The 114,043-nt window shown below is 67.8% G+C and carries 100 protein-coding genes, 4 tRNA genes and 1 pseudogene (2 of these 105 only partly in view); 64 read left to right on the plus strand and 41 right to left on the minus strand.

Annotation, left to right across the window (positions count from 1 at the left end; all coding sequences use genetic code 11):
- Positions 1-62, minus strand: the beginning of a protein-coding gene (locus EJO66_RS03355; RefSeq protein ID WP_124956032.1) for a sigma-70 family RNA polymerase sigma factor. Its footprint begins 484 nt before the window's first position; only the first 62 of its 546 coding nucleotides appear in the window; it begins with the start codon at positions 60-62; the stop codon falls past the left edge of the window.
- A 305-nt stretch (positions 63-367) separates the two neighbouring features.
- On the opposite strand from EJO66_RS03355, the gene EJO66_RS03360 reads away from it, so the two are divergent.
- Complete coding sequence (locus tag EJO66_RS03360) at positions 368-1,216, plus strand: plasmid replication/partition related protein (RefSeq protein ID WP_125964625.1); 849 nt, start codon at positions 368-370, stop codon at positions 1,214-1,216.
- Here EJO66_RS03360 and EJO66_RS03365 read toward each other — a convergent pair.
- Entirely contained in the window at positions 1,206-1,790 is a 585-nt protein-coding gene (locus tag EJO66_RS03365) for a BPSL1445 family SYLF domain-containing lipoprotein (RefSeq protein ID WP_124956036.1), read from the minus strand. The two genes, EJO66_RS03360 and EJO66_RS03365, sit on opposite strands and share 11 nt — an antisense overlap.
- 324 nt (positions 1,791-2,114) lie before the next feature.
- On the opposite strand from EJO66_RS03365, the gene EJO66_RS03370 reads away from it, so the two are divergent.
- The 3 genes from EJO66_RS03370 (at position 2,115) to EJO66_RS03380 (ending at position 6,592) form a co-directional block, all read left to right on the plus strand.
- Positions 2,115-3,863 (plus strand): hypothetical protein, encoded by a 1,749-nt coding sequence (locus tag EJO66_RS03370; protein ID WP_125964626.1) that lies wholly within the window; start codon positions 2,115-2,117, stop codon positions 3,861-3,863.
- 100 nt (positions 3,864-3,963) lie between these two features.
- On the plus strand, positions 3,964-5,259 hold the full coding sequence (locus EJO66_RS03375) for an ArgE/DapE family deacylase (RefSeq protein WP_125964627.1): 1,296 nt from the start codon (positions 3,964-3,966) through the stop codon (positions 5,257-5,259).
- 52 nt (positions 5,260-5,311) lie between these two features.
- Positions 5,312-6,592 (plus strand): phosphatase PAP2 family protein, encoded by a 1,281-nt coding sequence (locus EJO66_RS03380; RefSeq protein ID WP_240648506.1) that lies wholly within the window; start codon positions 5,312-5,314, stop codon positions 6,590-6,592.
- Positions 6,593-6,646: 54 nt separating this feature from the next.
- Here the strand turns inward: EJO66_RS03380 and EJO66_RS03385 are convergent.
- The 9 genes from EJO66_RS03385 to folC all read right to left on the minus strand — a co-directional run bounded on the left by EJO66_RS03385 (position 6,647) and on the right by folC (position 13,930).
- Positions 6,647-6,723: transfer RNA gene (locus tag EJO66_RS03385), tRNA-Asp, on the minus strand.
- A gap of 69 nt (positions 6,724-6,792) precedes the next feature.
- Positions 6,793-6,868, minus strand: a tRNA-Glu gene (locus EJO66_RS03390).
- A gap of 51 nt (positions 6,869-6,919) precedes the next feature.
- Positions 6,920-6,995: transfer RNA gene (locus tag EJO66_RS03395), tRNA-Ala, on the minus strand.
- Between the two features lie 72 nt (positions 6,996-7,067).
- A complete protein-coding gene (gltX, locus tag EJO66_RS03400) occupies positions 7,068-8,456 on the minus strand; it encodes a glutamate--tRNA ligase (protein WP_125964628.1) in 1,389 nt (462 codons plus the stop codon).
- A 7-nt stretch (positions 8,457-8,463) separates the two neighbouring features.
- Positions 8,464-9,684: an O-succinylhomoserine sulfhydrylase gene (locus EJO66_RS03405; protein WP_124956045.1), complete on the minus strand. Its 1,221-nt coding sequence runs from the start codon at positions 9,682-9,684 to the stop codon at positions 8,464-8,466.
- Positions 9,685-9,695: 11 nt separating this feature from the next.
- Positions 9,696-11,198, minus strand: coding sequence for an amidophosphoribosyltransferase (gene purF / locus EJO66_RS03410; RefSeq protein ID WP_124956047.1), 1,503 nt, complete (start codon positions 11,196-11,198; stop codon positions 9,696-9,698).
- 12 nt (positions 11,199-11,210) lie between these two features.
- On the minus strand, positions 11,211-11,696 hold the full coding sequence (locus EJO66_RS03415) for a CvpA family protein (protein ID WP_124956049.1): 486 nt from the start codon (positions 11,694-11,696) through the stop codon (positions 11,211-11,213).
- An 18-nt stretch (positions 11,697-11,714) separates the two neighbouring features.
- Positions 11,715-12,560 carry an SPOR domain-containing protein gene (locus tag EJO66_RS03420; RefSeq protein ID WP_125964629.1) on the minus strand — a complete coding sequence of 282 codons (846 nt, stop codon included), beginning with the start codon at positions 12,558-12,560 and terminating at the stop codon, positions 11,715-11,717.
- Between the two features lie 62 nt (positions 12,561-12,622).
- Positions 12,623-13,930 carry a bifunctional tetrahydrofolate synthase/dihydrofolate synthase gene (folC, locus tag EJO66_RS03425; protein WP_125964630.1) on the minus strand — a complete coding sequence of 436 codons (1,308 nt, stop codon included), beginning with the start codon at positions 13,928-13,930 and terminating at the stop codon, positions 12,623-12,625.
- 57 nt (positions 13,931-13,987) lie between these two features.
- Between folC and EJO66_RS03430 the strand changes: the two genes are divergently transcribed.
- The 4 genes from EJO66_RS03430 to argG all read left to right on the plus strand — a co-directional run bounded on the left by EJO66_RS03430 (position 13,988) and on the right by argG (position 16,846).
- Positions 13,988-14,344 (plus strand): ArsC family reductase, encoded by a 357-nt coding sequence (locus EJO66_RS03430; RefSeq protein WP_124956055.1) that lies wholly within the window; start codon positions 13,988-13,990, stop codon positions 14,342-14,344.
- Positions 14,345-14,402: 58 nt separating this feature from the next.
- Entirely contained in the window at positions 14,403-15,020 is a 618-nt protein-coding gene (locus EJO66_RS03435; protein ID WP_125964631.1) for a glycine zipper 2TM domain-containing protein, read from the plus strand.
- A gap of 138 nt (positions 15,021-15,158) precedes the next feature.
- On the plus strand, positions 15,159-15,485 hold the full coding sequence (gene ppnP / locus EJO66_RS03440) for a pyrimidine/purine nucleoside phosphorylase (RefSeq protein WP_015866543.1): 327 nt from the start codon (positions 15,159-15,161) through the stop codon (positions 15,483-15,485).
- Positions 15,486-15,505: 20 nt separating this feature from the next.
- Positions 15,506-16,846, plus strand: a complete 1,341-nt coding sequence (gene argG, locus EJO66_RS03445) for an argininosuccinate synthase (RefSeq protein WP_124956059.1) — start codon at positions 15,506-15,508, stop codon at positions 16,844-16,846.
- A gap of 81 nt (positions 16,847-16,927) precedes the next feature.
- Here the strand turns inward: argG and EJO66_RS03450 are convergent.
- A pseudogene (locus EJO66_RS03450) lies at positions 16,928-17,754 on the minus strand (glycine-rich domain-containing protein).
- A gap of 4 nt (positions 17,755-17,758) precedes the next feature.
- Positions 17,759-18,811 carry a UDP-N-acetylmuramate dehydrogenase gene (gene murB / locus EJO66_RS03455; RefSeq protein ID WP_124956063.1) on the minus strand — a complete coding sequence of 351 codons (1,053 nt, stop codon included), beginning with the start codon at positions 18,809-18,811 and terminating at the stop codon, positions 17,759-17,761.
- 44 nt (positions 18,812-18,855) lie between these two features.
- Between murB and EJO66_RS03460 the strand changes: the two genes are divergently transcribed.
- Together EJO66_RS03460 and EJO66_RS03465 are read left to right on the plus strand one after the other, a co-directional pair.
- Entirely contained in the window at positions 18,856-19,341 is a 486-nt protein-coding gene (locus EJO66_RS03460) for a YajQ family cyclic di-GMP-binding protein (protein WP_015866547.1), read from the plus strand.
- Between the two features lie 7 nt (positions 19,342-19,348).
- Entirely contained in the window at positions 19,349-19,990 is a 642-nt protein-coding gene (locus EJO66_RS03465) for a retropepsin-like aspartic protease family protein (RefSeq protein WP_124956065.1), read from the plus strand.
- A gap of 9 nt (positions 19,991-19,999) precedes the next feature.
- On the opposite strand, the gene EJO66_RS03470 is transcribed toward EJO66_RS03465, so the two are convergent.
- From EJO66_RS03470 to EJO66_RS03485, 4 genes are all read right to left on the minus strand, one after another.
- Positions 20,000-20,353: a RidA family protein gene (locus EJO66_RS03470; protein WP_124956067.1), complete on the minus strand. Its 354-nt coding sequence runs from the start codon at positions 20,351-20,353 to the stop codon at positions 20,000-20,002.
- Positions 20,354-20,361: 8 nt separating this feature from the next.
- On the minus strand, positions 20,362-20,997 hold the full coding sequence (gene plsY, locus EJO66_RS03475; RefSeq protein ID WP_124956069.1) for a glycerol-3-phosphate 1-O-acyltransferase PlsY: 636 nt from the start codon (positions 20,995-20,997) through the stop codon (positions 20,362-20,364).
- Between the two features lie 70 nt (positions 20,998-21,067).
- Positions 21,068-21,559, minus strand: a complete 492-nt coding sequence (locus EJO66_RS03480; RefSeq protein ID WP_125964632.1) for an aminoacyl-tRNA deacylase — start codon at positions 21,557-21,559, stop codon at positions 21,068-21,070.
- Positions 21,560-21,632: 73 nt separating this feature from the next.
- Complete coding sequence (locus EJO66_RS03485; protein ID WP_124956073.1) at positions 21,633-22,694, minus strand: aldo/keto reductase; 1,062 nt, start codon at positions 22,692-22,694, stop codon at positions 21,633-21,635.
- Positions 22,695-22,809: 115 nt separating this feature from the next.
- On the opposite strand from EJO66_RS03485, the gene EJO66_RS03490 reads away from it, so the two are divergent.
- On the plus strand, positions 22,810-23,739 hold the full coding sequence (locus tag EJO66_RS03490; RefSeq protein WP_124956075.1) for an alpha/beta fold hydrolase: 930 nt from the start codon (positions 22,810-22,812) through the stop codon (positions 23,737-23,739).
- Positions 23,740-23,752: 13 nt separating this feature from the next.
- On the opposite strand, the gene EJO66_RS03495 is transcribed toward EJO66_RS03490, so the two are convergent.
- From EJO66_RS03495 to EJO66_RS03515, 5 genes are read right to left on the minus strand one after another with little or no spacing between them, the layout of a single operon-like run.
- Positions 23,753-24,445: an aspartate/glutamate racemase family protein gene (locus tag EJO66_RS03495; RefSeq protein ID WP_124956077.1), complete on the minus strand. Its 693-nt coding sequence runs from the start codon at positions 24,443-24,445 to the stop codon at positions 23,753-23,755.
- Between the two features lie 53 nt (positions 24,446-24,498).
- Complete coding sequence (locus EJO66_RS03500) at positions 24,499-24,825, minus strand: hypothetical protein (RefSeq protein ID WP_125964633.1); 327 nt, start codon at positions 24,823-24,825, stop codon at positions 24,499-24,501.
- A 26-nt stretch (positions 24,826-24,851) separates the two neighbouring features.
- Complete coding sequence (locus EJO66_RS03505; protein WP_125964634.1) at positions 24,852-25,673, minus strand: MetQ/NlpA family ABC transporter substrate-binding protein; 822 nt, start codon at positions 25,671-25,673, stop codon at positions 24,852-24,854.
- Positions 25,674-25,709: 36 nt separating this feature from the next.
- Entirely contained in the window at positions 25,710-26,372 is a 663-nt protein-coding gene (locus EJO66_RS03510; protein ID WP_047783086.1) for a methionine ABC transporter permease, read from the minus strand.
- Positions 26,365-27,237: a methionine ABC transporter ATP-binding protein gene (locus EJO66_RS03515; RefSeq protein ID WP_124956083.1), complete on the minus strand. Its 873-nt coding sequence runs from the start codon at positions 27,235-27,237 to the stop codon at positions 26,365-26,367. The genes EJO66_RS03510 and EJO66_RS03515 overlap by 8 nt, the downstream gene beginning before the upstream one ends.
- A 238-nt stretch (positions 27,238-27,475) precedes the next feature.
- On the opposite strand from EJO66_RS03515, the gene EJO66_RS03520 reads away from it, so the two are divergent.
- The 7 genes from EJO66_RS03520 (at position 27,476) to EJO66_RS03550 (ending at position 34,719) form a co-directional block, all read left to right on the plus strand.
- Entirely contained in the window at positions 27,476-28,297 is an 822-nt protein-coding gene (locus tag EJO66_RS03520) for a MetQ/NlpA family ABC transporter substrate-binding protein (RefSeq protein ID WP_124956085.1), read from the plus strand.
- 190 nt (positions 28,298-28,487) lie between these two features.
- Positions 28,488-29,592, plus strand: a protein-coding gene (gene prfB / locus EJO66_RS03525) for a peptide chain release factor 2 (protein ID WP_125964635.1) whose coding sequence is annotated in 2 segments (ribosomal slippage) — positions 28,488-28,568 and positions 28,570-29,592 — 1,104 coding nt in all. Because the reading frame shifts where the segments join, the coding sequence is not laid out codon by codon here.
- A gap of 3 nt (positions 29,593-29,595) precedes the next feature.
- On the plus strand, positions 29,596-30,294 hold the full coding sequence (locus tag EJO66_RS03530) for an HAD family hydrolase (RefSeq protein ID WP_124956089.1): 699 nt from the start codon (positions 29,596-29,598) through the stop codon (positions 30,292-30,294).
- The gene (gene pepN, locus EJO66_RS03535; protein WP_125964636.1) at positions 30,278-32,992 is read left to right on the plus strand and encodes an aminopeptidase N; all 2,715 of its coding nucleotides are present in this window, start codon (positions 30,278-30,280) and stop codon (positions 32,990-32,992) included. The genes EJO66_RS03530 and pepN overlap by 17 nt, the downstream gene beginning before the upstream one ends.
- A gap of 23 nt (positions 32,993-33,015) precedes the next feature.
- Positions 33,016-34,032 carry a class 1 fructose-bisphosphatase gene (locus EJO66_RS03540; protein WP_124956093.1) on the plus strand — a complete coding sequence of 339 codons (1,017 nt, stop codon included), beginning with the start codon at positions 33,016-33,018 and terminating at the stop codon, positions 34,030-34,032.
- Between the two features lie 25 nt (positions 34,033-34,057).
- Positions 34,058-34,133 (plus strand) — tRNA-Thr (locus EJO66_RS03545).
- Between the two features lie 85 nt (positions 34,134-34,218).
- Entirely contained in the window at positions 34,219-34,719 is a 501-nt protein-coding gene (locus tag EJO66_RS03550) for a DUF4124 domain-containing protein (protein ID WP_125964637.1), read from the plus strand.
- Between the two features lie 27 nt (positions 34,720-34,746).
- Here EJO66_RS03550 and EJO66_RS32895 read toward each other — a convergent pair whose 3' ends face one another.
- Together EJO66_RS32895 and EJO66_RS03560 are read right to left on the minus strand one after the other, a co-directional pair.
- Positions 34,747-35,436: an HNH endonuclease gene (locus EJO66_RS32895; protein ID WP_124956097.1), complete on the minus strand. Its 690-nt coding sequence runs from the start codon at positions 35,434-35,436 to the stop codon at positions 34,747-34,749.
- 27 nt (positions 35,437-35,463) lie between these two features.
- Positions 35,464-35,805, minus strand: coding sequence for a hypothetical protein (locus tag EJO66_RS03560; protein WP_124956099.1), 342 nt, complete (start codon positions 35,803-35,805; stop codon positions 35,464-35,466).
- A gap of 125 nt (positions 35,806-35,930) precedes the next feature.
- Between EJO66_RS03560 and EJO66_RS03565 the strand changes: the two genes are divergently transcribed.
- Positions 35,931-36,884: a phosphate acetyltransferase gene (locus EJO66_RS03565; RefSeq protein WP_124956101.1), complete on the plus strand. Its 954-nt coding sequence runs from the start codon at positions 35,931-35,933 to the stop codon at positions 36,882-36,884.
- Positions 36,885-37,062: 178 nt separating this feature from the next.
- Positions 37,063-40,071, plus strand: a complete 3,009-nt coding sequence (locus tag EJO66_RS03570; protein WP_125964638.1) for a transglycosylase domain-containing protein — start codon at positions 37,063-37,065, stop codon at positions 40,069-40,071.
- A gap of 6 nt (positions 40,072-40,077) precedes the next feature.
- Here EJO66_RS03570 and EJO66_RS03575 read toward each other — a convergent pair whose 3' ends face one another.
- Positions 40,078-40,383 (minus strand): hypothetical protein, encoded by a 306-nt coding sequence (locus tag EJO66_RS03575; RefSeq protein WP_124956105.1) that lies wholly within the window; start codon positions 40,381-40,383, stop codon positions 40,078-40,080.
- A gap of 278 nt (positions 40,384-40,661) precedes the next feature.
- Between EJO66_RS03575 and EJO66_RS03580 the strand changes: the two genes are divergently transcribed.
- Genes EJO66_RS03580 through EJO66_RS03595 form a run of 4 tightly spaced genes read left to right on the plus strand, consistent with a single transcriptional unit; the run spans position 40,662 to position 45,583 of the window.
- Positions 40,662-41,432: a 2Fe-2S iron-sulfur cluster-binding protein gene (locus tag EJO66_RS03580; protein ID WP_125964639.1), complete on the plus strand. Its 771-nt coding sequence runs from the start codon at positions 40,662-40,664 to the stop codon at positions 41,430-41,432.
- Positions 41,429-42,421 carry an FAD binding domain-containing protein gene (locus tag EJO66_RS03585; protein WP_125964640.1) on the plus strand — a complete coding sequence of 331 codons (993 nt, stop codon included), beginning with the start codon at positions 41,429-41,431 and terminating at the stop codon, positions 42,419-42,421. The genes EJO66_RS03580 and EJO66_RS03585 overlap by 4 nt, the downstream gene beginning before the upstream one ends.
- Entirely contained in the window at positions 42,418-44,595 is a 2,178-nt protein-coding gene (locus EJO66_RS03590; RefSeq protein WP_125964641.1) for a xanthine dehydrogenase family protein molybdopterin-binding subunit, read from the plus strand. The genes EJO66_RS03585 and EJO66_RS03590 overlap by 4 nt, the downstream gene beginning before the upstream one ends.
- A gap of 58 nt (positions 44,596-44,653) precedes the next feature.
- Positions 44,654-45,583, plus strand: a complete 930-nt coding sequence (locus EJO66_RS03595; RefSeq protein ID WP_124956113.1) for an SMP-30/gluconolactonase/LRE family protein — start codon at positions 44,654-44,656, stop codon at positions 45,581-45,583.
- Between the two features lie 21 nt (positions 45,584-45,604).
- Here the strand turns inward: EJO66_RS03595 and EJO66_RS03600 are convergent, their stop codons facing one another.
- The 3 genes from EJO66_RS03600 to EJO66_RS03615 all read right to left on the minus strand — a co-directional run bounded on the left by EJO66_RS03600 (position 45,605) and on the right by EJO66_RS03615 (position 50,326).
- Positions 45,605-46,537 carry a dimethyl sulfoxide reductase anchor subunit family protein gene (locus EJO66_RS03600; RefSeq protein ID WP_125964642.1) on the minus strand — a complete coding sequence of 311 codons (933 nt, stop codon included), beginning with the start codon at positions 46,535-46,537 and terminating at the stop codon, positions 45,605-45,607.
- 4 nt (positions 46,538-46,541) lie between these two features.
- Positions 46,542-47,279: a 4Fe-4S dicluster domain-containing protein gene (locus tag EJO66_RS03605; RefSeq protein ID WP_240648507.1), complete on the minus strand. Its 738-nt coding sequence runs from the start codon at positions 47,277-47,279 to the stop codon at positions 46,542-46,544.
- Positions 47,280-47,380: 101 nt separating this feature from the next.
- Positions 47,381-50,326 carry a molybdopterin oxidoreductase family protein gene (locus tag EJO66_RS03615; RefSeq protein ID WP_125964644.1) on the minus strand — a complete coding sequence of 982 codons (2,946 nt, stop codon included), beginning with the start codon at positions 50,324-50,326 and terminating at the stop codon, positions 47,381-47,383.
- Positions 50,327-50,408: 82 nt separating this feature from the next.
- Between EJO66_RS03615 and EJO66_RS03620 the strand changes: the two genes are divergently transcribed.
- Positions 50,409-51,350 (plus strand): LysR family transcriptional regulator, encoded by a 942-nt coding sequence (locus EJO66_RS03620; RefSeq protein ID WP_124956121.1) that lies wholly within the window; start codon positions 50,409-50,411, stop codon positions 51,348-51,350.
- A gap of 143 nt (positions 51,351-51,493) precedes the next feature.
- A complete protein-coding gene (locus EJO66_RS03625) occupies positions 51,494-54,298 on the plus strand; it encodes an ExeM/NucH family extracellular endonuclease (RefSeq protein WP_125964645.1) in 2,805 nt (934 codons plus the stop codon).
- 9 nt (positions 54,299-54,307) lie between these two features.
- Here the strand turns inward: EJO66_RS03625 and EJO66_RS03630 are convergent, their stop codons facing one another.
- Entirely contained in the window at positions 54,308-55,078 is a 771-nt protein-coding gene (locus tag EJO66_RS03630) for a GntR family transcriptional regulator (protein WP_124956125.1), read from the minus strand.
- 126 nt (positions 55,079-55,204) lie between these two features.
- Between EJO66_RS03630 and EJO66_RS03635 the strand changes: the two genes are divergently transcribed.
- From EJO66_RS03635 to EJO66_RS03655, 5 genes are read left to right on the plus strand one after another with little or no spacing between them, the layout of a single operon-like run.
- Entirely contained in the window at positions 55,205-55,486 is a 282-nt protein-coding gene (locus tag EJO66_RS03635; RefSeq protein ID WP_015866594.1) for a UxaA family hydrolase, read from the plus strand.
- 53 nt (positions 55,487-55,539) lie between these two features.
- Positions 55,540-56,715, plus strand: a complete 1,176-nt coding sequence (locus EJO66_RS03640) for a UxaA family hydrolase (protein ID WP_124956127.1) — start codon at positions 55,540-55,542, stop codon at positions 56,713-56,715.
- A 25-nt stretch (positions 56,716-56,740) separates the two neighbouring features.
- The gene (locus tag EJO66_RS03645) at positions 56,741-57,670 is read left to right on the plus strand and encodes a hydroxyacid dehydrogenase (protein ID WP_125964646.1); all 930 of its coding nucleotides are present in this window, start codon (positions 56,741-56,743) and stop codon (positions 57,668-57,670) included.
- Positions 57,667-58,668 (plus strand): Ldh family oxidoreductase, encoded by a 1,002-nt coding sequence (locus tag EJO66_RS03650; RefSeq protein WP_124956131.1) that lies wholly within the window; start codon positions 57,667-57,669, stop codon positions 58,666-58,668. Before EJO66_RS03645 ends, EJO66_RS03650 begins: the two co-directional genes overlap by 4 nt.
- 46 nt (positions 58,669-58,714) lie before the next feature.
- Entirely contained in the window at positions 58,715-59,707 is a 993-nt protein-coding gene (locus tag EJO66_RS03655; RefSeq protein ID WP_124956133.1) for a Bug family tripartite tricarboxylate transporter substrate binding protein, read from the plus strand.
- Here the strand turns inward: EJO66_RS03655 and EJO66_RS03660 are convergent.
- A complete protein-coding gene (locus EJO66_RS03660; protein WP_125964728.1) occupies positions 59,691-60,896 on the minus strand; it encodes an acetate/propionate family kinase in 1,206 nt (401 codons plus the stop codon). The two genes, EJO66_RS03655 and EJO66_RS03660, sit on opposite strands and share 17 nt — an antisense overlap.
- Positions 60,893-62,716 carry a sulfoacetaldehyde acetyltransferase gene (gene xsc, locus EJO66_RS03665; protein WP_125964647.1) on the minus strand — a complete coding sequence of 608 codons (1,824 nt, stop codon included), beginning with the start codon at positions 62,714-62,716 and terminating at the stop codon, positions 60,893-60,895. Before xsc ends, EJO66_RS03660 begins: the two co-directional genes overlap by 4 nt.
- Positions 62,717-62,874: 158 nt before the next feature.
- Here xsc and EJO66_RS03670 point away from each other — a divergent pair, with 158 nt between their 5' ends.
- The 9 genes from EJO66_RS03670 (at position 62,875) to EJO66_RS03710 (ending at position 73,448) form a co-directional block, all read left to right on the plus strand.
- Complete coding sequence (locus EJO66_RS03670) at positions 62,875-63,711, plus strand: IclR family transcriptional regulator (RefSeq protein ID WP_124956137.1); 837 nt, start codon at positions 62,875-62,877, stop codon at positions 63,709-63,711.
- A gap of 25 nt (positions 63,712-63,736) precedes the next feature.
- Positions 63,737-64,720 (plus strand): AAA family ATPase, encoded by a 984-nt coding sequence (locus EJO66_RS03675; RefSeq protein ID WP_125964648.1) that lies wholly within the window; start codon positions 63,737-63,739, stop codon positions 64,718-64,720.
- Positions 64,717-66,468 (plus strand): cobaltochelatase CobT-related protein, encoded by a 1,752-nt coding sequence (locus EJO66_RS03680; protein ID WP_125964649.1) that lies wholly within the window; start codon positions 64,717-64,719, stop codon positions 66,466-66,468. The genes EJO66_RS03675 and EJO66_RS03680 overlap by 4 nt, the downstream gene beginning before the upstream one ends.
- Before the next feature lie 261 nt (positions 66,469-66,729).
- On the plus strand, positions 66,730-67,542 hold the full coding sequence (locus EJO66_RS03685) for an IclR family transcriptional regulator (protein WP_124956143.1): 813 nt from the start codon (positions 66,730-66,732) through the stop codon (positions 67,540-67,542).
- Positions 67,539-68,531, plus strand: coding sequence for a tripartite tricarboxylate transporter substrate binding protein (locus tag EJO66_RS03690; RefSeq protein WP_125964650.1), 993 nt, complete (start codon positions 67,539-67,541; stop codon positions 68,529-68,531). Before EJO66_RS03685 ends, EJO66_RS03690 begins: the two co-directional genes overlap by 4 nt.
- Positions 68,532-68,549: 18 nt before the next feature.
- Positions 68,550-69,989: an acylating sulfoacetaldehyde dehydrogenase gene (gene sauS / locus EJO66_RS03695; RefSeq protein WP_125964651.1), complete on the plus strand. Its 1,440-nt coding sequence runs from the start codon at positions 68,550-68,552 to the stop codon at positions 69,987-69,989.
- The gene (locus EJO66_RS03700; protein WP_125964652.1) at positions 69,986-71,509 is read left to right on the plus strand and encodes an AMP-binding protein; all 1,524 of its coding nucleotides are present in this window, start codon (positions 69,986-69,988) and stop codon (positions 71,507-71,509) included. The genes sauS and EJO66_RS03700 overlap by 4 nt, the downstream gene beginning before the upstream one ends.
- Before the next feature lie 61 nt (positions 71,510-71,570).
- Complete coding sequence (locus EJO66_RS03705) at positions 71,571-72,374, plus strand: sulfite exporter TauE/SafE family protein (protein WP_124956151.1); 804 nt, start codon at positions 71,571-71,573, stop codon at positions 72,372-72,374.
- Between the two features lie 51 nt (positions 72,375-72,425).
- A complete protein-coding gene (locus EJO66_RS03710) occupies positions 72,426-73,448 on the plus strand; it encodes a DUF2272 domain-containing protein (protein WP_125964653.1) in 1,023 nt (340 codons plus the stop codon).
- Positions 73,449-73,478: 30 nt separating this feature from the next.
- On the opposite strand, the gene EJO66_RS03715 is transcribed toward EJO66_RS03710, so the two are convergent.
- Entirely contained in the window at positions 73,479-74,294 is an 816-nt protein-coding gene (locus EJO66_RS03715; protein WP_124956155.1) for an IclR family transcriptional regulator, read from the minus strand.
- Between the two features lie 96 nt (positions 74,295-74,390).
- On the opposite strand from EJO66_RS03715, the gene EJO66_RS03720 reads away from it, so the two are divergent.
- Both EJO66_RS03720 and EJO66_RS03725 read left to right on the plus strand, forming a co-directional pair.
- Positions 74,391-76,049, plus strand: coding sequence for a GMC family oxidoreductase (locus EJO66_RS03720; protein WP_125964654.1), 1,659 nt, complete (start codon positions 74,391-74,393; stop codon positions 76,047-76,049).
- Complete coding sequence (locus EJO66_RS03725; RefSeq protein WP_124956159.1) at positions 76,046-77,359, plus strand: MFS transporter; 1,314 nt, start codon at positions 76,046-76,048, stop codon at positions 77,357-77,359. The genes EJO66_RS03720 and EJO66_RS03725 overlap by 4 nt, the downstream gene beginning before the upstream one ends.
- A gap of 15 nt (positions 77,360-77,374) precedes the next feature.
- Here the strand turns inward: EJO66_RS03725 and EJO66_RS33280 are convergent, their stop codons facing one another.
- Positions 77,375-77,845, minus strand: a complete 471-nt coding sequence (locus tag EJO66_RS33280) for a helix-turn-helix transcriptional regulator (protein ID WP_125964655.1) — start codon at positions 77,843-77,845, stop codon at positions 77,375-77,377.
- 256 nt (positions 77,846-78,101) lie between these two features.
- Here EJO66_RS33280 and EJO66_RS03735 point away from each other — a divergent pair, with 256 nt between their 5' ends.
- The gene (locus tag EJO66_RS03735) at positions 78,102-78,323 is read left to right on the plus strand and encodes a DUF1059 domain-containing protein (protein ID WP_124956164.1); all 222 of its coding nucleotides are present in this window, start codon (positions 78,102-78,104) and stop codon (positions 78,321-78,323) included.
- A gap of 157 nt (positions 78,324-78,480) precedes the next feature.
- Entirely contained in the window at positions 78,481-79,539 is a 1,059-nt protein-coding gene (locus EJO66_RS03740; protein WP_125964656.1) for a LysR family transcriptional regulator, read from the plus strand.
- On the opposite strand, the gene EJO66_RS03745 is transcribed toward EJO66_RS03740, so the two are convergent.
- The 4 genes from EJO66_RS03745 to pdxR (EJO66_RS03760) all read right to left on the minus strand — a co-directional run bounded on the left by EJO66_RS03745 (position 79,457) and on the right by pdxR (EJO66_RS03760) (position 83,910).
- Positions 79,457-80,305, minus strand: a complete 849-nt coding sequence (locus EJO66_RS03745; protein ID WP_223262165.1) for an ABC transporter permease subunit — start codon at positions 80,303-80,305, stop codon at positions 79,457-79,459. The genes EJO66_RS03740 and EJO66_RS03745 overlap by 83 nt on opposite strands.
- Before the next feature lie 25 nt (positions 80,306-80,330).
- Positions 80,331-81,119 carry a taurine ABC transporter ATP-binding protein gene (locus EJO66_RS03750; RefSeq protein ID WP_124956170.1) on the minus strand — a complete coding sequence of 263 codons (789 nt, stop codon included), beginning with the start codon at positions 81,117-81,119 and terminating at the stop codon, positions 80,331-80,333.
- 5 nt (positions 81,120-81,124) lie between these two features.
- The gene (gene tauA / locus EJO66_RS03755; RefSeq protein WP_125964657.1) at positions 81,125-82,147 is read right to left on the minus strand and encodes a taurine ABC transporter substrate-binding protein; all 1,023 of its coding nucleotides are present in this window, start codon (positions 82,145-82,147) and stop codon (positions 81,125-81,127) included.
- 242 nt (positions 82,148-82,389) lie between these two features.
- Positions 82,390-83,910 carry a MocR-like pyridoxine biosynthesis transcription factor PdxR gene (gene pdxR, locus EJO66_RS03760; protein ID WP_125964658.1) on the minus strand — a complete coding sequence of 507 codons (1,521 nt, stop codon included), beginning with the start codon at positions 83,908-83,910 and terminating at the stop codon, positions 82,390-82,392.
- A 118-nt stretch (positions 83,911-84,028) separates the two neighbouring features.
- Here pdxR (EJO66_RS03760) and EJO66_RS03765 point away from each other — a divergent pair, with 118 nt between their 5' ends.
- The 10 genes from EJO66_RS03765 (at position 84,029) to EJO66_RS03810 (ending at position 94,896) form a co-directional block, all read left to right on the plus strand.
- Positions 84,029-84,442, plus strand: coding sequence for a nuclear transport factor 2 family protein (locus EJO66_RS03765; protein WP_125964659.1), 414 nt, complete (start codon positions 84,029-84,031; stop codon positions 84,440-84,442).
- A 27-nt stretch (positions 84,443-84,469) separates the two neighbouring features.
- Positions 84,470-85,921: an NAD(P)/FAD-dependent oxidoreductase gene (locus EJO66_RS03770; RefSeq protein WP_125964660.1), complete on the plus strand. Its 1,452-nt coding sequence runs from the start codon at positions 84,470-84,472 to the stop codon at positions 85,919-85,921.
- 227 nt (positions 85,922-86,148) lie between these two features.
- On the plus strand, positions 86,149-87,747 hold the full coding sequence (locus EJO66_RS03775; RefSeq protein ID WP_124956182.1) for an ABC transporter substrate-binding protein: 1,599 nt from the start codon (positions 86,149-86,151) through the stop codon (positions 87,745-87,747).
- Between the two features lie 11 nt (positions 87,748-87,758).
- Positions 87,759-88,733, plus strand: coding sequence for an ABC transporter permease (locus tag EJO66_RS03780; protein WP_124956184.1), 975 nt, complete (start codon positions 87,759-87,761; stop codon positions 88,731-88,733).
- Positions 88,730-89,650: an ABC transporter permease gene (locus EJO66_RS03785; protein WP_124956186.1), complete on the plus strand. Its 921-nt coding sequence runs from the start codon at positions 88,730-88,732 to the stop codon at positions 89,648-89,650. The genes EJO66_RS03780 and EJO66_RS03785 overlap by 4 nt, the downstream gene beginning before the upstream one ends.
- Complete coding sequence (locus EJO66_RS03790) at positions 89,650-90,702, plus strand: ABC transporter ATP-binding protein (RefSeq protein WP_124956188.1); 1,053 nt, start codon at positions 89,650-89,652, stop codon at positions 90,700-90,702. The genes EJO66_RS03785 and EJO66_RS03790 overlap by 1 nt, the downstream gene beginning before the upstream one ends.
- Positions 90,699-91,736, plus strand: coding sequence for an ABC transporter ATP-binding protein (locus tag EJO66_RS03795; RefSeq protein WP_124956190.1), 1,038 nt, complete (start codon positions 90,699-90,701; stop codon positions 91,734-91,736). The genes EJO66_RS03790 and EJO66_RS03795 overlap by 4 nt, the downstream gene beginning before the upstream one ends.
- The gene (locus EJO66_RS03800; RefSeq protein ID WP_124956192.1) at positions 91,733-93,409 is read left to right on the plus strand and encodes an amidohydrolase; all 1,677 of its coding nucleotides are present in this window, start codon (positions 91,733-91,735) and stop codon (positions 93,407-93,409) included. Before EJO66_RS03795 ends, EJO66_RS03800 begins: the two co-directional genes overlap by 4 nt.
- A 7-nt stretch (positions 93,410-93,416) precedes the next feature.
- On the plus strand, positions 93,417-94,382 hold the full coding sequence (locus EJO66_RS03805) for a CobW family GTP-binding protein (protein WP_124956194.1): 966 nt from the start codon (positions 93,417-93,419) through the stop codon (positions 94,380-94,382).
- Positions 94,383-94,431: 49 nt separating this feature from the next.
- Entirely contained in the window at positions 94,432-94,896 is a 465-nt protein-coding gene (locus EJO66_RS03810) for a GNAT family N-acetyltransferase (protein ID WP_124956196.1), read from the plus strand.
- Positions 94,897-94,924: 28 nt separating this feature from the next.
- Here EJO66_RS03810 and EJO66_RS03815 read toward each other — a convergent pair whose 3' ends face one another.
- Positions 94,925-95,272 (minus strand): hypothetical protein, encoded by a 348-nt coding sequence (locus EJO66_RS03815; RefSeq protein ID WP_124956198.1) that lies wholly within the window; start codon positions 95,270-95,272, stop codon positions 94,925-94,927.
- Between the two features lie 260 nt (positions 95,273-95,532).
- Here EJO66_RS03815 and EJO66_RS03820 point away from each other — a divergent pair, with 260 nt between their 5' ends.
- A complete protein-coding gene (locus EJO66_RS03820; protein WP_125964661.1) occupies positions 95,533-98,718 on the plus strand; it encodes an autotransporter outer membrane beta-barrel domain-containing protein in 3,186 nt (1,061 codons plus the stop codon).
- 18 nt (positions 98,719-98,736) lie between these two features.
- Here EJO66_RS03820 and EJO66_RS03825 read toward each other — a convergent pair whose 3' ends face one another.
- Together EJO66_RS03825 and EJO66_RS03830 are read right to left on the minus strand one after the other, a co-directional pair.
- On the minus strand, positions 98,737-99,396 hold the full coding sequence (locus EJO66_RS03825) for an FABP family protein (RefSeq protein WP_124956202.1): 660 nt from the start codon (positions 99,394-99,396) through the stop codon (positions 98,737-98,739).
- A gap of 47 nt (positions 99,397-99,443) precedes the next feature.
- Positions 99,444-100,754 (minus strand): hemolysin family protein, encoded by a 1,311-nt coding sequence (locus EJO66_RS03830; RefSeq protein ID WP_124956204.1) that lies wholly within the window; start codon positions 100,752-100,754, stop codon positions 99,444-99,446.
- A gap of 23 nt (positions 100,755-100,777) precedes the next feature.
- Between EJO66_RS03830 and EJO66_RS03835 the strand changes: the two genes are divergently transcribed.
- Positions 100,778-101,629, plus strand: a complete 852-nt coding sequence (locus EJO66_RS03835; protein WP_125964662.1) for a symmetrical bis(5'-nucleosyl)-tetraphosphatase — start codon at positions 100,778-100,780, stop codon at positions 101,627-101,629.
- Between the two features lie 6 nt (positions 101,630-101,635).
- Here EJO66_RS03835 and EJO66_RS03840 read toward each other — a convergent pair whose 3' ends face one another.
- Complete coding sequence (locus EJO66_RS03840; protein ID WP_125964663.1) at positions 101,636-102,352, minus strand: GNAT family N-acetyltransferase; 717 nt, start codon at positions 102,350-102,352, stop codon at positions 101,636-101,638.
- A gap of 134 nt (positions 102,353-102,486) precedes the next feature.
- On the opposite strand from EJO66_RS03840, the gene pdxR (EJO66_RS03845) reads away from it, so the two are divergent.
- The 8 genes from pdxR (EJO66_RS03845) to EJO66_RS03880 form a co-directional block, all read left to right on the plus strand.
- On the plus strand, positions 102,487-103,962 hold the full coding sequence (gene pdxR, locus EJO66_RS03845; protein ID WP_124956210.1) for a MocR-like pyridoxine biosynthesis transcription factor PdxR: 1,476 nt from the start codon (positions 102,487-102,489) through the stop codon (positions 103,960-103,962).
- A gap of 338 nt (positions 103,963-104,300) precedes the next feature.
- Entirely contained in the window at positions 104,301-106,676 is a 2,376-nt protein-coding gene (locus EJO66_RS03850; protein WP_124956212.1) for a type VI secretion system Vgr family protein, read from the plus strand.
- Positions 106,676-107,842: a DUF4123 domain-containing protein gene (locus tag EJO66_RS03855; protein ID WP_124956213.1), complete on the plus strand. Its 1,167-nt coding sequence runs from the start codon at positions 106,676-106,678 to the stop codon at positions 107,840-107,842. Before EJO66_RS03850 ends, EJO66_RS03855 begins: the two co-directional genes overlap by 1 nt.
- A 5-nt stretch (positions 107,843-107,847) precedes the next feature.
- On the plus strand, positions 107,848-110,730 hold the full coding sequence (locus EJO66_RS03860) for a T6SS effector BTH_I2691 family protein (RefSeq protein ID WP_125964664.1): 2,883 nt from the start codon (positions 107,848-107,850) through the stop codon (positions 110,728-110,730).
- Positions 110,731-110,744: 14 nt separating this feature from the next.
- A complete protein-coding gene (locus EJO66_RS03865) occupies positions 110,745-111,866 on the plus strand; it encodes an MFS transporter (protein ID WP_124956217.1) in 1,122 nt (373 codons plus the stop codon).
- A gap of 46 nt (positions 111,867-111,912) precedes the next feature.
- Positions 111,913-112,794: a hypothetical protein gene (locus EJO66_RS03870; protein WP_185738246.1), complete on the plus strand. Its 882-nt coding sequence runs from the start codon at positions 111,913-111,915 to the stop codon at positions 112,792-112,794.
- A gap of 14 nt (positions 112,795-112,808) precedes the next feature.
- A complete protein-coding gene (locus EJO66_RS03875; protein ID WP_125964665.1) occupies positions 112,809-113,909 on the plus strand; it encodes an MFS transporter in 1,101 nt (366 codons plus the stop codon).
- A gap of 69 nt (positions 113,910-113,978) precedes the next feature.
- Positions 113,979-114,043, plus strand: the 5' portion of a protein-coding gene (locus EJO66_RS03880; protein WP_124956221.1) for an MFS transporter. 1,042 nt of this gene lie beyond the right edge of the window; only the first 65 of its 1,107 coding nucleotides appear in the window; its start codon is at positions 113,979-113,981; its stop codon lies beyond the right edge, outside the window.

A 114,043-nucleotide genomic window follows, 5' to 3' on the forward strand; every position in this document is an offset into this window, starting at 1 on the left:
AAGACCTCCGCGAGCGTGGGCTCCGAAAGGTGCAGCGCGCTGTCGACCGGCTCTCGCATCATGCGAGGGGGGGCGCGGACCGCCCAGGAGAAGGTCGGGGAGGATGCAGACACATCAGCATGAAGGCGGTGCTCCTGAAGTTTTCAATACAAATGAGAATTATTACTACTTGTGGGTACAAAAAAACCCGATATCCCGCCCTCTTCGTGTCCCATATCCATTAGACGTTTGAGCACGCAAAAGCGAGACAGGCGGGCGCCGGAAATCGATCGGCCACTCCATTCGATGGTGGAGCGCTTGCATGACGGCAGGATGATCGCGTCCAACCCGCATCTAGAATTCCGCCCCTCTCTCCGATCCCTGCCCCATGAACATCGTCGTCAACGAAGAACTCAAAGCCTATATCGATCCATTGACTCCGGAGGAGCACGAAGCGCTGGAACGCAGCATCCTCACCGAGGGTTGCCGCGACGCGCTGGTGCTGTGGGGCGACGTGCTGGTGGACGGCCACAACCGCTACGGCATCTGCCAGAAGCACGGGCTGCCGTTCCAGACGGTGCAGAACACGCGCTTCAAGACCATCGAGGACGTGCACCTCTGGATGATCGACCAGCACCTCGGCCGGCGCAGCATCTCGGACTTCCTGCGCGGCGTGCTGGCGCTCAGAAAGAAGGACATCGTCGACGAGCGGCGTGCGCGTGCGCTGGCCGAGACGGCTCGGCCGGACGACGACGCGCCCTTCGACGCCGACACGCCCACTGCCGAGCCGTCCACCGACAACGGCGCCGCGGCCCTGCCGCCGCCCGCGCCCTTGAGCAGCCGCGAAGCCATTGCAAGGGCCGCGCGCCTGAGCAGCAACCAGGTCGTGATGATCGAGAAGATCCAGAAGCAGGCAGCCCCCGAACTGGTGGCGGCCGTGAAGTCGGGCGTGATCTCCATCAACACGGCGGCGGCCGTGGCCAGCCTGCCTGCCGAAGAGCAGGTGTCGGCGGCGAACGCGGGCAAGGACGAACTCAAGCAGGCCGCCAAGCGGGTTCGCGAGGCCAGGCGCAGGCCGCGCGAGGAGTCGGCCGAATCGGATGCGGCCGATCAGCCTGCAGGGCAGCAGCCCGACGCCGTTCAAATGCTGGAACGGCGCGTGGCCGAACTGACGGCCGAGAACGAGAGCCTGCGCAGGCAGGTCGCCGAACTGCAGGCGCAGTTGGCTACAGCCTGATCTCTGTAATCTTCGCGCCCGACAACGAAACGCCCGCCTCGAGCCCCACGTTGGTCAACACGAAGCCGATCACCGGCTGGCGCAGCGTGTTGGTGTCGATGCTGCCGTTGGCGCCGATGGTTGCGGCAGCCACGGTGGCATCGGCGCCCGCCGTCCATCCCTTGCTGTTGCGGAACTTGTCGAGCGCGGCTCGCGTGGTGAACACATAGATCACGGCCTTCGACTGCGCGCCGGCCTGGAAGCCGATCGAGCCCGCGGTGGTGCTGTAGTAGGCCTGCGTGCGGCCGTTCACCCGCAGCGCGCCCCGGCCGTATTCGGCACCGATGCCCATGCTGGCGCCGACCACGGCGGGAAACACCAGCACGCCGCTGGACGAGGAAACAACCTCGCGCGAGCCCTTGACCGTGTCGTACAACTTGGACAATGCGGCATCGACCTGGGCATCGATCGATGCACGCGTTGAAGCGGGGCTGGCCTGGTCCTGGGGCCGCGTGGTGGTGCAGCCCACCATTGCGGCGCCGCCCACTGCAACGGCACACGCGAGCGCAAGGCTTCGGAATTGATTGGATCGCATGACGCTCTCCTTTGCGAGCTGGAACGATGGAAAGGCCGAGGCGCTTTCTTTCGCGGCCCTCGGCAGCCTGTTCGAACGCCCATGCTAAGACCGCAAAATACCGCTGAAGCCAATTTGGGAAAACGGCCTACGCGAAGTCGAGGCATCCAGGAACGATGGCCCGATCGGCCGTCCGGCATGGCCGATGGCATACTGGCGCGCCGCCGCGCCACCCCCTGCAACGGATGAGTCCCGGCCGGCCGGAACCACCTCCAGCGAAGCCGCCATGAACCACTCGCGAAACGCCTTGTCTGCACCCTCCAAGCCGCGCCAGGCCCTGCACTGATGGGCGTCGCGATCGAGGCACCTGAGCGGCCTGCCGGGGTGTACCCCGCCATGCTGCGCGCCGTGCGCTCATGCCTGCCGGTCTACCGCATCCTGCTGGCACACACGCCGGGCCATGTGGTCCTGGTCGTGGGAACGGTCCTCGCATCGCAGCTGAGCCTGCTGATGGCGCTCTGGCTGCCATGGAAACTCGTCGTCATGCTGACCGGGTCCCAGGGGCCCACGCTGCTGCCGCGAGTCCTTTCCGACATGCCGCAGAAGACCCAGGTGCTGGTCGTCGGCGGCGCCATCGTCGCGGCCTATGTGCTGCATCTGGCGGCCGAAAAGCTCATCGACTGGCTGTGCGAGCGCGGCGCGCAAAAGCAATGGCAGGCCAGCGAGAAAACGGGCCTGTTCAACAACCAGTCGAAGACCGCGCGGCAGGCCTATCAACGCCTGCTGCGCAGCGCTGCCGCCCTGGTGTTCGCCGGCCTGGCCATGGTGGCATTGGCCGCCCTGTATCCCCCCATGCTGCTGGCTGCGCTGCTGTGGTGCGGCCTCGTGCCATCGGCCTTGCACGGCGCCATCGCGTGGCGGCCGAGCCTCGCGCATGGCATGCGCGATTCGCTCAACCGCCTGATGAGCGGGTTCGTGCAGGGCGGGTTCTTCTGCGCGCTGGCCATCGTGGTGTGGCAATACTGGCGCGATGCGCTGCCGCCGCTCCTGGTGGTGCTGGTGGCGCTGATTCTTCTGCGCCAGGCGCTGCAGCAGATCGCCTTCGTGGCGCTTCACTTCGCCGCGCTGGACAGGCAGCGCAGCCAGGTTCGCGCGCTCTTCCTGCCCGATGTGCAATGGCAGGCACCCGCGGCGGTTCGCAGCCCATTCGACGAACTGCTGGAGCCGGCCCGGCGCGAGCAATGGATGCGCGAGGTCCTCCACTCGCAGCTCGGCCTGCCGCTCGAAGGCATGCGGCTGGAGGTGCAGACCCGGACCCTGGGCGCCGGCAACATCAAGGCACTGTTCGTGAGGCGGCTCGACGGCGGGGCCGCCTCGAACCATGGCTTTCTCTTCAAGCTCTTCGATCACGCGCGCGACGCGGCGGCTCAACAGGAAGCCGACCTGCTGGACCTTGGCGCGGCCGGACTGCCTGCCTTCGAATGGCTCGGCAAGACGCGCGTGAGCGGCTTTGCCTGCCACCTGATGCGCTGGAACACGCAATCCCGGCGCACGAACGCAGCGGAATATGCGCAGGGCGTCTCGGCATTGCGCACCCGCCTGATGGCGTACGAGCCGCCGCCCGTCCTTGTCGAGCGCTATCGCCGCTCGCGTACCCTTCTGCCGGAGCGGCTCCCGCACATCCGCTTCGACGCACTGCGGGAAGCCGCCGCCCACAAGGTGCAGGCGGACGCCATCGAGTCACTGCGGCTCGCCTGGCCCTCCTTCGTGCAGGCGATGCAGGCCATGCCGCTGCAGCTGATACAGCCCCATCTCTCCAGCAACGCAATCTTCAGGGAAGAGGATGGCAGCTTCCGCATCCATGACTGGGCCGATTGGCGGCTGGAGCCGTTGGGCGCAGGCTGGCCGCTTTCGCAGCACATGGCCAGGGATCTGGAGCATGCGCTGGCGCAGGCGTCGGCCGTGCGTGCACTGCCGGCGGGCGTGACGGCGCGGCAAGCCGGGCTCGCTGCGCGGCTGCATGAATTCGAACGCCGCCATGCGCGCGAGAACTACCAGGGCGCAGCCAACATGGTGGCCGGCCTGCTGCGTTGACGCGCCGGAAACCGCGCGTAATTGCCGGGGCGGCGCCTGCGCGGCGTGGAAGAATGAGCCTCCTTCTTCCCGCATCGCCGAAGCAGGCGGCCCCGACTCCATGCCCAACGCCACCGATAACCAGATCAGCGAAGCCGCCATCGTGGAGGCCGCCCACGCGCTGCGCGCGCCGGCCGTTCGAATGCTCGAGCAGCTCGTTGCGCATCCTTCGCTGCTGGGACACGAGCAAGGCGCGCAAGCTTTCATGGCCGAGTCCTTCGCGAAGCTGGGCCTGCGCGTGCACCAGTTCGAGATCGACGAGCAGAAGATCCGCCAGCATCCGGGCTACTCGCCCTCCATCGTCCCGTACGACGGGCGCACCAACGTCGTGGGCATTCACCAGCCCCGCGGGCCGCAGAAGGGCCGATCGCTGATCTTCAACGGCCACATCGACGTGGTGCCGACCGGCGCCGAGGTGCTCTGGAAGCACCCGCCTTTCCAACCCGTGATCGAGGGAGACCGGCTCTACGGCCGCGGCGCGGCCGACATGAAGGCCGGCATTGCGGCCTACACGATGGCGTATGCAGCGCTGCAGTCGCTCGGGCTCGAACCGGCATCGCCGGTGTACTTTCAATCGGTGGTGGAAGAGGAGTGCACGGGCAACGGCGCGCTGGCCTGCCTGGTCGAGGGCTATCGCGCCGACGCGGCCATCATCCCGGAACCGCTCGGCGGCGTGATGACCTGCCAGATGGGCGTGCTGTGGTTCGCGCTCGAGGTGCTGGGCAAGCCGGTGCATGCCTCGGTGGCCCAGACCGGAGTCGGCGCCATCGACTTCTCGCTGTACCTTTTCTCGGAACTCAAGAAGCTCGAGCAGCGCTGGAACGAGCCCGCCAACCGCTATCGCAGCTACGCGCACCATGCGCATCCCATCAACTTCAACCTCGGAAAGATCCAGGGTGGCGAATGGGCCTCGTCGGTGCCCTCGGCCTGCCGCAGCGACATTCGCATCGGCTTCTATCCCGACATGAACGTGGCCCGCGCCAAGGCCGAAGTCGAGGCCGTGCTGGCTGCCGCCTATGCCGCGCATCCGGCCCGCGAGAGCCTGCGCTACCGGCTGATCTACGAAGGCTTCCAGGCCGACGGCTTCGACCTCGACCTGGATTCGCCGATCGTCACGGAACTCTCGAAGTGCCATCAGGACATCGTCGGGCAGGCGCTCGAACCCGGGGCCTTCACGGGCACGACGGACGCGAAGTTCTTCAACATCTATGGGCAGACGCCGGCGGTCTGCTACGGCCCCACGGGCTCCAGCATCCACGGCATCGACGAGTGGGTTTCCATCGACAGCCTGGTGCAGGTGACCGCCGTGCTGGCGGTGTTCATGGCGCGCTGGTGCGGCGTCGACCGCATCGATTGACCGAGACCGAAGAAGCGCCGTGTCACACCCGCGTGGCGAAGCTCGTTTTACGATGCACGCCACGTCGTTCGCGTGGACGACCCGAGCCCGCAAGGAAAGTGAATCAAAAAGGATGCATCCGCTGAATCTCGCCCTCTTCGATGCACTTGCAGCGGGCTTTTCTCCCTCGCCCGCGATGCTTCAGCTGGCGTCGGCCATCGCGCTGGGTTCGTCATGGGCATGTGCGGCGGTTCTTGCCTGGGCCGCGTGGCGGCGTGTTGCGCAGCGGCCTTGTGTGCTGGCGGTGCTGGCCGCCGGAGGAGCGGCTTCCCTGATCTCGCAGGAGATCGCTGCCTCCATGGGCGTGCCGCGTCCCTTCATGATGGGGCTGAGCCCCGCGCACGTTCCCCACGGCCTGCGCGCGGGACTGCCCAGCACGCATGCCTCGGTGATGTTCACCATGGCCTTCATGCTGCTGCTGCGGCGCTCGATGCGCGACGTCGGGCTGGTCATTCTTGCAGCTGCCGTAGCCACGGGCTGGGCTCGCATCCATGTCGGCATTCATTTTCCGTTCGATGTCGCGGCAGGTGCGCTGCTGGGTGCGGCCATTGCCGCGGCGCTGTTTGCGATGCAGGCGATTGCGCCTCAGGCTGCAGCAACCCTGGCGCGGCCGTTGCGCGCCTTGGCCGACCGCAGAGCCGGGCCATGCCTGGTGCTGGTGTTCGTCTTCGCCGCTGCCTGGGTCGGCTTGAACACGCCGCAGGCGATCGGGCCGGCGGTGCTGGAGGAAAACGGGCCCGTCGAGAAAAGCACGGTTCTCTTGTACCTGGCCGCGGTGTTCTGCGTCTTGATGGTTCGCGTGGCGTTTCTCTCGCGACCGGACCGGGTGGCCATCTGCGTCCTGCTTCTTGCGTTCGCAGCCCGGGAGGCGGATTGGCATCAGGCGCATTGGGACACCAGCTTGCTGGAAGCGCCGCTCTCGCGCATTCTTGCTGCGATGGCCGCCCTCGCGCCCGTCGCCATCGCAGCCGGGTGGCTGGCCAGACGCACCTGGTGTGCAAGCCGCGCGATCCGCGCCTGGCGGCAATGGCGGCCCGAAGCCATGACCCTGCTGACCTTTGCCGCGGTCATCGGGGCCGCGATCATTCTCGACCAGCTGCCCGCTTCCCTTGTGGGGCAGCCAGACCTGTTCACCGCCGGTTCTTCCGCGGCCTTTCGCGGCTACCTGATGCTCAGCTTCGAGGAAATCCTGGAACTGGCCCTGCCGGTCCTGGCGCTTCTGGCCATCCTGCAGGCGAGGCTGGGTGGGAGCCGGGATTCGGCCACCAGCGGCATCGAGCGCTCGTACGCATAGCGCGAAGCAAAGAAAAACGGGTTGCACCATTTCTGATGCAACCCGTTCTTTGACTGGCGGAGTGGACGGGACTCGAACCCGCGACCCCCGGCGTGACAGGCCGGTATTCTAACCAACTGAACTACCACTCCTGGTAGACAACGTTCACTCCTTGCGGAGCCAAGTGCTGACGACTTGTGCCTGCTTCACTTGCGCGAAACTGGCGACCCTACGGGGATTCGAACCCCGGTAGCCACCGTGAAAGGGTGGTGTCCTAGGCCTCTAGACGATAGGGTCAAAACCTTAGGAACCGTGCTGCGATCAGCACTTATCTTCTCGACACTTTGATGGTGGAGGTAAACGGGATCGAACCGATGACCTCTTGCATGCCATGCAAGCGCTCTCCCAGCTGAGCTATACCCCCATTTGACTTTCAGGCTTTTCTTTTCAGAATCACCCTGTGTCGCTGTCGAGCCTCAAATTATAGACCGAAAAATCAGGCCCTTTTCAAACGCTCGATAACTTTTTCACGAGAAAAGATGGCGAGCACCGAATCGAGGGATGGCGTCTGCGGTGTTCCCATCAGGAGGACGCGAACCGGCATGGCCAACACGGGCATTTTCACCGAATGTGCGGCCAGGACTTCCTTGATGGCCGCGGCGATCGAAACTTTTTCCCACGTCACGCTCGCGAGCTTTTCGGCGAGCGTTGCGATGACGGGCTTCACTGCATCGGTGACGTGCTGCGCGAGGTCGGCTTCGCTCGGCGCCACGTCCGCGTAGAACGCGGCGGCCCAGTCGGCCAGCGCGACCGTGGTTTCGCAGCGGTCCTTGAATAGCGCGCAGATGGCGGGCAGGCGCTCGTCGGCCTCGATGCCGCGCTTTTTCAGCTGCGCGGCCACGAGCGGCGCGAGCTCCGCGTCGGCCTTGGCCTTGATGTACTGCGCGTTGACCCATGCGAGCTTCGCCGCATCCCATTGCGCGGGGCTCTTCGAAAGGTGCGAGCCGTCGAACCAGCTCACCATCTGCTCGCGCGTGAAGAGCTCGTCGTCGCCATGGCTCCAGCCCAGGCGCGCAAGGTAGTTGAGCATGGCTTCGGGCAGGTAGCCGTTCTCTTCATAGGCGGTGACGCTCACCGCGCCGCGGCGCTTGGAGAGCTTCTGCCCGTCGTCGCCCAGGATCACCGGCACGTGGCCGAACGCAGGCAGCGGTGCACCGAGCGCGCGGAAGATGTTGATCTGCCACGGCGTGTTGTTGATGTGCTCGTCGCCGCGGAACACGTGCGTGATGGCCATGTCCCAGTCGTCGACCACCACCGCGAAGTTGTAGGTGGGCACACCGTCGGGCCGCAGGATGATGAGGTCGTCGATCTCGCGGTTGTTGATGGTGATCTCGCCCTTGACCAGGTCGTTCCAGGTCACGTCGCCTTCGGGCGGGTTGCAAAAGCGCACCACGGGCGGCACGCCTTCGGGCACGGGCGGCAGCACCTTGCCGGGCTCGGGGCGCCAGCGGCGGTCGTACAGCGTCTTCTCGCCGCGCGCGCGCTGCGCCTCGCGCATTTCGTCGAGCTCGGCCGGCGTGCAGTAGCAGTGGTAGGCCGTGCCGGCCTCAAGCATCTGCGCGATGACTTCGCGGTAGCGCGCGAGGCGCTGCATCTGGTAGATCGGGCCTTCGTCGTAGTCGAGGCCGAGCCAGTGCATCGAGGCGAGGATCTGGTCGGTCGAGTCCTGCGTGGAGCGGGCCACGTCGGTGTCCTCGATGCGCAGCACGAACTCGCCGCCGTGATGGCGCGCGTAGGCCCACGAGTAGAGCGCGGTGCGGGCCGTGCCCAGGTGAAGGAAGCCGGTGGGAGACGGAGCGATGCGGGTGCGAACTTTGCCGGTCATGGATCAATCAGGATTTCAGGGTGCCCAGGCCACGCAGCAGGTCGGCCTTGATGTCGTCGATGTGCTCCAGGCCGACCGCGAGGCGGATGAGCCCCTGGCTGATGCCGGCGGCCTGGCGCTGTGCTTCGGTCAGGCGGCCATGCGAGGTGGTGCCGGGGTGCGTGATGATGGTCTTGGTGTCGCCCAGGTTGGTGGCGATGCTCACCACGCGCGTGCTGTTGATCACGTGGAAGGCATTGGCGCGCGCCGCGTCCGGCGTGTCGCCAACCACGTCGAAGGACAGCACCGCGCCGCCCTGCCCCGACTGCTGGCGCATGGCCAGTTCGTGCTGGGCGTGAGAGGCCAGGCCGGGGTAGTAGACGCGCGCAATGCCGGGCTGCGTTTCGAGCCACTGCGCGACAGCCAGCGCATTGGCGCACTGCGCCTGCATGCGGATGCTCAGTGTCTCCAGGCCCTTGAGCACCACCCACGCATTGAACGGCGAGAGCGCCATGCCGGCGGTGCGCACCACCGGGCCGAACACATCGACGATGAGCTTCGAGGGGCCGCAGATCGCACCGGCCATCACGCGGCCCTGGCCGTCGAGGTACTTGGTGCCCGAATGAATGACGAGATCGGCGCCGAGTTCTGTCGGGCGCTGCAGCGCGGGCGTGCAGAAGCAGTTGTCGACCGCGAGCAACGCGCCGGCGCCGTGCGCCAGGTCGGCCAGCGCCCGGATGTCGCAGACCTCGGTCAGCGGATTGGTCGGCGTTTCGGCGAACAGCAGCCTGGTGTTGGGCTTCATGGCCGCGCGCCATTCGGCCACGTCGGTCTGCGAGACGAAGGTGGTCTCGACACCGAACTTGGCGAACTCCTTGCCGAACAGGTTGAGCGTGGAGCCGAACACCGAGCGCGAGCACACGACGTGGTCGCCGGCCTTGAGCAGCCCCATGCACATCATGAGGATCGCGCCCATGCCGGTGGAGGCGCCGATGGCGGCCTCCGTGCCTTCGAGCGCGGCCAGGCGCTGCTCGAAGCTGGTGACCGTGGGATTGGACGTGCGCGAGTAGGTAAAACCCGCTTCGGTACCGGCAAAGCGGCGCGCCGAGGTCTCGGCATCGGGCTGCACGAAGCCGCTGGTCAGGAACAGCGCTTCGGAGTGCTCACCGTGCTGGCTCGGCGCCAGGCCGGTGCGCAGCGCGAGCGTGTCGCGGTGCAGCCCGGGCGGCAGGGTTCGTTCATCGGTCACGTCTTCGGCTCTCACTCGCTGTGGTTGGGAAGCGCCAGGCGCGAAGAATCTTCTTCGGTTTCCTCGATGCGCGGACGGTTGCCGTTCATGCGCGAGATGGCTTCGGTGTCGATGTCGCCGGTCACGTACACGCCGTCGAAGCAGGACGCATCGAAGCCGTCGAGCTTGGGGTTGAGCGAGCCGATGGCACGCTTCATGGCGTCGACGTCCTGGTAGATCAGCGCGTCGCAGCCGATCAGCTCGCGGATCTGCTCGACGGTGCGGTCGTGAGCGACCAGCTCGTCCTTGGTGGGCATGTCGATGCCGTAGACGTTGGGGTAGCGCACGGGCGGCGCCGCGCTGGCCAGGTAGACCTTGCGCGCACCGGCGTCGCGCGCCATCTGAACGATCTCGCGGCTGGTGGTGCCGCGCACGATGGAGTCGTCGACCAAGAGTACGTTGCGGCCCTTGAACTCGCTGGCAATCACGTTGAGCTTCTGGCGCACCGACTTCTTGCGCACGCCCTGCCCCGGCATGATGAAGGTGCGGCCCACGTAGCGGTTCTTCACGAAGCCTTCGCGGTACGGCACGCCGAGCAGGTGCGCGAGCTGCGTGGCGCTCGGCCGGCTCGATTCGGGGATGGGGATGATGACGTCGATCTGGTTCGGCGGCACGGTGGACACCACGCGCTTGGCCAGCGTTTCGCCCAGGTTGAGCCGCGCCTGGTAGACCGAGATGCCGTCGAGCACCGAGTCGGGCCGCGCGAGGTAGACGAATTCGAAGATGCAGGGGTTGAGCGTGGGCGCCTCGGCGCACTGCATCGAATGCACGTTGCCCTGCAGGTCGATGAACACCGCTTCGCCCGGCGCGATGTTGCGCTCGAACACATGGCCCGAGCCCTCGAGCGCCACCGACTCGCTGGCCACCATCACGGTGCCGTCCGCGCTGCGGCCCATGCACAGCGGCCGGATGCCGTACGGGTCGCGGAAGGCCAGCAGCCCGTGGCCGGCAATCAGCGACACCACGGCATAGGAGCCGCGCAGGCGCTTGTGCATGTTCTTGACCGCGGCAAACACCTCGGCCGGATTCAGCGGCACGCCGCGCGAGGCGCGCTCGAGCTCGTGCGCGAGCACGTTGAGCAGCACTTCCGAATCACTCTCGGTGTTGGTGTGGCGGTGGTCGGTGGAGAACAGCTCCGAACGCAGCGCGTGCGCGTTGGTCAGGTTGCCGTTGTGCACCAGCACGATGCCGAAGGGTGCGTTCACGTAGAAGGGCTGCGCCTCTTCCTCGCTGTAGGCATTGCCCGCCGTCGGGTAGCGCACCTGGCCCAGGCCCACGCTGCCCGGCAATGCGCGCATGTTGCGCGTGCGGAACACGTCGCGCACCATGCCCTTGGCCTTGTGCATGAAGAACTTGCGTTCCAGCAGGGTGACGATGCCGGCCGCATCCTGGCCGCGGTGCTGCAGCAGCAGCAAGGCGTCATAGAGCAGCTGATTGACGGGTGCGTTGCTGACAACGCCGACGATTCCACACATGAACGATTCCTCTCAGGGCAGGTAGCTTGCCAACTTTTCAGGCAGCGCGGGTTTCAGGCCCTGCAATGCCGCATCAAGAACATTGGCGCTGTGCGATTCGTGCCACCAGGCACTGTCGCTCAACGCCAGCAAATGAACAACGACCGCCAGCACGAGCAGGGCAACCGCACCCCGCGCCGCTCCGAAGGCCCCACCCAATATCCGGTCCACCGGCCTGAGGCCGACAGCCGCAATCAGCTTTCGCGTCAGCGCCGCCACCAGCCCCACGCCGAACGCCACCCCGACGAACACCAGCACGAAGGCCAGCGGATAGCGCCAGGTGGCCTGCGGATCGCCGAAGGGCAGCCAGGCCGCCACATCCGACGCCAGCCACTGGGCGGCAATGAATGCGGCCACCCAGCCCGCCAGCGAGATCACCTCGAACACCAGGCCCCGCACCAGGCCGAACAGCATCGACACGACGACGAGCGTGACGGCGATCCAGTCGAGCAGGGCCACGGCGGCGGGCGATGGCTACTACAACGTGAGGATGGCGGCCGGCAAAGACAAGCCCTTGACCTTCTCGGCGGCCTTGTCCGCCTCGGCACGCGAGCCGAACGGGCCGACACGCACACGCGTGCGCTCGCCATCGGCCGTCTTGGCCACGTGCACATAGGTCTTGAGGCCGGCCTTCTCGAGTTTCAGCCGCACTTCGCGAGCCTTGTCGGCATCGGCAAAGGCGCCAACCTGCACCACGAAGCGGCCGCCGTCTTCGGCTGCGGCGGGCTTGGTGCTGGTATTGGTCGGCTTGCCTTCGAGCAAGGCGCGCGCGCGGTTGCCGTCGTCGGCCGAGGCCGGCTTGGGTTCGGGCTTGGGTTCGGGCTTGGGCTTCGGCTCGGGTTTGGGCTCGGGCTTCGGTTCCGGCTTGGGCTCTGGCTTGCGCTCCGGCTTGGCTTCGGCCGTGGGCCGAGTCTCGGCCGCAGGCGTGCTGGCCGCCGGCTTGCCGGGATCGGTTATTTCGGTGCCGTCGGCGCTCTCGGTGATCATGCCGCCGCTGCCGGACGGCGCCGCCGCCACGCGGGCACCGGGGTCGGCAGCGCCGGTCGCCGGTGCGGCGGGTGCCGGCGTCGCGGGCACGGGCAATGGCTTGACCTTGTTGCGGTCGGGAATCTCGATCGGGATGTCGACCGCGACCGGGCGCGGCTGGGTGTCGAACAGCAGCGGAAATCCGATCACGCCAAGCAGCACCAGGACCGCCGCGCCCACCAGCCGGTGGCGCGCACGGCGACGCATGGTTTCGACACTTTCCGCGGGGACGGCTGCCGGTGCGCTGCGTCCTTCGTTGCCTTGTGGGCCGCGCGTGCGGAACTTGAAAAACGCCATGAAGTTCGATCCCTGAAGGAGTGCAGCGAGGTGTGTGCCAGATGGTGCGGACGGGCCGGCGATCAGCCGCCGGGCAGCAGGTGTTTGGCTTGCAGCCGCGGAGTGCCATGCTCCAGCACGCCACCCACGGTGAAGAACGATCCGAAGACCACGATTCTATCAGCGGGGTCCGCGTGCTCGATGGCTGCGCGCAGCGCCTCCATCGGGTTCGCATGCACGCTGCCGGAGACGTCGGTGCGCGTGTTCTGCGCCTGCCAGCTCGCGAGCAGATCGCCGGCCTTGGCGGCGCGATGGGTCGGCAGGTCGGTGAAGTACCAGCGGTCGATCATCGGGCCGATGCGCGCGAGGATCGGGGCCAGGTCCTTGTCGGCCATGACACCGAACACGCCGTGCGTGGTGGGATAGAAACCCATCGCGTCGAGGTTCTCGGCCAGCGCCGCGACCGCGTGGGCGTTGTGCGCCACGTCGAGCACCAGCGTGGGCTCGCCCGGAACGATCTGGAAGCGGCCGGGCAGCTCGACCATCGCGAGCCCCGTGCGCACCGCCTGCGCGGTGATCGGCAACCGGGGCCGCAGCGCCTCGAGTGCCGCAAGCACGCCCGCGGCATTGAGCAACTGGTTGGCACCGCGCAGCGCGGGATAGGCCAGCCCGCTGTAGCGCCGGCCGCGGCCCGACCAGCCCCACTGCTGCTTGTCGCCCGACACGTTGAAGTCGTGCCCGAAGCGCCAGAGGTCGGCGCCGATGGCTGCCGCATGGTCGATCACGCTTTGCGGCGGCATCGGGTCGCTCACGATGGCAGGCTTGCCCGCGCGCATGACGCCGGCCTTCTCGAAGCCGATGCTTTCGCGGTCGGGTCCGAGGTAGTCCATGTGGTCGAGGTCGATGCTGGTGATGACCGCGCAATCGGTGTCGATGATGTTGACCGCATCGAGCCGGCCGCCGAGCCCGACTTCGAGAATCGCCACGTCCGGCTTCTCCTCGATCATGCAGCGCAGGATGCCCAGCGTGGTGAACTCGAAGTACGTCAGGGGCATGTCGCCCCGGGCCGTTTCCACCGCCTCGAAGTTTGCTATCAGTTTGGAAGCATCGACCGCTTCGCCCGCCAGCCGCAGCCGCTCCTCGAAGCGCACCAGGTGCGGCGACGTGAACACCGCCGTGCGGTAGCCGGCGTGCGTGAGGATCGATTCGAGGATGGCGCAGGTCGAACCCTTGCCGTTGGTGCCGGCCACGGTGATCACCGGGCAGTCGAAGCGCAGGCCCATGCGGGCGGCCATTTCCTTGGCGCGGTCGAGGCCGAGCTCGATGTTCTTCGGATGGAGTTGCTCGGCGCGCGCGAGCCAGTCGTTAAGGGTTTCCATGGAGCCCGGCATTGTCGCCGACCCGCAAAGCGCCCGCCGCCCCGCGTTTTATCGGCATCATTGGCGTCCATGACAACCCTCTACGGCATCCCGAACTGCGACACCGTCAAGCGCGCCCGCAGCTGGCTCGACGACCACGGCGTCGCCTACACCTTCCATGACTTCAAGAAACAGGGCGTGCCCGAGGCCGAGCTCGACCAGTGGCTCAAGAAGCCCGGCTGGGAGGCGCTGGTCAACCGCCGCGGCACCACCTGGCGCAAGCTCGACGAAGCCACCCGCAACGCAGTGGTCGATGCCGCTTCGGCGCGGGCCGTGCTGCTGGCCAACCCCAGCCTGATCAAGCGGCCGGTGGTCAACTGGGGGCCGAAAACCGGCGTTACGGCAGGGTTCGACGCCGACGCCTGGGCCACCGTGAACGCCGTGTAAACGCCGGAACCCCGCCTCGCCGGCCGGCCTCCAACCTCGATCTGCAGGAGAGAACACCATGAACAGACACGTTTTTCGCACCCTTGCGGGTCTTTCCGTGGCCGGCCTGCTGGCGACGGGCGCCGGCTTGGCACAGGCCCAGCAAGTGGTCCAGGCCCGGGTGATTTCCGCGACCCCGATCCGCGAAACGACCGGCAGCGACGTGAGCTACAACGTCACCTACGAATACAACGGCCGCCAATACACGACCCGCACCGACAGCCGGCCGGGCGCCACCATCCCGGTCGAGGTCAACGCCTATGGCGTGACAACCTCGCCGGTCGCGCCGCAGCCGAAGTTGCAGCCCTACCCGGTCGAGGCCAACAACAGCGGCCAGCAGCAGTACCAGCAACAGCAGCAATACGCGCAGCCAGGCGGCTCGGCCTGGGACAACGTCGTGCCCGAACCTGGCGTGGTGGTCTCCAATGCGCCGGCCGCACCGGTGTACGTGCGGCCCGCACCCGTCTATGTGCAACCGGCGCCCGTCTATGCGCCGCCGGTGTATGTGCAGCCGGGGTACGCCTACCCCTATGCGCAGCCCTATGTCTACCCGCCGGTCGGCATCTCGCTGAACCTTGGCTATTCCAGGGGCTGGGGCGGCTATCGCGGCGGATGGGGCCATCGCCACTGGCGCTGAAGCGCGCGCAAGCGAGGGGCGGGAGACGGCCGGTGCCGCCCAAGCCCTAAAATCGAGGACTTTTCCAACCCCCAAGGGGTGCGCCGCCGCGGTGGCGCGTCCTCGACAAGCCGACCGCGCATGCGCCGGCGCCATCCAATGACGACGACTACCGACACTCTCAACAGCGCCGCAGTGGCGACCAAGGCCAATGTGTATTTCGACGGCAAGTGCGTGAGCCACAGCCTCACGCTGGCCGACGGCACCAGGAAATCGGTCGGCGTGATCCTGCCGTCCACCCTGACCTTCAACACCGGCGCGCCCGAGATCATGGAAGGCACTGCCGGCAGCTGCGAATACCAGCTGGCGGGAACCACCGAATGGATCGCCTCGGGCGCCGGGCAGAAGTTCAGCGTGCCGGGCAATTCGAGCTTCCAGATCCGGGTCACTGGCGAGCCCTACAGCTACATCTGCCATTTCGGCTGAACCGCGAACCGGACACCCACATGTCGACCATTCTCCAAAACGTTCCCGCCGGCCAGAAGGTCGGCATTGCCTTTTCGGGCGGCCTGGACACCAGCGCGGCACTGCACTGGATGAAGCTGAAGGGCGCGATTCCCTACGCCTACACTGCCAACCTCGGCCAGCCCGACGAGCCCGACTACGACGAGATCCCGCGCAAGGCGATGCTTTACGGCGCCGAGAACGCGCGCCTGATCGACTGCCGCGCGCAGCTCGCCAACGAAGGCATCGCCGCGCTGCAGGCCGGCGCCTTCCACGTCACCACCGCCGGCGTCACCTACTTCAACACCACGCCGCTCGGCCGCGCGGTGACCGGCACCATGCTGGTGTCGGCCATGAAGGAAGACGACGTCCACATCTGGGGCGACGGCAGCACCTACAAGGGCAACGACATCGAGCGCTTCTACCGCTACGGCCTGCTCACCAACCCGAACCTCAAGATCTACAAGCCCTGGCTCGACCAGCTGTTCATCGACGAGCTCGGCGGCCGGGCCGAGATGTCGGCGTTCATGACCAAGGCCGGCTTCGGCTACAAGATGTCGGCCGAGAAGGCCTACAGCACCGACTCCAACATGCTCGGCGCCACGCACGAGGCCAAGGACCTGGAGAACCTCGACAGCGGCATGCAGATCGTGCAGCCGATCATGGGCGTGGCGTTCTGGAAGGACGAAGTCGAGGTCAAGCGCGAGACCGTCAGCGTGCGCTTCGAGGAAGGCCGCCCGGTCGCCCTGAACGGCGTCGAGCATGCGAACCTCGTCGAGCTGATCCTGGAAGCCAACCGCATCGGCGGCCGCCACGGCCTGGGCATGAGCGACCAGATCGAGAACCGCATCATCGAGGCCAAGAGCCGCGGCATCTACGAGGCGCCCGGCCTCGCGCTGCTGTTCATCGCCTACGAGCGCCTGGTCACCGGCATCCACAACGAAGACACGATCGAGCAGTACCGCGACCACGGCCGCAAGCTTGGCCGCCTGCTCTACCAGGGCCGCTGGTTCGACCCGCAGGCCATCATGCTGCGCGAGACCGCACAGCGCTGGGTGGCGCGTGCCATCACCGGCGAAGTGACGATCGAGCTGCGCCGCGGCAACGACTACTCGATCCTCAACACCGTCTCGCCCAACCTGACGTACCAGCCCGAGCGGCTGAGCATGGAGAAGGTCGCCGGTGCGTTCACGCCGCTGGACCGCATCGGCCAGCTCACGATGCGCAACCTCGACATCGTCGACACGCGCGAGAAGCTTGCGATCTACACCCGCACCGGGCTGCTGTCGCCGGGCCAGGGCACCTCGGTGCCGCGGCTCTCGAACGACGACGAGAGCAAGTAAGCCAACGCGCTTCCTCCAATGACGAACGGGCCCTCGCGGGCCCGTTTTCATTGGCGCGTCATGCGCGGAGTCGCCGGTCGATCAATCGCCGCCGCCGCCTCCGCCGCACCCACCTCCGCAGCCGCCGGAGGAATCCCCTCCCCCGCTGCCGCCATCGCCGCTGCCGCTCGATTCGCTGCCGCCGAAACCGCCGGCATCGCCCGCGCCGCCGCCATCCGACGACGACTCGCCGAAGCTGGTGCCGCAATGGGCGCCGGAGCCGGCGTGCCGGTCGATCGCCTTGCAGTCGGGCACGTAGTCGAAGCCGCCTGGAATGCCGAACTTCACGTCGAGCGCGAACAGGAGCGGCAGGCGCGCCGGCGTGCGCGGATCGATGCTTTCTTCCTTGCAGGCCCAGTACCAGCTGCGGCGCAGGCCGTCGTTGCGCTTCGGATCCTTGCCCAGCACCTCGGCCGGGCTGTGGTGCAGCATGCCGCCGAAGGCCGCCTTGCACCAGTTCTGGTAGCCCTGCGTGTGCAGGATGAACTCGTGCCAGGCCTGTCGACCACCTTGGACGGCATGGCCACGAACTTGCGGCCGCTGCGCAGGTACGCCATGAAGAACTGGCGCAGCCCGCGCAGCACCAGTTCGGCGTCGCGCTGGGTGAGCCCGGGATGGGCCGCGCGCAGCTTGCCGGCCAGGAAGGGCGGCAGCCGGGCCTCGCGGATGAACTGGCGGCGCAGGCTGATTTCGATCCGGCCCAGCAGCGCCGCAAAGCAGAAGGCCGCGACGAACAGCAGCCCCGACGCCCACCAGCGCGCGGGAACCAGGAACACCGCGGCGATGCCCGCCACGATGACGAGCCGCTGCGCCCACACCAGCGCCGCGATGCGCCGCCGGTAGTTCAGGTGGAGAAAATCGAGATCCACCGCGTCAGACGACCACCGGCTCCGGCTCCAGCCGGATGCCGAAGCGCTCGTACACGCTGGTCTGGATGGCCTTGGCCAGGGTCATGACCTCGCCGCCCGTGACCGGATTCTCGAGGCCGCCGCGGTTCACCAGCACCAGCGCCTGCCTTTCGTAGACGCCGGCATTGCCGACCGACTTGCCCTTCCAGCCGCAGGCGTCGATGAGCCAGCCGGCCGCGAGCTTGATGCTGCCGTCGTCCATCGGGTAGTGCACGATCTTGGGGTCGCGCGCAATGATGTCGGCGCACTGCTCGGGCGTGACCGTGGGGTTCTTGAAGAAGCTGCCGGCATTGCCGAGCACGCGCCAGTCGGGCAGCTTGGCGCGGCGGATGGCGCAGACCCAGTCGAACACGTCGGTGGCGCTGGGCGTGAAGTTGCCGGTTTCCTCCATCTTGCGCGCGAGGTCGAGGTAGCCCACCACGGCTTTCCAGGGCTTGGGCAGGCGAAAACGCACACGGGTGATCAGCGCCCGGCCCGACAGGCCGAAATCGTTCGGCCCGCTTCGCACATGCTTGAACACCGAGTCGCGGTAGCCGAAGGCGCACTGCGCGGCATCGAGCGTGAAACTGCGTCCGGTGTCCAGGTCGATGGCATCGAGCGAATCGAAGCGGTCCTGCAGCTCGACGCCGTAGGCACCGATGTTCTGCACCGGCGCACCGCCCACCGTGCCCGGAATGAGCGCCAGGTTCTCGAGGCCCGGATAGCCGTGCTCGAGCATCCATTGCACCGCGTCGTGCCAGATTTCGCCCGCGCCGGCCTCCACGATCCAGGCGCGCGGGGTCTCCTCGACCAGCCGCAGCCCCTTGATCTCGACCTTCAGCACCAGCGGCTTGACGTCGCCGGTGAGCACGATGTTGCTACCGCCGCCCAGCACGAAGCGGGGCGCGCCCTGCCACCGGGGGTCGGCCCGCAGCTCGGCCACGTCCGCCTCGCTGGCGATGCGCACCAGGTTCTGCGCGCGCGCGACGATGCCGAAGCTGTTGTACGGCTGCAGCGGGACGTTGTTCTCCACGATCATGGGAGAATTGTCGCATCCAGCACCCCGTGAATTCAGGAGAGCCCATGCCGTCTTTCGATACCGTCTGCGAGCCGAATCTGCCCGAAGTGAAGAATGCGGTCGAAAACACCGCCAAGGAAATCGCAACGCGCTTCGATTTCAAGGGCACGGCCGCCGCCGTCGAGCTCAAGGACAAGGAAATCACCATGATCGGCGACGCCGAGTTCCAGCTCGTGCAGGTCGAAGACATCCTGCGCGCCAAGCTCACCAAGCGCAGCGTCGACGTGCGCTTCCTCGACAAGGGCGACGTTCAGAAGATCGGCGGCGACAAGGTCAAGCAGGTCATCAAGGTGAAGAGCGGCATCGAATCCGAGCAGGCCAAGAAGATCACCCGCATCATCAAGGACAGCAAGCTCAAGGTGCAGGCGGCCATCCAGGGCGACGCGGTACGCATCACCGGCGCCAAGCGCGACGACCTGCAGGCCGCCATGGCGCTCATCAAGAAGGACGTGCCCGACATGCCGCTGTCCTTCAACAACTTCCGCGACTGAGCCGCAAATGAAAGCCCTCGTCGTCGCAGCGCAGCTCCTGGCTGCCGCTGTCGGGGCGCATGCGGCCGGCTCCGTGATGCTGACCGGCACCATCGGCAGCCGCGCGATCCTGATCGTGAACGGCGCGCCGCCCAAGACGGTGGCGGTCGGCGAGACGTTCCAGGGCGTGAAGCTGGTGTCGCTGCAGGCCGAGCAGGCGGTGGTCGAACTCGAGGGCAAGCGCGTCAACCTGCGCATGGACACGCCGGTCAGCATTGGCGGCGGGGGAGGCACCGGTGGCGGCAGCCGCATCGTGCTGCCGGCCGACAGCCGCGGCCATTTCATGACGCAGGGCGCCATCAACGGCCGCCCCGTCACCTTCATGCTCGACACGGGCGCCACGTCCATCGCCTTGTCGGCCGACGACGCCCAGCGCATCGGCCTGGACTACAGCAAGGGGCAGCGCATCCAGATCAGCACCGCCAACGGCATGTCCAGCGGCTACAGGCTGCGGCTGCGGTCGGTGCGCGTGGGCGATGTCGAGGTGTACGACATCGACGCCATCGTCTCGCCGCAGCCCATGCCCTTCGTGCTGCTGGGCAACAGCTTCATCAACCGCTTTTCGATGCGCCGCGACGCGGACCAGATGGTCCTGGAGAAACGCTACTGACCTTTCGCATCAGGCTTGCGCGGCCGTGACGACGATCTCGATCTTGTAGGCCGCATTGGCCATCTTGGCCTGCACCGTTGCGCGCGGTGGGGTGTTGCCGGCGGGAATCCACGCATCCCACACCTCGTTCATGGCCGTGATGTCGGTGATGTCGGCCAGGAAGATCTGCGTCATGAGAATGCGCGACTTGTCGCTGCCGGCCTCGGCCAGCAGCCGGTCGACCATCGCCAGCACCTGGGAGGTCTGGCCGCGGATGTCCTGCGTGGTGTCGTCGGGCACCTGGCCCGCAAGGTAGATGGTGCCGTTGTGCACGGCCGTCTCGGACAGGCGCGGACCGACGTGGAAGCGGGTGATGGATGCCATGGTGTTTATCAAGCCTTTTTCTTCGAGCCGAGTTTCGACTCCGTGCCGGCCGCGAGCCGGCGGATGTTTTCGCGGTGCCGCCAGACCAGCAGCAGACTCATGATGATGACCGCAATCAGCACCGTGCGGTCGAGCGGCCACGCAATGTTGCCACCCAGCAGGTAATACGCCGGCGCAAAGAAGGCCGCCACCAGCGAGGACAGCGACGAATAACGGAAAAACACCGCGATGATCAGCCAGGTGGCGCCTGTGGCCAGCCCCAGCCAGGGCGCGATGCCCACCAGCACGCCGGCCGCCGTGGCCACGCCCTTGCCGCCCTGGAAGCCGAAGAACACGGGGTAGAGATGGCCCAGGAAGGCCGCCAGGCCCGCCAGCGCGGCCACGCCTTCGCCCAGGCCCCACTGCGCGCCGAAATGTCGGATCAGGAACACCGGCAGCCAGCCCTTGAGCGCATCGAGCAGCAGCGTGGCCAGCGCCGCGCCCTTGTTGCCCGAGCGCAGCACGTTGGTGGCACCGGGATTGCCGCTGCCGTAGCTGCGAGGGTCGGCCATGCCGAGCGCCTTGCTCACGATGACCGCAAAGGACAGCGAGCCGATCAGGTACGAAGCCAGAATGGCGATGAAAGACGGCAGATGAAAGCTCAAGGCGGCGCTCCGCGGGGGATGGTTGTTCTTGTTCGGCGACGCCGGCCGGGACCGGAATGCGTCGCGCCGGCTATTCTGCCAGTGCGCACTGCACCGGCTGGGCACCGAGCAAGGCGACGCACGCCTGCGGGTCGATGCCCACCAGGTACCCGCGCCGCCCGCCGTTGATCGCGATCTTCGGCAGTTCGAGGATGGTCGACTCGATGTAGACCGGCATCCGGCGCCGCGTACCGAACGGCGAGGTGCCGCCCACCATGTAGCCGCTGTGGCGCTGCGCGACCTCGGGCTTGCAGGGCTCGACCGACTTGGCGCCGATCTGCCGCGCGAGGTTCTTGGTCGACACCGTGCGGTTGCCGTGCATCAGCACGATCAGCGGCCTGGCGTCCTGGTCCTGCATCACCAGCGTCTTCACCACCGTGAAGGGATCGAGGCCCAGCACGGCGGCGCTGTGCTGGGCGCCGCCGTGCTCCAGGTACTCGTAGGGATGCTCGGTGAAGGCGACCTTGTTCGCGCGCAGCAGCTGGGTGGCGGGCGTCTCGGAAACGTGGGCCTTCCTGCTCACTGGTGCACCCTTGGCGCTGCGCGCCTTCCCGCCAGGCGGGAGCGAGCATGCTTGGGGCGGCCCGGCGCGGCGCTCACGCCGCCGGGTCCCGGATCTCCCACCGGATCCTGTCGATCTCGGCCAGCACCTCGGGCGAGAGCGTGGTGCCGTAGGCATCGATGTCTTCGTCCAGCTGCGCCACCGTCGTCACGCCGATGATGGTGCTTGCCACCTGCCACTTGGTGTAGCAGAAGGCCAGCGCAAGCTGCGTGGGCGAGAGGCCGTTGTCGCGCGCGAGCTGGTTGTAGAGGCGCGCAGCCTTCAGTGCATCGGGGCGGCCCCAGCGCAGCTTGCGCACCGACTCGTAGCGCGTGATGCGCGCTTCCTGCGGCGCGTCCGGGCCGGTGATGCCGCTCTTGTCGTACTTGCCGGTGAGCAGGCCGTAGGCCAGCGGCGAATAGGCCAGCAGCGACACGCCCAGCCGGTGCATCGTCTCATCCAGGCCGTTCTCGACGCCGCGGCTCGCCAGGTTGTAGACGTTCTGCACCGTGGCCACGCGCGGCAGCCCGTGCTGCTCGGCCAGCCGCACGAACTCGTGCACGCCGTAGGGCGTTTCATTCGACAGGCCGATGGCGCGCACCTTGCCGGCCTTCACCAGGCCGCCGAGGGCTTCGAGCTGCTCCAGGATCGGCGTCTGCGAGACCTCCTTGGCCGGGTCGTAGTAGATGTTGCCGAAGGCCGGCACATGGCGCTCGGGCCAGTGGATCTGGTAGAGGTCGATGACGTCGGTCTTCAGACGCTTCAGGCTCGCGTTGCACGAGGCCACGATGTCGGCCGCCGTCATGCCCACGCCCTCGCGCACCCACGGGGTGTTGCGCAGCGGGCCGGCCACCTTGGTGGCGAGCACGAGCTTCTGCCGCGCACCGGGGTTGGCCGCAAACCAGTTGCCGATGATGGTTTCGGTGACGCTATAGGTTTCCTGGCGCGTGGGCACCGAGTACATCTCGGCCGTGTCGATGAAGTCGACGCCGCGCTCGAGCGAGCGGCTCAGGATGGCGTGGGACGTGGGCTCGTCCACCTGTTCGCCGAAGGTCATGGTGCCCAGGCAGATGGGGGTGACGTGCAGGTCGCTCTGGCCGAGTTGGATTTTTTTCATGCGCGGGATGCTACCGCCCTCCTCTGCGGCGCGCTGGCAGTGCAGCCAAAACCCGGGCGGGCGCTGTCCTGTGCCGGACTGCGCCCCATCACAGGGCTCCTTATCATCGACGCCCATGTACCAAGCCCTCCGTCCCTCGCGCAGCGAATTCGTGCCCGTGCGCAACCTCCGCTACCACGTGCGCCTCTGGGGCGAGCCCTCGCCCCACAAGCCGCCATTGGTGCTGCTGCACGGCTGGATGGACGTGGCCGCCTCCTGGCAATTCGTGGTCGACGCACTGGCCGAGGAGCGCTTCATCGTCGCACCCGACTGGCGCGGCTTCGGCCTCACCGACGGCGGCGGCGTCGACAACTACTGGCTGCCCGACTACCTGGCCGATCTCGAATGGCTGCTCGACCACTACGCGGGCGAAGGCGATGCCGCGCGGCCGGTCGACCTGGTCGGCCACAGCATGGGCGGCAATGTCGCCATGCACTACGCGGGTGCGAGGCCCGAGCGCATCCGCCGCCTCGTCAACCTCGAAGGATTCGGCATGCCGGCGCGCAAGCCCGAGGAAGCGCCCGCGCGCTACGGCCAATGGATCGACGAGCTCAAGCGCCTGCACCGCGGCGAGATGGCGCTGGCGGGCTACTCGGCCGTCGACGGCGTGGCGCGGCGGCTCATGAAGACCAATCCGCGCCTCACGCCCGACAAGGCCGGCTGGCTCGCCAGCCATTGGTCGGCGCTCCAGTTGCAGGCCGACGGCAGCGAACGCTGGCAGATCCTCGGCGACGCCGCGCACAAGATCATCAACGCGAACATCTTCCGGGTCGACGAAACGCTTGCGCTCTATGCGCGGATCTCGGCGCCCACGCTGATGGTCGAGGCCGCCGACGACAGCCTGCACGGCTGGTGGAAGAACCGCTACACGCTCGCCGAATTCCACGAGCGGCTGGAGTCCGTGCCTTCGGTGCGCATCGAGCAGGTGGCCGACGCGGGCCACATGCTGCACCACGACCAGCCGCAGCGCGTGGCCGGATTGATCGAGCAGTTCCTGGCCGCCTGAACCGGCCGGCGCTTCAGGCCACCGCGCGCCGCAGCGCCGCGCGCGCCAGAAGCCGCGTGGAGTCGAGCGTGGGCAGCGGCGAATTCACGTCGTTCATGATGAGCGGAATCTCGGTGCAGCCGAGCACCACCGCATCGCAGCCCTCTTCGTCCTTCATGCGCTGGATCACGCGCCGGAACGCCAGGACCGCGTCGGGCGTGAACACACCGCGGACCAGCTCGTCCATGATGATGCGGTTGATCTCTTCGCGCTCCTCGACGGTAGGGCGGACGTATTCGAGCCCCCTGGCCGACAGCTTCTCGGGATAGACCTCGCTGTCGACCAGCCAGCGCGTGCCGGTGATGGCCAGGCGCCGGAAGCCGCGCTGCGCGGCCTCGTCGGCCACGCACTCGGCAATATGCAGCCACGGCAGCGGCGAGCGCGCCTCGATGAACGGCAGCGCCTGGTGGATCGTGTTGTCGGGGCAGACCAGGAAGTCGGCGCCGATCTTCGCGAGCTTGCTCGCCGAGGCAAGCATCACTTCGCCAACGCCATGCCAGTCGCCGCGGTAGATGTGCGCCATGTAGTCCGAAAGCGATGGCGTGTGCATGGCCACTTCGGGATGCGCATGCGGGCCGAGCAATTCGGCCCCCTCCACGCAGATGGTCTGGTAGCAGAGCGCCGCGCCTTCGGCGGAACATCCGACGATTCCGATGTGCTGGGTCATCCGCACATGCTACAAGCCCGACGCCCGGAGCGCGCCGGGCCGGCCCGGAAAACTCAGTTCTCCTCGGCGGCGTCGTTGCCCGTGAGCATCAGCACCTCCTCGACGAAGGCGTCGAAATTCGGCAGTGCGGCCGGCAGCGGCCGCAGGGGCGCGGCCGGCAGGCTCACCCATTCGCCCGCCTCGAACAGCAGGCCCAGGTAGCCGTCCTCCGCGGGCACATAGAACAGCGTCGCGCGGTCGAGCAACGACTGGCCTTCCGGCGCGTCGTCTTCGCGGCCCCATGCAACGCCCTGCCGCGCAAGGCGCTCGGTGATCCGCCCGTCGCACACGTGCGTTTCGCGCCAGCTTCCTTCGGTATCGAAAACAGCGAGCACGGGCATGGGCGTCCTTGGCTTGAGAAGAAGAATTACTGCAGGAAGCCGGGCTTGGCGTAGCCCTGGAACTTGCTGTCGACCACGGCCTTGAACTCCTTGGAGCGGTAGGCCTCGGCAATGTCCCTGGCCCAGGGCGCGCTCCTGTCCGCGCTCTTCACGGCCACCACGTTCAGGTAGTAGTCGGGGGTCTTCTCGAGCACCACGGCTTCGCTCAGCTTCAGGCCCGACGAGATCGCGAAGTTGCCGTTGACGATGGCGTACTCGGTGTCGCCCAGCGAGCGCGGCAGCTGCGCGGCCTCGAGCGGAATGAACTTGAGCTTCTTCGGGTTCTCGGCCACGTCCTTTTCGGACGCGCGCAGCGCATCGACACCGGGCTTGATCGTGATGAGCTTGTTCTGCTCCAGCAGCACCAATGCACGGGCCAGATTGCTCGGGTCGTTGGGCAGCGTGAAGCGGTCGCCCTCCTTCACTTCGGCCAGGGTCTTGCGCTTGGTGGAGTACACCCCCAGCGGCGCAATGGGGCCCTGCACCAGTTCGGCGAGGTCGAGCTTCTGGTCGGCCGAGAACTTCTTCAGGTAGACCTGGTGCTGGAAGAAGTTGGCATCGAGCGAGCCCTGCGCGAGCGCGAGGTTGGGCTGCACGTAGTCGTTGAACTCGACCAGCTTCACCTTGTAGCCCTTCTTTTCGAGGATGGGCACGATGCCGGCCTTGAGCTGGTCGATGTTGGAGCCGGCTGTACCGCCGATCACGAGGTTCTTCTTGGCTTCCTGGGCCTGTGCCAGCGAAAGGCCGCCGAACGACAGGGCAACCAGGGACAGGGCAAGGACGGAGCGGCGCAGCAGAGCGGTTTTCATGAAATCAAAAAAGGAAGGAACGAGAGAAAAAAAGATTCAACGCTTGTCCAGCCTGCGCGCCGTGGTGTTGCCCACGAACTGCAGGATCTGTACCAGCACCACGAGCAGCGCCACGGTGAGCACCATCACGTCGGTCTGGAAGCGGTAGTAGCCATAGCGGATGGCCAGGTCGCCGATGCCGCCGCCGCCCACCACGCCGGCAATTGCCGAGTAGGAGAGAAAGCTCACCGCCAGCACCGTGAGCGCGAGCACCAATCCGGAGCGCGCCTCGACCACCAGCACGCGCCAGACGATCTGCAGCTCCGAGGCGCCCATGGCATGCGCCGCCTCGATCACGCCGCGCGGCACTTCGCGCAGGCACTGGTCGACCAGCCGCGCAAAGTACGGAATGGCCGCGAACGACAGCGGCACCGCGGCCGCCAGCGGCCCGATGGAAGTGCCCGCGATCACCCGCGTGAACGGCACCAGCGCCACCAGCAAAATGATGAAAGGAAACGAGCGCACGGTGTTCACGATCCAGTTGAGCACCAGGAACGCCGGCTTGTTCTCGAGCGACTGGCCCGGTCCCAGCAGGAACAGCAGGATGCCCAGCGGCCCGCCGATCAGCACCGCGGCCGAGAGGCCGATGGCCAGCATCAGGAAGGTCTGGCCGGTGGCCACCCACAGCTCGGGGAGGATGGGGGCGATGTTCTCAAACATAGGCCACCTCCTGCGCGCTGCGCTGCGTTGGCACGGAGCGCGGCTCGATCGGTTCGCGCGCCTCGCGTTCGCGGCGGCGCACCAGCGCGTCGATCTCGCGGCCCAGCGCCGTTTTTCGCTCTTCGCCCGGCGCATCGACCACCGCGAACTGCTCCACCAGCCGGCCCTTCTCCAGGATGGCCACGTTGCGGCACAGCACCTCGACCACCGAGAGTTCGTGCGTGACGATCACGATGGTCACGCCGATCTTCTGGTTGATGTCGCGCAGCGTCTCGAGCAGCGCGCGCGTGGTTTCGGTGTCGAGCGCCGAGGTGGGCTCGTCGCACAGCAGCACCTGCGGCCGCGGCGCCAGCGCGCGCGCAATGGCCACGCGCTGCTTCTGCCCGCCCGAGAGCTGCGCCGGATAGGTGTCGATCTTCTCGGCCAGGCCCACCAGGGCCAGGCATTCGCGCACCCGGGCGTCGATCTCGGCGCGCGAATGCCGGCCGTGGATCTTCAGCGGGAAGGCCACGTTGTCGAAAACCGTGGCGTTCTGAAGCAGGTTGAACTGCTGGAAGATCATGCCGATGTTCTGGCGGGTGCCCCGCAGCTCGCGGCGCGAGAGCGTGGTGAGGTCGCGCCCGCCCACGAAGACCTGGCCCACATCGGGCCGCTCCAGCAGGTTGATGAGGCGCAGCAGGGTCGACTTGCCTGCGCCGCTCTTGCCGATCAGGCCGAACACGTCGCCCTGGTGGATGTCGAGCGAGAGCGACTGCACGGCGTCGAACACCTCGCCGCTGGGCAGTGCGAATGACTTCTGCACGGATTGAAGACGGATCACGGGCTGCGCGTTGCCGCGGCCCGCGTCGGACGGAGGGTTGCTCATAGAAAAGGCAGCAGCGGGCGCGGAGCCGGCTGCAAAGGTTCGCAAAAAAGGGGCCGAGTATGAAAACAAAGGCGTCAAAAGGGAACGAACAAATTGGCTCGTGCTTATGCATAAAAACACATAAGCCATCGAATGCATGGTCAAGCATCGCCATATCGATATGCATATTCGTTCGTTCCCAAATGCACCGGGCGATGCCACATTCGCGCCTTCTTTTTTGTGATCGCACGACCCATTTATGCAGAACTCCCTTCGCCGCCGCAGCCTCTTCCTTGCCACGCTGGCCGCCGCCCTCTTCTGCGGCAGCACCGCCTTCGCGCAGGACAGCAACAACAAGAACACTGTCAAGGTCGGCATCTCGGTCGGCAGCGCCGAGCAGGTGTTCGAGGTGGTGAAGAAGGTGGCCGCCAAGGACGGCCTGAACATCCAGCTCGTGGTGTTCAACGACTACCAGTTGCCCAACGCCGCGCTGGCCTCGGGCGACCTGGACGCCAACGCCTTCCAGCACCAGCCCTTCCTGGACAACCAGAACAGGGCGCGCGGCTTCGACATCGTGCCCGTGGGCCTCACCATTACCGCGCCGCTGGGCTTCTACTCGCGCAAGATCAAGACGATCGACCAGCTGCCCGACGGCGCGGCGGTCGGCATCCAGAACGACCCGTCGAACGGCAACCGCGCGCTGCTGCTGCTGCAGTCGGCCGGGCTCGTCACGCTGAAGCCCGAGGCGGTGAAGAACAACACGGCCACGCCGCTGGACGTGGTGAGCAACCCGAAGAAGCTCAAGCTCGTGCCGCTCGATGCCGCGCAGCTGCCGCGCTCGCTCGACGACCTGGCGATTGCCGCCATCAACAACGACTACGCCGAGAAGGCCGGGCTGTCGCTGAACAAGGACGCCGTGATCAAGGAGGCCGCGAAGAGCCCGTATGCCAACCTGATCGCCGTGCGCCGCGCCGACAAGGACAAGCCCTGGGCCAGGCGGCTGGTGGCGGCTTACCAGTCGCCGGAGGTGAGGAGCTTCATCGAAGCCCAGTTCAAGGGGTCGCTGGTGCCGGCGTTCTGAGTTCTTCTTTCTCCCTCCCCTCCCGGGGGAGGGTTGAGGTGGGGGCAAGCGGCGCTCGCAATAGACGCCCTGCCCGCCCCCATCCCAGCCTTCCCCCGGAGGGGGAAGGAGCAATACGGGGCATCTGCGGGGCGGGTTATTGGTCCGTGAGAAAATGCCGGGTTTCCCCCGAACACAGTCAGGACACCCCATGGACGCAGAACAAATCAACCAGATCGGCGCAACGCTTGCAGACCTGAGCGCCCGGACTGCGGATTTACGGAGGTATCTTTGACTACGATGCCAAAGCCGAACGCCTGAGGACGGTCAACGCGTCGCTCGAAGATCCCAACGTCTGGAACGACCCCAAGAAGGCCCAGGAACTGGGCCGCGAGAAAAAGTCGCTCGACGACGTGGTCGTCACGCTCGACCGCCTCACCAGCGGCCTGTCGGACAACACCGAGCTCTACGAGATGTCGAAGGAAGACGGCGACATGGACGGCTTGCAGTCCATTGCCGATGACGCCGCTGCGCTCGAAGCCGACATCAAGCAGCTCGAATTCCGCCGGATGTTCAACAACCCGGCCGACCCGCTCAACGCCTTCGTCGACATCCAGGCCGGCGCGGGCGGAACCGAGGCCTGCGACTGGGCCAGCATGCTGCTGCGCCAGTACCTGAAGTACGCCGAGCGCAAGGGCTTCAAGACGCAGATCGAGGACGAAACCCCGGGCGACACCGCCGGCATCAAGGGCGCGACCATCAAGGTCGAGGGCGACTACGCCTTCGGCCTCTTGCGCACCGAGACCGGCGTGCACCGCCTGGTGCGCAAGTCGCCGTTCGACTCGTCGGGCGGGCGCCACACCAGTTTTGCTTCGATCTTCGTGTACCCGGAAATCGACGACTCGATCGAGATCGAGATCAACCCGGCCGACGTGCGCACCGACACCTTCCGCGCCAGCGGCGCCGGCGGCCAGCACATCAACAAGACCGACTCGGCCGTGCGCCTGACGCACATCCCGACCGGCATCGTGGTGCAGTGCCAGGACGGCCGCAGCCAGCACAGCAACCGCGACGTGGCGTGGAAGCGCCTGCGCTCGCGCCTGTACGACCACGAGATGCGCAAGCGCCAGGAAGAGCAGCAGAAGCTCGAGGACAGCAAGACCGACGTGGGCTGGGGCCACCAGATCCGCAGCTACGTGCTGGACAACAGCCGCATCAAGGACCTGCGCACCAACGTCGAAGTCTCGGCCACGCAGAAGGTGCTGGACGGCGACCTCGACGTGTTCATCGAAGCCTCTCTCAAGCAGGGCGTGTAGCCGATGAGCCTGAAAAGCCTGAAGGATGGGAAGGTCGAAGCCTTCATCTTCGACATGGACGGCACCATGATCGACTCCATGCCGTGGCATGCGCGCTCGTGGGTGGAGTTTGTCGAACGCCACGGGCTGAAGCTCGATGTGACCGACATTCTTGCGCGCACCACGGGCCGCACCGGCGCCGAGTGCATGCGCGAGCTGTTCGAGCGCGAGCTTTCCGACGACGAGTGCCTGGGCCTGGTGCACGAGAAGGAAGAGATCTACCGCGCCCTCTTCCACGACAACTTCGCCGAAGTGGCCGGATTCACCGCCTTTGCCAAGGCCGCCGTGGCACGCGGCCTGAAGGTGGCCGTGGGCACGGCCGGCGACCGGCACAACATCGCGTTTGCGATGTCGCGCCTGAAGATGGACCCGCTGCCGCTGGCCATCGTCGGCGGCGACGAAGGCTTTGCCGGCAAGCCCACGCCCGAGATCTTTCTGGAAGCCGCGCGCCGCATCGGCGTGGCGCCCGAACGCTGCATCGTCTTTGAAGATGCCCCCTTCGGCATCGAGGCCGCGCGCCGCGGCGGCATGCGTGCCGTGGCCGTGTGCAGCACCCATTCCGCCGCCGAGCTTGCCGGCCCCCATGTGATTGCCGCGGTTCGCGACTACGACGAACTCGCCCATTCGAACTTTCTGGAGACACTCGATGCTGCTGCAGCGTGACGCCCAAGGGCAACCGATTGCCATTCGCCGCGAAGACTATGCCGCTCCGGCATTCTGGATCGACACCGTCGACCTCACCTTCGACCTCGACCCCGCCAAGACCCGCGTGCTCAACCGCATGCAGCTGCGCCGCAACCCCGACGCGCCGGCCCAGCCGCTGCGCCTGGACGGCGACGAGCTGAACCTGGCGCGCGTGCTGGTCAACGGCCAGGGCGCATCGTTCCGCATGGAAGGCGACCAGCTTGTCATCGACGGCTTGCCCGACGCCTTCGAACTCGAGATCTTCACCACCTGCTGCCCCATCAAGAACACCAAGCTGATGGGCCTGTTCGTGAGCGAAGACACCTTCTTCACGCAGTGCGAGGCCGAGGGCTTTCGCCGCATCACCTACTTCCTCGACCGTCCGGACGTGATGGCGATGTACACCGTGACGCTGCGCGCCGCCAAGGCCGCCTACCCGGTGCTGCTGTCGAACGGCAACCTCGTCGAGCAGGGCGAACTGCCCGAAGGCCGCCACTTTGCCAAGTGGGTCGACCCCTTCAAGAAGCCCTGCTACCTGTTCGCGCTGGTGGCCGGCAAGCTGGTGGCGCGCGAGCAGCGCATCACCGCGCGCAACGGCAAGGAACACCTGCTGCAGGTGTACGTGCGCGCCGGCGACCTCGACAAGACCGAGCACGCGATGAACTCGCTGGTCAACTCCGTGCTCTGGGACGAAGCCCGCTTCGGCCTGCCGCTGGACCTGGACCGCTTCATGATCGTGGCCACCAGCGACTTCAACATGGGCGCCATGGAGAACAAGGGCCTGAATATCTTCAACACGAAGTACGTTCTGGCCAACCAGGCCACCGCCACCGACGCCGACTACAGCAACATCGAAAGCGTGGTCGGCCACGAGTACTTCCACAACTGGAGCGGAGACCGCGTGACCTGCCGCGACTGGTTCCAGCTCTCGCTGAAGGAAGGCCTCACCGTCTTCCGCGACCAGGAGTTCAGCCAGGACCTGTGCGCCGATGCCTCGGCCCGCGCCGTCAAGCGCATCGAGGACGTTCGCGTTTTGCGCACCGCCCAGTTCCCCGAAGACGCCGGCCCCATGGCCCACCCGGTGCGGCCCGACAGCTACATCGAGATCAGCAACTTCTACACCGTCACCATCTACGAAAAGGGTGCCGAGGTGGTGCGCATGATGCAGACGCTGGTCGGCCGCAAGGGCTTCGAGAAGGGCATCACGCTCTACTTCGAGCGCCATGACGGCCAGGCCGTGACCTGCGACGATTTCGCCCAGGCCATTGCCGACGCCAACCCCGATTCGGAACTCGCCCGCCTGCTGCCGCAGTTCAAGCGCTGGTACAGCCAGGCCGGCACGCCGCGCCTGGCCGCCCACGGCGTGTACGACGCGCAGAACCGCAGCTACACCCTGAGCATCGTCCAGAGCTGCCCGCCCACGCCGGGCCAGCCGGCCAAGGAACCCTTCGTCATTCCGGTGAACATCGGCCTGCTCGACGCCACCGGGCGCGAACTGCCGCTGCAGCTCGAAGGCGAAAGCGAAGTGACCCGAGGCGCGCCGGGCACGCCCTGCACGCGCACCGTGGTGCTCTCGCGCGCCGGCGAGCAGATCACCTTCGTCGGCCTCGACGCCGAGCCCGTGCCTTCCATCCTGCGCGGCTTCAGCGCGCCAGTGATCCTCGACTTCGAATACACCGACGCCCAGCTGCTCACCCTGCTGGCCAACGACCCCGACCCCTTCAACCGCTGGGAAGCCGGCCAGCGCCTGGGCCTGCGCGCCGCGCTGCAGGGCATTGCGGCGCTGGCCACCGACACCACCCCGGTGCTGAACGACGCCTACCTCGACGCCATGCGCAGCGTGCTGCGCAACCCCAAGCTCGACGCCGCCTTCAAGGAACTGGTGCTCACGCTGCCGTCGGAAACCTACATTGCCGAACAGCTCGACGTGGTCGATCCGCAGCGCGTGCACCTGGTGCGCGAAGCCATGCGCGCGCAGCTGGCCACCGCCCTCTTTTCCGACTGGCAACAGGTCTACGAAGAAAACCACGACACCGGCGCCTACACGCCCGACCCGACCTCGTCGGGCCGCCGCGCGCTGGCCGGCATGGCGCTCAACTTCTTGTGCCTGGCGGCGCGCTCTTCGGGCGACACCGTGTGGCCCGGCAAGACGCTGCAGCGCTTCAAGGACGCCGGCAACATGACCGACCGCTTCAACGCGCTCAACGCGCTGGTGTCGTCGGGCCACACCCTGGCCGCGCAGGCGCTCGCGCGCTTCCATGCCATCTTCAAGGACGAGGCGCTGGTCATCGACAAGTGGTTCTCGCTGCAGGCCGGCGCGCCCGACCGCGGCGGCGACATCCTGCCGCTGGTCAGGCAGCTGATGAAGCACCCGGACTTCTCCATCAAGAACCCCAACCGCGCCCGCAGCGTGATCTTCAGCTACTGCAGCGCCAACCCCGGTGCGTTCCACCGCCCCGACGCGGCCGGCTACGTGTACTGGAGCGAGCGCGTCATCGAGCTGGACGCCATCAACCCCCAGGTGGCCGCCCGCCTCGCCCGCGCGCTCGACCGCTGGAGCAAGCTGGCCGAACCGTACCGCAGCGCCGCGCGCGAAGCGATTGCCCGCGTGGCCGCCAAGCCCGACCTGAGCAAGGACACGCATGAGGTGGTGACCCGCGCCCTGGCCGGTAACTGACAGACAAGGAACACAGGAAGCACATGGCTCAACAACAGAAGATTTCCCTCACCCGCTACCTCGTCGAAAAGCAGCGCGCCGACGGCCTCATTCCCGGCCAGCTGCGCCTCTTGCTCGAAGTGGTGGCCCGCGCCTGCAAGAGCATCAGCCAGGCCGTCAACAAGGGCGCGCTGGGCGGCGTGCTCGGCACCGCCGAGAGCGAGAACGTGCAGGGCGAGATCCAGAAGAAGCTGGACATCATCGCCAATGAAGTGCTCATCGAGGCCAACGAATGGGGCGGCCACCTTGCGGCCATGGCCAGCGAGGAAATGGACAGCATCTACGTGGTGCCCAACCGCTACCCGCAGGGCGAATACCTGCTCATGTTCGACCCGCTCGACGGCAGCAGCAACATCGACGTGAACGTGAGCATCGGCACCATCTTCAGCGTGCTGAAGAAGCCCGACGACACCCCCGGCGTGCAGGAAGCCGACTTCCTGCAGCCCGGCACCCAGCAGGTGGCCGCCGGCTACTGCATCTACGGCCCGCAGACCACCCTGGTGCTCACCGTGGGCAACGGCGTGGCCATGTTCACGCTCGACCGCGAGCAAGGCAGCTTCGTGCTCACGCAGGAAGACATCCAGATTCCGGCCGATACCAAGGAATTTGCCATCAACATGAGCAACATGCGCCACTGGGACGAGCCCATGAAGCGCTACATCGACGAATGCCTGGCCGGCAAGGAAGGCCCGCGCGGCAAGGACTTCAACATGCGCTGGATCGCCAGCATGGTGGCCGACGTGCACCGCATCCTGATGCGCGGCGGCGTGTTCATGTACCCGTGGGACAAGCGCGAGCCCGAAAAGGCCGGCAAGCTGCGCCTGATGTACGAGGCCAACCCGATGAGCTGGCTGGTCGAGCAGGCCGGCGGCGCCGCCACCAACGGCAAGCAGCGCATCCTGGAGCTGCAGCCCACCAAACTGCACGAGCGCGTGAGCGTGATGTTGGGTTCGCGTAACGAAGTCGAGCGTTTGACCAAGTACCACGCCGAAAAGGCCTGACGGTGTTGCTATAATCCGAGGCTTCGCCGGTGTAGCTCAGTCGGTAGAGCAGCTCATTCGTAATGAGAAGGTCGGGTGTTCGATTCATCTCTCCGGCACCAATTAAAAGCCCCGTTGCTATCAACACGATAGCAACGGGGCTTTTTTCTTAGGCGATGTAATCGCCGTGTAAGAGGATTTTGAGGCATGACTCTGATGCTGTCGCATTCCACGCCAATTCCTACCCGCCATGTGCTTTGGCGCCCTCTGTGCTTGGCCCCCGCCCTGATGGCCATCGCGATCCTCCCGGCCGCGGCGCAACATCCGGTCTATCGCTGCGAGACGAACGGCAAGGTCAGCTACTCGGACGCCCCATGCGTCGGAGCCAAGGTGATCGACGCGACGCCCACGCAAGGCATGGACAAGATGACCGGGCAGTCCCGCAAAGGCCGCGAGGTGCAGCGCGAAGAGTTCAATGCGGCCTTCGACAACGCATTCTGTCCTCTCCATGGCCGCTCGCATGCCGACATGGACGTGATGCGTCGCCGCGTCAAACTGCCCAGGGGCGATCAAGCTCAGTGCGCCAATCTCGACAACCGTCTACCCCAATTGGAATCGAACGCGGCGGGAACGTCGGGCGATGCGAAGGCTCGTGCCGATGTCGACCTCTACAAGGCCCGCAAGCAGTTCTTCGACCTGAAGTGCTGAACTGCGATGATTGGTAGGCAGCAGCGCTTAGCCGAAGTGCTTTTCGCGGTGGCAGTTTGGGCAGAGGGCCCAAGCGTTGGCGACGGTGTCGTCCCCACCTTGCGCCAACGGTGTGATGTGATGAACTTCTAGGTACGGATCGCCGGTGGCCTTGCTGACAAACGGCGCTGGTCGCTTGCACTCTTCACAGTGCCCCTCTGCTCGAAAGAGAACTTCGGCAACCACATCGGGGTTGCGCACGAACGCGGTTGAGACAGTCCGAATGGTTTTGGGATTCTTTGGTGCTTTGGCCAAGCGTGCAAGGCGCTGTTGCTGTGACTGGCTCGATGCCAGTGCGACTCTGTCTTGTAGCTGTTGCTGGACATACCCCGCATCGGCGATCACTTCTTCGGACGTTGTGAACACCAGCTCAAACCACTTCGCACCATCCGCCTCTTCGTGCATCTTCTGATTCGCGAAAGCCCCTGCGTACACAAACCTATCGTTGGATGTCTGCCTGACGAAAGCAAGTACCGGCAGGTTGGGCACATTCAAGATCGCAGCGTTGGGCTTGAAGTGCTCGCCAAATTGAACACTTCCATCCTTCAGTGTTTTGCTCTTCAGGAAGTACTTCAGCCTGCGGCCTTGCTCCAACCACTCGTTCGCATACCTGCCTCCGCTCAGCGTTGCCTTGATGACAACTGCAGTCGGCTTGCTCTCTGATTCGATGACGAACATGCCTCCCGCGCGGGTGTCGTAATTCCCCTAGAAGATCAAGATGTCATACGCGCTGTATGTCTCTCCGATGACGAAGTCCGAGGCTCGCGTCCGATCACCGATCCAAGCCGCGAATCGCCTCTCAAAGGAGTCGGCGATGTCTTCGAATGTTTGTAGCCCGAGTGCACGCATCTCGAGGTAGATCGCGTCCTGCTTGTCTACGCTGAAACGCTTCAGATACACGAACAGGTCCCCTACGCGTTTGAATTGATTCAGCCATACGTCTGAGTGCCGTATCTTGGCTTTGGTGGTCTCGGGCAACGAGCTGGCAAGTGCGGGTCGTTGGGCGACCTCTAGGACGTATTCGCGCGCCGCGTGGATGGGGCTCATTGTGTTCATTGCTTGGAATGGACACATTGTGGTGTAACTTGTTAACAATTTGCTTCGGGGAAACATTCGTTGTCGCCTCGACGCACCTTCCGCTAGGCACTGAACACCCACCCTCCGGACCCCGCATGGCCCCCTCCTCCTCCGCGCCCCACCCCCACTACGACCGCCTGATCGCCGCAGCCCGCGCCCTCCCACCCCTGCGCGTCGCAGTCGTCCACCCAGCCAACGCCGTCTCCCTCGAAGCAGCCCTCGCTTCAGCCGCACTCGGCCTCATCGCCCCCACGCTCATCGGCCCCCGCGCAAAGATCGAAGCCGCAGCACGCGAGGCCAACGCAGACCTCTCGAACATCCCCATCGTCGACGCCCCTCACAGCCACGCCGCGGCCGACGCCGCCGTCGCCATGGCCTTGCGCGGCGAGGTCGATGCGTTGATGAAGGGCAGCCTGCACACCGACGAGCTGATGGGCGCGGTGGTGCGGCGCGAAGGCGGGCTGCGCACGTCGCGGCGCATCAGTCACTGCTTCGTGATGGACATTCCGGGCCATGCGCAGCCGCTGATCATTTCGGACGCCGCGATCAACATCGCGCCCACGCTCGAAGAGAAGGTCGACATCGTGCAGAACGCGATCGACCTTGCGCATGCGCTGCTGATGCCGGCGGTGCGCGTGGCGATTCTCTCTGCCACGGAAACGGTCAACACCAAGGTGCCCTCCACGCTGGACGCCGCCGCGCTGTGCAAGATGGCCGACCGCGGCCAGATCACCGGGGCGCAGCTCGACGGGCCGCTGGCCATGGACAACGCCATCGACGCCGAGGCGGCGCGCATCAAGGGCATCGTCTCGCCGGTGGCGGGCCGCGCCAACGTGCTGATCGTGCCCAGCCTGGACGCGGGCAACATGCTGGCCAAGAGCCTCACCTTTCTGGGCGGGGCCTATGCGGCGGGCATCGTGCTGGGCACCCGGGTGCCGGTGATCCTGACGAGCCGGGCCGACTCGGAGCCGGCTCGCCTGGCCTCGTGCGCGGTGGCTTCGATGCTGGCCAAGGCGGGGCGCGAACGGCTCATCAAGGCGGTGGGCTGAGGACGACCGGCCTCGTAGCCATTGGAAACAAAAGAACTACGCTTTGTATGCCAATGCAACCGTGATCCGCCATAGGTAGTTGTCCCGCACCAAAGACCCTCGGGCGCACGCGCCAACCGGCCGCGGAAAGCGCATCATCGCCATGGATGGACCCCCGGTTCAGACTGTGCGAGGCAGCATGACAAGGTTCAAGAAGGTCTTCTGGATCAGCGGCGGGCTCGCCGTGCTGGGTGCGCTTGCCGCATTCGCAGTTGTCAACGAGCTGAAGACCTCCCGATGGCAATCGGCCCTGTGGCGCGACTTTTCCCGCGGCGCGGGCTTCAGCGTCGAGGCCGGTGCCAGCGATGCCATCCGCTTTCCCCAGACCGGGCCCTACGACGAGCGGCTGGGCTACCACGATCTTCCCCACTTCATCGAGCGCCTGGAGCCCCAGGGCTTTGTCATCACGCGCCAGGCGCGCATGTCGCCGCGGCTGGTCGAACTGCAGGAGCACGGGCTTTTCACGCCCTACCGCGAGAAGAACCAGGCCGGGCTGACCATGCGCGACTGCCGCAATGCGGCGCTGCTGCACACGCGCGTGCCCCAGCGCGCCTACGAGCGCTTCGAAGAGGTGCCGCCCCTGCTGGTGAGCGCCCTGCTGTTCGTCGAGGACCGCCACCTGCTCGACGCGGAGCCGGCGCAGCGCAACCCCGCGCTCGACCCGGAACGCTTTGCCAAGGCCGCGGTCGAGCAGGGGCTGCGGGTGTTCAACCCGCGGGGGTCGGCAACGGGCGGCAGCACGCTGGCCACCCAGATCGAAAAGTACCGCCATTCGCCGCACGGCCGCACAGGGTCGGTGCGCGAGAAGCTGCGCCAGATGGTCTCGGCCTCGGTGCGCGCCTACCAGGACGGCGACGACACGCTGGCGCGGCGCCGCCAGATCGTCGTCGACTACCTCGACACGGTGCCGCTGGCCGCACGCCCGGGCATCGGCGAGGTGCACGGCCTGGGCGACGGCCTGTGGGCCTGGTACGGGCGCGACTTCCGCGAGGTGAACCGCCTGCTCGCCGACAACGCGGAAGGGGCGGCGGCGCCCACGCCCGAGGCGCTCCAGCGCCAGGCCGAGGCTTTCAAGCAGGTGCTGTCGCTGATGATCGCGCAGCGCCGCCCGTCGCAGCACCTGCTCGGCGACGGCACGGGCCTGGCCCGGCTGACCGACAGCTACCTGCGGCTGATGGCCGAGGCGGGCCTGATCGCGCCCTCGCTGCGCGATGCGGCACTGCCGCTGTCCCTGCACCTGAGGCCCGAACTGCCGTCGACACCGCGCCCGGACTTCGTGCAGCGCAAGGCCACCGTCGCGCTGCGCACCCACATCTCCACGCTGCTCGACGTGCCGCGCGCCTACGACCTGGAGCGGCTCGACCTGGAGGCTGAAACCAGCCTGGACGGCGAAGCGCAAGCACTGGCTGCGCGGGTGCTGGCCGGCCTGCGGACGCCCGCCGCGGCCAAGGCTGCGGGACTGTTCGGCCCGCACATGCTCGACCCGGGCGCAGACCCGGCGCCGCTGATCTACAGCTTCACGCTGTTCGAGCGCGGCCCCCAGGCCAACCTGCTGCGCGTGCAGGCCGACAACATCAATCAGCCTTTCGACGTGAACCAGGGCGCGCGGCTGGACCTGGGCTCGACCGCCAAGCTGCGCACGCTGGTGAGCTACCTCGAACTGGTGGCAGAGTTGCACGCGAGCTGGGCCAGCCTGAGCCCAGCCCAGCTCTCGGCGCTGCCGAACAACCCACGCGATCCGCTCGGTGCGTGGGCGCGGCAGTACCTGTTGCGCGCCAAGGATCGCCGTCTTGCGCCGATGCTCGAGGCGGCCATGGAGCGGAAGTACTCGGCGAATCCGGGCGAGTCCTTCTTCACCGGCGGCGGCCTGCACCAGTTCGAGAACTTCGAGCGCTCGCGCAACAGCGAATCGATGACGGTGCGCGAGGGCTTCAAGCATTCGATCAACCTGGTGTTCATCCGCCTGATGCGCGACGTGGTGCGCCACCGCATGTTCGGCGGCGCGTCGGACGCCGAGCGCCTGCTGAAGGACCCGGCCGACCCGCGCCGGCGCGAGATGCTCGCACGCTTTGCCGATCGCGAAGGCTCGGCCTTCCTGATCCGCTTCTATCGCAAGTACCAGCGCCAGTCGGCCGCGGACGCCGAAGCGCTGCTGCTGCGGGGCCTGAAGCCGTCGGCGCCGCGCCTGGCGAGCGTACTGTTCACGATCGAGCCCGAGGCCAGCGAAGAGCGGCTCGGCGAGCTGCTCACGCAGCGGCTGGGCAAGGGCTTCGCCGGCTCGCCGCGCGCACTGCGGGCGCTGCGCACCACCTACGCGGGCCTCTCGCTCGCCGACCGCGGCTACGTGGCGCGCGTGCATCCGCTGGAGCTCTGGCTTGTGGGATACCTGCGGCGCCATCCCGGCGCAACACTGAGCGAGGTGCTGGACGCGAGCGCGAGCGAACGCCAGGAGGTCTACGCCTGGCTCTTCAAGACACGCCACAAGAGCGCGCAGGACAAGCGCCTGCGCGAGCTGGTCGAGCTCGATGCCTTCGCAGAGGTTCACCGCTCATGGCAGCGCCTGGGCTACCCGTTCGAATCGCTGACGCCGTCCTATGCGAGCGCCATCGGCGCATCGGGCGACCGGCCGGCCGCCCTGGCGGAACTGATGGGCATCATCGCCAGCGACGGCGTGCGGCGGCCGGTGCAACGGGTCGGCGCATTGCACTTTGCGCGCGACACGCCCTACGAGACACGGCTCGAACCGCGCGACGCGGGCGCCGAACAGGTGCTGCCTGCCGAAGTGGCCGCGACGGTGCGCCGCGCGCTGATCCAGGTGGTGCAGGACGGCACGGCGCGGCGCGTGAAGGGCGCACTGGTGGACGCGAATGGCCGCGCGATCGAGATCGGCGGCAAGACCGGCACCGGCGACCATCGCTACGGGCACACCGGCCGCGGCGGACGAGCGGGCACCGAACGCAAGATCAGCCGCTCGGCCACCTTCGTCTTCACGATCGGCGACCGCTACTTCGGCACCATCATGGCCTACGTGAACGAACCATACGCCGCCCGCTACCGGTTCACGAGCGCGCTGCCGACGCAGCTGCTGAAGTCGCTGGGGCCGCAGCTGCTGCCGGTGCTGGAGCGCGGGGGGTGCGGAGGGGATTGACGGCTGCTACGCGCCGTAGATTGCCAGCATGACGACGAAGGTCGCCCACATCGCGGCCCACCCCAGCAGGAACATGGCAGCCAGGAAGGCAGCAAGGTAGCCGGCCCGGCGCCATCCGCTTGGCGTGCTCGGCACGCAGCGCCAGTAGATCACGCCGGCCCACAGTGAAAGCACGACTGCGGTAACTGGAGCAATGTGATCGGAGATAGAGAGAACTTTGTGACTCTCGAGTGGTGCCGCTAAAACGAAAAGTACAGGCATGGCCAGGAACCATGCGAGCACGTTCAGCAGAAGGCGCAATGCGGTCTTCATCGAATCGCCTCGCATACGGGAGCCTTGCTTGGCTCCGAATGCTGGGCTTGCGCCACGGCATTTGAGTTTGTCGGCATATCTCTCCCCTGCCGAATCATATCGACCGACACGCAGCGCAGGATGGCTTGAGCAGACCGCGCAGGTATTAAAAAAACCGATGCCTGCAACAAGTTATCGATAGCTAAGCTGGGGAATCGACGCCCCTCGACAGCGCATGGGCCACGCCCCGCGCGACGAGGTCCCTTCATCGATCGATCCACCCCCAGTTGCCACACACGATGACATCCCTCCTTTCCGATGAACGGCAGGCCGATGATCTGCCTGACGACGACAACAACAGCAACCCTCTTCTCCCCTCACCCGCCGGCCAGCTGACCCGCCGCGCCTTCCTCGCGGAAAGCGGGACGACCGGCATCGCCGGCATCCTGGCGTCCGCGCCCATGGCGGCGTCGGTGGCAACGGCCGCGCAGGCGGATGCCAATGCAGCGCCGCCCTCTTCTTCTTCCATGGCCCTGGCCCTGCGCGTCAACGGCAAGCCGCATGCGCTGCAGGTCGATCCGCGCACGACCCTGCTCGACCTGCTGCGCGAGCAGATGGCGCTGGCGGGTACGAAGAAAGGCTGCGACCACGGCCAGTGCGGCGCGTGCACGGTGCTCGTCAATAACCGCCGCATCAATTCCTGCCTGGCGCTCGCGCTCTCGCACGACGGGGCGGACGTCACCACCATCGAGGGGCTCGCGCGCGGCAACGAGCTGCATCCGATGCAGGCCGCCTTCATCAAGCACGACGGGTTCCAGTGCGGCTATTGCACCTCGGGCCAGATCTGCTCGGCCGTGGGCATGCTGCGCGAAGCCGAGCAAGGCGCGCCGAGCCACGTCACGGCGGATGTGCGGCGCACCGGGCCGGTGGCGCAGCTGAGCGACGCCGAAATCCGCGAGCGCATGTCGGGCAACATCTGCCGCTGCGGCGCCTACCCCGGCATCGTGGCCGCGGTGCGCGAAGTGAGCCTGATGCCGCGCGCGGGCAACACCCGGAGGAGCCGCGCATGAAGCCCTTCGCATTCACCCGCGCCACCGACGTGGACACGGCCGTCCGGGCGGCCACGCAGCCCGGCGCCCGGTTCCTGGCCGGCGGCACCAACATCGTCGACCTGATGAAGGAAGGCGTGGAAGCGCCCGACCAGCTGGTGGACATCAACCGCCTGCCGCTCGCGGCCATCGAGGCGCAGCCCTCGGGCGGCCTTCGGCTGGGCGCGCTGGCGCGCAACAGCGACACGGCCAACCATCCCGTGCTGCGCACGCGCTACCCACTGGTGGCGCAGGCCATTCTTGCGGGCGCCTCGGGCCAGTTGCGCAACGCCGCCACCAACGGCGGCAACCTGCGCCAGCGCACGCGCTGCCCCTACTTCTACGACGTGACCCAGCCCTGCAACAAGCGCGAGCCGGGCACGGGCTGCAGCGCGCTGCAGGGCTTCAACCGCAACCACGCGGTGCTGGGCACCAGCGCGAAGTGCATCGCAAGCTACCCGGGCGACATGGCGCAGGCGCTGCACGCGCTCGATGCGGTGGTGCAACTGCAGGGGCCGTCAGGCCGCAGGACCATTCCGATCGCGCAGTTCCATCGCCTGCCGGGCGACACGCCCGAGCTCGATGCCAACCTTGCGCCGGGCGAGCTGATCACCGCCATCGACCTGCCGGCCGAGAGCGCCCGCTTCGCGCAGCGCTCGCATTACCTGAAGGTGCGCGACCGGGCCAGCTATGCCTTTGCGTTGGTGTCGGTGGCGGCTGTGCTCGACATGGAGGGCGGCCGCATCCGGCAGGCGCGCATCTGTCTGGGCGGCGTGGCGCACATGCCCTGGCGCGCACGCGAGGCCGAGGCGCTGCTGCAAGGCGCCGAACCCGGCATGCCGCTGTTCCGGCAGGCGGCGGAGGCCGCGCTGGCCGGCGCCACGGGCTTCGAGCACAACCGCTTCAAGATCGAACTGGCCAGGCGGAGCATCGTGCGCGCACTGGAAACCACGAGCAGGAGCACGGCATGAACAGGCAAGCGACTCCCCTCATCGGCCAGCCCGTCGACCGCGTGGACGGCCGCCTCAAGGTGACCGGCCAGGCGCGCTATGCGGCCGAATTTTCCTACCCGGGTCTGGTGTACGGCGTTGCGCTGGGCAGCACCGTGGCGGCCGGGCGCGTGCGCGACATCGACACCGCGGCGGCCGAGCAATCGCCCGGCGTGCTGCTGGTGCTCACGCACAAGAACGTGCCCAGGATGGCGCCGCCCGCGCCCGAGACGCCGCAGAACCGCTTCACGCGCGCCACGCCGCTGCTGCAGGACACGGCCATTCACCACCACGGCCAGCTCATCGGCTTCGTGGTGGCCGAGACGCTGGAGCAGGCGCGCCATGCGGCCACGCTGGTGAAGGTGAGCTACGAAGCGGCACAGCCCCGCATCGGCTTCGATGCCAACGTCAAGAACGCCTATGCGCCGGCGGCCATCAACGCCGGCTACAAGACCGACACGCGGCGCGGCGACCTCGACCAGGGCCTGCGCGCCGCGGCGGGCACCGTCGATGCGGTCTACAACACGCCCATCGAGCACCACCACCCGATGGAGATGCACGCCACCGTGGCTGCATGGGAGGGCGACAACAAGGTCACGGTGCACCATTCGCTGCAGATGGTGAGCGATGCCGCACCCGCGATTGCCGCCACCTTCGACATTCCGCGCGAGAACGTGCGCGTGGTGTGCCCGTTCGTGGGAGGTGGCTTCGGCAGCAAGATCCTCACGCGCGACAACGCGATGCTGGCGGTGCTGGCCGCGCGCCTCGTGAAGCGGCCGGTCAAACACGTGCTCACGCGGCAGCAGATGTTCATGGTGGTCGGCCTGCGCCAGCACAACCGCCAGCACATGCGGCTGGGTGCGGATGCGAGCGGCCGGCTTACGGGGCTGGGCCACGACACCGTCACCCACACCTCGGTGCACGAGGAGTTCGTCGAGCAGACCGGCGTCATCTCGCGAATGATGTACGAGGTGCCGAACTCGCAGGTCACCCACCGCGCCTTTCGCCTCAACGTGCAAACGCCGAAGTGGACCCGCGCGCCGGGCGAGGCGCCCGGCAGCTTTGCGCTCGAATCGGCGATGGACGAGCTCGCCGAGCAGCTGAAGATCGACCCGGTGGAGCTGCGCGCGAGGAACGATGCCAGGACCGACCTGGACACGGGCAAGCCCTTCGGCAGCCGCTCGCTCGTCGAATGCATGCGCATCGGCGCCGAGGAATTCGGCTGGAGCAATCGCAGCGCCACGCCGCGCAGCCGCAGGCAGGGCCACTGGCTCGTGGGCTACGGCATGAGCGCGGCATCGCGCGGCGCACCGCATCGCGGCGCCTCGGCCAATCTCTTGCTCACGCGCAACGGCCGCGACGTGCGCGCGGTGGTGGAGATGTGCGCGACCGACCTCGGCACCGGCAGCTACACCGTCATTGCGCAGACCGCCGCCGAGGCGCTGGGCCTGCCGCTCGACAAGGTGCAGGTGCGGCTCGGCGATTCGGCCCTTCCGCCCACGCCGGGCTCGGGCGGCTCCTGGGGCGCCAACACCTTCTGCACCGCGGCGCTCGCGGTCTGCGAAGCGGCCAAGCAGCAGTTGCGCGAGAAGGTCAACCTGCGCTTCGTGCGCGAACCCAGCGTGGCGGAGCTGCTGCAGGCGGCCCGGCTGAACGAATGGCGCGCCAGCAACACGGCCACGCCGGGCGCGGACATCGCCGCCTGGTCGCACTACGCCTTCGGTGCCAACTTTGCCGAAGTGTGGGTCGACGAAGACCTGGGGCTGGTGCGCGTGCCGCGCTACATGGCGGTGATTGCGGCCGGGCGCATTCTCAACCCCAAGACCGCGGCGTCGCAGATCGTCGGCGGCATCGTCTGGGGCATTGGCAACGCGCTGATGGAAGAGTCGGTGCTCGACGAACGCAGCGGCCACTTCGTCACGCGCACGCTGGCCGACTACCACGTGCCCGTGAACGCGGACATCGGCGACGTGCAGGTGCTCTTTGCGCCCGAAACCGACACCCGGGTCAACCGCATGGGCGTGAAGGGCGTGGGCGAGATCGGCATCACCAGCGTCGCCGCCGCCATTGCCAACGCGGTCTACAACGCCACCGGACGGCGCGTGCGCGACCTGCCCATCACGCCCGACAAATTGCTGACGCCGATCCAGGCATGACGAAACAGGCAAGAAGAAGCAAACTCGGAGCCCCTGCAAAGAAGAAAAGGGGCTTCCGATGCACATCCGCGAACTCGCCACCGGCCTGCAGTTTCCCGAAGGGCCCGTTGCCATGGACGATGGCTCCGTGCTGCTGGTCGAGATTGCGCGCGGCACGCTCACCCGCGTGCGGCACGACGGGCTGGTCCAGGTGGTGGCCGACCTGGGCGGCGGGCCGAACGGCGCTGCCATGGGGCCGGACGGCGCGGTGTACGTGTGCAACAACGGCGGCTTTCGCTGGCACACCGAGGCCGATGGCTGCCACCGCCCGGTGGGCCAGGCCGACGACTATTCGGGCGGACGCATCGAGCGCGTGAACCTGGCCACGGGCCGGGCCGAGCGGCTCTACGACACGGCCGACGGGGCTGCGCTGTGCGGGCCGAACGACATCGTGTTCGATGCAGAGGGCGGCTTCTACTTCACCGACCTGGGCAAGACGCGCGAGCGCGACATGGACCGCGGCGGCGTGTTCTACGGGCATGCCGACGGCCGCGGCGCGCATGCGGTGGCGCGGCCGGTGATGACGCCCAACGGCATCGCGCTGTCGCCCGACGGCCGCACGCTCTACTACGCCGAAACCGAAGGCGCACGGCTCTGGGCCTTCGACATCACGGCGCCGGGGCGCGTGCGCAAGGACGGCTGGCCTTCGCCGCACGGTGGCCGCATGCTGTGCGCATCGCCGGGCGGGCACTATCAGCGCTTCGACTCGATGGCCACCGATGCGCTCGGCAACCTGTGCGTGGCCACGCTGCTGCACGGCGGCATCACCATCGTCGCGCCCGACGGCAGCAGCTGCGAGCACGTGCCGCTGCCCGACCGCTACACCACCAACATCTGCTTCGGCGGACGCGACATGCGCACGGCCTACGTCACACTGTCGGGCAGCGGGCGGCTGATTGCCATCGACGACTGGCCGACGCCGGGGCTCGCGCTGAACTTCCAGGCCTGACCGAAGCCCTTGGTCCGGTCCTCAGGACACCACCTGGTAGTACAGGTTCTGCGGGTGCTTCGCCTGCGCAAAGAAGAACCAGCGCTCCGCGAGCAGGCCCGGCGCCTGCACCAGCACCGCCAGCAGCCAAGGCCACACGGCCCCGCTTGCAACGCCCCACAGCAGCAGCAGCGAAGGCAGCACGAAGGCCAGCAGCAGGAAACCGAGCTTCATGTTCCTGAGCGCGGCCAGCGTGGCGCCATGGAAGAACTCGCGCGTGTTGAACGAGCCGGCCGACATGCCCATCGACTTTTGCACGAGCTTCTCGGCGCGGATGCCGGTGGCCGATTGCAGCGTCGACCTGTGGCGGATCGCCGCGTTGCGCCTGAGCGCCCCGCCGCGTGCGGCCCATGCCGCGAGCGTGGCGGCGAGCGCCCAGGGCCCGGACAACTGCACGAAGCGTGTTTCGCCCGCCAATACGGCCATCGCACAGGCCAGCACGAGCCCCGACGACAGGCCGATGAGCGTGAAGTTGACGATGGTGAGCGGGTGCGCCCATTCCTCGATGAAGCGCAGGCAGGCATAGATCATGGCGGTGCAATACCAGAGTGCAACCGCACCGCACAGCACCAGCAGCGGCAGCAGCCACGACCACGGCGCACCGGCGCCGAAGCGCAGCGACAGCCACCACAGCGCCACCAGCGCGATGAAGGCCGGCAGCACGATGACTTCGCGCGACATCCACGAGGTGCGCCACATCAGCACGGCGCGCCATGCGCGGCTCTTTCGGCCCAGGTGCATGAACGAGGCCGCGAGCCCGGCCACGAGCAGCACTTCGGCCACGCCCAGCGCCAATGTGAGAAAATCGGGTGCGAGCGCGAGGCCCAGCAGCACCGCGAGCGCGAGCGCGACGACCAGCCCCTGCGCGGCGCCGGCCAGCGTGGTGAAGAAAAGAATGGAGAACGCGGGATGCATGCGGCTACTCCCGCGCTTCGATCGAGGGGGTGGTCTGCTGCGTGACGTGGCGCGGCAGGTACTGGTTGGCCGGGCTGGTTTCCCACTCGGGCATCAGCTGGTAGCCGCCGCGTTCGCGAATGGCCCTCGATACTTCGGAGTCCGGGTCCTTCACGTCGCCGAACAGGCGCGCGCCGGTGGGGCAAGCCTTCACGCAGGCGGGCTTGCGGTCTTCCTTGGGCAGGTGCTCGTCGTAGATGCGGTCCACGCACAGCGTGCACTTGGTCATGACCTGGCGCTCTTCGTCGAGCTCGCGTGCGCCGTAAGGGCAGGCCCATGCGCAGTACTTGCAGCCGATGCACTTGTCGTAGTCGACCAGCACGATGCCGTCTTCCTTGCGCTTGTAGCTGGCACCCGTGGGGCACACGGGCACGCAGGGCGGGTCTTCGCAGTGCAGGCAGCTCTTGGGGAAGTGAACCGTCTGCGTGGCCGGGAAGGTGCCGGCCTCGTAGGTCTGCACGCGGTTGAAGAAAGTGCCGGTGGGGTTGGCGCCATAGGGCTGCGCGTCCGCGAGCGGGCCGGCGCTGCCGGAGGTGTTCCATTGCTTGCACGACGTGACGCAGGCATGGCAGCCGACGCAGACATTGAGGTCGATGACGAGGGCGAGCTGTTTGGCGAGGGTTTCGCCCGGCTCGGCGCGCACGCTGGCATTTCTCCCTCCCCTTTCGGGGGAGGGTTGGGGTGGGGGCACGGCGGCTTTCATCGAAGCATGGCTGCCGGTTCCAATACCGCTGCCCCCACCCCTGCCCTCCCCCGGAAGGGGAGGGAGCAGATCCGGGGACATCAGGTCCTTGAGCCACTGCATCATTTCTTCCCCCTCCCCGCAAAGTACGTCAGCACGCTCGCCGCCTTCCCCAGCACCCCCGGTGCGCTCGGCATGCTCGCCATCTGCGGAAAGCTCTCTTCCGGCTCGCCCGGTTCCGCGGGCCGTATGCGCACGCGCACGTCGTACCAGCCCGCCTGCCCCGTGACCGGATCCGAATTGCTGATGCGGCCGCTCGCGGTGCCCGCGCAAGGCAGCTCCTCGCTGATCAGGTGGTTGAGCAGGAAGCCCTTGCGCGCCTCGTCCGCGCCGGGCGCCAGCTGCCATGCGCCATCGGCCTTGCCGATCGCGTTCCAGGTCCACACGGTGCCGGGCTCCACCGCCTCGCTGTAGCGCAGCATGCAGCGCACCTGGCCCCACTGGCTCTCCACCCAGCACCAGCCGCCGTCGGCAATGCCCGCGGCCTGCGCGGTGAGCGGGTTCACGTGAAGATAGTTGTGGCTGTGGATCTGCCGCAGCCACGCGTTCTGCGAATCCCATGAGTGGTACATCGCCATTGGCCGCTGGGTGATGGCGTTGAGCGGATACGCATCGAGATCGGTCGAGGCCTCCTCGAGCGGCGGGTACCAGAAAGGCAGCGGATCAAAGTACGTGTCGATGCGCTTACGCAGCGCATCGGGCGGCTGCCGGCCCGGGCTCTTGCCCTGCGCGGCCAGGCGAAAGCTCTGCAGCGTGTCGGAGTACAGCGCCAGCTGCACCGGGTCGTTGCGCTGGCGCCAGCCCTTGTCCTTTGCGAAGTCGAGGTACTCGCGGTTCCAGTTGCGCATGTAGTGCATGGTCTCGGGCATGTGGTACTGGAACACGCAGTTGTTCTCTGCGTACGCCTCCCACTGCTTGGGGTTGGGCTCGCCGCGCAGGTGCTCGGTGCCGTCCTTGCCGCGCCAGCCCATCAGAAAGCCGATGCCCGGCTGCGGCTGGAAGTTGACGACAAAGTCCGGATAGCCTGAAAACTTGCGCCCCCCCTCGGGCGTGGTGAAGGCCGGAAACTTCAGGCGCGAGGCCAGCTCGATCAGCACTTCCTGGAAAGGCTTGCACTGGCCGGTGGGCGGCACCACCGGAATGCGCACCGAATCGACCGGCCCGTCGAACTCCGAGATCGGCCGGTCGAGCATGCTCATCACGTCGTGGCGCTCGAGGTAGGTGGTGTCGGGCAGCACCAGGTCGGCAAAGGCCACGGTCTCGCTCTGGAAGGCGTCGCACACCACCAGGAAGGGGATCATGTGCTCGCCCTTCTCGTCCTTGCGGTTGAGCATCTCGCGCACGGCCATGGTGTTCATGCTGGAGTTCCAGGCCATGTTGGCCATGAAGATCAGCAGCGTGTCGATGCGGTAGGGGTCGCCCTTCACCGCATTGGTGATCACGTTGTGCATGAGCCCGTGCGCCGACAGCGGGTGCTCCCACGAGAACGCATGGTCGATGCGGATCGGCGAGCCGTCGGGGTTGATGGCCAGCTCTTCCGGGTTGGCCGGAAAGCCCAGCGGCGCGGCATTGAGCGGCGTGTTGGGCTGGATCATGCCGGGGTCGTTGAAGGCGCGGTAGTTGGGCACGATGTGGCGCGGGTACGGCGCCTTGTGCCTGAAGCCGCCGGGCGCGTCGATGGTGCCGAGCACGCTCATCAGCACCGCCAGCGCGCGCACCGTCTGGAAGCCGTTCGAGTGCGCCGCGAGCCCGCGCATGGCGTGGAAGGCCACGGGCCGCGCCTGCGTGGTCGGGTGCTTCCTCCCCCAGGCATCGGTCCACGCAATGGGCAGCTCGAAGACCTGCCTGAGCGCAGTCTCGCCCATCTCGCGCGCGAGCTTGCGGATGCGCTGCGCATCGATGCCGGTGATGGCCTCCGCCCACTCGGGCGTGCAGCTGGCCACGCGCTCGCGCAGCAGTTGGAACGACGGCGCCACCCGCGTGCCGTCGGCCAGCGTGTAGTGGCCTTCGAGCGCGGGATCGCAGCCGTCGGCAATGCCTTCGGGGTAGGCGTTCTTCACGCTGCCGCTGGCCTTATCCCACACCAGCTTGTTGTGCGGATTGCGGCCGTCGCCGGGCGGCCCGCGCGTGGGGTCCGGGTCGAAGGCAAACAGGCCCTGGCGCTCGCAGTCGTCCAGCACCACGAGCTGCGGCGCATTGGTGAAGCGCTTCAAGAAAGCGTGGTCGATCAGGTCGCTCGCGATCAGCTCATGCAGCAGCGCCATGAACAGTGCGCCATCGGTGCCGGGCTTGATGGGAATCCATTCGTCCGCAATGGCCGAGTAGCCCGTGCGCACCGGATTGATCGAAATGAAGCGCCCGCCCGCGCGCTTGAACTTGCTGATGGCGATCTTCATCGGGTTGCTGTGATGGTCCTCGGCCGTGCCGATCATCACGAACAGCCTGGCGCGGTCGAGGTCGGGCCCGCCGAATTCCCAGAAGCTGCCGCCGATGGTGTAGATCATTCCCGCGGCCATGTTCACGGAGCAGAAGCCGCCGTGCGCCGCATAGTTGGGCGTGCCGAACTGGCGCGCGAACAGGCCCGTGAGCGCCTGCATCTGGTCGCGGCCCGTGAAGAGCGCGAACTTCTTCGGATCGGTCGCGCGGATCTTGCCGAGCCGCTCGGCCAGCATGTCGAAGGCGCGCTCCCAGCTGATGGGCTCGAACTCCCCGGCCCCGCGCTCGCTGCCGGCCTTGCGCAGCAGCGGCTGCGTCAGGCGTGCGGGCGACACCTGCTTCATGATGCCCGACGAGCCCTTGGCGCAGATCACGCCCTTGTTCAACGGATGCTCGGGGTTGCCGTCGATGTAGCGCACCTCCGGGCCGTGCTCGCCTTCGCGCAGGTGCACGCGGATGCCGCAGCGGCAGGCGCACATGTAGCAGGTGGTGGTCTTGACCTGGGTGTCCGCCGTGGGCGTGGGGGCGTCGAGCGGATCGTGGACGGGCTCTCGGGACAGGAAACTGAACACTGGCGGTCCTTTGTCTTCATGCGGGGCTGCGCCGATGTTAGAGAGCCTCGATCAAACGAAAAAGCGGAGAATATCGCTCACGATGACCGGAAAAACAGATCAGCAGCAACCGCACACCGCGCAGCGGCTTCGGCTCAACCTGCGCCAACTCGAGGTGTTCGTGGCCACGGCCCGGGGCGGCAGCACGCGCGCCGCGGCCGACCGCGTTGCGCGCTCGCAGTCGGCCGCGAGCAGCGCGCTGGCCGACCTGGAGTCTTCCGTGGGCGCCCTGCTGTTCGACCGGCTCGGCCGCCGCCTGGTGCTCAACGAGAACGGCCGCGCGCTGCTGCCCAAGGCCCAGGCACTGCTCGACCAGGCCGGCGAGGTGGAAGCGCTCTTCAGCGGCGAGCATGCGGCGCCGCTGCGCGTGGCGGCCAGCTTCACCATCGGCGAATACCTGCTGCCCGAGCGCGTGTCGCAATGGACGGCGCTCCATCCGCAGAGCCAGGTTCACCTGCACATTGCCAACACGCGCGACGTGATCGAGGCGGTGGCGGGCTTCGACGTCGACGTCGGCTTCATCGAGGGGCCGCAAACCCACCCCGACCTCGTGGTGCGGGCATGGCGCGAGGACGAGCTGGTGATCGTCGCCGCGCCGGGGCATCCGCTCGCCAGGCGCATTGCCACGCACCACCAGCTCTCGCAGGCCACCTGGGTGCTGCGCGAACACGGCTCGGGCACGCGGCAGGTCACCGATGCGTGGCTGATCCAGAACCTGGAGCAGGTGCGCGTGGGCTTCGAGCTCGGCAGCACGGAAGCCATCAAGCGCGTGGTGGCCTCGGGCACCGGGCTCGCCTGCCTCTCGCGCTACACGGTGGCGCAGGCGCTGGAAGACGGCCACCTGATCGAGCTGCGCACGCGGCTGCCTGCGGGCATGCGGCGGCTGGCCACGGTGATGCACCGCGACAAGCTGCTCGGCCGCGCCACGGCGGACTTCCTGCGGCATTGCGGGGCGACCGTGCCGCGCGCTCCGTCCGCGCGCTAGGCCGGGCGGCAGCAGCAAGGGCGCGTGTTGCGGCAACCCGGCAAATTGCCCGGGTTGAGCAGGGGTGTCTCGGGGGCTACACACAAGAACCGTAAAACGCCGGCTACCGCGCGCTGTTCCCCTCTTTCACCCAGAAATTTCCCATGACATATCCGGCACCGAGGTCGTTCCGCCAGCTCAAAGCCCTGGCGCTGGCATTGGCCGTCGCACTGACTGCCTGCGGCGGCGGAGGCAACGGAGGGGCCTCCTTTCCGTTGATCCCCCCGCCGCCGGCAGGCAGCGCGCCGCCAGACACGCCGCCATCGCCAGACACGCCGCCGCCGGTTGCGGAGCCGCCACCTCCGCCCACCTGCTCCGCTGCCGTCCCGGCCAATGCGCCCCTCGCGCCCATTTCATCCATCCAGGGCACGGGCGACACCAGCCCCTTGGCGACGCAAGCAGTGACCGTGCGTGGCGTGGTCGTGGGTGACTTCCAGAACACCGGCTCGACGAGCGTGAAGCTGAACGGCTTTTTCGTGCAGCAGCTCGTGCCCGATACCGACCCGCTGACCTCCGAAGGCATCTTCGTCTACGCACCGGGCAACGCCACCCGTGTGGCGGCGGGCGACTTTGTCCAGGTCTCCGGCGTGGTGACCGAGTTCGGCCAGACCGCGGGTGCCGGGGCCAAGCCCGACAGCATCACGCAGATTGCCGGCACGGCCCAGGACCCGGTGGCCATCAGCGTCTGCGGCAGCGGCGTTGCCATCACCCCGACACAGGTCGCGCTGCCGGTGGCGGACGAGGCCGCGCTGGAGCGCTATGAAGGCATGCTGGTCGAGATTTCGCAGCCCCTGGCCGTGACGGAAATGTTCGAGCTGGGCCGCTATGGGCAGATGGTGCTGGCCTTGAACGGGCGGCAGTTCAATGCCACCAACGGCAACTCGGCGGCCACGCATGCGCAGAACCTGCTCTCGCGCATCGTGCTCGACGACGGCTCCTCGCGCCAGAACCCGAACCCCATTCCCTACCTGAGCGCGGCCGGCACCGACGGCACACGGCGCATGGGCGACACGACGCAGAAGCTGACCGGCATCCTGAGCCACAACTTCGGCGCCTACCGCGTCCAGCCCACGGTGGCGCCCGTGTTCGCGCAGGCCAATGCGCGCCCGGCGACCGCGCCGGTGGTCGGCGGCTCGCTCAAGGTGGCCAGCTTCAACGTGCTCAACTACTTCACCACGTTCCAGAATGGGGAAACCGCCTCGGGCCTGACGGGCCAGGGCTGTTCGTTCGGCACCGGTCCCGCGTCCGCGGCCAACTGCCGCGGCGCCAACAACCGCAGCGAGTTCGATCGGCAGCAGGCCAAGATCGTGGCCGCCATCGCGGGCCTGGACGCCGACGTGGTGGGACTGATGGAGATCCAGAACACCGACGTGGCAACGAGCGATCTGCTGGCAGCCCTCAACGCCAAGGTGGGCGCGGGCACCTATGCCGCGGTCAACAGCGGCGTGTTCGGCACGGATGCGATCAAGGTCGACATCCTGTACAAGCCCGCCAAGGTCCAGCGCGTCGGCAACGCCGTTCTCCCGACCGGCGCGGACCTCACCGACTACACCGCCGCCAGCGGGCGGTCGCCATTGGCCCAGCGCTTCAGCGCAGTGGGCAACAACGGCGGCTTCTGGTTCGTGGTCAACCACTTCAAGAGCAAGGGCAGCTGCCCCGCCACGGGCGACATCGACCTGGGCCAGGGCTGCTTCAACCTGGCGCGCATCCAGCAGGCGAAGGCGCTGAACAGCTTTGTCGGCAAGCTCAAGCTCATGGGCGAATCCGACGTGCTGATGATGGGCGACTTCAACAGCTACCTGCTGGAAGACCCGACCAAGGAGCTGGAAGCCGCCGGCAACGAGAGCCTGCTCAAGCGCATGGCCGCCAATGACCGCTACACCTACGTCTTCGGCGGCGAGACCGGCGCGCTGGACCACGCCTATGCCTCGGCGTCGCTGGGCGCGCAGGTCAGCGGCGTGAGCGTGTGGCACATCAACGCCGATGAGCCGACCGCGCTCGACTACAACACCGACTTCACCACCGACGACCGCTATGCGCCCACGCCCTTCCGGGCATCGGACCATGACCCCGTGCTCGTCGGCCTGACCCTGGCTGCCGATGCGGCAGTGACGCAGCCCATCGTCACCGCGTCGATACCGGCGGCCGTCAAGGTCGGCGAAACCTACAGCGTGAACATTTCGGAAGCGCTGCCCGGCGGCTCGACCACACTGGCTTCGCTTGCAGTCGACTGGGGAGACGGCACCGCCGCCACCACGGCGCCCGGCACGGGCACCGTCACCCACACCTATGCGGCTGCCGGCACCTTCAACGTCGTGGTCACGCTGACCAACTCCGCCGGCCAGACCGCCACCCAATCAGGCAGCGTGAACGTCAGCACCGTGGTGGTGGTGACGCCGCCGGCGGACCACGAGCTGTTCTTCAGCGAATATGTGGAAGGCACGTCGAACAACAAGGCGATCGAGATCTACAACCCGACCGCGGCGGCCGTGGACCTGAGCCTGTACACCGTCAAGCTGTATGCGAACGGCGCGACCGCGCCGACCAACTCCCTCCCGCTGACCGGCTCGCTGCCGGCCGGCGGTGTGCTGGTGCTGGCCAACGCCAGTGCCGCGGCGGCCTTCAAGCCGACCGGCACGATCACCAGCGGCGTCGCCAACTTCAACGGCGACGATGCGCTGACGCTCGAAAAATCGGGCGTGGTCGTCGACCGGTTCGGCCAGCTCGGCGTGGACCCCGGAACGGCCTGGACCGGCGGCGGCGTCGGCACGCAGGACCAGACCCTGCGCCGCAAGCCCGGCATCACCGCGGGCGATGCAGACGCAGGCGCCGCGTTCGATCCGTCGTTGCAATGGGACAGTTTTCCGGTGGACACCTCCTCCGGTCTGGGCGCGCACTCGGTGAATTGAGCGCGGCCCTCAGGCCGGCCGCGACAGCAGGTGCACGTACTCGTACTGCGCCGTGTTGATGGTCGAGACACGGTACTCCACCGGCTTGTCGCCGAAGGTGAGCGCGGTGCGCCGCACCTCCATCACCGGCGCGCCTGGCGCCACGCCCAGGATGCGCACCACGCTGCGGTCGGCCGCCATGGCGCGTGCGCGCTCGCGCGCCAGCGTCACCGTGATGCCGAACTCGGTCTGGTAGAGGTGGTAGATGGTGCTCGGCCGCTCGCGAAAGCGCTTCTCGGTCAGGCCCTTGAAGAGCAGCGCCGGCAGCGTGAGCCGGTCGTGGATCACCGCCCGGCCCTGCAGCAGCAGCCGGTTGTCGATCTGGATGGCGGGCTCGCCCGTCCGCAGGCCCAGCGCCTGCGCGGGCTCCTCGTCCATGCGCACGCGCTCGAAGGCGACGAACTCCACCTGCGGCGCCTGCCGTAGGCCGTCGCTGCGCTCCACGTGGAAGAACTGGAACATGAAACGGTCGTCGTTGTGCACCGCAACGAAGGTGCCGCGCCCCTGCCGCCGCACGAGGATGTGCTCGGCCACCAGATCGTCTGTCGCGTGGCGCAGCGTGCCGATCGACACGCCCAGCGCCGCCGCCAGCTCGCTCTCGCTCGGCAGCACGCTGCCGGCCGCGCAGCGCCCCGACTCGATGGCGCGCAGCAGCGAGCGCTTGACGAGCCGGTAGAGCGGCGCGCCCGCCGACTCGGCGGAGATCGGTTCGAACGCGGAGATGTCTGTCGAGCGGGGCATGGCGCATTGTGGCGGCCGCATCGCGATTCATCCAAGTCATCCATATGACCTGTTTGACACGCGGAGACGCGCACTCGGACACTGGCCCGGCTGCAAATTCTCAGCGAGTCACAACAGGAGACAACGATGATTCATTTCGTTCTGCACGACGCGAAGGACACGGTCGCGGTCGTGGTGGTGGAAGGCGTCAAGGCCGGCATGTCGCTCAGCGGCTGGATCATGGACGAGGACCGGATGACCAGCGTCGATGCGCGCCAGGACATCCCGATCGGCCACAAGGTCGCGCTCAAGGACATGGCGCCCGGCGACACGGTGTGGAAGTACGGCATCGACATGGGCAAGGTGGTGGCGCCGATCAAGGCCGGCGAGCACGCGCACGTGCAGAACATCAAGACCAAGCGCTGGTAGGACGCCGCCCCCGCTTCGCCCACTTCCATTTCCCACGAATCAGAAAGAACCGCATGTCCATCATTTCCAAAGACACCACCTTCCTCGGCTTTCGCCGCGAAAACGGCCGCGTCGGCGTGCGCAACCACGTCATCATCCTGCCGCTGGACGATCTCTCCAACGCGGCCGCCGAGGCGGTGGCCCACAACATCAAGGGCGCGCTCGCCATTCCGCATCCCTACGGCCGCCTGCAGTTCGGCGCCGACCTGGAGCTGCACTTCCGCACGCTGATCGGCGCGGGCTGCAACCCGAACGTGGCGGCGGTCGTCGTCATCGGCATCGAGGACAGCTGGACGCAGAAGGTGGTCGACGGCATCGCCGCCACGGGCAAGCCGGTGGCCGGTTTCGGCATCGAGGGCCACGGCGACCACGACACCATCCTGCGCGCGAGCAAGGTGGCGCGCGAGTTCGTGCAGAACGCGAGCGAGAAGCGGCGCGAGCCCTGCGGCATCCACGAGCTGTGGGTGTCCACCAAGTGCGGCGAGAGCGACACCACCTCGGGATGCGGCTCCAACCCGACTGTGGGCAACGCCTTCGACAAGCTCTACGAGACCGGCAACACGCTGGTGTTCGGCGAGACCTCCGAGATCACCGGCGGCGAGCGCATCGTGGCCGACCGCTGCCGCACGCCCGACGTGAAGGAGCGCTTCATGTTCATGTTCAACCGCTACCAGGACATGATCAACCGCCACAAGACCAGCGACCTGTCGGACTCGCAGCCGACCAAGGGCAACATCGCGGGCGGCCTGACGACCATCGAGGAGAAGGCGCTGGGCAACATCCAGAAGATCGGCAAGAAGTGCATGGTGGACGGCGTGCTCGACAAGGCCGAGGTGCCCAACGGCCCGGGCCTGTGGTTCATGGATTCGTCCAGCGCGGCGGCCGAGATGGTGACGCTGTGCGCCGCATCGGGCTACGCGGTGCACTTCTTCCCCACGGGCCAGGGCAACGTGATCGGCAACCCGATCCTGCCGGTCATCAAGATCTGCGCCAACCCGCGCACCGTACGGCTGATGAGCGAGCACGTCGACGTCGACACCTCGGGCCTGCTGCAGCGCGAGATGACGCTCGACCAGGCCGGCGACCAGCTGCTCGAATGCATGCTGCGCACCGCCAACGGCCGGCTCACCGCGGCCGAAGCGCTGGGCCACCGCGAGTTCGTGCTGACGCGCCTGTACGAGTCGGCCTGACGGCACCCGCGCAACGGAAAGCATCATGAAGCGGATAGTGATTGCGGAGTTCATGGACGACGCCGCGGTTGCGCAATTGCGCGAGCGGCACGACGTTCTCCACGACGTGGCGCTGGTGGACGACGGCGCCCGGCTCTACCAGGAAGCGAAATGGGCCCACGCGCTCATCGTGCGCAACCGCACGCAGGTGCGCGGCGAGCTGCTGGATGCGCTCACGCAGTGCACGGTGGTGGGCCGCCTGGGCGTGGGCCTGGACAACATCGACGTGGCAGGCTGCGAAGCACGCGGCATCCGGGTGATTCCGGCCACGGGCGCCAATGCACTGAGCGTGGCCGAGTACGTGATTGCGAGCGCCATGATGCTGCTGCGCGGCGCCTACGGCTCCACCGCCGCGGTGGCCGCGGGGCGCTGGCCGCGCAACGCGCTGTCGAACGGGCGCGAGCTGGCGGGCAAGACGCTCGGGCTGGTCGGCTTCGGCGCCATCGGGCAGCTGACGGCGCGGCTCGCGCAGGCGCTCGGCATGCGCACGGTGGCCTTCGACGCCATGATGGACGGCAGCCACCCGGCCTTCGGCGCAACGGGCACGCAGCCGCTGGGCCTCGACGCGCTGGTGGCGAAGGCGGACGTGGTGAGCCTGCACCTGCCGCTGGTGGACAGCACGCGCAACCTCTTCCATGCGGCGCGCATCGCGGCCATGAGGGGCGGCGCGGTGCTCGTCAACACCTCGCGCGGCGGCATCGTCGACGAAGCCGCCGTGGCGCTTGCGTTGCGCGAAGGCCGGCTCGGCGGCGCGGCGCTCGATGTGTTCGAGGCCGAGCCGCTCGCGGCCAGCCCGCATTTCGAGGACTGCCCCAACCTGCTGCTGACACCGCACATCGCAGGCGTGACGGCCGAGTCGAACGAGCGCGTGAGCAGCCTCATTGCACAGAAGGTGCTGGAGGCGCTGGAGCCATGACGACGATGAGGCTTGAACAAGCCCGGGACGCCGTGGCCGCGGCCTTGCGCGCGGCCGGCGCGAACGAGGCGATGGCGGCCGCCGCCGCACGCGCACTGGTGCTGGCCGAGGCGCAGGGCCTGGGCTCGCACGGCCTCTCCCGCGTGGCCCAGTACGCCACGCACCTGCGCAACGGCCGGGTCAATGGCAATGCGGTGCCGACGCTGCGTCGCCAGAAGGGCGCGGCGGCGCTGATCGATGCGCACGAAGGCCTGGCTTTCGCCGCTTGCGAGATGGCCATTGCCGAGGCCATCGGCCGCGCGCGCGACTTCGGCATTGCCATTGCGGGCGTCACGAACAGCCATCACTGCGGCGTCGTGGTCGACCATTTGCGGCCGGTGGCCGAGGCCGGCATGGCCGGGCTCGGCTTTGCCAACTCGCCGGCCGCGATGCCGGCGGCCGGCGGGCGCCATCCCATCTTCGGGACCAACCCGGTGGCGGCGATTTTTCCTCGCCGCGATGCGCTGCCGCTTGCCATCGACCTGAGCCTTTCGGAAGTGGCGCGCGGCAAGGTCATGGTGGCCGCGAAGCAAGGCAAGGCCATACCGATCGGCTGGGCCGTCGACCGCCACGGCCAGCCGACCACCGACGCGCAGGCTGCGCTCGAAGGCTCGATGCTGCCCATCGGCGCGGCCACCAGCCCCAAGGGCGCGATGCTGGCGCTGGTGGTCGAGTTGCTGGTCACGGCGCTGATCGGTGCGCAGTTCGGCTTCGAGGCGTCGAGCTTCTTCGAGGATGCCGGCAACCGGCCGCGCATCGGCCAGGCCTTCATCGTCATCGACCCCGGCGCGCTCGCGGGCTCTGCGGGCTACCTCGACCGCGTCGAGGTGCTGGTGGGCGAGATGTTGCGCGACGACGGCGTGCGCCTGCCCGGCGCGCGGCGCGAGGAACTGCGGCTGCGCGCCGAGGCACAGGGCATCGAGGTGCCCGAGGCGCTGCTCGCGCAGTGGCGAAGCTAGGCGCCGCCAGGCGCCACGACCCCACACAACAACAGGAGACAACACGATGAAACGACGCGAATGGATGCAGGGGACCACCGCCTTGGCTGCGGCGGGATCGCTGGGCGCGCTCATGCCGATGCTTGCAAGGGCGCAAGGCGGCGACTACCCCAAGCCGGACGCCACGCTGCGCTACGTGGTGCCCTTTCCGCCAGGCGGCCTGACGGACGTGATGGCGCGGCAGATCGGCCAGCAGCTGGGCGAGCGCTGGAAGGTCAACGTGCTGGTGGACAACCGGCCCGGCGGCAACGGGCAGATCGGCGCCGACCTGGTGGCCAAGGCGCCGCCCGACGGCAACACGCTGCTCGCGGTCACGCTGACGCACGCGGCCAACGTCACGCTGTTTCCGAAGTCGCCGTTCAGCTTCCAGAAGGACCTGCGCCCGGTGGCGCTGCTGGCCGGCAGCCCGATGCTGATCGTGGTGCCCGTGGCCAGCCCCATCCAGGACATGAAGGGCCTGGTCGAGGCGGCGAAGGAGCGCAAGCTCAACGCGGGCTCCAGCGGCAACGGCACGCCGCCCCACCTGACGCTCGCGCTCTTCAACGACCTCAACAAGTCGGCCATCCAGCATGTGCCCTACAAGGGCGGCGCGCCGTGCATCACCGATCTCATCGGCGGCCAACTCGACGTGGTGTTCTCGAACATCCCGGAGTCGATTGCGCATGTGAAGGGCGGCAAGCTGCGCGCGCTCGCCATCGCAAGCAAGACCCGCTACCCCCTGCTGCCCGATGTGCCGACCACCGCCGAAGCCGGCATGCCCGCGCTGCAGGTCGAGAACTGGACCGGCATGATGGCGCCGGCCGGCGTGCCCGACGCGGCGGTGCAGAAGCTGGGCGCAGAAGTGGTGAAGATCCTTGCGCAGCCCGGCCTCGACGAGCGCATGCGCCAGCAGGGCTTCGTGATCGATGCGCGCGGGCCGGACCGCTTTGCGGCGTTCCTGGCCGACGAGATTGCGCGCTGGGCGCACGTCATCAAGGCGGCGTCTATCCAGCCTGGCTGAGCCGCAGCAGCCGCGCGGTGTGGCGCGCGATCACGGCCTCTTCGTCGGTGCGCAGCACCCAGGCGCTGACGGGGCTTTCAGGCGTGGTGAGTTGCGCCTTGCCCGCGCGGTTCGCCTGCGCGTCGACGTGAAGGCCTAGCCAGCCGCACTGCAGAAGGATGCGCTCGCGCAGCGCGGCGGCGTTCTCGCCGATGCCGCCGGTGAACACGATGGCATCGACACCACGCAGCGCCGCGGCCAGGCTGCCCATATGCTGCACCACCTGCTCGATGAAATGCGTGATGGCTTCGGCGGCAGCGGGTACGGCAGAAGCCTCGAGCTCGCGCATGTCGCTGGAAATTCCCGACAACCCGAGCAGGCCCGACTCGCGGAACAGCAGCTTCTCGACATCGTCCGCCGACATGCCGTGCGAGCGCATCAGGTACAGCACCACGGCCGCATCGAGGTGCCCGCAGCGCGTACCCATGGTGAGGCCGTCGAGCGGCGAGAAGCTCATCGTCGTTGCGACCGACCGGCCCTCGGCCATGCCGCACATCGATGCGCCGTTGCCCAGGTGCGCGACGATCACGCGTTGCCGTGCGAGCTGCGGCGCCAGCTGCGCGAACTGCGTCACGATCGATTCGTAGGAGAGACCGTGGAAGCCGTAGCGCCGCACGCCCGCGTCGTGCAGCGCACGCGGCAGCGCGAAGCGGCGGTTCACATCGGGCTGTGTGGAATGAAAGGCGGTGTCGAAGCATGCCACCTGCAGCACGCCATCGAAAGCCTTCATGGCGGCACGCACGCCCGCGAGGTTGTGCGGCTGGTGCAGCGGCGCTAGCGGCTCGAGCGCGGCCAGTTCGGCAAGCACCGCATCGTCGATGCGCACCGGCGCCACGAAGTTCGCGCCGCCATGCACGATGCGATGGCCGACCGCTGCGATGCGGCCGCCGCCGCCCTGCCGGGCATGCCATTCGAGCAGCGCGGCCAGCGCGCCCTGGTGCGAGCGGCTGTCGCCTTCCAGCCCCGTGTCGTGCAGCGTGCGGCCCTCGGCATCGCGCACGCGCAGCCGCGCCTTCAGCCCCACGCCCAGGCCGTCGGCCTGGCCCGACCAGCGGGCGGCAGGCAGCGCGCCGCCCTCGCCGGCCGCCTCGAACAGCGCAGCCTTGATCGAGGACGACCCGGCGTTGAGGGTGAACAGCGAATCGGTCAGACGTAGTCCTTGTACTTGTCGAGGAAGCGCACCGGCTTGGCCAGCGCATCGCGGCGGAACGGATCGCCGAGCTCGCGGGTGCACATGATCTCGATCACGCAGGTCTTGCCTTCGTTCATCTGCATGTCGATCGCCTTCTTCAGTGCCGGGCCCACGTCTTCGAGCCTGTCGACCACGATGCCTTCGGCGCCCATGGCCTTGGCAATGCCCGCGAAGCTCTCGCTCTCGAGCTCGCCCGCGACGAAGCGGCGGTTGTAGAAGTCGACCTGGTTCTTCTTCTCGGCGCCCCACTGGCGGTTGTGGAAGACCACGGCCGTGACCGGAATGTCGTGCCGCACGGCGGTCATGATCTCGACCATGCTCATGCCCCAGGCGCCGTCGCCGGCATAGGCCACGGCCGGGCGGTCGGGCGCCGCGCACTTGGCGCCGATCATGGTCGGCAGCGAGTAGCCGCAGTTGCCGAAGCTCATCGGCGCGAAGAAGCTCCTCGGCTCCTCGAAGCGCAGGTAGCTGTTGGCAATGGCGTTGATGTTGCCGATGTCGGTGGAGACCATCACGCGCGGCGGCATGGCCTTCTCGAGCTCGCGCAGCACCTGGCGCGGGTGCAGGTAGGTGCCGCCGGTGGGCGTCTTCTCGCCCTTGGCTTCCTCGATGGCGTCGAGGCTGAATGGGTCGCGCTCGTGGGTCCACTCGTCGAGCTCCTTTTCCCACGCGGCCTTCTCGGCCTTGATCTTGTCGGCGCGCTGGGCCTTGGTGGCGTCGCAGGCGAGCGCCTTGCCGGCCAGCCGCTTGAGCAGTTCATTGGCCGTGGCCTTGGCGTCGCCGTGGATGCCGACGGTGATCTTCTTCACGAGCCCGAGGTTGGTGTGGTCGGCTTCCACCTGGATGATCTTCGCGTCCTTCGGCCAGTAGTCCATGCCGTGCTGCGGCAAGGTGCCGAAGGGGCCCATGCGCGAGCCGAGCGCCAGCACCACGTCGGCCTGCGCGATCAGCTTCATCGCGGCCTTGGAACCCTGGTAGCCCAGCGGGCCGGCCCACAGCGGATGGCTCGCTGGGAACGAGTCGTTGCGCAGGTAGCCGTTGGCCACGGGGGCGCCCAGGCGCTCGGCCAGGGCCTTGCATTCTTCGACCGCATCGCCCATCACCACGCCGCCGCCCGAGAGGATGACCGGAAACTTCGCCGAGGCCAGCAGCTCGACGGCCGCGTTCAGGCTCATCTCGCCGCCCGCGCCGCGCTCCACGCGCATGGGCTTCGGGATCTCGGTGGTGATTTCGCCGTAGAAATAGTCGCGCGGAATGTTGAGCTGCGTCGGGCCCATCTCGGAAATGGCGCGGTCGAAGCAGCGCGCCGTGTACTCGGCCATGCGCTTGGGGTTGTTGACGTGGCCCTGGTACTTCGTGAACTCCTGGAACATCGGCAGCTGGTTGGCTTCCTGGAAGCCGCCCAGGCCCATGCCCATGGTGCCGGTCTCGGGCGTGATCATCACGACCGGGCTGTGCGCCCAGTAGGCGGCCGCGATGGCCGTCACGCAGTTGCTGATGCCGGGGCCGTTCTGGCCGATCACCACGCCGTGGCGGCCCGACACGCGCGCATAGCCGTCGGCCATGTGGGCGCCGCCCTGCTCGTGCACCACCGGGATCAGGCGGATGCCGGCGGGCGCGAAGATGTCCATCGCATCCATGAAGGCCGAGCCCATGATGCCGAACATGTCGGTCACGCCGTTGGCGACCATGGTTTCGACGAAGGCCTCGGAGGGCGTCATCTTCTGCACGCCGGCGACGGCTTCGCGGGTGGGTGCGGCGGGTTGCTTCTGGCTCATGGAAGGCGTCTCCTGAAGGGGATGGGGCGGTCGGCGGGTTTCAAAAGACGGAACGGCTTGTTCCGATTTTTCTTCGGCGGAATATAGGGCGGCCAAGCCTTGGTGTCAAACAATTTACAAAAATCGGTACATCTTGTCTTGTTTTTTGTAAAAAGACTATGATCCGGCCCATGAAGATCGTCAAGGGGCCCACGCCCGAAACTTTGGAGCCGGCGCCGGGCGACACGCCCACCATGCGCCTTTTCGGGCTGCTCGAAGTCATGGCCGCCAAGGACCAGCGCTACTCGCTGCAGGGCCTGGTGGAAGAGACCGGCATGCCCAAGCCCACCCTGCACCGCATGCTCCAGCAGCTCGAAGGCGCGGGTCTCCTGCAGCGCGAGGGCGACGGCCGCCACTACGGCATCGGCACGCGGCTGCGGCGGCTGGCCGAGAACCTGCTGCTCAACGACAGCCTCCACGGTGCACGCCATACGGTGCTGCGTCAACTGGTGGAAGAAATCGGCGAGAGCTGCAATCTCACCGCGCTCTCGGGCAGCGAGGTGGTGTATCTCGACCGCGTGGAAACCGCTGCGCCGCTGCGCTTCTACCTGCACTCCGGCTCGCGCGTGCCGGTGCACTGCTCCGCCAGCGGCAAGATCTTTCTCGCGCAGATGAGCGCGGCGCAGCGCCGCCGCCTGCTCTCCAACGCGCCACTGGAGCCCTACACCCCCCGCACGCTCACCGACCCCGACGCGCTCGAGAAGGAAGTGCAGCGCGTGCGCAAGGACGGCTACGCCATCGACAACGAGGAGTTTCTGCCCGGCCTGCTGTGCATTGCCGCGCTGGTGCCTTCGGGCGACGACGGCCCCTCGAACCTGTGCATCGCGGTGCAGGCGCCGGTCATGCGGCTCGATGCCGCGAAGGCGAAGGCGCTGCTGCCCGCCCTGCAGCGCGCCGCACAGGTGTTGAGCCGCATCGATGCCGACGCGGGCACCACCAGCCGCGCACAGGCCTGACCCACTCCATTCTGGAAAGCCCATCGTGACCGACATCGCAGACCTTCGGCCCGACCGCATGCTGAGCGTGCGCGAGGTGTTCGGCATCGACACCGACCTTCAGGTGCCCGCCTTCAGCGAACGCGACGACCACGTGCCCGAAGTGGATGCGGTCTACCGCTTCAACCCCGACGTGACGCTCGCCATCCTCGCGGGCTTCATGCGCGACCGGCGCGTGATGGTGCAGGGGCTGCACGGCACCGGCAAGTCGACCCACATCGAGCAGGTGGCGGCGCGGCTGAACTGGCCTTGCGTGCGCCTGAACCTCGATGGCCACATCAGCCGCCTCGACCTCGTGGGCAAGGACGCGGTCGTGCTGCGCGAAGGCAAACAGGTCACCGAGTTCCAGGAAGGCATCGTGCCGTGGTCGCTGCAGCGGCCGGTGGCGCTGGTGTTCGACGAGTACGACGCGGGCCGGCCCGACGTGATGTTCGTGATCCAGCGCATCCTGGAACAGGGCGGCAAGTTCACGCTGATGGACCAGAACAGGGTGCTGCGCCCGCACCCCTTCTTTCGCCTGTTCGCCACCGCCAATACGGTGGGCCTGGGCAACCTCAACGGCCTGTACCACGGCGCGCAGCGGCTCAACCATGCGCAGATCGACCGCTGGAACATCGTCGCCTCGCTCAACTACCTGCCGGCCGATGAAGAAATCGCGATCGTGCAGGCGCGCGTGCCTTCGCTCGCGGGCGATGCGGGGCGCCGGCTGGTCGCATCGATGGTGGCCGTGGCCGATCTCACGCGCAAGGGCTTCGCGGCGGGCGACCTCTCCACGCTGATGTCGCCGCGCACCGTGATCACCTGGGCCGAGAACGTCGAGATCTTCAAGGACCCGGCGCTCGCGTTTCGCCTGTCCTTCGTCAACAAGTGCGACGACGCGGAGCGGCCGCTCGTGGCCGAGTATTTCCAGCGCTGCTTCGACCAGGAACTGAAGGAGTCGCACCAGCTGTCGCCGGGTTCACAAGAATGACCGGCGCGCCTGCCCCCGCCACTGCATCGGCCAGCGCGATGCAGCGCCGCGTGCGGCAGGAGGAACAGGTCGCCGAACTCTGCGCGGGCGTGGTGCGCGCCTTCAGCGGCGAACGCGACCTGCACTTTCGCGGGCAGCGTTTGCACCGCGGCCGCGTGGCGCTGCCGTGGTTCGCGCCGCACCTGCATCCCTCGCCCGAGACCGACGACTTCGCCTCCTTCCGCGGCGTGGCCGACGGGTTGGCGCTGCGGCTCACGGTGTCCGACGCCGCGCTGCACGAAAGCCTGCGGCCCGAAGAGCCGGTCGAGCGCATGCTGTTCGAGATGCTCGAGCAGTTCCGCGCCGAAGCCATGGCGCCCGAGGTCATGGCCGGCATGCGCCGCAACCTGCGGCACCGCCACGAGCAGTGGTCGCTGGCCTTCCACCACTCGGGCCTGACGGACACCGCGCGCGGCCTGCTGCTCTACGCCGTGGTGCAGATCTGCCGCGCCCGCGTGAGCGGCCAGCAGGTGGTGGAAGAAACCGAGGACATGCTCGAAGCGACGCGATTTCACCTTGCGCCGCTGATCGGCCACGCACTCGCAGGCCTGCGCCGCGACCGCGCCGACCAGGCCGCCTATGCCGTGCATGCGCTCGCCATCGCGCGCACCGTCGCCGCCATGCTGCACGAGGCCGGCGAAGACAGCAGCGACGCGCGCGACCCGCATGTGGACGACAAGCGCAGCGTGTTCATGCTCGTCGCCGACATGGACCGCGAGATCGTCGAACGCTTCACCACCGCCGAGTCGGGCCGCAGCGCGGTGCTCGACGGCGCGGGCGGTGCCTACCGCGTCTTCACCGCCGCCTACGACCGCGAACACGACGCCGCCACCCTCGCGCGCAAGGAAGTGCTGGCCGGCCACCGCGAAAAGCTCGACCGCCGCATCGCCGCGCAGGGCGTGAACATTGCGCGCCTGGCACGCGAGCTGCGGGCGCTGCTCGCCGACCCCACGCGCGACGGCTGGGACGGCGGCCAGGAGGAAGGCCTGGTCGACGGCCGCCGGCTCGCGCAGCTGGTGGCCTCGCCGACCGAGCACCGCCTGTTCCGCACCGAGCGCATCGAACCGGTGGCCGACTGCATGGTGACGCTCCTGATCGACTGCTCGGGTTCGATGAAGGAGCATGCCGAATCGGTCGCGATGATGGCCGACGTGTTCGCGCGCGCACTCGAGCAGGCCGGCGCGGCCAGCGAGGTGCTGGGCTTCACCACCGGCGCCTGGAACGGCGGCCACGCGCAGCGCGAGTGGGTGCGCGCCGGCAGGCCCCCTCACCCGGGCCGCCTCAACGAGCGCTGCCACATCGTCTTCAAGGCCGCCGCCACGCCCTGGCGCCGCGCGCGGCCCGCGATGGCGGCGCTGCTGAAGGCCGACCTGTTCCGCGAAGGCATCGACGGCGAGGCGGTCGACTGGGCCTGCGCGCGCCTGCGCGAGCGGCCGGAGGCACGCAAGCTGCTGCTGGTGATTTCAGACGGCTCGCCGATGGACAGCGCGACACACCTGGCCAACGACGCGCACTATCTCGACCACCACCTGCGCGACGTGGTGGCGCGGCAGGAGCAGCGGCGCGACGTCGAGATTGCCGGTATTGGTGTCGGTCTCGATCTGAGTCCGTACTACAGCCGCAGCCATGTGCTGGACCTTGCTGCCTCTGCCGGCAACACCATCTTTCGCGAGGTGATCGACTTGATGGCGGGGCGGCATCGGCGCTGAGGCTGCCTGAGCGCTGCTGTGCAGGGCGGCATGCCCCAGTGCACAGGGCATCGGGTGCTCCCCGCAGCGAAATCAAGGAGGAGGCCGCAGGCCGGGGGACATTCGCGGAGGGGAGTACCCGGTGGCCTGGGCACGCACCCTGAAAAATCGAAACGTTTAGACCTACATCCAAGTCCCCGATTGACAAAGCGGACGATCAGCCCAAACATTGCGTCCCATATCCAGGAACAACGTTCCAATATTTGGAACATCCAGAGCCTCATGGATTCCACCCTCGCCAAAGGCCTTGCCGCCATCGAATGGATGACGCGGCAACAGCGCGACTGCCGCGTCACCGACCTGGCCCAGGCCTTCGGCATGGCGCGCAGCAACGCGCACCGCACGCTGCAGACCCTGGTCGACTGCGGCTGGGCCGTGCAGGACCCGGACACCAGCGCCTACCGCCCGAGCCTGCGCCTGTTCGAGCTCGGCGCGCTGGTTTCCGAGGCCACCGACATGGGGTCGCTGCTGCGGCCGCACCTTGCGGCGCTGGCGCAGCAGACCGGCGAAACCATCCACCTTGCCGTGCTCGACGGCGCCGAGATCGTCTACCTCGACAAGTTCGACAGCCCCCTGCCCGTGGCCGCCTATTCGCGCATCGGCGGCCGGGCGGCGGCGTATTGCGTGGCCTCGGGCAAGGCCCTGCTGGCCGCGGCCGCGCCGGACCTTCCCGCGCTGCACGAGCGCCTGGGCACGCTCGCGGCGCACACGAAGAACAGCATCACCAGCTTCGATGCCCTTCTCTCGGAACTCGAACGCACGCGCGTTCGCGGCTATGCGGAAAACCGCGAGGAATGGCGCCTGGGCGTCTGCGGTCTCGGCGTGCCGGTGTTCAACGCGCGCGGCGAGGCGGTCGCGGCCGTCGGCATGAGCGTGCCCTCGATCCGCTTCGCGCGGACGCAGGCGCGCGGACTGGCCGACCGCCTCATGGCCTGCGCGCGCGATGCGAGCGTCACGCTGGGCTACCGGGCAAGCCCGGTGCCGGCATCGGCGCCGCTGCCGGCATCCACCACAAGGAGAAGGAGACTCGAATGAAGCTGTTGTTCCCCGCCCCCTGGCTGCGCGCCGCGCTGCTGGCCGCCGCCACCCTGGCCGCACCTCTTGCCGCACAGGCGCAAAACAGCACCGACTATCCCAACAAGCCGATCCGGCTCATCGTTCCGTACCCGCCCGGCGGCGGCACCGACGTGATCGCGCGCATCGTGCAGGAGCGTTTTTCGACGCTGCTCGGCCAGCAGGTGCTCATCGACAACCGTGGCGGCGCGGCCGGCTCCATCGGCACCGAGATCGTGGCCAAGGCCGCACCCGACGGCTACACGGTGCTGTTCACGCTGTCTTCGCACACCATCAACCCGGCGATCTACACCAAGCTCTCGTTCGACACCGCGAAAGACTTCGCGCCCGTGGGCCTGGTCGCCTCGCTGCCGCAGATCCTGGTGGCCAACACGCAGTTCGCGCCCAATACGGTGGCCGAACTGGTGGCGCTCGCCAAGGCCAAGCCAGGCTCGCTTTCCTTCGCCTCGGTGGGCAACGGCTCGCCCGGGCACCTGGCAGGCGAGCTGCTGAAGCTGCGCACCGGCACCCACATGACGCACATCCCCTACCGCGGCGGCGGCCCGGCCGTGACCGACGTGATGGGCGGGCAGGTGCCGCTGCTGTGGGTATCGATCCCCGCGGCCGCGCAGTTCGTGAAGGCCGGCAAGCTCAAGGCGCTGGCGGTGTCGACCACCAGGCGCAGCGCCGCCTTCCCCGACGTGCCCACGATGCAGGAAGCGGGCATTGCCGATTTCGACGTCGACTCCTGGTACGCGGTGTTCGTGCCCGCGAAAACGCCGCAGCCCACCGTCGACAAGCTCAACCGCGTCATCAACACGGTGGTCAAGGAACCGGAGATCCGCGACAAGCTGCTGGCGCAGGGCAGCGAAGGCGTCGGCGGCACGCCGGAGCAATTGGGCAAGGTGGTGGCCACGGAACTCGTGCGCTGGCAGAAGCTCGCAAAAGAAGCCAGCATCAAGGTGGATTGACCCGCAACAGGCAGACCCATGGAAAACTCATCCGCACCCTCTTCCCCCATCGCCGAGCTCGTCGCGCGCGCCCGCGCCGCGCAGCGCATCTACGAAACCTGGTCGCAGGCGCAGGTCGACACCGCCGTGGTGGCCGCGGGCTGGGCCATCATCGAGCCGGCGCGCAACCGCGAGCTGGCCGAGCTGGCGGTGGCCGACACCGGCGTGGGCAATGTCGAAGACAAGGTACGGAAGAACCACCGCAAGACCTTCGGCCTGCTGCGCGACCTGCGCGGCGCGCGCTCGGTGGGCGTCATTTCGGAAGACCCGGCGCGCGGCATCGTCGAGATCGCGCGGCCCGTGGGCGTGGTGTGCGCGGTCACGCCGTCCACCAACCCGGGCGCCACGCCGGCCAACAAGATCATCAATGCGCTCAAGGGGCGCAACGCGGTCATCGTGGCGCCGTCGCCCAAGGGCTGGTCGACGGCGGCGCGGCTGATCGAATTCATCCATGCGCAGTTCGACCGCATCGGCGCGCCGCGCGACCTGGTGCAGCTGCTGCCATCGCCGGTCAACAAGCAGTCGACGGCCGAGCTGATGCGCCTGTGCGACCTGGTGGTGGCCACCGGTTCGCAGGCCAACGTGCGCGCGGCCTACGCCAGCGGCACGCCGGCCTTCGGCGTGGGCGCCGGCAACGTGGCGGGCATCGTCGACGAAACGGCCGACGTGGATGCGGCGGCCGACCGCATCCTGCTTTCGAAGACCTTCGACAACGCGACCAGCTGCTCGTCGGAGAACAGCCTGGTGATCGTGGACGCGGTGCGCGCGCAGATGCTGTCGGCGCTCAAGGACCGCGGCGCACTCATGCTCGCGGCCGCACAGAAGGCCACGCTGCAGTCGCTGATGTGGCCGGGCGGCAAGCTCTCTGCTGCCGTCATCGGCCAGTCGGCGCGCGTGATTGCCGAGCGCGCGGCGGCCCTCGATGGCGCCAACCGCGAGGGCTGGCTGGCCATTGCGGCAAGAAATCCGCGCATCCTCATGGTGGCCGAGGACGGCGTGGGCCACGAGCATCCGTTCTCGGGCGAGAAGCTGAGCCCGGTGCTGGCGATCTATTCGGCGCGCGATTTCGATGAGGCCGCCGCCACGGTCGCACGCATCTACGCCTACGAAGGCGCGGGCCATTCGGTCGGCCTGCACAGCTCGGTGCCCGAGCGCGCATTGACGCTCGGGCTCACGCTGCCGGTGTCGCGCGTGATCGTCGACCAGGCGCACTGCATCGCCACCGGCGGCAGCTTCGACAACGGCCTGCCGTTCTCGCTGTCGATGGGCTGCGGGACCTGGGGCAGGAACAACTTCTCCGACAACATGACCTTGCGGCACTACCTGAACATCACGCGCGTGTCGCGGCCGATTCCGGAGCGGGTGCCCAGCGAAGACGACATCTTCGGCGCCTTCTTGGCCGAATACGGCGCGAGCTGAATGTGGCGGCCACCGTTCATGAACTGATCGAGCTGCAGGCGGCGGCTCAGCCGCAGGCGGTGTATGCGCTGTCCACCGAAGGCGGGCGCAGCAGCATCGGCTTTGGCGAGCTCGCGCGCGGCTGCCGCACGGTGGTGGCTGTGCTGCACGCGCATGGCGCGCGGCCGGGCGACACGGTGTCGGTGGTCATGCCCAATGGCCTGCAGACGCTGCGCGTGCTGCTTGGCGCCATGCACGGCGGGCTGTGCGTGAATCCGGTCAACCTGCTGTCGCAGCCCGAGCAGATGCGCTACGTGCTCGCACATTCGGATTGCCGCGTGGTGTGCGTCGCGCCCGAGTGGGAAGCACGCGTGCGCGCGATGCTCGAAGGCATCGGCCGGCCGGTCGAGGTGCTGGTGGCCGGCCCCGACGCCGATGCGCTGCCGGGCGAGGCGCAGGCGGCGCTCTTGCATGAGGCTGCGCCGCCCGCCGCCGGCGACGTGGCCCTGCTGATGTACACCTCGGGCACCACCGGCATGCCCAAGGGCGTGATGCTCACGCAAGGCAACCTCGCAGCCAACGCGCATGCGATCAGCGCCGAGCACGCGCTGCAGCCCGCCGACCGCGTGCTGGCCGTGCTGCCGCTCTATCACATCAACGCCTTCGCGGTGACCATGCTCGCGCCGCTCGCCCATGGCGGCAGCCTGGCGATGCCGCCGAAGTTCTCGGCCGGCCGCTTCTGGGAGCAAGCCTCGGGAACGGGGTGCAGCTGGATCAACGTGGTGCCCACCATGATCTCGTACCTGCTCGAGGGCGATGAGCCGCCGCCCGCGCAGACCGCTGCCATCCGCTTCTGCCGCTCGGCATCGGCCGCGCTGCCACCGGAGCATCACCGCGCCTTCGAGCAGAAGTTCGGCATCGGCATCGTCGAGACCATGGGGCTCACCGAAACCGCGGCGCCTTCTTTTTCGAACCCGCTCGATCCCGCGCTGCGCAAGCTGGGCTCGGTGGGCCGCGCCTCGGGGTGCGAAGCGCGCGTCATCGATGCCGCATTGGCCGAAGTGCCCGACGGCACCACCGGCGAGCTGGCCATTCGCGGCCCCCACGTGATGCGCGGCTACTACAAGAACGACGAAGCCACGCGCGCGAGCTTCACGCCCGACGGCTGGCTGCGCACCGGCGACCTCGGCCACCGCGATGCCGATGGCTTCTTCTTCGTGACCGGCCGCATCAAGGAACTGATCATCAAGGGCGGCGAGAACATCGCCCCGCGCGAGATCGACGAGGCGCTGCTGCGGCATCCCGCCGTGCTCGAGGCCGCGGCGGTGGGCGTGCCCGACCGCCACTACGGCCAGGAGATCGGCGTGTGCATCGTGCTGCGCGAGGGCTGCGCCTGTACCGAGGACGAACTGCGCGCCTTCAGCGCCGAGGTGCTCGGCCGCTACAAGGCGCCGGGCCATTACCGCTTTGTCACCGACCTGCCGCGCGGGCCTTCCGGAAAAGTGCAGCGCCTGAAGCTGCTGCCGCTTTTCGCTGCATGAGCCGCCGCCCGGCCGCTCCGAAGGCGACTCGCACCGAAGCGCGCAGCGCGGAGGTTATTCGGTGATCGCGGCGGAACTGCTGGTGCCGCCGCTGGCGCCGGCGCTGCTCGCCTACAGCCTGTGCGTGGTGTTCGCCGCCGGCGTGGTGCGCGGCTTCGCGGGCTTCGGCTTTTCGGCCGTCACCGTGGCGGGGCTCTCGCTGGTGGTGTCGCCCGCGCTCGTGGTGCCGGCCATCTTCATGCTCGAGATCCTCGCGAGCCTGAGCCAGCTGCGCGGCATTGCACGCGACGTCGACCTGCCCTGGCTCGGCTGGCTGATGCTGGGCAACCTGCTGTTCATTCCGCTCGGGGTTGCGTTGCTGGCCTGGCTGCCCGAGACGCCGCTGCGCCTGCTGATCGGCGCGCTGCTGATGGCCGCCGCCCTGCTGCTGCGCGCGGGCACGCGTGCCACGCTCGTGCCCACGCGCGCGGTGCGCTTCGCGGCCGGGCTGGTCTCGGGCTTCATCAACGGCGTGGCGGCCATCGGCGGTATTGCCATTGCGGTGCTGCTGAGCACCACCGCGATGGCGCCGGCTGCCCTGCGCGCCACCATGATCGCGCTGCTGCTCTTCAGCGACGTGGTGTCGCTCGCAAGCGCCGCGCTCATGCCCACGGCCGTGCATGCCTCATCGGGCCACCTGCTCGGGGCCGGCACGCTGAAGTGGGCGCTGTGGCTCGCGCCCGCGATGCTGGCCGGCATCTGGTGGGGCCAGCGCTCGTTCAAGGGCGTGTCGCCCACGCAGTTCCGCCGGCATGTGCTGAACCTGCTGGTGGCGCTGGCGGCGGTGAGCGTGGCGCGCTCGGTTGTCTCGCTGGCAACGGCCTGACCGGCAAGAGCCCGCACGGCAAGGCCCCGCACTGGCTATGCTGCGCGCGACATGCTGACTTCTTCATTCTTTGCCGCGCCGCCGGCGCGCACGCTGGCGGTGGCCATGGTGCTCCTGTTCGCATCGGCAGGCAGCGCCGCCGAGTCGGCCTGCCTGGACGCCGCCATGCGGACGCCGCCACCCCCGCGCGCGCTGGCGATGGCCGCCGCCGCGCAGCGCGAGCACGAGGCCTTCGGCGCGCAGACGATGGACGCCGAAGGCCGGCTGGTCGAGTCGGGCCGTTCCGAGGCCGAGGATTCGCGCGCCACGGTCGCGAGCCCCGCGCCGTGGCAACGCGTGCTCGGCTACTGGGAGGCGGTCGAGCAGCCCCACACCCCGCTGCCTTCGCTGGTGCGCTTCGGCGCGCTGCAACCGGCCGACCGCACGCTGCTGCTGCAGGCGCTCAACCAGGCCAGCGCCTCGCACCTGCGGGGGCTGGGCGTGGGGCCGGACCAGGGCCTCGACGCGGCCGAGTTGCGCGCGATGGCCACCGCGGTGAACCGCGTGGCGGCAATCGACACACCATGGTCGGCGGCCTTCGTGAGCTGGCTCGCGCAGCAGGCGGGGCTGGGCGCGGGCGAATTCGTGTTCTCGGAAGCGCATGCGGATTACGCAGGCGCCGCCTGGCAGGCCGGCGCGGCCGAGGCCGCCGGGCATGAGACGCGCTACGCGATGCGCGCCTGCAACCTCGCGCGTACGCCGCCGCGCGTGGGCGACCTGGCCTGCCACACGCGCGGCGCGGCATCGGAGCTCGACCGCTTCGAGAAGATCGGCGCCGTGCTGGCAACGCGGGCCACGGGCGGCGAGCCGCTGCCGATGCATTGCGACGTGGTGGTGAAGGTCGACGACCGGGGCTTCGACACCATCGGCGGCAACGTGCTGCAGTCGGTCACGCGCAGGCGGCTGGACTTCGCTCCCGGCACGCGGATGCTCGATCCCAGCTACCTGCCCGCCGGCTGCGCCATCGGCGCGGCGGGCTGCACCGACCGCCACATGAGCTGGCAGCCGTGGTCGCTGCTGCTGCAGTGGCGCTGACGCGGCGCACAGGCGGCCACGAGCCCGGGCTCAGAGCAGCGTACCCATGCGCTCCGCGGCGGCCTTGAGCGCATCGATGCGCTTCACCGCCTCTTCCATCGACATGCGCGCCGTCGGCGCATGCACCGCGAGCGCAGCGCGCACCTGCCCTGCCGCGTCGCGCACCGGCACGGCCACGGCCACCAGCCCCGCGATGAATTCCTCGCAGTCGCGCGAGTAGCCGCGCTTCGCGATCGCATCGCATTCGGTGCGCAGCGCATCGGCCTTGACGAGCGTGTTGGCCGTCATGCGCGCAAGCGGCAGCCGGTCGATGAGCGCGTCGCGCTCCTTCTTCGGCATCTGCGCCAGGAACAGCTTGCCGCTCGCGGTGCAGTGCAGCGGCACGTGCGAGCCGACGTCGAGCGTGAGCCGCAGCGGCCACTTCGCCTCCACGCGGTCGAGGTACAGCACCTGGGCGCCGTCGAGCGTGGTGAGGTTGCAGGTCTCGCCGACCTGCCGCACGAGTTCGGACAGCACCTCGTGGCGCAGGCCGCGCACCGTGCCGTGGTTCAGGGTGTCGAAGGCCAGCTTGCGCAGCGCCGGGCCGACGCTGAACGAACGCTCGTCCACGTCGCGCGCCAGGAAGCCGGTGGCCAGCAGCTGGGTGCAGATGCGGTGCGCCGTCCCCTTGGGCAGCCCCAGCTGCGCGGCCAGGTCGGCGAGCGTGAGGGGGCGGCCTTCGCTGGCCAGCAAGGCCAGCAGGCGCAGGCTGCGCTCGGCCGACGAGCCGGAGGCTGGCTCCTCCGCGGCGGGCACGGAAAGCGACGGCGAAGACACGGCGGCTGCGGGGCGCGCGGAACGTGGCATGCGGGTAAACCTTAAAAATGGAACGTTGCGTTCCGAAAAACATTAACCTAGGATGCAAGCAAGCGAAGCGATTGTTCCACTCCCCGGGTGCCATGCATGCGTGATGAAGAGTTCGACTACATCGTCGTCGGCGCCGGATCGGCCGGCTGCGTGCTGGCCGGCCGGCTGAGCGAAGACCCGGCCACGCGCGTGCTGCTGCTCGAGGCGGGCCCGGTGGACAGGTCGCTCTGGATCCACCTGCCCATCGGCTACGGCAAGACGATGTGGAGCCCCACCTACAACTGGCGCTTCGAGACCGACCCCGACCCCAACATGAACGGCCGGCGCATCTACTGGCCCCGAGGCAAGACGCTGGGCGGCTCGAGCTCGATCAACGGGCTGATCTACATCCGCGGCCAGCGCGAGGACTACGACCACTGGGCCGCGCTCGGCAATGCGGGCTGGGGCTACGACGACGTGCTGCCCTACTTCATCCGCTCCGAAGGCAACCAGCGCGGCGCGAACGCCTTCCATGGCGGCGACGGGCCGCTGAAGGTCTCGGACATCGCGGCAAAGCACGAACTCATCGAGGCCTTCATCAGCGGCGCGCGGCAGATCGGCGTGCCGCGCACGGGCGACTTCAACGGCGCCGCGCAGGAAGGCGCGGGCTACTACCAGCTCACCACGCACAAGGGCTGGCGCTGCAGCACGGCCAAGGCCTACCTGGTGCCGGCGCGCCACCGGCCCAACCTGCGCATCGAGACCGATGCGCTGGCCAGCCGGCTGGTGTTCGACGGCCGGCGCGCGGTGGGCGTGAGCTACCGCCAAGGCGGCGAGATGAAGACCGCGCGTTGCCGCGCCGAGGTGCTGCTTTCGGCGGGTTCGATCCAGTCGCCGCAGCTGCTGCAGCTCTCGGGCATCGGCCCGCGCGCGCTGCTCGAACGCATGGGCATCCCGGTGGTTCACGAACTGCCCGGTGTGGGCGAGAACCTGCAGGACCACCTGCAGATCCGGCTGGGCTACGAGTGCAGCAAGCCCATCACCACCAACGACCAGCTCAACTCCTGGTTCGGCCAGGCGGGCATGGGCCTGGAATGGCTGATGCGCCGCACCGGCCCGCTCGCGGTGGGCATCAACCAGGGCGGCTGCTTCATGCGCGCGCTGAAGGACGCAAACGGCCGGCCGGTGGCCGCCACGCCCGACATCCAGTTCCACGTGGCCACGCTCTCGGCCGACATGGCGGGCGGCAAGGTGCATCCGTATTCGGGCTTCACGATGTCGGTGTGCCAGCTGCGCCCCGAGTCGCGCGGGCACGTGCGCATCCGCTCGCTCGACGCGGCCGAGCCGCCCGAGATGCAGCCCAACTACCTGGCCACCGAGCTCGACCGCGCCACCACCGTGGCCGGCGTGAAGGCGGCGCGCGCCATTGCAGAGGCGCCCGCGATGCGGCCCTACGTGAAGCGCGAGGTGAAGCCCGGCGCCGATGCCGCGAGCGACGCCGACCTGCTGGAGTTCTGCCGCAACAACGGCGCCACCATCTTTCACCCCACGGGCACCTGCCGCATGGGCAGCGACCCGCTCGCGGTGGTCGATGCGCGGCTGCGCGTGCACGGCGTGGCCGGGCTGCGCGTGGTCGACTGCTCGGCCATGCCCACGCTGGTGTCGGGCAACACCAACGCACCGGCCGTGATGATGGCCGAGAAGGCTGTCGACATGATCAGGGAGGACGTGAGGGCGGCAGCCGCCGCGACAACCACATCGGAGACAAAGACATGAGCGCAAGCGACGAGAAAGCGATTCGCAGGGTGGTGGTATCGGCCCTGGTGGGCGCCACCATCGAGTGGTACGACTTCTTCCTGTACGGCGTGGTGGCCGGCATCGTGTTCAGCAAGCTCTACTTCCCGGGCAGCGACCCGGTGGTGTCCACCTTGCTGGCCTACACGACCTTCGCGGTGGGCTTTGTCACGCGGCCGCTGGGCGGCGTGATCTTCGGCCACTTCGGCGACAAGATCGGCCGCAAGAGCATGCTCATCATCACGCTGATGATCATGGGCGTGGCCACCTTCCTGATCGGCCTGGTGCCCACCTATGCGCAGATCGGCATCGCGGCGCCCTTGCTGCTGCTCCTGCTTCGCATCGCGCAAGGCATCGGCCTGGGTGGCGAATGGGGCGGCGCGGTGCTGATGGCCTACGAATATGCGCCCAAGGGCAAGCGCGGCTTCTATGCATCGCTGCCGCAGATCGGGCTGGCGATCGGCCTGTGCATGGCCTCGGGCGTGGTGGCGCTCCTGTCGTGGCTGCTGACCGACGAGCAGTTTCTCTCCTGGGGCTGGCGCATCGCGTTCCTGATTTCCGGCGCGATGGTGGGCGTGGGCATGTACATCCGGCTCCACGTGCAGGAGACGCCGGAGTTCGCGGCCGTGAAGGCACGCAACGCCGAACTGCGCATTCCGTTCATGGACATGCTGCGGCGCTATCCGGGCAATGTGCTCAAGGGCATGGGCGCCCGCTACATCGACGGGGTGTTCTTCAACATCTTCGGCGTGTTCTCCATCAACTATCTCACCGGCACCCTCAAGATCAGCCGCACCGACGCGCTGCTGGGCGTGATGGCCGCGGCCGTGGTGATGATCTTCTTCATTCCCTTCTTCGGCCGCCTGTCCGACCGGATGGGACGCGGCAAGGTCTACATGTGGGGTTCGCTGGTCACGGCGGTGTCGGCGTTTCCGGGCTTCTGGCTCATGACGCACAGCGGCGGCAGCGTACTGCTGGTGTGGCTCGCGATCATCATCCCCTTCGGCATCCTCTACGCCTCGGTGTACGGGCCGGAGGCCGCGCTGTTCTGCGACCTGTTCGACGCCAAGGTGCGCTACACCGGCATTTCCTTCGTCTACCAGTTCTCGGGCATCTTTGCCTCGGGCATCACGCCGATCATCGCGACCGCGCTGCTCAAGTCGGGCGGCGGCCAGCCCTGGCAGATCTGCATGTACGTGCTGTTCGCGGGCGTGGTGTCGGCCGCATGCGCATGGATGATCGGGCGGTCCGCGTCGCCGGCCGATGCGCCGGTGGCGGTGGCCTCGCGCTGACTTCGTTTTTATTCCTCAGGAGGTCCTGCCCATGGCGAGCGCGCGCACCACGGCCGCGGTGCGCGTCTCGACGCCCAGCTTCACGTACACATGTTCCAGGTGCTTGTGGACGGTGCGCGGGCTGATCTCCAGCAGGGCGGCGATCTCGGCGTCGGTCTTGCCGCGCGAGAGCCAGTGCATGACATCGCCCTCGCGCGGCGTGAGGCCGGGCAGCGGCGCATCATGCAGCGGCGCCGCGGCGCGGCAGGCGAGCCCATACAGGAAGGCCACCGCCACCGCATGCTCCAGCCCCGCGCGCCGGTAGCGGTCGGCCTGCCATGCGGCGCGGCGAAACTCGCTGCGGCCCGGCGCCCTGGTTGCGATGCGGGGAAGTGCGCGCAGGCCGTTGCTGCCGGCGCCATGAGGCCGCATGGGCGAATGCCCTGACTCCAGCTGCTCCAGCAGGCGAAGCGCGCCCGCACGATCGTTGCGCGTCAGGTGTGTCATGGCATGCCCCTTTCACGGTGCATACGCATTGCTGCGTATGGCGCCTGCACGCATCGAGACGCACGATGCTCGCAGGCCCTTTACCACCAAAGCAGTATAGGCAGGCAAGGGGCGCGCAGGCCGCTTGCCGGCGGAGGGGATACACATGGCCATCGACGAAACACGGCTTAACGCGCTCATGGGTACCCTCGAGCCGCCCTCCTTCCGGCCCGCCTGATCTTCGAATCACGTCCGAAAGGACATTCCAGGAGCCACCATGTCACGCCAATACATCGACTGCCGCGAGTTTCCGAGCACGATGAACTGCAGTGTCGCGCTCTCCGCCGACACCGAGAGCGAACTGCTCGAGGCCGCCGTCCAGCACGCCGTGGCCGTTCACGGCCATACCGACACGCCGGAGTTCCGCCAGCAACTGGCAAGCATGTTCAAGTCCGGCACGCCGCCGCTGCAGGCGCCCGCGCAGAAGACCCCCGCCTGAGGCGGCCTGGCCCCGGCCACCGCCGCTTCGGCCGGGCGATGAACACCTTCGGGTGCTTTCGAGGGCCGCCAGATCCAGGTGCCCGCGATTCGAGGGAGAGCGGGGATGCCCCTACGGCCTGCGGCCCCATCCCCGATGCTGGAACAATGCGGCCACCATGGACGGCCTCGATCTCATCAAAACATTCCGCGAAGTGGCGTTCCGGCGCAGCTTCTCCCGCGCAGCCATTTCGCTGGGCATGTCGAAGGCCACGGTCAGCCGCTACGTGGCCGAGCTCGAGGAGCGCAGCGGCGTGCGCCTGCTCAACCGCTCCACCCGTTCGCTGAGCCTGACGGACGCCGGCCAGGTGCTGCTCGACCGCAGCACCGAGCTGGTGGCCATGGCCGAGAACACGCTGAACGACCTGCAGGCCCACGGCTCGCACCCCCAGGGGCGGCTGCGCATGAGCGCGCCGCATGGGCTGATCGCGGGCTGGCTGTCCGACGTGATCGCCGAGTTCATCCAGCTCTACCCCGACGTGTACGTGAGCCTGGTGTTCACCAACGACGAGCTCGACCTGATCGAGGAAGGCATCGACATCCACCTGACGGGCGGGCGCATCGACGACATGAACCTGATCGTGCGCCGGCTGGTGCCGTTCGACATGGTGGTCTGCGCGAGCCCGGCCTACTGGGCCCGGCGCGGCATTCCGAGGGTGCCCGAAGACCTGGGCCGCCACGACGTGCTGAGCTACTCGGCCAAGCCCACCACCCACCTGCCCTTCGAGACCGGCGGCAAGGCGGTCGACGTGCCGGTGCACAGCCGCATGGAGGCCAACGACGCCGTCGCGCTCATCGAGCTGGCGCTGCGCGGCGCGGGCGTGGCCTACGTGCCCGAGCCGTTGGCGCAGTCGCACCTGGAACGCGGCGCGCTGGTGCCGGTGCTGCGCGAGCACATGCCGAGCGACCACTGGCTGTATGCCGCCTACTCGCAGCGCCGCCACAACAGCGCCGCGATGCGCACCATGCTCGACTTTCTGGAGCAGTCGATGGCCCGGCACGGCAACCCGCCCGCGATGCCGCCGCTGCCTCCCGCGTTGCAGGTGCTGGCTCCTTCTTCTCCTTCTCCTTCTCCTTCTTCTGTGGCTACTGCTGCTACATGCGCCCTTTCCAGGGCACCAGGCGCCGCTCGAGCCACCGCATCAGCAGGTCGAACAGATAAGCCACCACGCCGATGACGATGATGCCCATGATCACGATGTCGGTGCGCAGGAAGTTCGACGCGTTCAGCACCATCTGGCCCAGGCCCATGTTGGCCGCCACCATCTCGGCCGCCACCAGCGTGGTCCAGCCGAAGCCGATGGCAATGCGCATGCCCACCAGGATGTCGGGCAGCGCCGACGGCAATATGACGTGCCGGATCACCTGCATGTAGCTGGCGCCCATCGAATACGCGGCGTTGATCTGCTCCTGCGACGCGCTGCGCATGCCCGAGCGCGCGGCCAGTGCCAGCGGCGCGAAGCAGCTCAGGAAGATCAGCAGCACCTTGGGCAGCTCGTCGATGCCGAACCAGATGATGATCAGCGGCAGGTAGGCCAGCGGCGGCAGCGGCCGGTAGAACTCCAGCGGCGGATCGAAGATGCCGCGCCAGAAGCGGCTCATGCCCATCGCAATGCCCACCGGAATGGCCGTGGCGCAGGCCAGCAGGAAGGCCGAGAACACGCGGAACATGCTCGCGAGGAAGTGCTGCCACAGCGGCTTGTCGTTGGCCTGCCCCGTGAGGTATTCGTAGAACTGCTGGAACACCGCCTGCGGCGTCGGCAGGAACAGCGGCTTGACCCAGCCCATGTTGGTCACGAGGAACCACAGCGCGACCAGCGCCGCCACCGTGACCACGCTGATGGTCACGCTCGAGCCCTCGCCCGGCACCTTGAAGGCGCTGGTCTTGAGCTTGGCGCCGGCCGGTGGAGGCGGCGGCGCGGCGGGCTTGGAGGGCGGTGTCATGGCGACAGGCGTTGCGATGGTGGCCTCAGGCATGTGCAGCCTCGCGATGATGAATGATCGAAAGAACCTCTTCGCGCATGCGGATGAATTCGGACTCCGACTTCACCTTGCGCGAGTCGCCATGCGACAGGAACTGGCGCGAGAACGGAACCTCGTCGTACACGTGCGAGATGCGCCCCGGGCTCGGGCTCATCACGATCAGCCGCGTGGCGAGGAACAGCGCTTCCTCGACCGAATGGGTGATGAAGAACACCATCTTGTTCGACTTGGACCAGGCCTTGAGCAGGATCTCCTGCACCTGTTCCCGCGTGAATGCGTCGAGCGCGCCCATGGGCTCGTCCATGAGCAGCACGGCGGGGTCGCTGGCCAGCGCGCGTGCAATGCCCACGCGCTGCTGCATGCCGCCCGAGAGCTCGTACACCGCGCGCTCCGCGTACTGCTGCAGGCCGACGAGCCCGAGCTTCTCCTGCGCGATGCGGTCGCGCTCGGCCTTGCCCATGCCGGCCAGGCGCAAGCCCAGCGCCACGTTGTCGCGCACGTTGAGCCAGGGCATCAGCGCATGCTTCTGGAACACCACGCCGCGGTCGGCGCCGGGGCCGACCACGGGCTTGCCGTCGAGCAGGATCTGGCCGGTGGAAGGCGGCAGGAAGCCGGCGATGCTGTTGAGCAGCGTGGTCTTGCCACAGCCCGAGGCGCCGAGCGCCACGACGAAATCGCCGTCGCGCATCGTGAGGTTGACCGGCGCCAGCGCCTGCAGCGTGCCGCCCTTGACAGCGTAGTTGACCGTGAGGTCGCGGATGTCGAGCGTGGGCATGCGGCTTACTTCCCCATGGCTTTCTCGACATAGGCCGTGGTCACGAAGGCGCTGTAGTCGGGCTTGACCTCCTGCACCCGGCCCTGCTCCTTCAGGAACGCCGCCGTGCCCGCCATCGCCTTGGCCGCGCCGCCGCCCAGCCACGTGGGCGAGACCTGCTCGGCCATGGTCGGGAAGGTATAGAGCGCCATCGCCGCCGACACGTCCTTCGGATCGGCCTTGGTCCACTTGGCCATCGCCTTGGTCTGCGGCGAATCGGGCGTCCAGCTCTTGCCGCTGGCCTTGTATTCCTCGTTCGCGCGGTTGAGCGCCTTCACGAAGGCGATCATGAACGGTTCGTTGGCCGCGGCCCACTTGGCGTTGACCACGATGCCCTCGAACGTGGGCGCGCCGCGCTTGCCGATGCTGCCCGAGGTGGCGATGGTCTTGCCCGTGCCCCTGATCTTGGAAAGCACCGGATCCCAGATGAAAGTGGCGTCGATGTCGCCGCGCTCCCAGGCCGCCGCGATCTCGGGCGGGCGCATGTTCATCACGTTGACGCTCTTGGGGTCGACGCCATCCATCTTCATGCCGGCCATGAGCTGGTAGTGCGCGGTCGAGACGAACGGCGTGGCCACCTTCTTGCCGGCCAGGTCCTTCATGCTGTTGATGCCCGACGCATTGCGCGCAATGAGCGCCTCGGCGTTGGCGATGTCGGCCGAAATCCAGAACAGCTTGATGTCCTGCCCCTGGCTGGCCGCGGCCGTGAGCGGGCTGGAGCCGGTTTCGCCCATCTGCACGTCGCCCGACGCCATGGCCCGGATCACGTCGCCGCCGCCGGAGAACATGCGCCAGTTGATTTTGTAGCCCGTGGCTTTCTCGACCTCGCCCGATTCCATGACGAGGCGCAGGGGGACCAGCATGTCCTGGTGGGCGAAGGTGAGTTCCTTGGCCTGCTGCGCGAACGCGGCGCCGCTGCCCATCATCATCAGCATCGCGGCGGCTGCGAGCGCTGCGGATTTCAGGGAAAGACGTCGGGGCATGGTCATCTGTTTTCTCCTGTGGGTGAATCTGGGCGGACTTTGCACCTGTTGTCTCTTTGCAGAAAGTACCAGCGCTGTGGGGGGTATGGAGCCAGCTTGTCGGTGAATACCCTTGTTCTGGTGCGAGTGCACGGGAGCGGTGCGTTTTTTGGTTCCGGGGCCGGGTCTCGCCCCGGCGGGCGACTCACTTTCTTTTGCTTCGCCAAAGAAAGTGAGTCCGCCGCCGGGCGGAATCCCGGCCCCGGAACTCAATGCGCCCTCAACTCCCCCCGAGCCAACGCCAACTCCCCAACAGCCATCCCCAAGGCCTGAATCCCCAAAGGAATCTGCGAAGCCGCAATGGACGACAACCTCAGCCGAAAAAACGGACACGGATAAGGCGGCTTCGCAAAGAACACATCCCCCGCTTCGATCAGCACCCCATGGCTGCGCGCCATCAGCGACAACTCGCCCGCATCGACCCACGCCGGCGCCCGCACCCAGATCGACGCCCCACCCTGCGGCAGCGTGAACTCGAACTCCGGCAGGTGCTCGCGCAGCGCCTTGGCCGCGAGCGCAAGCCGCTCCTGCATCGCATGGTTCACGCGCCGCGCATGCGACTCGTGGTGCCCGAGCGACAGGAACAGCGCGTACGCATGCTGCAGGAAGGCGCTCGGATGCCGAACCATCGCATGCCGTATGCTGCGCAGCTCCTTGATCAGCGCGCGCGGCGCCACGATGAAGCCGAGCCGCAGCGCAGGCGAAAGGCTCTTGGACACCGAGCCCACGTAGATCACGCGCCCGGTCTTGTCCAGGCTCTTGAGCGCCGGCATCGGCGTGCCTTCGTACAGGTTCTCGGCCTCGTAGTCGTCCTCGATGATCACGAAGTCCTGCAGCTCGGCCTTGCGCAGCAGCCACTGCCTGCGCTCCAGGCTCAGCGTGGCGGTGGTCGGGCTCTGGTGCGAAGGGGTCACGAAGAGGTAGTCGGCCGCGGGCAGCGCATCGACCACCAGGCCCTCCTCGTCCACGGCCACCTCGACCCACTTGGGGTTGCGCATCGAGAAGCTGTTGCGCGCATGCGGATGGCCAGGCTCTTCCAGGCCGACGCGGGTGTGCTCGTCGAACAGCGCATCGGCCAGCAGGTAGTACGCATGCTGCGCACCGAGCGTCACCAGGATTTCTTCCTTCAGAGCGAACACGCCGCGCTTGGGCAGCAAGCGCGTGCGGATCTGCTCGATCAGGTCGGGCACGTCGTCGGTCTCGAAGTCGGGCGTCCAGTGCGGCAGCTGCGAGCGCGCCAGGCTGCGCGCGCAGCACTCGCGAAAATCCTCGGTCGGAAAAAGCTGCGGGTCGTAGTTGCCGTAGACGAACGGGTACGGATAGTCGCGCCAGCGGTCGGGCTTCGACAGCGTGGGCTTGCCCTCCAGCGAGCGCAGCACGCGCCCCGACCAGTCGGGCGGCTGGCTGGCCTGGCCGCTGCGGCCCACGAGCGGCTCGGCATGCGCAGCCGACAGCGGCCGCGCGTTGTGCGCCACGAACACACCGCTGCGCGGACGCGCCTCGAGAAAGCCTTCGTCGATCAATTGCAGGTAGGCCGAAGTGACGGTGTTGCGGCTCAGTCCCAGCAGCGCGGCAAGCTCGCGCGATGAAGGCAGCGAGGCGCCGGCGCTCAGATGGTCTTCGAGGATGGCCTGCACCACGGCGGCGCGCAGACGGGCCTGCAGCGGCAAGGCGGGCTGGTCGGGCAGCGCGAAGAGCTGCGCCCATTGGGTGGCTCTGGGGTTGGCCATGGTGCGCCGCAGTTTAGGGCAAGCGCGGCGTTCTGGCTCGGTCGAATCCCCGCATCTGGCCCTATCGCGCGGACGGCGGGCTGCCTACGCTTGCGGCATTCAATCCCGGAGCTCCCGCGTGACCGCACAGCCTTCTTCTTCCTCTTCTTCCGTCACCACCGAAACCCTGGCCGCCTTCAGCGATGCCTGGAACCGCCACGACATCGATGCGCTGATGGGCTTCATGACCGCCGACTGCATCTTCCAGACCGCCGCCGGCCCCGACGCCTGCGGCACCCGCCACGTGGGCACCGAGGCGGTGCGCGAGGCCTTCGCGGCGGCATGGCAGGCGGTGCCCGATGCGCAGTGGATCAACGGCCGGCATTTCGTGCACGGCGATTTCGGCACCTCGCAATGGACTTTCACCGGCACCGCGGCCGACGGCAGCCGCATCGAGACCGACGGCATCGACGTCTTCACCTTCAGGGGCGGAAAGATCCACCTGAAGAACGTGTTCCGCAAGGCCCGCCCCAACCTGCCGGCGGCCCGCTAGGCCAGCCGCGTCGGGAGCCCCCGCATCATGACCGTGTCCGGCACCGCTTCTTTCTCCGCCTCGCAACCGCAGCAGCCGCAGCCCCCGAGCCGGCCCTACGACCCGCGCTACGACCCGCTGGTCGCACCCGACCCCGGCGCCGGCCGCGCCTACGCGCCCACCTGGTGGGTGGCCAGCGCCGGCACGCCGCCCGAGGACGACGGCCCGCTCGTGCGCGACATCGATGTCGACGTGGCCATCATCGGCTCGGGCGCCACCGGCATGTCGACCGCGCTCTACCTGGCCCAGGAGCACGGCATCCAGGCCACGGTGCTCGAGGCCAACCAGGCGTCGTGGGGCTGCTCCAGCCGCAGCGGCGGCCAGGGACAGAACGCCAGCGGCCGGCTCAAGCGCTCGCAGTGGATCCAGCGCTGGGGCCTGGACACCGCCCGGCGGCTCGACGCCGAGATCCGCGGCGGCTTCGAGAACTTCAAGCAGCTCACGACGCAGATCGACTGCGACGCCTTCGACGGCGGCCATCTCTATCTTGCGCACCGGCCCGAAAAGCTCGCGGTGCTCGAAGCCGAGGCGCGCGTCATGCGCGAGCAGTTCGGCTACGCCACGCGCATGCTGACGGCCGAAGAGGTGCGGCGCGACTACTGCGACGAGCGCGAGGCGGCCGGCGCCATGTTCGAGCCCGAAGGCGTGGGCATCCACCCGCTGAAGTTCACCTTCGGCCTGATGCGCAAGGCCCGTGCGCTGGGCGTGAAGGTGCACACCTCGAGCCCGGTGCAGGGCTGGCAGACCATCGACGGCGTGCACCACCTGCAAACGCCCGGCGGCGTGGTGCGCGCACGCCGCGTGGCGGTGTGCACCGGCGGCTACACCGGGCAGGCGCTGAGCCCGCTCCTGAAGAACCGCATCATGCCGATCCTCTCCAACTCGGTGGTCACGCGCCCACTCACCGAGGCCGAGCTGCAGGCCACCAACTTCAGGTCGCTGACTTTCCTGACCGACACGCGCACGCTGCGCTTCTACTACCGGCTGCTCAAGGGCAACCGGCTGCAGATCGGCAGCCGCAGCTCGGTGAGCGGCGCCGATGCCGAGCACCCGGTGCACCTGAAGCTGCTCACCGATGCCATCGCGCGCAAGTTTCCGCCGCTCGCGGGCATCCGCATCGACTACTCCTGGTGGGGCTGGGTCGACATGAGCCACGACATGATGCCGCGCATCACGCAGCCCGAGCCGGACAGGAAGATCTGGTATGCCGTGGGCTACGGCGGCAACGGCGTGTCCTTCTCGACCTGGGCCGGCAAGCGGCTGGCCGAGCGCGTGGCCGGCAAGGACACGGGCAAGGACGTGTTCGAGCTTCCCATCTACAAGTCCGCGCTGCCCTTTCCCAATGTGCTGGGGCTGGTGGAATCGCCCGCCTTCGCGCCGTTCCGGCGCATCGGCCAGCGCATGCTCTACAAGTGGTATTGGCTGCGCGACGAGAAGTAGGCAGCGGCGGCCGGCCGACGAGGCCGCGAGCTTGTGCGCGCGCGGTGCGCATTCACCGAAGTGGCGCATCGCACCGCCGCACAACGGGGCAAACCCGTGGCTTCTGGCCCTGCAGGTCGCGCGCGGCTGGCTCTTCGCGTGCACGGGGCAAGCGCCTATCTTCGAGCGCAAGGCCCACGGGCCGAATCCGTCCGCCTGCCTTGTGTCGAACTTCCAGAGGTCCTGCCATGCCCCTTCTCCGCCTTACGCGCCGCGCCACCCTGCTCTCGGCCGCACTGATGACCGCGAGCACGCTGCTTGCGCTGCCCGCCTCCGCCGCCGAGGAGCCCAGGCGCGGCGGCACGTTGGTCATCGGCAGCACGCAGACGCCGCGGCACCTGAACGGCGCGGTGCAATCAGGCATTGCCACCGCGCTGCCTTCCACGCAGATCTTCGCGAGCCCGCTGCGCTTCGACGACAAGTGGAACCCGCAGCCCTACCTTGCCGAAACATGGAAGCTGTCCGAAGACGGCAAGTCGCTCACGCTCAACCTGCGCAAGAACGCGGTGTTCCACGACGGCAAGCCGGTCACCTCGGCCGATGTGGCCTTCTCGATCATGGCCATCAAGGCCAACCATCCGTTCACTACCATGCTCGGCCCGGTCGACAAGGTGGACACGCCCGACCCCCACACCGCCGTCATCCGCATGAGCGTGCCGCACCCGGCGATCGTGCTGGCGATGTCGCCCGCGCTGTGCCCCATTCTCCCCAAGCACATCTACGGCGACGGGCAGGAGCTGAAGAACCATCCGCGCAACACCACCGACGTGGTCGGCTCGGGCCCGTTCCGGCTGACCGAGTTCAAGCCGGCGCAGCGCATCGTGCTGGAGCGCTTCGACAAGTTCTTCCTGCCCGGCAAGCCGTACCTGGACAAGGTGATCGTCAACGTCACGCCCGACATGGCCAGCCTGGTGCTCGGGCTGGAACGCGGCGATGTGCAGATGCTGCCCTTCGCCACGCTGCCCACCGATCTCAAGCGCTTCGCGAGCGACCCCAAGGTGTCGCTCACGCCCAAGGGCTACGACGGCATCGGCGCGCTCAACTGGCTGGCCTTCAACACCGCGAAGAAGCCGCTCTCGGACGTGCAGGTGCGCAAGGCCATTGCCATGGCCATCGACAAGAACTTCATCGCCAAGGCGCTGATGGGCGGCTTTGCCACGGTGTCCGACGGCCCGCTGGTGGCGAGCAGCCCCTTCGCGGTACCCGACCTGGTGCGCTATCCGCTCGATCTCAAGAAGGCCGCCGAGATGCTCGACGCCGCGGGCTACAAGGCCGGCGCCAACGGCGAGCGCTTCAGGCTCACCATCGACTACCTGCCGGGTGCCGACGACCAGCAGAAGAACGTGGCCGAATACATCCGCGGCCAGCTCAAGAAGGTGGGCATCGCGGTGGAGGTGCGCGCCTCGGCCGACTTCCCGGCCTGGGCCAAGCGGCTGGCCTCGCATGACTTCGACATGTCGATGGACCTGGTGTTCAACTGGGGCGACCCGATCATCGGCGTGCACCGCACCTACCTGTCGACCAACATCAAGCCCATCATCTGGACCAACACGCAGTCCTATGCCAACCCGAAAGTCGACGAGCTCCTGAACACCGCCGGCAGCCTGGCCGACCCGACCCAGCGCAAGGCCTACTACGCCACCTTCCAGAAGATCGTGACCGACGAGCTGCCGATCGAGTTCATCAACCAGGTGCCCTACCACACCATCGCGAGCAAGAAGGTGGGCAACGTGCCCGCCAGCATCTGGGGGCCGCTGTCGCCGCTGGACGAGGTCTACCTCAAGTAAGGCGGCACGACATGGGCACATTGCGCTATGCCGCCTCGCGACTGCTCCAGGGCCTGGGCCTGGTGCTCGCGGTGGTGGTGCTCAACTTCGTGCTGGTGCACGCGGCGCCGGGTGACCCGGTGGAAACCATTGCCGGCGCCAGCGGCGGCATGTCGCCCGAGCTGATGGCGCAGCTGCGCACGCAGTACGGGCTCGACGAGCCGCTGCCGGTGCAGCTGGGCGTGTACCTGGGCAAGGTGGCGCGGGGCGACCTGGGCTACTCGTACTTCTTCAACCTGCCCGTGACGAGCATGATCGCCGAGCGCGTGCCGGCCACGCTGCTGCTGGTGCTCAGTTCCGTACTGCTGGCCTTCTTCGTGGGCACCGCGCTGGGCGTGCTGTCGTCGCGCAAGCCCAATGGCTGGCTGTCGCAGTTCATCACGGTGCTGTCGCTGGTGGGCTTTGCGGCGCCGGTGTTCTGGCTCGGCATCATGCTGGTGATATTGCTGGCCTCGGTGTTCCCGATTCTTCCGGTGGCGGGCATGCGCTCCATCGACTCGGCCGGCGGCGGCCTCAAGGACGTACTCGACGTGGCGCATCACCTGGTGCTGCCCACGCTCACGCTGAGCCTGGTGTACCTGGCGCAGTACAGCCGGCTCGCGCGCTCCTCAATGCTCGATGTGCTGGGCTCCGACTTCATCCGCACCGCGCGCGCCAAGGGCCTGGCCGACCGCGTGGTGCTCTACAAGCATGCGCTGCGCAATGCGCTGCTGCCGGTGGTCACGGTACTGGGCCTGCAGTTCGGCAACGTGCTGGCCGGCGCGATCCTGGTGGAGACGGTGTTCAACTGGCCGGGCCTGGGCCGGCTGGCCTTCGAGTCGGTGCTGCGGCGCGACTACCCGACCATCCTCGGCGTGCTGCTCTTTTCGTCGGTGGTGGTGGTGGTGATGAACCAGCTCACCGACCTGTGCTACCGCTTCATCGATCCGCGGATCAAGGCCCCATGAACAAGCTTGCAACGATGCCATCCGTTTCCACCGCACCTGCTGCACCTGCCGCGCCCGCGAAGCCGGCCCTGCGCGTCGAACACCCCGGCATGGAGGCGATGCGCATGTTCCTGCGCAATCCCGCGGCCATTGCCGGCATGGCCATGCTGCTCGCCATGCTGGCGGTGGCCATCGCCGGGCCCTGGCTCCATCCGGCCGACCCCTTCGAGATCAAGGCCGCGCCGCTCACGCCGCCTTTCAGCGAGGAGGCCTGGCTCGGCACCGACTACCTCGGCCGCGACGTGCTCACGACGTTGATCTACGGCGGGCGCGCCACGCTGCTGGTGGGCGCGGTGGCCGCGTTGCTGTCGGTGCTGATCGGCATCACGCTGGGCGCCTTCGCGGGCTACTACGGCGGCAAGGTCGATGCGGCGCTGATGAAGGTGACCGAGTTCTTCCAGGTGCTGCCCGCGCTGCTGTTCGCGATGGTGGTGGTCACGCTGTTCTCGCCCACGCTGGTGACGGTCACGCTGGCCATCGGCATCGTGAGCTGGACCGGCACCGCGCGGCTCACGCGCGCCGAGTTCATGAAATACCGCGGCCTGGAATTCGTGCGCGCCGAGCGGGCCATCGGCGCGCGCGACGCCCGCATCATCTGGAAGGTGATTCTTCCCAACGCGCTGCCCCCGCTGGTGGTGTCGGCCACGCTGGCCATCGGCGCGGCCGTCCTGTTCGAGGCGGGGCTGTCGTTCCTTGGCCTGGGCGATCCCAACCAGATGAGCTGGGGGCTGATGATCGGATCGAGCCGGCAGTACGTGCTGTCGTGCTGGTGGGCGGTGGCCTTTCCGGGCGCGGCCATCTTCATCACCGTGCTGGCCGTGAGCCTGATCGGCGACGGGCTCAACGACGCCCTCAACCCCAAGCTGAGGGAACGCTGATGAACGTCGACCCACTGCTGCGCGTGCAGGACCTGCACGTCGAGTTCAAGACCCGCCGCGGCCAGGCGCTGGTGCTCAACGGCGTCGACTTCGAAATCCGCAGCGGCGAGACGCTCTGCGTGGTCGGCGAATCGGGCTGCGGCAAGAGCATGACGGCGCTCGCGCTGCTGCGGCTCGTTCCCTCGCCGCCGGGCCGCATCAGCGGCGGGCGCGTGATGTTCCAGGGCGAAGACCTGGTGCAGGCCAGCGACGCCCGCATGCGCGAGGTGCGCGGCAACCGCATCTCGATGATCTTCCAGGAGCCGATGACCTCGCTGAACCCGGTGTTCACCGTGGGCGACCAGATCGGCGAATCGCTGCGGCTGCATGCGGGCATGAACGCCCAGGCAGCCCGCGAGCGTGCCATCGAGATGCTGCGGCAGGTGGGCATTCCGGCGCCCGAGCGGCGCGTCGACGAATATCCGCACCAGCTCTCGGGAGGCATGCGCCAGCGCGTGATGATTGCCATGGCGCTGGCCTGCCGGCCCGACATACTGATTGCCGACGAGCCCACCACCGCGCTCGACGTGACGGTGCAGGCCCAGATCTTCGACCTGCTGCGCGAGCTGCAGCGCGAGAAGGGCACGGCCATCATGCTCATCACGCACGACATGGGCGCGGTCGCCGAAATGGCCGACCGCGTGATGGTGATGTATGCGGGCCGCGTGATCGAACAGGGCAGCACCGAACAGGTGCTTTCGCAGCCGGGCCATCCCTACACGCGCGGCCTGATCGACTGCCTGCCCGAACTCGGCAGCAGCGCGGCCTTCGGCGACGGCGCGCGGCCGGAACTGGCCGAGATCGCAGGCGTGGTGCCGTCGATCTGGGAGCTGGGCCGGGGCTGCGCATTCCGCGAGCGCTGCCCGCATGCCATGGCGCGCTGCGCCGCGCAGGTGCCGCCGATGTTCGCGCTCGAAGACGCTGCAGCAGGCGAAGGCGCGGGCGCACCGCACGGCGCCGCCTGCTGGCTGCATGCCGAGGCGCCGCAGGCGCGCATGAAGGAGGCCGCATGACATTCATCGGCAAGACAGACACGCTGCTTTCGGTCGACGATCTCAAGGTGCACTTCGCGCGCGGCAAGGCGCGCTGGGGCAAGCCCGCGGAAGTGGTGAAGGCGGTGGACGGCGTCTCGTTCGAGATCCGGCGCGGCACCACGCTGGCGGTGGTGGGCGAATCAGGCTCGGGCAAGACCACGACCGCGCTCGCGGTGATGCGGCTCTCGCCCGTCACATCGGGCCGCATGCGCCTGGGCGACACCGACCTGGGCGCGCTGCAGGGCGAGGCGCTGCGCCGGGCGCGCACGCGCATGCAGATCATCTTCCAGGACCCGTTCTCCTCGCTGAACCCGCGCGAACGCGCCGGTGCCACGGTGCGCGCCCCGCTCGATCTGATGCAGGTGGGCACGCCCGAAGAGCGCACCCGCCGCGTGGCCGAACTCTTCGAGGCCGTGGGCCTGCGGCCCGAGCAGCAGCACCTGTTCCCGCACCAGTTCTCGGGCGGGCAGCGCCAGCGCATCAACATTGCGCGCGCGCTGGCCACCAACCCGGAGCTGGTGGTGTGCGACGAGCCGGTGTCGGCGCTGGACATCGCGATACGGGCGCAGATACTGAACCTGCTGGTGAGGCTGCAGCTCGAGCTGGGGCTGACCTACCTCTTCATCTCGCACGACATGGCGGTGGTGGAGCACATCTGCGACGACATCGCCGTGATGTACCTCGGCCAGATCGTGGAGCGTGCGCCGCGGCGCAGCTTCTTCGCGCGGCCGCTGCACCCCTACAGCGTGGCGCTGATGTCGGCCGTGCCCACCGTGGGCGGCGGCCGCCGCCGCGCCGCCAGCCGCATCAAGCTCTCGGGCGATCCGCCGAGCCCGATCGACCCGCCTGCCGGCTGCCGCTTTGCAGGCCGCTGTCCCGTGGCCGAGCCGGCCTGCGCGGCCGAGCTGCCGCCGCTGCGCGAAGTGGCGCCCGATCATTGGGTACGCTGCAGGCGTGTCGACATCGCCGATGGCGTGGCCCTTCCTCCTCTTTCGATGCCTGAACTGCCATGAGCACCCCCATCACCACCGTCTACCCCGCGCGCAGGATCATCACCATGAACCCGATGCAGCCGCACGCCACGCATGTGGCAGTGCGCAGCGGCCGCGTGCTCGCCGTGGGCACGCTCGCCGACATGCAGGCCTGGGGCGCATTCACGCTCGACGAGCGCTTTGCCGGCAAGGTGCTGATGCCGGGCCTGGTCGAGGGCCACTGCCACCTGAAGGAAGGCAGCATGTGGGACTGGACGTATCTCGGCTGGTTCGACCGGCGCGACCCCGACGGCAAGGTGTGGAGCGGCCTGCGCTCGATGGACGAGGTGGTGGCGCGCCTTCGCGAAGTGGCCGCGCAAATGGCAGCCGACGGCATCCCCGACACCGAGCCGCTGATCGCCTGGGGCTTCGACCCCATCTACTTCGGCGGCGAGCGCATGACGGTGGCGCACGTCGACCGCGCCAGCGCGACGCGGCCTGTGGTCATCGGCCACGCCAACGGGCACCTGATGAACGTCAACAGCGCCATGCTGCGCATCGCCGGCATCACGCGCGACAACGAGGTCGAGGGCGTGGTCAAGTTCGCTGCCGGCGAGATGGCAGGCGAGCCCACCGGCGAGCTGCAGGAGCCGGCCGCGATGTTCCTGGTGCTGCGCAGGATCGGCAATGCCGGCCTGCTCGCGCCGATGACCGAAGCCGGCGTGCGCTCCTTCGCGCGGCTGGCCTGCATGCAGGGCGTGACGACCGCGACCGACCTCGTCAACAAGCTCAGCGACGAAGACTGCGGCGTGCTCGAGAGCGCGACGCGCGACGAGGGCTTCGGCGTGCGCATCCTGCCGGCGTTCCAGGCCTTTCACGGCACGCACGGCGCGGCCCAGGGCGCCGAGCATGTGAGGGCGCTGGTGCCGCGCAGCACCGACCGGCTGCGCTACGGCCTCGTGAAGATGATGCTCGACGGTTCGATCCAGGGCTTTTCGGCGCGGCTGCGCTGGCCGGGGCATTTCAACGGCGCGCCCAACGGCATCTGGGTGACGGCGCCCGCGCAGTACGAGGCCGACTTCGAGACCTATCACCGCGCGGGGCTCACCATCCACACGCACACCAACGGCGACGAGGCGAGCGAGGTGGCCATCGACGCCATCGAGCGCGTGCTGGCGCGCGCGCCGCGCCCCGACCACCGCCACACGCTGCAGCACGGCCAGATGATCGATGCGCCGCTGTTCCGGCGCATGGCTTCGCTCGGCCTCAGCGCGAACCTCTTCGCCAACCACATCTGGTACTGGGGCGACCAGCACTACGAGATGACCATGGGCCCCGACCGCGCGAACCGGCTCGATGCCTGCGGCAGCGCGCTGGCGGCCGGCGTGCCGCTGGCCATCCATTCTGACGCGCCGGTCACGCCGCTCGGGCCGCTCTTCACCGCATGGTGCGCCGTGAACCGCATCACGCCCAAGGGCCGGCTGCTCGGCGGATCGGAGCGCATCACGGTGCCGCAGGCGTTGCACGCGATCACGCTCGGCGCGGCCTGGACGCTGAAGCTCGACGGCGAGATCGGCAGCATCGAATGCGGCAAGCGCGCCGACTTCTGCGTGCTGGAAGACGATCCGCTCGAGATGGACCCGATGGCGCTCAAGGATGCGCGCGTGTGGGGCACGGTGCTGACGGGCCGTGTGTTCGAGGCGCAGAAAAATTGAGCACCGCGTGACGCAACAGAAGAAGCGCTTGCCGCTCACCGTCATCGGCGGCTTCCTGGGCGCGGGCAAGACCACGCTGCTCAACCGCTGGCTGCGCGAGGCGCAGGGCCTGCGCATCGCGGCGCTGGTCAACGACTTCGGCGCGCTCAACATCGATGCGGAACTGGTCGCCGCCACGCACGGCGAGACGCTGGCCCTGACCAATGGCTGCGTGTGCTGCCAGATCGGCGACGACCTGGGCCGCGCGCTGGTGCAGGTCATCGAGTCGGCCACGCCCTTCGATGCGGTGGTGATCGAGGCCAGCGGCGTTTCGGATCCGTGGCGCATTGCGCAGATCGGCATGGCCGCGCCCGAGTTGAGCCTCGAAGGCGTGATCGTGCTGGTCGATGCCGCCGCGGCGGCGCAGCAGGCGCGCGACGTGCTGCTGGCGGACACGCTGGCGCGGCAGTTGAAATCCGCCGACCTCGTGGTGCTCAACAAGGCCGATCTCGCAGGCGCCGCCGCACTCGCGCAAGCGAACGCGTGGGCCGAGGCCACCGCGCCCGGCACCCCGCGCATCGAAGCCACCGAGTCGGCGGTGCCGCTCGCGCTGCTGTCGGGCCTGCCGCTGCCGGCCACGGGCCGCGGGCCCTGCGCGAGCGGGTGCGAACACGGCCACGATCACGGCCACCGCCACGCCCCCGACCACGGCGCAATGTTCCAGACCTGGAGCGCGCAACCCGCGGCCGCCATCCCCGCCGAGCTGCTGCGCGCGTGGCTGCGCGACATGCCGCCGGGCGTGCTGCGGCTCAAGGGCCTGCTGCGCACCGGCCAGGGCGCGAACGGCGACGAATGGTCCGAGATCCAGTTCGCCGGCCGCCATGGCTCGCTGCGCAAGGCCGGCCCGCCGCGGGACGCGCGCGCCGGCGTGGTCGCCATCGGCTTGCGGCATCGATTGCCCACGCGGGCACTGGAGCATTTCTTCGCGCGTTGAGCCGGGCCGTGTTGCAATCGCATGTTTTCAACGTGCAGGCCATCGACGCATGACGACCTCTTCGCTCCTGATCCGCCCTCCAACACCCGACGACTACGCAGCATGGAAGCCGCTGTGGGACGGCTACAACGCCTTCTACCAGCGCGAAGGCCCCACGGCCCTGCCCGACGAGATCACGCGGGTGACCTGGCAGCGCTTCTTCGATGCCTACGAGCCGGTGCACGCGCTGGTGGCCGAGCGCGACGGCCAGCTGGTGGGCCTCACCCACTATCTCTTTCACCGCAGCACCACGCGCATCGAGCCGAACTGCTATCTGCAGGACCTGTTCACGCTGCCGTCGGAGCGCGGGCGAGGCGTGGGGCGGCAGCTGATCGAAGGCGTGTACGCGCATGTGAAGCGCGTGGGCGCACACCGCGTCTACTGGCAGACGCACACGACCAACATCGCCGGGCGCGCACTCTACGACAAGGTGGCCACGCACGACGGGTTCATCGTGTACGGCACCTTCGTCTGAACTTCTGCTGAAGAAGATCGGTACCTGATCAGTACCTGATGGTCACACCGGCCTTCACGCCGTTGTTGCTCTTGCCATCCGTCAGCACGCCGCCCGTGAGCGACACGTTACCGCCCGTGCTCGCGCCCAGCGAGTAGGTCGGCCGCGGCGTGGAGGTGTCGGTGCCGATGTAGCTCCCGCTGCCGTCGGGCCGCTGCACGCCGACGGTCGCGCCCTTGGTGTAGGCCGAGGTTTCGGTGGAACTGACGTTGGGTGCCACGTAGACGGTGCCCTTGTCGTCGCTGTCCACGGGCAGTTTCACCGGCTCCGCCATTGCGGCGGTGGCGGCTGCGCAGCAGGCGGCCGCGCTCGCCCACGCAAAGATCGATTTGCTCATGCCCCCGATCCTCGCGGCTGGGCCGCACCGCGCCTGTAGGACAAGAGGCAGCCCGGCCCGATCGGCAGGCGCTTTGTCATGGCTACGGCGCGCGCGGGCGGGACGCTTGTCTCCCCGCAGAAGGGAGGCACCGCTCATGTGCGCGGGCGGCGCAATTCCTACAGTGATTTCACGGGGCAACCGCCTGGGTCCGCCATGGACTGCAGGCATTGCCGGTTGGCAGATCACTTAGGGAAACAAGCCGTCAAAAAGGTAAGACCATGAACAAGACCTTCCGAACCCTCTGGAATCCGGCGCTCGGCGCATGGGTGGCCGCGCCCGAAATCGCACGCGGCCATGCACGCACGACCGGCCTGCATGCCGTTGCCATGGCGGTGCTGTGCCTGAGTACCGGCCCGACCCTGGCCGAGGGCGGCGCGGGCGGCCAGCCTGTGGACAGTACCGCGCTGCACGCCGGTTCCGGCGGCAGCAATGGAGGTGGCGGCGCGGGCGGGCTCAATGACAGTTCGATCGCCGCGCACGGCGGCGATGGCGGGTCGTCGACCGATGCCGGTGTCACTGCGGGATCCGCCGCCGACGTGGGCGCCTTCCCAGGCGCCACGGCAGGCGCAGGTGGTGCGGCAGGCAGTTCCACGAGCATCGTCTCCCCTGGCGTGCTGCAGGGGGCGGACGGCGGCGCGGGCGAATCGCAGACCGGAGATTTCAGCAGCGGCAACGGCTATGGCGGCGGTGGCGGCGGCGGCTACCACGGCTTTCCGATGGGCTCCAGCACCTTCGCTTCCTCCGGCAGCTACACCGGCGGCAGCGGCGGTGCGGGCGGCAACGGCTACTGGGCGGCCGGCGGCGGCGGCGCCGGCGGCTATGGGTCCACCTTGATCGGCCCGCTCGGCAACTACGACGCCTTGGGCACCTCCACCGGCGGCGCCGGTGGCAAGGGCGGCGACGCCTACTCGCAGGCCGGCGGCGGCGGCAGTGGCGGCGGCGGATTCTTCATCAGCGCGGCAACGCCGGGACTCGGCTTCGGCAACAGCGGCACGCTCGCGGGCGGCGCCGGCGGCGCGGGCGGGTCCGAGCTGCTGCCGGCCCGAAGCAATGCCTCGGGCGGCGGCGGCGGCGCGGGCGGCGCCGGTGCCACGCTGGCCGGCAGCACCCTCGTCGTGACCAACACCGGCCAGATCACCGGCGGCGCCGGCGGCGCTGGTGGCGTAGGCGGCGGCGGCGCGGGCGGCACCGGTGCGCCCGGCAGCGGCGGCGACGGCGGCGTGGGCCTTCTGTCCACCGGCAGCGGCGCGACGATTGCCAACAGCGGCACCATCGCCGGTGGCGCGGGCGGCACCGGCGGGGCCAACAGCAATGGCGGCGCAAGCGGTGCACACGGCGCTGGCGGCGCCGGCATCTCGGGCGCCAACCTGAACATCAGCAACAGCGGCACCATTTCAGGCGGCCTTGGCGGCGACGGCGCCACGCGCGCATCGGCCGTGGCATTCACCGGCGGCAGCAACAGCCTGACCGTGAACACGGGCTCGTCGATGCAGGGCGCCATTGCCATCGGAAGCGGCGCCAGCGCCAGCGTGATCGCGGGAGCCGACGGCCTGAGCGTGGACAACGCACTGCTGCTGGGCGGCACGGGCACCATCGACACCAACGGCCACGGCATGGGGTGGTCGGGCCCGATCTCGGGCACCGGCGACCTGGTGAAGGTCGGCGCAGGCACGCTCACCCTGAGCGGCACCAACACGAACACCGGCGCCACCAACGTCGCGGCAGGCACCCTGCGCGCCGGCGCGGCCGACACCTTCAGCAGCGCGAGCGCCTTCACGGTCAACGCGGGCGCCACGCTCGACCTGGCGGGCCACAGCCAGACCATCGCCTCGATGGCCAACAGCGGCATCGTCTCGCTGCTGAGCGGCACGCCCGGCGCCACCCTCACGGTGCAGGGCCCCTGGGTCGGCAACGACGGCACGCTGCGCCTGGGCACGGCGCTGGGCACCAGCGCCAGCCTGAGCGACCGGCTGATCCTCAGCGGCTGCACCGCCATCGCCAGCGGCACCACCAACATACAGGTCACCAACCTGGGCGGCCTGGGCGCGCTGACCATCGGCAACGGCATCGAAGTGGTGACCGCGATGAACGGCGCCACGACCACGGCCCAGACCACCCGCGACGCCTTCCGCCTGGCAGGCGGCCACGTCGACGCCGGCGCCTACGAGTACCGGCTGCACGCCGCCGATGCGAGCGGCGCGGGCGAGAACTGGTACCTGCGCTCCGGCATCATCGTCGCGCCGCCGCCGCCGCCACCTCCTCCTCCCCCACCGCCCCCGCCGCCTCCGCCACCCGCGCCACCGGGGCCGCCTGCACCGCCCGCGCCACCGGCACCGCCTGCACCACCGGCACCTGCACCTGCGCCGGACGACGGCGCCCCCCCGCGAAGCAGCGACGGCAACACCCCGCCCACCGCTGTCGGCGTGACGGTGCCCACCTACCGTGCCGAAGTTCCGCTGTACGCGGCACTGCCCGAGCAGTTCCGCCAGTCCAACCTGGCGATGGTGGGCAACCTCCACCAGCGCGTGGGCGACGACGGCGCGGCCGGCCTCGCCACGGCCACCCCGCAGCAGGGCTACCGCCAGGGCTGGGCCCGCGTCATCAGCATGGACCGCACCATCGGCCAGGGCGGCACCGTGAGCCCCACCAGCAAGGGGCGCCTGACGGGCTTCCAGGCCGGCAACGACCTGTGGGCCAATCCCAGCTGGCGCGTCGGCATCTATATCGGCCAGCTCGAGGGCGACATGCGCGTGAACGGCTTTGCCCGCGGCGTGCAGGGCTATGGGGTCGGCTCCAGCGACCTGCGCAGCCAGTACCTGGGGGCCTACGCCACCTGGAAGAACGACAGCGGCCTGTACGTGGACGGCGTGCTGCAGGCCGGGCGCCACCGCTACACCGCGGCCACGACACTGGGCTCGGCCGGCTCCGGCAAGGGCCACAGCCTGCTGGCTTCCGTCGAGGTGGGCCAGGGCTTCCGCATCTCGCCGGAGTGGATCGTCGAGCCGCAGCTGCAGCTGGTGCACCAGCGCGTGAGCCTGGACGACGCCGGCATCATCGGCGCCGTGGTGCAGCAGCACAGCCACAGCGGCTGGCTGGTGCGCGCCGGCGTGCGGGTCAAGGGCGAGATGACCACCAGCGCCGGTCCGCTGCAGCCCTATGCGCGGCTGAATCTCTACCGCAGCAGCAGCGGCACGGACGTCACGCGCTTCATCGGTCCGGCGGCCTACACCGACATTGCCACCCGTACCGGCGGCACGAGCACCGAACTGGCAGCAGGCGCCACGCTGCAGCTCACGCAGAACATGAGCCTGTATGGCGAGGTCGGCAAGTTCTGGGCATCGGGCGGCGGCGCGCGCACGAAGAGCGGCCTGAACGGCAGCGTGGGCCTGAAGATCCGTTGGTGAGCGCAGCGGGCGGTGCGGCTACTTTCGCTGCACCGCCGCGGCGGCCGGCGCATCGGGCATTGCGAGCGGATTGCGCCCCGGCCCCTCGACGCGCGTCAGCGTGTTGCGGTCGGTGTGGTGGAAGGGCTCGGCCTGGCCCTGGATCTGCATCACGGTGTCCTGGTCGTAGGACCAGGTGCCGTCGGCGTTGATGTTCACCGTGATGTTCCACGCCAGCGTGGTGAAGGCGTGCTCGATGAAGGGGTTCGAGACGATGCCGTTCACCAGGCTGCCGCGCTCGGCGCTGAGCGTGAAGCGCGTGTCGTCGGCCTTGGCATGGCCGCTGGCCATGGCCACCTGTCCGCGCGGAATGGCCAGCGTGTGCAGCACCGTGCCGGTGGCCGGCTCCCAGAGCCAGTAGCCGACCTGGTCGTGGTACATCTTGGTGAGGCCGGGCTTGTGGATGTAGGTGTGGTAGCGCAGGCCGTACAGCAGCTGGGGGCCGTTGGTCTGCGGATCGATCGGCTGCAGCTCGTAGCGCTCGACATAGACCTGCGTCTTGGGGCCTTCACGCTTGGGCTTGACGTCGACGCCGCGGCTGCCCTCCCAGATGCCGGCCATGGCGCGCAGCGGGCCGAGGTTGGCGAGCGTGTCGGGGTCGGCGTTCGGCTCGGTGTAGATGTCTTCGGTGGGGTTCATGGTGTTGTGGGGTGTGGGCTTCGGATTTCTGATGGGGTGAACGGGCCCTAGTCGTTCTTCGATGCCGATTTGTCGGCCACAGCCAGCACCCGGTCGATGCGGCGCCCCTCGAGCGCGGCAATCTCGAAATGCCAGCCCGCGCAGTCGATGACTTCGCCGGTCTTGGGCAGGTGGCCCGAGACGGCCATCAGCAGGCCGGCCACCGTGTTGTAGCGCCCGCGCTCCTCTTCCGGCAGCTCGCGGATGCCGAGCCTCGCGCGCAGCTCCGACACCGGCATCAACCCGTCGAGCTCCCACACGCCGTCGGGCCGCTCGCGCGCCCACGCATCGGTCAGGGTGCCGGGCTGCAGTTCGCCGGTGATGGCTTCGAGCATGTCGCGCGGCGTCATGAGGCCCTGCACCACGCCGTATTCGTCGACCACGAACACCAGCCGGCCGCCGCGTTCGCGGAACTGCTCGAGCAGCTCCATGCCGGTGAGCGTCTCGGGCACGAACACGGCCGGCGCAGCCTCCTGGCCCAGCACGCCGACGTGGCCGGTGCCAAGGCGCAGCAGGTGCGCCACGCTGATCACGCCGACCACGTCGTCGAGCGAGTTGCGGCACACCGGGTACCAGGAATGCACCAGGTTGAGCGCGCCCGCGTCGGCCACTTTCTGCAGCGCTTCGGCCACGGTATCGGAGGCATCGAGCCATTCGATGTCGGCGCGCGGGATCATCAGCGACGACAGCCGGCGGTCGTCCAGGTGGAACACGTTGCGCACCATCTGGTGCTCGTGCTGCTCGATCACGCCGGCGTCCACGCCCTCTTCCAGGCTGGCCGAGATTTCTTCCTCGGTCATGGAGCGCGCGGCATTGGCGTCGATGCGCAGCAGCTTCAGCACGGTGGCCGTGGCTCCCGCCAGCAGCCACACGAACGGCTTGGCGCCCTTGGCGAGCCCGCGCATCGGGCGCGACACCCAGCGCGCCACGGGTTCCGGGTAGAGCTGGCCGATCCGCTTGGGCACCAGCTCGCCGAAGATGATGGTGAAGAAGGTGATGCCGGTCACCACCACGGCGGTGGACACCACGCTGGCCGTGCCGCGGCCCATGCCCAGGGTCTCCATCCACACCGCGAGCGGCGCCGCGAAGGCGGCCTCGCCCACGATGCCGCTGAGCATGCCGATGGAGGTGATGCCGATCTGAACTGTCGAAAGGAAGTGGGTCGGCTCCTCCATCAGCCGGAGCGCAGCTTCGGCGCCGGTATCGCCCGTCTCGGCCAGTGCTGCCAGGCGCGCGCGCCGGCTGGTTGAAAGGGCCATTTCGGACATTGCAAACAACGCATTGAGCGTGGTCAGCAAGGCCAGCAGGAGAACATCCATGAACGGGGGGTGAAAATGAAGACATGGCACTTTACTTGATCGGAGATATCCAGGGCTGCGACGCCGCCCTCCAGCAACTGCTCGACAAGATCGGTTTTTCACCCAGCCGCGACACCATCGTGCTGCTGGGCGACCTGGTCAACCGGGGCCCCGATTCGGCCGCCGTGCTGCGGCGCGTACAGGGCTACGGCGCCTCGGCGCTGAGCCTGCTCGGCAACCACGACCTGCACCTGCTGGGCGTGGCGCACGGCGCGCGCAAGTCCAGCCGCAAGGACACGCTGGCCGGCCTGCTCGAAGCGCCCGACAGCGAAGCCATGCTCGAATGGGTGCGCCAGCAGCACATGGCGCTGCACATGCAGATTGGCGGCGGCGACCTGCTCATGGTGCATGCCGGCGTGCTGCCGCAGTGGACGGTCGGCGACACGCTCGCACTGGCGGCGGAGGTCGAATCGGTGCTGCGCGGCCCGGCGCTGGGCGAATTTTTGCTCGGCATGTACGGCAACGAGCCCGCGCAGTGGAGCGACACGCTCACCGGCAGCGCGCGTCTGCGCGTCATCGTGAACGCGCTCACGCGGCTGCGCTTTTGCACCGCCGAGGGCGTGATGGAGTTCGAGAGCAAGGACGGCATGCTGCCCGGCCCCGAGGGCTTCATGGCCTGGTTCGACGTGCCCGGCCGCAAGACCGCCAATGCCACCATCGCCTTCGGCCACTGGTCCACGCTGGGCTGGCTCTCGCGGCCCGACCTGCTCTCCACCGACACCGGCTGCGTCTGGGGCGGCTGCCTGAGCGCCGTGCGCATCGGCGCCACGCTGGACGAGCGCGAGCTGATCCAGGTGAAGTGCGAGCAGTCGCAGAAGCCCGGCAAGCCGGACTGAGCGGCCTCAGCCGCGCGGCAGCCTGAAGCGGTCGAGCGCCATGCGCTGCCTGCCCTCGGCATCGAAGTTCCCGGGCGCGAGCCAGCGCTCGAAGGCCGTGCGCAGCATCGGCCACTCACCATCGGTGATCGAGAACCACGCGGTGTCGCGGCTGCGGCCCTTGTAGACCACCGCCTGCCGGAAGATGCCTTCGAACCGGAACCCCAGGCGCGTGGCTGCGCGCTTCGATGGTTCGTTGAAGTTGTCGCACTTCCATTCGTAGCGCCGATAGCCGAGTTCGTCGAAGGCCAGTTTCATCAGCAGGTACTGGGCTTCGGTCGACATCGGCGTCTGCTTCAGCAGCGGAGAAAAAGTGACGCTGCCGACCTCGATCGCGCCGTTCGCGGGGTCGATGCGCATCAGCGCGAGCGTGCCGACCGCACGGCCGCTGTGCCGGTCGATGACGGCGAAGTGCATCGGGTCACTGCTCTGCGCGGCGCGTTCGATGTGGGCGCGGGTGCCCGCCAGATCGACGGGCCGCTCGACGAACAGGTAGGTCCAGTCCCGGCCGTCGGGTGCCTGCGCATAGGCGGCGTGGAGGTCGTCGGCGTGCCTGGCGGCATCGAGCGGTTCGAGCACGCAGTACCGGCCTTCGATGGCGCGGCGCGGCGGCAGCGGGCGGGCGGTCCACCCGGGCAGCAGCGGACCGATCGACTGGCCGTATTCGTTGTGGCGATCTGGCATGAAGAAGAACTTTCAGAAGAAGAGAAAGACGGAGGAAGCGGCACGGCCGGGGACCCGCTAAAGTACATTTTTCGTGGCGCCACAGGAAGCACCACGGTTCGGCTATTTCATGGTGCCACCCACCCTCCTCACTCATGAGCCCATCGCCCCGCAACGCCGCCGCCGCATGGCTCGAATCCCCGCTTGCCAGGGAGCGCGAGGCCGGCCCGATGCAGCGCCAGTTGCACGAGCGCCTGAAGCGCGCCATTCTCGACGGCGGCCTTGCGCCGGGCAGCCGGCTGCCCGGTTCGCGCGCGCTGGCCGAGGCGCTCTCGATCTCCCGCAACACCGTCACCGCAGCCTACGAGCACCTGGCGGCCGAAGGCTATGTGCAGCCCGACCGGCAGGGCACGCGCGTGACCGAGCTGGCACCGTCCGCAAAGGCCATGCTCGCCGTCAAATCTGGCGCTGCGCCGGCCACGGCGCGGCGGCTCGCACGCATCCAGCCCGGCGCGCCGCGCGCCGAGATGGACGCCGCCCTGCGGCCCGGCATGCCCGCGCTCTCGCACTTTCCCGCGGCCGCATGGCGGCGCGCGATCGACCGTGCGATCCGCGATGCCAGCCCCGCCACGCTCGGCTACGGCGATCCGCTGGGCGAACCGCCGCTGCGCGCGGCCATCGCGCGGCACTTGGCGATTGCGCGCGGCGTGCGCTGCGAGCCGCACCAGGTCGTGATCGCCGAGGGTGCACAGGAAGCCATTGCGCTGTGCGTGCGGCTGCTGTCCAACCCCGGCGACACCGGCTGGGTCGAAGACCCGGGCTACCGCGGCGCGAAGGCGGCCATGCACGCCGGCGACATGCGCATCGTGCCGATGCGCGTCGATGCCGAAGGCCTGTGCGTGAGCGAGCGCGACTGGCACAGGCACCCGCCGCGGCTGGTCTACACCACGCCCTCGCACCAGTACCCGGCCGGTGCGGTGTTGAGCATTGCGCGCCGCCTCGCGCTGATCGCGCAGGCGCGCCGCCATGGCGCGTGGATCATCGAGGACGACTACGACAGCGAGTTCCGCCACGCCGGCGAACCCATCGGCGCGATGCAGGGCCTGGTGGACGACGCGCCGGTGCTCTACGTGGGCACCTTCAGCAAGACGATGTTCCCGTCGCTGCGGCTGGGCTTCGTGGTGCTGCCCGCGCCGCTCATGGCCACGGTGCAGAAGCCGCTCGAGGAAATGCTGCGCGGCGGGCACCGCCACGAGCAGCTTGCGATGGCCGACTTCATCGACAGCGGCCAGTTCAGCCGCCACCTTGGCCGCATGCGACGCCTCTACCGCGAGCGGCAGCAGGCGCTGCGGCTGGCGCTCGCACGCCACTTCAAGGTGCCGCACGAGATCGACGGCGGCCACTGCGGACTGCACCTCACGGTGCGGCTGCCGCCGCGCTTCGACGACCAGCGCATTGCGGCCGATGCGCTGCGCCACCGGCTCGCGCCGACCGCGCTGTCGAACTTTGCGATCCGGCCGCGGCCTTCGGACAACGGATTGGTGCTGGGCTATGGCAATACATCGGCGGAACTCTTCGAGCCGCTGGTCAAAAGACTGTCGCAGCTGGCGCGTGCGGCGGAACGCGCTTGAGAGTTCTTTTGTTTGAATAAAAAGCGGATCACAAATGCAGTGACTACATACGTCGTATGAGTGCATTTTTTCGGCAATTCAAATTGCCGGTGCAACTGCAACAAAATCCCCCAAATCGAAAGAGAACTCGCGCCTCGCCACGCATTGAAATCGCATAATTGCGATCGCTTGATACGTCTTGTCGCAGCGCACGACGACGCATCGAGAGCGGCCATATCGCTCTCTTAAGCAAAAAGTAATCAACAAAAGCGACAGCAGGGAGTCCGCGTGAAACACGCCATTGCGACATCATCCGTCGCGCCTCCGGCGATCTTGTCGATCGCATGGAGACGCCATCCATGAAGCGCCGCGTCACCATCCAGACGCCGCTGGGCGAGGCACTGCAATTCCATCGGCTGGCGGGGCGCGAGGCGCTCAGCCAGGCCTACGCCTTCGACCTGGACCTGCTGGGCAGCAGCAACGCCATCGACCCCGCGGCCCTTCTCGGCAAGCCCGCCACCGTGGCGATGGAGACCGAGAGCGGGGCCCCGCGCTACCTGGCCGGCCTCGTCACCCGCTTCGGCCTGTCGCACGAAGACAACCGCCAGGCCTTCTACAAGATGCGGTTTCGCCCCTGGCTGTGGCTGGCCACGCGCCGAAGCGATTTCAGGGTGTTTCAGGACCAGACCGTGCCCGAGATCATCGCGGCCGTGCTGGGGCGCTACGGCTACCCGCTCGAGCAGAAGCTCAGCCGCAGCTACCGCACCTGGACCTACTGCGTGCAGTACCGCGAGGACGACTTTTCTTTCGTGTCCCGCCTGTGCGAGCACGAAGGCATTTATTACTACTTCCGCCACGAAGCCGAGCAGCATGTGCTCGTGTTCGCCGACGACATCACCGGTTCGCACGCCCCGCTTCCCGGCGGAGAAACCGTGCGCTACCACCCGCACGAGCAGGCCGGCATGACCGGCGGGCTGGAAGCCAGCGAGCGCATCTACGAATGGGCGTCCTCGGAGGAACTGCGCCCTGGCCATTACCTCAACGACGACTACGACTTCGAGAAGCCCCGGGCCGACCTGTCGCATCTGCGGCAAATGCCGCCCGGGCACGACCACGACGACTTCGAGCGCTACCAATGGCCCGGCGGCTTCACCCAGCATGACGATGGCGAGAGCTATGCGCGCATCCGCACCGAGGAACAGCTGAGCGAACGCAGCCGGGTCACAGGCCGCGCCAACCGGCGCGATCTGGCCCCGGGCTGCACCTTCACGCTCACGCACCACCCGCGCGAGGACCAGAACCGCCAGCACCTGCTGCTGGCCGTGGATTACGACCTGCAGGAGAACCTGCAGGCCAGCGAAGGCGCCCATGCCTCCGAAGGTTCCGTGCAGCGCTTCGCCTTCGAGGCCCAGCCCACGAGCTACGCGTGGCGGCCCCCGCGCACCACGGCCAAGCCGTGGACCGAGGGTCCGCAAACCGCATTGGTGGTCGGCCCGGCTGGCGAGGAGATCTGGACCGACAGGTACGGGCGCATCAAGGTGCAGTTCCACTGGGACCGCATCGGCCAGAAAAACGAGAACGCCAGCTGCTGGGTGCGCGTGTCCACCGCCTGGGCCGGCGCCACCTTCGGCGCGGCCGCGCTGCCGCGCATCGGCCAGGAAGTCATCGTCGACTTCCTCAACGGCGACCCCGATCACCCGATCGTCACCGGCCAGGTGCACAACGCCGACGAAATGCCCGCCTGGCAGCTGCCCCAGCAGAAGCAGCTCACGGGCATCCGCAGCCGCGAATTGGGCGGCGGGCGCAGCAACCACCTGGCTCTCGATGATTCGAACGGCAAGGTGCAGGCCCAGCTCAAGAGCGATCACCAGAGCACCAGCCTGAGCCTGGGCCACGTCGGGCGCATCGACGATGTCACCGGCCGCCGGGACGACCGGGGCCAGGGGGCCGAACTGCGCACCGATGGCCACGGCGCCATCCGTGCCGCCCAGGGCCTGCTGCTGAGCACCGAAGCGCGCCCCAACGCCCAGGGCCACATCACCGACATGCCCGAGACGCTCGCCCGGCTCACCGAGGGACGCGACCTGCACGAAAGCCTGGGCCAGGCCGCGCAGGCGGCCAAGGCGCACGAGGCCGGCGACCAGGACGAGGTGGCCAAGGCACTGAAGGCGCAGAACGACGCCATCAAGGGCAGCGGCGGAGACAAGGCGCACGGCCTCTTCCCCGAATTCCAGGAACCCCACCTCACGCTGGCCAGCCCGGCGGGCATCCAGACGACCGCGCAGGGTTCCACCCACATCGTGAGCGGCGAGCACACCGCCATCACCAGCGGCGCGCACACCAGCGTGGCCAGCGGCAACAGCTTCCTGGTGAGCGCCAAGGAGGCGGTGCGCCTGTCCGCGGCCAGGGCCGGCATCCGCATGACCGCCGCGAAGGAAGACATCGACATCACGGCCATGAAGGCCAGCATCAACGCATTGGCCAAGCTCAACATCAAGCTGGAGGCCAACCGCATCACCATCACCGCCAGGGACGAGGTGCTGATCAACGGCGGCGGCAGCTACACCCGGTGGAATGCGAATGGCATCGAGAGCGGCACCAATGGGCAGTGGCGGGCGCATGCGGCTTCGCATTCGATGGTGGGACCGAAGAGCCTGCCAACGTCCAAGGGCTACGAGGCCAAGTGCGACCTGCAGGACAGCAGCGCCGCGGGCGGCGCATCGGCCTCCCGCTGATGAACGGCGTGCTGCCCGTGCGCCCGGATGCCTCGCTTCTGCTGCGCAGTCTGCAAAAGGGTTTTTCCAGGGCGCGGACGCAGGCGCCACTGGCCCATGCCTCCGTCGCCCGACCGTTGTCGGCCTTCATGGTGCTCGAACGCTGGCGAGACAACCCGCTCGCCGAGCACCTGCAGGAGCACCATCCGCTGTTGGCCGACGAACGCGTCGACGTGCCCGACGAGATCTATCGCGGACGCCCCGAAGCAGCGCCCACCCTCGTGCCGCTGCCCGCAGACTGGGCGGTCGATGCGCCCGGTGCCAGCACCCAGGCTGTCCTGCACACGATGGCGCTCGCGCTGGCCGCGGCACGGCTGCAGAGCGAGCGCCGCCTTGTAGAGCAGATGTTGTGCGCCATCGTCTTCAGTCCGGCAACGCCTGCGAGCATTGCAATGCACTGGGCCCGGCTCGGCTTTCAGACCTCGCCCGCTGACGGAAAAGACAAGCTGTTCCGCTATCAGGATACACGCGTCATGCAGCGCGTGTGGCCGCTGCTCGACGACGAGCAGCGCTTGCAGTGGCTCGGGCCAGTGACGGAGTGGTGGGCGTTGAGCCAACCCTGGCGGCCTTGGCCATACGCCGAAGCATTCGCCACGGGTGGAGAAGTTCCTGCCGGCAGTGGCGAAGACGCGCCCGAATGGTTCATTGCCACCCGGCCGGTCTTGTCCCAGGCTGCGGCGCCAGAACCACGGCACGAAACCATGCGCCATCTTCTGCGCCTCGATCAATGGCATGCGGCGCACGGCGCAACGACGGGTACACGGCTGTGGCTGAGCATGGCTTCGCGACGAATCCCCGTTCAACGCCAACCCGATGGAGAGACGATGACCCGGCTCCTTCGCCAAGGGGTTGAATTGGGATTGAGCCAGGAATCGGATCTGTCCGAATTTGTCGACGCGTCATGGCGGGCGCATCACTACGATGACCGACTCATCGTGCGCGACTGGTCGGCGCCCCGCGACGCGGCCGTGTTGCGACAAACGCTCGCCCTGATGTATCCGACACGCGATCACACGAACCAACCGGCCAACAGCCGCGTTGCTTCACCTGGCTTTGCCAGCGCGCTGCATGAAGCCGAGCAAGCCTTCTCGATCTCGACCAACCCCAACACTCCGCGAAGAGACTGAAGCCCATGCCTTGCGCCACCCCCTGCCGAAACTGCGATCGCAAGGGCCTGCCGATCCTGTTCACCCGCTATGCCGCCGCCTTCAGCGCGCAGGAGCAAGGGCTCGCGGCGCTCAAGCAGTTGCAGCCCTCGGGAAATTTCCAGGCCCAGCCCGGCGGCGTGACCATGCGCACGGCGCTCTACGGCGTACGCATGCTACGGCCAGGCTATCTGTACGTGCGGATCCAGAACGTGTGCAGGGCCCACCCCGAGTGGCTTGGCTACATCGTGCATCCCCATGGCTACCTGGCGCAGTTCGACGTCGGGTTTCCGGAGGCTGCCAAGTCGAACCCCGCCTGCGAAATGGAAGTGCGCGGCGCCAATGCCTCCATGGTGTGGGTGGCGGACGCCAAGAACGTCACCGAGCTGCACTACATGTTCCACCCGGACCCGATCGTGCCCAAGCACCTGTTCGAGCACATCGAGCCCCAGCGCGACACCTACATGCAGAAGTTCGATGTCGCAGGATGGCTGGGCGGCAACACGAGCCAGAAAGACACCTGCCAACCCGGACAGCTCAACAGCCAGGTGATGGAATTTTCGGCACTGAAGGACACAGCCGTACAGACCGTGGGCAGCGAACAGCACTACGGCCTCATGGGCGTACACGGCGCAGAGCGCGAGTGGGGCACCTACGAGGAGGCGCGCACCGGCCGGCATTTCGAAAAGGTGCGCAACGAGACGCGCCGCGCCGACGGCAGCGTGGTCGTCACCGACACAGGCCCCGTCACCGGCATGGCGATTGGCCCCTACATCGCACGCATCACCGGCCCGCTCTACAAGGACGCGCATGGCCCCCGGCTGCGGAAGATGGCCGAGTTCCTGACGCAGCACAAGGGCGCCGTCGTCGCATGCGACGACCCCATCGGCATTGCCCAGGAACTCAGCCTGCACCATCTCACCGCGGCCATGCCGTATGTGCAGTGGCTCAAGGAGGTCGATGCCTCGGACCCCGGCAACGCGACCGTGACGAATGCATGGAAGCACGCCGCCAGCGAGAGCATCAAGACCGTGCGCGGAGCCCTCTACAAGAAGGCCATGGGCATGTATGACGCCGAAACGGACCGCCTGAAGAGCGTCCACGACGTCCTGGGCCAGCGGCGCGCCTACCCCGTGAGCACGACGATGGTTCGGCAAAAGGACGGAACCTATGCCGAGATGTCCGTCGAGGCGATGCGGGCGCAGCGCCGGGAAGCGCTGGAGGGAGAAATTGCCGCGCGTGAATCGGACCGCCGACTCATCAGCGATGCGGAATCCAAGTCCGCCCTAGAGACGACGCTTGCGCATGTCGATGAAGTCCGGCTGACGAAGTTCGACGCCGATCACATGGCGCAGATCAAGGAGCGCGACAAGTGCATGGACAAGATCAGCGAGGACCTGATCGCCTGGCTCCAGTGCGATGCCCTCCTGGTCAAGACGCTCGGCCGCTACGACCGCAAGCCGAGCGGCATCGAAACCCGCGACGGCGCGCGCTGCGCGGGCCAGTTGTGCGCCATTCTGGAAACCATGGACAGCAGCCCGCGCGGGCGCAAGTGGTATGCCGATCTCCAGTTGTTCAAGGACGAGCCGAAGAACCTCGTGTGGCGCATGGCGACCCTGAACAACGAGGCGATCTCGCAGGAGTTGCAGCGCGTGCTGGACACACTGAAGGACACGCTGCCGCCGGCCACCGAGGTGACGGATGCAGAGACGGCCGAAGAAAGCGCGCGGCAGCAGCGCGCCTGGGCCGCAATGGCGGCGGCGCTGAGCAAGATCCCAAAGACGCTCGAGGGAAGCGAGAAGCTGCTCAAACAGGCCAAAAAGCTCGTTGACCGCGGAACGAGCACGATGGAAAGACTCGAGTCGTTGCAGAAAATCGCCGCCACCGCCATGAAGAATGTTCATTCGGTCTGGGGTATCGCGGTGGTCCAGGCGGCCCGGAAGCTGGGTGCCTCGGCGGTGGAACTGAACATGGCGAAAGCGCAGGTCGTGTTGCTGGCGCATGGCCTGGGGGACAACGCCATCGAGTTTGTGCGCCAGGAACAGCTTCTGCAGGCCGAGAAGTTGAATGCCGCCGGAACGAAGGTGGACTACAGCAACAAACACAATCCCAAGCCGGGCGGACGGACGTGGACACGACGCTACGACCATAAGGGCGAGAAGCTGCAGGCACGGGTGGATCGGGCACTGGCCTTGGGCGCCGAAAAGGCGGTGCAAAACATGCGCATTCCCTCTGTCATCGGCAGCCTGGAAATATTCGGCCTGATCCCGACCTTGGGACGAGCGAGCGAGCGCAGCGATGACCCGAGGGCGGGCAGCCAGAGTGCCGGCGCTGTCGTTGGTGCGATGGCGGCCTGGAAAAGTTGGCGAACCGACTATTACGAGAAGAACGTCTACGAAGCCATCAAGGCAGAGCTACCGCTCAAGACGCAGGAGAATCTGATAAAGGCAATGGATCACGAGCTCCGCATGCTGAAGATCGGCGCAGCCCATTGGGTGGCGTCTGCAGCAGTGGTCGGGGTTGTCTGGGATGCGGTCGATGCGTACACGTCGAGCAAACAGGATCGCGACCTGTTGATGTGGGCTTACCTCGGCCGTGCCATCGCTGGAGCAACAGCGATAGGGTCTGGACTTGCCGCGGCCTACAAGCTGAAAAACTTGAGGGTCATCTTTTGGTGCGCACGAATCAATTTCGTAACGGGAATCGCCACCCTGGCGCTCAGTTACGCCATTGAGAAGATGAAGGAAAAGGAGTGGATTTCCTGGCTCAAGGCCGAACCTTTTCGGAAAAGCGACAGTAAAACGGATCCGCATCGCAGCGAGCAGCTCATGCTCAGTGATTTGGGCAACGCGATCGCGGATATGGAGTAAAGAGCGGCAGACACATGTTCCTTTCGGAAAACAGCTATTGGCAAGAACGACGCAGCCGGGGCACGCCCCAGGCCCTGGCGTATTTCGCGGACATTCATCAGCACACGCGGCTGTACGGGATCCATGAAGGCGCAAAGCCCCGAGGGGCTAACGAACCCAAAATCACCCGAAAGGAAAAACTGGAGCGGCGGGAGATCGCGCGGCCTCAGCTTCATGGCATGCGCGCCGTGTTCGACTTCAACGAACATTTCATCGAGTTGAGCAATGCCGAAGAGGAGAAGCGTTCGCTCAGCTTCATGCTCCTGATACTCACGGGATTGATCTTGTGCCTGCCGCTGCTGGGATTGATCTGGTCCGTACCAGGCAAGGAAGTTTTTTCTCAACGCTGGATTCTCAACATGTCCATCGGGGGAGGGATGCTCCTCTTGGTGTTCTGCATGGTCTACTTCCTTGCATGGCCTTACCTCTTTGCACCGGCCTTCTTCACCAGTCTGCGTGCGCGCTACCGTTTCAACCGAACGACCCGCAAGGTCTACGCACTGCGGCCGAAGAAGTACGGCGGCAATGTGATGCTCGATTGGGATCGCGTGCAGGCGCATGTTCGCTGGGCGCCACCCACGTCATGGACGGCTGAGCAATTGGCATCCGATGAGACGGCGCGAGAAGAGCGGTTGCGTTCGGCTGGACTGGACAGCAACTTGCTGCTGTATTGGCCTCCTCTGGATGCGAACGACCCGGAACGCAAAGGCGAAGACGTGCTATGGGTCGGACCTACCGGCAGCGATGAAGCGTTGTGGCAATACATCCGCACGTATATGGAAGAAGGCATGCATGCCGTGCCCACACCTTCCGAGCGCGAATGGCTGCACAAAGGCTTCAGCGGCCCTGGTGAGCATCTGGAGGAAACCGTCATGCACGGCTCGCACATGCGCGACGACATCGTCGGCAAGGGAACCTCGGGGGCGACCTATGGGAACTACGCAGCGAATTTCCTCTGGGCGCCGCTGCACAGCCTGGCCGAGCGGCTGTGCTACTGGCCCACGTTCCCCCAGGAATGGAACAGCGACTGTGGCCAGCGCCGCCGAGAAAGTGGCATTGGCCCCGAGGAGCCGTTGCGCTGGGTGAGCAGAACTTGACTGCGTCGGGTCGGCGACGGAACTGAACCTCGCCAAGGGACAGATCGTGCTGCTCTCGCACGGCCTGGGCGACAAGGCCATCGAGTTCGTGCGAGCGGGGCAGCGCCTGCTGGACGAGAAACTGCACGCCGATGGAAGGCAGGTGGTCTACAGCAACAAGCACAATCCCAGGCCGGGCGGACGGGCGTGGAAGCGGCACTACGACCACAAGGGCGAGAAGATGCAGGCCCGGGTGGATCGGGCGTTGGCGCTGGGCGCGGACAACGCAGTGAAGAACATGCGCATTCCGTCGGTGGTCGGTGGCCTGGAGATCATGAGCCTGATCCCGACCTTCGGTCGCGCCAGCGAGCGCAGCGATGATCCAAGGGCGGGGAGCCAAAGCGCAGGCGCGCTGGCCGGCGCGATGGGAACCTGGAAGAGCTGGCGATCCGACTACTACGAAAAGAACGTCTACGAGGCGATCAAGGCCGAAGCACCGCTGGCCGCGCGGGCAAATCTGGTGACGGCATTGGACAATGAACTGCGCATGCTGAAGATCGGCGCGGCGCATTGGGTTGCGTCTGCTGCGGTGGTGGGGGTGGTTTGGGATGCGATTGATGGGAATACGGCGGACAAAGAAGGAAATACGCCCTTGATGCGTGCGTACTATGGCCGTGCCATTTCCGGTGGGGCCACGATCGGATCGACACTTTTGAGCGCTTACAACCTCAAGAACGTGAAGGTCGTTCTTTGGTGCACGCGCATTAGCCTCGTGGCCGGCGCTGCCACCTTGGCCTTGAGCTATGCCATTGAGAAGATGAAGGAGAAGGAGTGGGTCGACTGGCTCATGGCCGAACCTTTCCGGAAAGCTGACAGCAAAAAAATTCCGCATAGCAGCGAGCAATTCATGCTCAATCAGCTCGCCAATGCGATTGCAGATATGGACTGACGAACGGCAACCACATGTTTCTTTCAGAGAGCGGTTATCGACAGGAGCAACGCGGCGGAGGTACGCCTCCAGCGCTCGCGTACTTTGCGGACATCAACCAGTACACGCGGCTGTACGGAATTCAAGAAGGCGAGATACCTCGTCGACAGGGTGAGCCCAAACCCACGAGAAAGGAGAAGCTCGAGCAGCAGAAACTTGCACGGCCTCAACTCTATGGCATGCGCACGTTGTTCGACTTCAACGAGCACTTCATTGAGTTGAGCAATGCGGAAGAAGAAAAGCGTTCTCTTGGGTTCATGCTGCTGCTTCTGGGGGCGCTGATTCTGTCAGTACCGGTATTCGGCGTCACCACCCATTTCCTGCGACAGGGAGTGCTGGATTGGGTTCTGTGCCTCATGGCCATAGGCGTTTTTGCCTTGGAGTATTTCTTCTTGTGGCCATACTTTCTCGCCCCGGCTTTCTTCACCGGCTTGCGCGCGCGCTACCGCTTCAACCGAACCACCCGCAAGGTCTACGCACTGCGTCCAAAGAAGTACGGCGGCAATGTGGTGCTCGACTGGAACCGCGTGCAGGCGCACGTCCGATGGGCCCCACCAAAATCCTGGACGGCCGAGCAACTGGCAACGAGCGAGGCTGCGCGCGAAGAGCGCCTGCGCTCGGCGGGGCTGGACAGCAACCTGCTGTTGTACTGGCCCCCGCTGGATACCAACGACCCCGAGCGCAAAGGAGAAGACGTACTCTGGGTCGGTCCCACCGGCAGCGGTGAATCACTGTGGCAGTACATCCGCACCTTCATGGAGGACGGCATGCATGCCGTGCCCCCTCCTTCGAAGCATGAGTGGCTGCGCAAGGGCTTCAGTGGACCGAGCGAGCACCTGGAAGAAACCGTCATGCATGGCTCGCACATGCGTGACGACATCATCGGCAAAGGCACCTCGGGTGCGACCTTCACCAACTACGCGACGAACTTCCTGTGGGCACCGCTGCACAGCCTGGCCGAGCGGCTGTGCTACTGGCCCACGTTCCCAGAAGAATGGAACAGCGACTGTGGCCAGAAGCGTCGCGAGAGCGGTATCGGCCCCGAAGAGCCTCTGCGATGGACCTGCAAGCCTTGACGCCAGAGGCACGCCAATCCTCCGAGGGTCGCTTGGTGAATGCAATGGCGAACTCAAAGTGAGTTGATCGTGTTCCTCTCGGAGAATGGATATCAGAATGAGCGTCGCAGCCTGGGTGCCTCAAAGGCATTGGC

Origin of the sequence: Variovorax beijingensis (assembly GCF_003951285.1) — a bacterium.
Lineage (GTDB): Bacteria > Pseudomonadota > Gammaproteobacteria > Burkholderiales > Burkholderiaceae_C > Variovorax > Variovorax beijingensis.

Coding starts and splice junctions, on each gene's coding strand:
- EJO66_RS03360 (WP_125964625.1), top strand. CDS start 368: ATGAACATCGTCGTCAACGAAGAACTCAAAGCCTATATCGATCCATTG.
- EJO66_RS03365 (WP_124956036.1), bottom strand. CDS start 1,790: ATGCGATCCAATCAATTCCGAAGCCTTGCGCTCGCGTGTGCCGTTGCA.
- EJO66_RS03370 (WP_125964626.1), top strand. CDS start 2,115: ATGGGCGTCGCGATCGAGGCACCTGAGCGGCCTGCCGGGGTGTACCCC.
- EJO66_RS03375 (WP_125964627.1), top strand. CDS start 3,964: ATGCCCAACGCCACCGATAACCAGATCAGCGAAGCCGCCATCGTGGAG.
- EJO66_RS03380 (WP_240648506.1), top strand. CDS start 5,312: ATGCACGCCACGTCGTTCGCGTGGACGACCCGAGCCCGCAAGGAAAGT.
- gltX (WP_125964628.1), bottom strand. CDS start 8,456: ATGACCGGCAAAGTTCGCACCCGCATCGCTCCGTCTCCCACCGGCTTC.
- purF (WP_124956047.1), bottom strand. CDS start 11,198: ATGTGTGGAATCGTCGGCGTTGTCAGCAACGCACCCGTCAATCAGCTG.
- EJO66_RS03420 (WP_125964629.1), bottom strand. CDS start 12,560: ATGGCGTTTTTCAAGTTCCGCACGCGCGGCCCACAAGGCAACGAAGGA.
- folC (WP_125964630.1), bottom strand. CDS start 13,930: ATGCCGGGCTCCATGGAAACCCTTAACGACTGGCTCGCGCGCGCCGAG.
- EJO66_RS03430 (WP_124956055.1), top strand. CDS start 13,988: ATGACAACCCTCTACGGCATCCCGAACTGCGACACCGTCAAGCGCGCC.
- EJO66_RS03435 (WP_125964631.1), top strand. CDS start 14,403: ATGAACAGACACGTTTTTCGCACCCTTGCGGGTCTTTCCGTGGCCGGC.
- ppnP (WP_015866543.1), top strand. CDS start 15,159: ATGACGACGACTACCGACACTCTCAACAGCGCCGCAGTGGCGACCAAG.
- argG (WP_124956059.1), top strand. CDS start 15,506: ATGTCGACCATTCTCCAAAACGTTCCCGCCGGCCAGAAGGTCGGCATT.
- murB (WP_124956063.1), bottom strand. CDS start 18,811: ATGATCGTGGAGAACAACGTCCCGCTGCAGCCGTACAACAGCTTCGGC.
- EJO66_RS03460 (WP_015866547.1), top strand. CDS start 18,856: ATGCCGTCTTTCGATACCGTCTGCGAGCCGAATCTGCCCGAAGTGAAG.
- EJO66_RS03465 (WP_124956065.1), top strand. CDS start 19,349: ATGAAAGCCCTCGTCGTCGCAGCGCAGCTCCTGGCTGCCGCTGTCGGG.
- EJO66_RS03470 (WP_124956067.1), bottom strand. CDS start 20,353: ATGGCATCCATCACCCGCTTCCACGTCGGTCCGCGCCTGTCCGAGACG.
- EJO66_RS03485 (WP_124956073.1), bottom strand. CDS start 22,694: ATGAAAAAAATCCAACTCGGCCAGAGCGACCTGCACGTCACCCCCATC.
- EJO66_RS03490 (WP_124956075.1), top strand. CDS start 22,810: ATGTACCAAGCCCTCCGTCCCTCGCGCAGCGAATTCGTGCCCGTGCGC.
- EJO66_RS03495 (WP_124956077.1), bottom strand. CDS start 24,445: ATGACCCAGCACATCGGAATCGTCGGATGTTCCGCCGAAGGCGCGGCG.
- EJO66_RS03500 (WP_125964633.1), bottom strand. CDS start 24,825: ATGCCCGTGCTCGCTGTTTTCGATACCGAAGGAAGCTGGCGCGAAACG.
- EJO66_RS03505 (WP_125964634.1), bottom strand. CDS start 25,673: ATGAAAACCGCTCTGCTGCGCCGCTCCGTCCTTGCCCTGTCCCTGGTT.
- EJO66_RS03510 (WP_047783086.1), bottom strand. CDS start 26,372: ATGTTTGAGAACATCGCCCCCATCCTCCCCGAGCTGTGGGTGGCCACC.
- EJO66_RS03515 (WP_124956083.1), bottom strand. CDS start 27,237: ATGAGCAACCCTCCGTCCGACGCGGGCCGCGGCAACGCGCAGCCCGTG.
- EJO66_RS03520 (WP_124956085.1), top strand. CDS start 27,476: ATGCAGAACTCCCTTCGCCGCCGCAGCCTCTTCCTTGCCACGCTGGCC.
- EJO66_RS03530 (WP_124956089.1), top strand. CDS start 29,596: ATGAGCCTGAAAAGCCTGAAGGATGGGAAGGTCGAAGCCTTCATCTTC.
- pepN (WP_125964636.1), top strand. CDS start 30,278: ATGCTGCTGCAGCGTGACGCCCAAGGGCAACCGATTGCCATTCGCCGC.
- EJO66_RS03540 (WP_124956093.1), top strand. CDS start 33,016: ATGGCTCAACAACAGAAGATTTCCCTCACCCGCTACCTCGTCGAAAAG.
- EJO66_RS03550 (WP_125964637.1), top strand. CDS start 34,219: ATGACTCTGATGCTGTCGCATTCCACGCCAATTCCTACCCGCCATGTG.
- EJO66_RS32895 (WP_124956097.1), bottom strand. CDS start 35,436: ATGTTCGTCATCGAATCAGAGAGCAAGCCGACTGCAGTTGTCATCAAG.
- EJO66_RS03560 (WP_124956099.1), bottom strand. CDS start 35,805: ATGAGCCCCATCCACGCGGCGCGCGAATACGTCCTAGAGGTCGCCCAA.
- EJO66_RS03565 (WP_124956101.1), top strand. CDS start 35,931: ATGGCCCCCTCCTCCTCCGCGCCCCACCCCCACTACGACCGCCTGATC.
- EJO66_RS03570 (WP_125964638.1), top strand. CDS start 37,063: ATGACAAGGTTCAAGAAGGTCTTCTGGATCAGCGGCGGGCTCGCCGTG.
- EJO66_RS03575 (WP_124956105.1), bottom strand. CDS start 40,383: ATGAAGACCGCATTGCGCCTTCTGCTGAACGTGCTCGCATGGTTCCTG.
- EJO66_RS03580 (WP_125964639.1), top strand. CDS start 40,662: ATGACATCCCTCCTTTCCGATGAACGGCAGGCCGATGATCTGCCTGAC.
- EJO66_RS03585 (WP_125964640.1), top strand. CDS start 41,429: ATGAAGCCCTTCGCATTCACCCGCGCCACCGACGTGGACACGGCCGTC.
- EJO66_RS03590 (WP_125964641.1), top strand. CDS start 42,418: ATGAACAGGCAAGCGACTCCCCTCATCGGCCAGCCCGTCGACCGCGTG.
- EJO66_RS03595 (WP_124956113.1), top strand. CDS start 44,654: ATGCACATCCGCGAACTCGCCACCGGCCTGCAGTTTCCCGAAGGGCCC.
- EJO66_RS03600 (WP_125964642.1), bottom strand. CDS start 46,537: ATGCATCCCGCGTTCTCCATTCTTTTCTTCACCACGCTGGCCGGCGCC.
- EJO66_RS03605 (WP_240648507.1), bottom strand. CDS start 47,279: ATGAAAGCCGCCGTGCCCCCACCCCAACCCTCCCCCGAAAGGGGAGGG.
- EJO66_RS03620 (WP_124956121.1), top strand. CDS start 50,409: ATGACCGGAAAAACAGATCAGCAGCAACCGCACACCGCGCAGCGGCTT.
- EJO66_RS03625 (WP_125964645.1), top strand. CDS start 51,494: ATGACATATCCGGCACCGAGGTCGTTCCGCCAGCTCAAAGCCCTGGCG.
- EJO66_RS03630 (WP_124956125.1), bottom strand. CDS start 55,078: ATGCCCCGCTCGACAGACATCTCCGCGTTCGAACCGATCTCCGCCGAG.
- EJO66_RS03635 (WP_015866594.1), top strand. CDS start 55,205: ATGATTCATTTCGTTCTGCACGACGCGAAGGACACGGTCGCGGTCGTG.
- EJO66_RS03640 (WP_124956127.1), top strand. CDS start 55,540: ATGTCCATCATTTCCAAAGACACCACCTTCCTCGGCTTTCGCCGCGAA.
- EJO66_RS03645 (WP_125964646.1), top strand. CDS start 56,741: ATGAAGCGGATAGTGATTGCGGAGTTCATGGACGACGCCGCGGTTGCG.
- EJO66_RS03650 (WP_124956131.1), top strand. CDS start 57,667: ATGACGACGATGAGGCTTGAACAAGCCCGGGACGCCGTGGCCGCGGCC.
- EJO66_RS03655 (WP_124956133.1), top strand. CDS start 58,715: ATGAAACGACGCGAATGGATGCAGGGGACCACCGCCTTGGCTGCGGCG.
- xsc (WP_125964647.1), bottom strand. CDS start 62,716: ATGAGCCAGAAGCAACCCGCCGCACCCACCCGCGAAGCCGTCGCCGGC.
- EJO66_RS03670 (WP_124956137.1), top strand. CDS start 62,875: ATGATCCGGCCCATGAAGATCGTCAAGGGGCCCACGCCCGAAACTTTG.
- EJO66_RS03680 (WP_125964649.1), top strand. CDS start 64,717: ATGACCGGCGCGCCTGCCCCCGCCACTGCATCGGCCAGCGCGATGCAG.
- EJO66_RS03685 (WP_124956143.1), top strand. CDS start 66,730: ATGGATTCCACCCTCGCCAAAGGCCTTGCCGCCATCGAATGGATGACG.
- EJO66_RS03690 (WP_125964650.1), top strand. CDS start 67,539: ATGAAGCTGTTGTTCCCCGCCCCCTGGCTGCGCGCCGCGCTGCTGGCC.
- sauS (WP_125964651.1), top strand. CDS start 68,550: ATGGAAAACTCATCCGCACCCTCTTCCCCCATCGCCGAGCTCGTCGCG.
- EJO66_RS03710 (WP_125964653.1), top strand. CDS start 72,426: ATGCTGACTTCTTCATTCTTTGCCGCGCCGCCGGCGCGCACGCTGGCG.
- EJO66_RS03715 (WP_124956155.1), bottom strand. CDS start 74,294: ATGCCACGTTCCGCGCGCCCCGCAGCCGCCGTGTCTTCGCCGTCGCTT.
- EJO66_RS03720 (WP_125964654.1), top strand. CDS start 74,391: ATGCGTGATGAAGAGTTCGACTACATCGTCGTCGGCGCCGGATCGGCC.
- EJO66_RS03725 (WP_124956159.1), top strand. CDS start 76,046: ATGAGCGCAAGCGACGAGAAAGCGATTCGCAGGGTGGTGGTATCGGCC.
- EJO66_RS33280 (WP_125964655.1), bottom strand. CDS start 77,845: ATGACACACCTGACGCGCAACGATCGTGCGGGCGCGCTTCGCCTGCTG.
- EJO66_RS03735 (WP_124956164.1), top strand. CDS start 78,102: ATGTCACGCCAATACATCGACTGCCGCGAGTTTCCGAGCACGATGAAC.
- EJO66_RS03740 (WP_125964656.1), top strand. CDS start 78,481: ATGGACGGCCTCGATCTCATCAAAACATTCCGCGAAGTGGCGTTCCGG.
- EJO66_RS03745 (WP_223262165.1), bottom strand. CDS start 80,305: ATGACACCGCCCTCCAAGCCCGCCGCGCCGCCGCCTCCACCGGCCGGC.
- EJO66_RS03750 (WP_124956170.1), bottom strand. CDS start 81,119: ATGCCCACGCTCGACATCCGCGACCTCACGGTCAACTACGCTGTCAAG.
- tauA (WP_125964657.1), bottom strand. CDS start 82,147: ATGACCATGCCCCGACGTCTTTCCCTGAAATCCGCAGCGCTCGCAGCC.
- pdxR (WP_125964658.1), bottom strand. CDS start 83,910: ATGGCCAACCCCAGAGCCACCCAATGGGCGCAGCTCTTCGCGCTGCCC.
- EJO66_RS03770 (WP_125964660.1), top strand. CDS start 84,470: ATGACCGTGTCCGGCACCGCTTCTTTCTCCGCCTCGCAACCGCAGCAG.
- EJO66_RS03775 (WP_124956182.1), top strand. CDS start 86,149: ATGCCCCTTCTCCGCCTTACGCGCCGCGCCACCCTGCTCTCGGCCGCA.
- EJO66_RS03780 (WP_124956184.1), top strand. CDS start 87,759: ATGGGCACATTGCGCTATGCCGCCTCGCGACTGCTCCAGGGCCTGGGC.
- EJO66_RS03785 (WP_124956186.1), top strand. CDS start 88,730: ATGAACAAGCTTGCAACGATGCCATCCGTTTCCACCGCACCTGCTGCA.
- EJO66_RS03790 (WP_124956188.1), top strand. CDS start 89,650: ATGAACGTCGACCCACTGCTGCGCGTGCAGGACCTGCACGTCGAGTTC.
- EJO66_RS03795 (WP_124956190.1), top strand. CDS start 90,699: ATGACATTCATCGGCAAGACAGACACGCTGCTTTCGGTCGACGATCTC.
- EJO66_RS03800 (WP_124956192.1), top strand. CDS start 91,733: ATGAGCACCCCCATCACCACCGTCTACCCCGCGCGCAGGATCATCACC.
- EJO66_RS03810 (WP_124956196.1), top strand. CDS start 94,432: ATGACGACCTCTTCGCTCCTGATCCGCCCTCCAACACCCGACGACTAC.
- EJO66_RS03815 (WP_124956198.1), bottom strand. CDS start 95,272: ATGAGCAAATCGATCTTTGCGTGGGCGAGCGCGGCCGCCTGCTGCGCA.
- EJO66_RS03820 (WP_125964661.1), top strand. CDS start 95,533: ATGAACAAGACCTTCCGAACCCTCTGGAATCCGGCGCTCGGCGCATGG.
- EJO66_RS03825 (WP_124956202.1), bottom strand. CDS start 99,396: ATGAACCCCACCGAAGACATCTACACCGAGCCGAACGCCGACCCCGAC.
- EJO66_RS03830 (WP_124956204.1), bottom strand. CDS start 100,754: ATGGATGTTCTCCTGCTGGCCTTGCTGACCACGCTCAATGCGTTGTTT.
- EJO66_RS03835 (WP_125964662.1), top strand. CDS start 100,778: ATGGCACTTTACTTGATCGGAGATATCCAGGGCTGCGACGCCGCCCTC.
- EJO66_RS03840 (WP_125964663.1), bottom strand. CDS start 102,352: ATGCCAGATCGCCACAACGAATACGGCCAGTCGATCGGTCCGCTGCTG.
- pdxR (WP_124956210.1), top strand. CDS start 102,487: ATGAGCCCATCGCCCCGCAACGCCGCCGCCGCATGGCTCGAATCCCCG.
- EJO66_RS03850 (WP_124956212.1), top strand. CDS start 104,301: ATGAAGCGCCGCGTCACCATCCAGACGCCGCTGGGCGAGGCACTGCAA.
- EJO66_RS03855 (WP_124956213.1), top strand. CDS start 106,676: ATGAACGGCGTGCTGCCCGTGCGCCCGGATGCCTCGCTTCTGCTGCGC.
- EJO66_RS03860 (WP_125964664.1), top strand. CDS start 107,848: ATGCCTTGCGCCACCCCCTGCCGAAACTGCGATCGCAAGGGCCTGCCG.
- EJO66_RS03865 (WP_124956217.1), top strand. CDS start 110,745: ATGTTCCTTTCGGAAAACAGCTATTGGCAAGAACGACGCAGCCGGGGC.
- EJO66_RS03875 (WP_125964665.1), top strand. CDS start 112,809: ATGTTTCTTTCAGAGAGCGGTTATCGACAGGAGCAACGCGGCGGAGGT.